Source organism: Neobacillus piezotolerans (genome assembly GCF_003362805.1).
In the GTDB taxonomy this organism is placed as follows: Bacteria; Bacillota; Bacilli; order Bacillales; family Cytobacillaceae; genus Bacillus_D; species Bacillus_D piezotolerans.
This window is the reverse complement of record NZ_QNQT01000008.1, coordinates 114474-219463: the sequence shown is the minus strand read 5'-3', so window position 1 is coordinate 219463 and position 104990 is coordinate 114474. Positions and strand designations below refer to the sequence as shown.

General features: G+C 46.3%; 110 protein-coding genes, 1 tRNA gene, 1 pseudogene and 1 riboswitch (1 of these 113 only partly in view). Of the genes and pseudogenes, 34 read left to right on the top strand and 78 right to left on the bottom strand.

Annotation, left to right across the window (positions count from 1 at the left end; all coding sequences use genetic code 11):
* Positions 1-436 (top strand): IS3 family transposase (locus DRW41_RS17140; RefSeq protein WP_115453232.1); only part of this gene is annotated, 436 nt, incomplete at its 5' end.
* 72 nt (positions 437-508) lie between these two features.
* On the opposite strand, the gene parC is transcribed toward DRW41_RS17140, so the two are convergent.
* The 4 genes from parC to chrA all read right to left on the bottom strand — a co-directional run bounded on the left by parC (position 509) and on the right by chrA (position 7000).
* A complete protein-coding gene (gene parC, locus DRW41_RS17135) occupies positions 509-2941 on the bottom strand; it encodes a DNA topoisomerase IV subunit A (protein ID WP_115453231.1) in 2433 nt (810 codons plus the stop codon).
* Positions 2938-4926: a DNA topoisomerase IV subunit B gene (gene parE, locus DRW41_RS17130; RefSeq protein ID WP_115453230.1), complete on the bottom strand. Its 1989-nt coding sequence runs from the start codon at positions 4924-4926 to the stop codon at positions 2938-2940. The genes parC and parE overlap by 4 nt, the downstream gene beginning before the upstream one ends.
* Positions 4927-5265: 339 nt before the next feature.
* Positions 5266-5679, bottom strand: a complete 414-nt coding sequence (locus tag DRW41_RS17125; protein WP_115453229.1) for a CoA-binding protein — start codon at positions 5677-5679, stop codon at positions 5266-5268.
* 142 nt (positions 5680-5821) lie between these two features.
* Complete coding sequence (gene chrA / locus DRW41_RS17120; protein WP_115453228.1) at positions 5822-7000, bottom strand: chromate efflux transporter; 1179 nt, start codon at positions 6998-7000, stop codon at positions 5822-5824.
* Positions 7001-7186: 186 nt separating this feature from the next.
* Between chrA and plsY the strand changes: the two genes are divergently transcribed.
* From plsY to DRW41_RS17105, 3 genes are all read left to right on the top strand, one after another.
* Positions 7187-7780, top strand: a complete 594-nt coding sequence (plsY, locus tag DRW41_RS17115; protein ID WP_115453227.1) for a glycerol-3-phosphate 1-O-acyltransferase PlsY — start codon at positions 7187-7189, stop codon at positions 7778-7780.
* 503 nt (positions 7781-8283) lie between these two features.
* The gene (locus DRW41_RS17110) at positions 8284-9153 is read left to right on the top strand and encodes an ATP-binding protein (RefSeq protein ID WP_181884614.1); all 870 of its coding nucleotides are present in this window, start codon (positions 8284-8286) and stop codon (positions 9151-9153) included.
* Positions 9154-9260: 107 nt separating this feature from the next.
* Entirely contained in the window at positions 9261-9461 is a 201-nt protein-coding gene (locus DRW41_RS17105) for a hypothetical protein (protein ID WP_115453225.1), read from the top strand.
* A 43-nt stretch (positions 9462-9504) separates the two neighbouring features.
* Here the strand turns inward: DRW41_RS17105 and DRW41_RS23105 are convergent, their stop codons facing one another.
* A complete protein-coding gene (locus DRW41_RS23105) occupies positions 9505-9672 on the bottom strand; it encodes a hypothetical protein (RefSeq protein ID WP_181884621.1) in 168 nt (55 codons plus the stop codon).
* 259 nt (positions 9673-9931) lie between these two features.
* Between DRW41_RS23105 and DRW41_RS17100 the strand changes: the two genes are divergently transcribed.
* A complete protein-coding gene (locus DRW41_RS17100; RefSeq protein ID WP_181884613.1) occupies positions 9932-11068 on the top strand; it encodes a CapA family protein in 1137 nt (378 codons plus the stop codon).
* 88 nt (positions 11069-11156) lie between these two features.
* Positions 11157-11444, top strand: coding sequence for a HesB/YadR/YfhF family protein (locus DRW41_RS17095; protein WP_115453223.1), 288 nt, complete (start codon positions 11157-11159; stop codon positions 11442-11444).
* 82 nt (positions 11445-11526) lie between these two features.
* Here DRW41_RS17095 and DRW41_RS17090 read toward each other — a convergent pair whose 3' ends face one another.
* From DRW41_RS17090 to acnA, 7 genes are all read right to left on the bottom strand, one after another.
* On the bottom strand, positions 11527-11823 hold the full coding sequence (locus tag DRW41_RS17090; protein WP_115453222.1) for a hypothetical protein: 297 nt from the start codon (positions 11821-11823) through the stop codon (positions 11527-11529).
* A 15-nt stretch (positions 11824-11838) separates the two neighbouring features.
* Positions 11839-12264 (bottom strand): acyl-CoA thioesterase, encoded by a 426-nt coding sequence (locus tag DRW41_RS17085; RefSeq protein ID WP_115453221.1) that lies wholly within the window; start codon positions 12262-12264, stop codon positions 11839-11841.
* A 151-nt stretch (positions 12265-12415) separates the two neighbouring features.
* Positions 12416-12655, bottom strand: a complete 240-nt coding sequence (tlp, locus tag DRW41_RS17080) for a small acid-soluble spore protein Tlp (protein WP_115453220.1) — start codon at positions 12653-12655, stop codon at positions 12416-12418.
* A 154-nt stretch (positions 12656-12809) separates the two neighbouring features.
* A complete protein-coding gene (locus tag DRW41_RS17075) occupies positions 12810-12953 on the bottom strand; it encodes an acid-soluble spore protein N (RefSeq protein ID WP_115453219.1) in 144 nt (47 codons plus the stop codon).
* 62 nt (positions 12954-13015) lie between these two features.
* The gene (locus tag DRW41_RS17070) at positions 13016-13147 is read right to left on the bottom strand and encodes an FbpB family small basic protein (RefSeq protein ID WP_115453218.1); all 132 of its coding nucleotides are present in this window, start codon (positions 13145-13147) and stop codon (positions 13016-13018) included.
* 144 nt (positions 13148-13291) lie between these two features.
* The gene (locus tag DRW41_RS17065) at positions 13292-13819 is read right to left on the bottom strand and encodes a redoxin domain-containing protein (RefSeq protein ID WP_115453217.1); all 528 of its coding nucleotides are present in this window, start codon (positions 13817-13819) and stop codon (positions 13292-13294) included.
* A gap of 194 nt (positions 13820-14013) precedes the next feature.
* Positions 14014-16722, bottom strand: a complete 2709-nt coding sequence (acnA, locus tag DRW41_RS17060; protein ID WP_115453216.1) for an aconitate hydratase AcnA — start codon at positions 16720-16722, stop codon at positions 14014-14016.
* A gap of 314 nt (positions 16723-17036) precedes the next feature.
* Here acnA and sspO point away from each other — a divergent pair, with 314 nt between their 5' ends.
* Positions 17037-17186 carry a small acid-soluble spore protein SspO gene (sspO, locus tag DRW41_RS17055; RefSeq protein ID WP_115453215.1) on the top strand — a complete coding sequence of 50 codons (150 nt, stop codon included), beginning with the start codon at positions 17037-17039 and terminating at the stop codon, positions 17184-17186.
* Between the two features lie 69 nt (positions 17187-17255).
* On the opposite strand, the gene DRW41_RS17050 is transcribed toward sspO, so the two are convergent.
* Positions 17256-17516: a hypothetical protein gene (locus tag DRW41_RS17050; RefSeq protein WP_115453214.1), complete on the bottom strand. Its 261-nt coding sequence runs from the start codon at positions 17514-17516 to the stop codon at positions 17256-17258.
* Between the two features lie 146 nt (positions 17517-17662).
* Between DRW41_RS17050 and DRW41_RS17045 the strand changes: the two genes are divergently transcribed.
* Positions 17663-17797 carry a small acid-soluble spore protein P gene (locus DRW41_RS17045; protein WP_115453213.1) on the top strand — a complete coding sequence of 45 codons (135 nt, stop codon included), beginning with the start codon at positions 17663-17665 and terminating at the stop codon, positions 17795-17797.
* A 101-nt stretch (positions 17798-17898) separates the two neighbouring features.
* Here the strand turns inward: DRW41_RS17045 and selA are convergent, their stop codons facing one another.
* A complete protein-coding gene (selA, locus tag DRW41_RS17040) occupies positions 17899-19308 on the bottom strand; it encodes an L-seryl-tRNA(Sec) selenium transferase (RefSeq protein ID WP_115453212.1) in 1410 nt (469 codons plus the stop codon).
* 129 nt (positions 19309-19437) lie between these two features.
* A pseudogene (locus DRW41_RS23715) lies at positions 19438-19623 on the bottom strand (Rdx family protein); the annotation flags it as partial.
* Positions 19624-19799: 176 nt separating this feature from the next.
* On the opposite strand from DRW41_RS23715, the gene selD reads away from it, so the two are divergent.
* The gene (gene selD / locus DRW41_RS17030) at positions 19800-20867 is read left to right on the top strand and encodes a selenide, water dikinase SelD (protein ID WP_439330880.1); all 1068 of its coding nucleotides are present in this window, start codon (positions 19800-19802) and stop codon (positions 20865-20867) included.
* A 46-nt stretch (positions 20868-20913) separates the two neighbouring features.
* Here selD and DRW41_RS17025 read toward each other — a convergent pair whose 3' ends face one another.
* Positions 20914-21864: an L-threonine 3-dehydrogenase gene (locus tag DRW41_RS17025; RefSeq protein ID WP_115453210.1), complete on the bottom strand. Its 951-nt coding sequence runs from the start codon at positions 21862-21864 to the stop codon at positions 20914-20916.
* 53 nt (positions 21865-21917) lie between these two features.
* Positions 21918-23111, bottom strand: coding sequence for a glycine C-acetyltransferase (locus DRW41_RS17020; protein ID WP_115453209.1), 1194 nt, complete (start codon positions 23109-23111; stop codon positions 21918-21920).
* 295 nt (positions 23112-23406) lie between these two features.
* Positions 23407-23508: riboswitch (purine riboswitch) on the top strand.
* 125 nt (positions 23509-23633) lie between these two features.
* Here DRW41_RS17020 and DRW41_RS17015 point away from each other — a divergent pair.
* Together DRW41_RS17015 and DRW41_RS17010 are read left to right on the top strand one after the other, a co-directional pair.
* Positions 23634-24230 carry a xanthine phosphoribosyltransferase gene (locus DRW41_RS17015; RefSeq protein WP_115453208.1) on the top strand — a complete coding sequence of 199 codons (597 nt, stop codon included), beginning with the start codon at positions 23634-23636 and terminating at the stop codon, positions 24228-24230.
* Entirely contained in the window at positions 24227-25519 is a 1293-nt protein-coding gene (locus DRW41_RS17010) for a nucleobase:cation symporter-2 family protein (RefSeq protein ID WP_115453207.1), read from the top strand. The genes DRW41_RS17015 and DRW41_RS17010 overlap by 4 nt, the downstream gene beginning before the upstream one ends.
* A gap of 186 nt (positions 25520-25705) precedes the next feature.
* On the opposite strand, the gene DRW41_RS17005 is transcribed toward DRW41_RS17010, so the two are convergent.
* Positions 25706-25912 (bottom strand): GNAT family N-acetyltransferase, encoded by a 207-nt coding sequence (locus DRW41_RS17005; RefSeq protein WP_115453206.1) that lies wholly within the window; start codon positions 25910-25912, stop codon positions 25706-25708.
* A gap of 111 nt (positions 25913-26023) precedes the next feature.
* Between DRW41_RS17005 and DRW41_RS17000 the strand changes: the two genes are divergently transcribed.
* From DRW41_RS17000 to DRW41_RS16985, 4 genes are all read left to right on the top strand, one after another.
* On the top strand, positions 26024-27577 hold the full coding sequence (locus DRW41_RS17000) for an ABC-F family ATP-binding cassette domain-containing protein (RefSeq protein ID WP_115453205.1): 1554 nt from the start codon (positions 26024-26026) through the stop codon (positions 27575-27577).
* A 214-nt stretch (positions 27578-27791) separates the two neighbouring features.
* On the top strand, positions 27792-28682 hold the full coding sequence (locus DRW41_RS16995) for a putative selenate ABC transporter substrate-binding protein (protein ID WP_115453204.1): 891 nt from the start codon (positions 27792-27794) through the stop codon (positions 28680-28682).
* Positions 28683-28696: 14 nt separating this feature from the next.
* On the top strand, positions 28697-29458 hold the full coding sequence (locus DRW41_RS16990; protein ID WP_115453203.1) for a phosphonate ABC transporter ATP-binding protein: 762 nt from the start codon (positions 28697-28699) through the stop codon (positions 29456-29458).
* Positions 29451-31085 carry a PhnE/PtxC family ABC transporter permease gene (locus DRW41_RS16985; RefSeq protein ID WP_115453202.1) on the top strand — a complete coding sequence of 545 codons (1635 nt, stop codon included), beginning with the start codon at positions 29451-29453 and terminating at the stop codon, positions 31083-31085. Before DRW41_RS16990 ends, DRW41_RS16985 begins: the two co-directional genes overlap by 8 nt.
* Positions 31086-31125: 40 nt before the next feature.
* Here the strand turns inward: DRW41_RS16985 and DRW41_RS16980 are convergent, their stop codons facing one another.
* Positions 31126-31671, bottom strand: coding sequence for a GNAT family N-acetyltransferase (locus tag DRW41_RS16980; RefSeq protein ID WP_115453201.1), 546 nt, complete (start codon positions 31669-31671; stop codon positions 31126-31128).
* Positions 31668-32546 (bottom strand): arginase family protein, encoded by an 879-nt coding sequence (locus tag DRW41_RS16975; RefSeq protein ID WP_181884612.1) that lies wholly within the window; start codon positions 32544-32546, stop codon positions 31668-31670. The genes DRW41_RS16980 and DRW41_RS16975 overlap by 4 nt, the downstream gene beginning before the upstream one ends.
* Positions 32547-32703: 157 nt before the next feature.
* Here DRW41_RS16975 and DRW41_RS16970 point away from each other — a divergent pair, with 157 nt between their 5' ends.
* The 3 genes from DRW41_RS16970 (at position 32704) to DRW41_RS16960 (ending at position 35417) form a co-directional block, all read left to right on the top strand.
* Entirely contained in the window at positions 32704-33501 is a 798-nt protein-coding gene (locus DRW41_RS16970) for an SGNH/GDSL hydrolase family protein (RefSeq protein WP_115453199.1), read from the top strand.
* Between the two features lie 272 nt (positions 33502-33773).
* On the top strand, positions 33774-34943 hold the full coding sequence (locus tag DRW41_RS16965; RefSeq protein ID WP_115453198.1) for an MFS transporter: 1170 nt from the start codon (positions 33774-33776) through the stop codon (positions 34941-34943).
* Between the two features lie 138 nt (positions 34944-35081).
* Positions 35082-35417 (top strand): hypothetical protein, encoded by a 336-nt coding sequence (locus DRW41_RS16960; RefSeq protein ID WP_115453197.1) that lies wholly within the window; start codon positions 35082-35084, stop codon positions 35415-35417.
* A 282-nt stretch (positions 35418-35699) separates the two neighbouring features.
* Here DRW41_RS16960 and DRW41_RS16955 read toward each other — a convergent pair whose 3' ends face one another.
* The 4 genes from DRW41_RS16955 to DRW41_RS16940 form a co-directional block, all read right to left on the bottom strand.
* Complete coding sequence (locus DRW41_RS16955; protein WP_115453196.1) at positions 35700-35978, bottom strand: DUF2188 domain-containing protein; 279 nt, start codon at positions 35976-35978, stop codon at positions 35700-35702.
* 93 nt (positions 35979-36071) lie between these two features.
* Positions 36072-37130 carry a mechanosensitive ion channel family protein gene (locus tag DRW41_RS16950; RefSeq protein WP_245959474.1) on the bottom strand — a complete coding sequence of 353 codons (1059 nt, stop codon included), beginning with the start codon at positions 37128-37130 and terminating at the stop codon, positions 36072-36074.
* A 463-nt stretch (positions 37131-37593) separates the two neighbouring features.
* On the bottom strand, positions 37594-37893 hold the full coding sequence (locus DRW41_RS16945) for a spore coat protein (RefSeq protein WP_053367860.1): 300 nt from the start codon (positions 37891-37893) through the stop codon (positions 37594-37596).
* Positions 37890-38096: a hypothetical protein gene (locus DRW41_RS16940; protein WP_053367861.1), complete on the bottom strand. Its 207-nt coding sequence runs from the start codon at positions 38094-38096 to the stop codon at positions 37890-37892. The genes DRW41_RS16945 and DRW41_RS16940 overlap by 4 nt, the downstream gene beginning before the upstream one ends.
* 158 nt (positions 38097-38254) lie before the next feature.
* Here DRW41_RS16940 and DRW41_RS16935 point away from each other — a divergent pair, with 158 nt between their 5' ends.
* Genes DRW41_RS16935 through DRW41_RS16925 form a run of 3 tightly spaced genes read left to right on the top strand, consistent with a single transcriptional unit; the run spans position 38255 to position 39994 of the window.
* Positions 38255-38464: a hypothetical protein gene (locus DRW41_RS16935; RefSeq protein WP_053367862.1), complete on the top strand. Its 210-nt coding sequence runs from the start codon at positions 38255-38257 to the stop codon at positions 38462-38464.
* Positions 38465-38479: 15 nt separating this feature from the next.
* A complete protein-coding gene (locus tag DRW41_RS16930) occupies positions 38480-38839 on the top strand; it encodes a spore coat protein (RefSeq protein ID WP_181884611.1) in 360 nt (119 codons plus the stop codon).
* 18 nt (positions 38840-38857) lie between these two features.
* Positions 38858-39994 (top strand): zinc-dependent alcohol dehydrogenase, encoded by a 1137-nt coding sequence (locus tag DRW41_RS16925; protein ID WP_115453194.1) that lies wholly within the window; start codon positions 38858-38860, stop codon positions 39992-39994.
* A 134-nt stretch (positions 39995-40128) separates the two neighbouring features.
* Here DRW41_RS16925 and DRW41_RS16920 read toward each other — a convergent pair whose 3' ends face one another.
* Complete coding sequence (locus DRW41_RS16920; RefSeq protein WP_115453193.1) at positions 40129-41223, bottom strand: L-dopachrome tautomerase-related protein; 1095 nt, start codon at positions 41221-41223, stop codon at positions 40129-40131.
* Between the two features lie 473 nt (positions 41224-41696).
* Between DRW41_RS16920 and DRW41_RS22695 the strand changes: the two genes are divergently transcribed.
* The gene (locus DRW41_RS22695) at positions 41697-41888 is read left to right on the top strand and encodes a hypothetical protein (RefSeq protein WP_142752249.1); all 192 of its coding nucleotides are present in this window, start codon (positions 41697-41699) and stop codon (positions 41886-41888) included.
* 71 nt (positions 41889-41959) lie between these two features.
* On the opposite strand, the gene DRW41_RS16910 is transcribed toward DRW41_RS22695, so the two are convergent.
* Entirely contained in the window at positions 41960-42607 is a 648-nt protein-coding gene (locus DRW41_RS16910) for a phosphatase PAP2 family protein (RefSeq protein ID WP_115453191.1), read from the bottom strand.
* Positions 42608-42782: 175 nt separating this feature from the next.
* Positions 42783-43178 carry a cytosolic protein gene (locus tag DRW41_RS16905; protein ID WP_115453190.1) on the bottom strand — a complete coding sequence of 132 codons (396 nt, stop codon included), beginning with the start codon at positions 43176-43178 and terminating at the stop codon, positions 42783-42785.
* 200 nt (positions 43179-43378) lie between these two features.
* Between DRW41_RS16905 and DRW41_RS16900 the strand changes: the two genes are divergently transcribed.
* The gene (locus DRW41_RS16900) at positions 43379-44236 is read left to right on the top strand and encodes a DegV family protein (protein ID WP_115453189.1); all 858 of its coding nucleotides are present in this window, start codon (positions 43379-43381) and stop codon (positions 44234-44236) included.
* A gap of 68 nt (positions 44237-44304) precedes the next feature.
* On the opposite strand, the gene DRW41_RS16895 is transcribed toward DRW41_RS16900, so the two are convergent.
* From DRW41_RS16895 to DRW41_RS16745, 30 genes are all read right to left on the bottom strand, one after another.
* Positions 44305-45456 carry a homogentisate 1,2-dioxygenase gene (locus tag DRW41_RS16895; RefSeq protein ID WP_115453188.1) on the bottom strand — a complete coding sequence of 384 codons (1152 nt, stop codon included), beginning with the start codon at positions 45454-45456 and terminating at the stop codon, positions 44305-44307.
* A 4-nt stretch (positions 45457-45460) separates the two neighbouring features.
* Positions 45461-46387 (bottom strand): fumarylacetoacetate hydrolase family protein, encoded by a 927-nt coding sequence (locus tag DRW41_RS16890; RefSeq protein WP_115453187.1) that lies wholly within the window; start codon positions 46385-46387, stop codon positions 45461-45463.
* Positions 46384-47013, bottom strand: a complete 630-nt coding sequence (locus DRW41_RS16885; protein ID WP_115453186.1) for a flavin reductase family protein — start codon at positions 47011-47013, stop codon at positions 46384-46386. The genes DRW41_RS16890 and DRW41_RS16885 overlap by 4 nt, the downstream gene beginning before the upstream one ends.
* 2 nt (positions 47014-47015) lie before the next feature.
* A complete protein-coding gene (gene hisC / locus DRW41_RS16880) occupies positions 47016-48119 on the bottom strand; it encodes a histidinol-phosphate transaminase (protein WP_181884610.1) in 1104 nt (367 codons plus the stop codon).
* 30 nt (positions 48120-48149) lie between these two features.
* Positions 48150-49265: a 4-hydroxyphenylpyruvate dioxygenase gene (gene hppD, locus DRW41_RS16875; protein WP_115453184.1), complete on the bottom strand. Its 1116-nt coding sequence runs from the start codon at positions 49263-49265 to the stop codon at positions 48150-48152.
* Between the two features lie 26 nt (positions 49266-49291).
* Positions 49292-50761, bottom strand: coding sequence for a dihydrolipoyl dehydrogenase family protein (locus tag DRW41_RS16870; protein WP_115453183.1), 1470 nt, complete (start codon positions 50759-50761; stop codon positions 49292-49294).
* Positions 50762-52009, bottom strand: coding sequence for a dihydrolipoamide acetyltransferase family protein (locus tag DRW41_RS16865; RefSeq protein WP_115453182.1), 1248 nt, complete (start codon positions 52007-52009; stop codon positions 50762-50764).
* A gap of 13 nt (positions 52010-52022) precedes the next feature.
* Positions 52023-52991 carry an alpha-ketoacid dehydrogenase subunit beta gene (locus DRW41_RS16860; protein ID WP_181884618.1) on the bottom strand — a complete coding sequence of 323 codons (969 nt, stop codon included), beginning with the start codon at positions 52989-52991 and terminating at the stop codon, positions 52023-52025.
* A gap of 26 nt (positions 52992-53017) precedes the next feature.
* Complete coding sequence (gene pdhA, locus DRW41_RS16855) at positions 53018-54085, bottom strand: pyruvate dehydrogenase (acetyl-transferring) E1 component subunit alpha (RefSeq protein ID WP_115453180.1); 1068 nt, start codon at positions 54083-54085, stop codon at positions 53018-53020.
* A gap of 25 nt (positions 54086-54110) precedes the next feature.
* Positions 54111-55256 (bottom strand): Leu/Phe/Val dehydrogenase, encoded by a 1146-nt coding sequence (locus tag DRW41_RS16850; protein WP_115453179.1) that lies wholly within the window; start codon positions 55254-55256, stop codon positions 54111-54113.
* Positions 55257-55459: 203 nt separating this feature from the next.
* Positions 55460-55846 carry a thioesterase family protein gene (locus tag DRW41_RS16845; protein ID WP_115453178.1) on the bottom strand — a complete coding sequence of 129 codons (387 nt, stop codon included), beginning with the start codon at positions 55844-55846 and terminating at the stop codon, positions 55460-55462.
* Positions 55847-55884: 38 nt separating this feature from the next.
* Positions 55885-56679 (bottom strand): ABC transporter ATP-binding protein, encoded by a 795-nt coding sequence (locus tag DRW41_RS16840; RefSeq protein WP_115453177.1) that lies wholly within the window; start codon positions 56677-56679, stop codon positions 55885-55887.
* On the bottom strand, positions 56657-57685 hold the full coding sequence (locus tag DRW41_RS16835) for an ABC transporter permease (protein WP_115453248.1): 1029 nt from the start codon (positions 57683-57685) through the stop codon (positions 56657-56659). Before DRW41_RS16835 ends, DRW41_RS16840 begins: the two co-directional genes overlap by 23 nt.
* A gap of 89 nt (positions 57686-57774) precedes the next feature.
* Positions 57775-58779 (bottom strand): ABC transporter substrate-binding protein, encoded by a 1005-nt coding sequence (locus DRW41_RS16830; RefSeq protein ID WP_115453176.1) that lies wholly within the window; start codon positions 58777-58779, stop codon positions 57775-57777.
* Between the two features lie 276 nt (positions 58780-59055).
* Positions 59056-60006: an NAD(P)H-dependent flavin oxidoreductase gene (locus DRW41_RS16825; RefSeq protein WP_115453175.1), complete on the bottom strand. Its 951-nt coding sequence runs from the start codon at positions 60004-60006 to the stop codon at positions 59056-59058.
* A gap of 43 nt (positions 60007-60049) precedes the next feature.
* Positions 60050-60925 (bottom strand): phenylacetic acid degradation operon negative regulatory protein PaaX, encoded by an 876-nt coding sequence (gene paaX, locus DRW41_RS16820; protein ID WP_115453174.1) that lies wholly within the window; start codon positions 60923-60925, stop codon positions 60050-60052.
* A 60-nt stretch (positions 60926-60985) separates the two neighbouring features.
* Entirely contained in the window at positions 60986-62203 is a 1218-nt protein-coding gene (locus DRW41_RS16815; protein ID WP_115453173.1) for a 3-oxoadipyl-CoA thiolase, read from the bottom strand.
* Between the two features lie 17 nt (positions 62204-62220).
* Positions 62221-63081, bottom strand: coding sequence for a 3-hydroxyacyl-CoA dehydrogenase (locus DRW41_RS16810; RefSeq protein ID WP_115453247.1), 861 nt, complete (start codon positions 63079-63081; stop codon positions 62221-62223).
* A 97-nt stretch (positions 63082-63178) separates the two neighbouring features.
* The gene (locus DRW41_RS16805) at positions 63179-64696 is read right to left on the bottom strand and encodes an aldehyde dehydrogenase family protein (RefSeq protein WP_115453172.1); all 1518 of its coding nucleotides are present in this window, start codon (positions 64694-64696) and stop codon (positions 63179-63181) included.
* 73 nt (positions 64697-64769) lie between these two features.
* On the bottom strand, positions 64770-65543 hold the full coding sequence (locus DRW41_RS16800; RefSeq protein ID WP_115453171.1) for an enoyl-CoA hydratase-related protein: 774 nt from the start codon (positions 65541-65543) through the stop codon (positions 64770-64772).
* 14 nt (positions 65544-65557) lie between these two features.
* Complete coding sequence (locus DRW41_RS16795; protein ID WP_115453170.1) at positions 65558-66337, bottom strand: enoyl-CoA hydratase/isomerase family protein; 780 nt, start codon at positions 66335-66337, stop codon at positions 65558-65560.
* Positions 66330-66638 carry an EthD family reductase gene (locus tag DRW41_RS16790; protein WP_115453169.1) on the bottom strand — a complete coding sequence of 103 codons (309 nt, stop codon included), beginning with the start codon at positions 66636-66638 and terminating at the stop codon, positions 66330-66332. Before DRW41_RS16790 ends, DRW41_RS16795 begins: the two co-directional genes overlap by 8 nt.
* Positions 66639-66705: 67 nt before the next feature.
* On the bottom strand, positions 66706-67221 hold the full coding sequence (gene paaD / locus DRW41_RS16785; protein ID WP_115453168.1) for a 1,2-phenylacetyl-CoA epoxidase subunit PaaD: 516 nt from the start codon (positions 67219-67221) through the stop codon (positions 66706-66708).
* 23 nt (positions 67222-67244) lie between these two features.
* Complete coding sequence (paaC, locus tag DRW41_RS16780) at positions 67245-68045, bottom strand: 1,2-phenylacetyl-CoA epoxidase subunit PaaC (protein ID WP_115453167.1); 801 nt, start codon at positions 68043-68045, stop codon at positions 67245-67247.
* Positions 68035-68409: a 1,2-phenylacetyl-CoA epoxidase subunit PaaB gene (gene paaB, locus DRW41_RS16775; protein WP_115453166.1), complete on the bottom strand. Its 375-nt coding sequence runs from the start codon at positions 68407-68409 to the stop codon at positions 68035-68037. Before paaB ends, paaC begins: the two co-directional genes overlap by 11 nt.
* Before the next feature lie 52 nt (positions 68410-68461).
* Entirely contained in the window at positions 68462-69370 is a 909-nt protein-coding gene (paaA, locus tag DRW41_RS16770) for a 1,2-phenylacetyl-CoA epoxidase subunit PaaA (protein ID WP_115453246.1), read from the bottom strand.
* A 558-nt stretch (positions 69371-69928) separates the two neighbouring features.
* Positions 69929-70600, bottom strand: coding sequence for a TerC family protein (locus tag DRW41_RS16760; RefSeq protein WP_115453164.1), 672 nt, complete (start codon positions 70598-70600; stop codon positions 69929-69931).
* A 45-nt stretch (positions 70601-70645) separates the two neighbouring features.
* Positions 70646-70927 carry a YkvA family protein gene (locus DRW41_RS16755; RefSeq protein WP_115453163.1) on the bottom strand — a complete coding sequence of 94 codons (282 nt, stop codon included), beginning with the start codon at positions 70925-70927 and terminating at the stop codon, positions 70646-70648.
* 314 nt (positions 70928-71241) lie between these two features.
* Positions 71242-74481 carry an efflux RND transporter permease subunit gene (locus DRW41_RS16750; RefSeq protein ID WP_115453162.1) on the bottom strand — a complete coding sequence of 1080 codons (3240 nt, stop codon included), beginning with the start codon at positions 74479-74481 and terminating at the stop codon, positions 71242-71244.
* 183 nt (positions 74482-74664) lie between these two features.
* A complete protein-coding gene (locus tag DRW41_RS16745) occupies positions 74665-78123 on the bottom strand; it encodes a hypothetical protein (protein WP_115453161.1) in 3459 nt (1152 codons plus the stop codon).
* 231 nt (positions 78124-78354) lie between these two features.
* Here DRW41_RS16745 and DRW41_RS16740 point away from each other — a divergent pair, with 231 nt between their 5' ends.
* The gene (locus tag DRW41_RS16740; RefSeq protein ID WP_115453160.1) at positions 78355-79728 is read left to right on the top strand and encodes a dipeptidase; all 1374 of its coding nucleotides are present in this window, start codon (positions 78355-78357) and stop codon (positions 79726-79728) included.
* A 124-nt stretch (positions 79729-79852) separates the two neighbouring features.
* Here the strand turns inward: DRW41_RS16740 and DRW41_RS16735 are convergent, their stop codons facing one another.
* Complete coding sequence (locus DRW41_RS16735) at positions 79853-80701, bottom strand: MBL fold metallo-hydrolase (protein WP_115453159.1); 849 nt, start codon at positions 80699-80701, stop codon at positions 79853-79855.
* A gap of 172 nt (positions 80702-80873) precedes the next feature.
* On the opposite strand from DRW41_RS16735, the gene DRW41_RS16730 reads away from it, so the two are divergent.
* Entirely contained in the window at positions 80874-81350 is a 477-nt protein-coding gene (locus tag DRW41_RS16730) for a hypothetical protein (RefSeq protein WP_115453158.1), read from the top strand.
* 108 nt (positions 81351-81458) lie between these two features.
* Here DRW41_RS16730 and DRW41_RS16725 read toward each other — a convergent pair whose 3' ends face one another.
* The 5 genes from DRW41_RS16725 to DRW41_RS16705 form a co-directional block, all read right to left on the bottom strand.
* Positions 81459-83738 carry a helicase C-terminal domain-containing protein gene (locus DRW41_RS16725; protein WP_115453157.1) on the bottom strand — a complete coding sequence of 760 codons (2280 nt, stop codon included), beginning with the start codon at positions 83736-83738 and terminating at the stop codon, positions 81459-81461.
* 103 nt (positions 83739-83841) lie between these two features.
* On the bottom strand, positions 83842-85788 hold the full coding sequence (gene ltaS, locus DRW41_RS16720) for a lipoteichoic acid synthase (protein ID WP_115453156.1): 1947 nt from the start codon (positions 85786-85788) through the stop codon (positions 83842-83844).
* Positions 85789-85907: 119 nt separating this feature from the next.
* The gene (locus DRW41_RS16715; RefSeq protein WP_115453155.1) at positions 85908-86156 is read right to left on the bottom strand and encodes a group-specific protein; all 249 of its coding nucleotides are present in this window, start codon (positions 86154-86156) and stop codon (positions 85908-85910) included.
* A 6-nt stretch (positions 86157-86162) separates the two neighbouring features.
* Positions 86163-87473 carry an MFS transporter gene (locus DRW41_RS16710; protein ID WP_245959473.1) on the bottom strand — a complete coding sequence of 437 codons (1311 nt, stop codon included), beginning with the start codon at positions 87471-87473 and terminating at the stop codon, positions 86163-86165.
* 249 nt (positions 87474-87722) lie between these two features.
* On the bottom strand, positions 87723-88010 hold the full coding sequence (locus DRW41_RS16705) for a hypothetical protein (RefSeq protein WP_115453154.1): 288 nt from the start codon (positions 88008-88010) through the stop codon (positions 87723-87725).
* Positions 88011-88189: 179 nt separating this feature from the next.
* Between DRW41_RS16705 and DRW41_RS16700 the strand changes: the two genes are divergently transcribed.
* Positions 88190-88369, top strand: coding sequence for an H-type small acid-soluble spore protein (locus DRW41_RS16700; RefSeq protein ID WP_115453244.1), 180 nt, complete (start codon positions 88190-88192; stop codon positions 88367-88369).
* Between the two features lie 29 nt (positions 88370-88398).
* Here DRW41_RS16700 and DRW41_RS23100 read toward each other — a convergent pair whose 3' ends face one another.
* Together DRW41_RS23100 and DRW41_RS16695 are read right to left on the bottom strand one after the other, a co-directional pair.
* Positions 88399-88560, bottom strand: a complete 162-nt coding sequence (locus DRW41_RS23100) for a hypothetical protein (RefSeq protein ID WP_181884620.1) — start codon at positions 88558-88560, stop codon at positions 88399-88401.
* 68 nt (positions 88561-88628) lie between these two features.
* Positions 88629-89282, bottom strand: a complete 654-nt coding sequence (locus DRW41_RS16695) for an exonuclease domain-containing protein (RefSeq protein ID WP_115453153.1) — start codon at positions 89280-89282, stop codon at positions 88629-88631.
* A 233-nt stretch (positions 89283-89515) separates the two neighbouring features.
* Here DRW41_RS16695 and DRW41_RS16690 point away from each other — a divergent pair, with 233 nt between their 5' ends.
* Positions 89516-90304: a TIGR00266 family protein gene (locus DRW41_RS16690; RefSeq protein ID WP_115453152.1), complete on the top strand. Its 789-nt coding sequence runs from the start codon at positions 89516-89518 to the stop codon at positions 90302-90304.
* 210 nt (positions 90305-90514) lie between these two features.
* On the opposite strand, the gene DRW41_RS16685 is transcribed toward DRW41_RS16690, so the two are convergent.
* The 3 genes from DRW41_RS16685 to DRW41_RS16675 all read right to left on the bottom strand — a co-directional run bounded on the left by DRW41_RS16685 (position 90515) and on the right by DRW41_RS16675 (position 92887).
* A complete protein-coding gene (locus tag DRW41_RS16685) occupies positions 90515-91705 on the bottom strand; it encodes an alanyl-tRNA editing protein (RefSeq protein ID WP_115453151.1) in 1191 nt (396 codons plus the stop codon).
* Between the two features lie 65 nt (positions 91706-91770).
* A complete protein-coding gene (locus tag DRW41_RS16680) occupies positions 91771-92514 on the bottom strand; it encodes a PAS domain-containing protein (RefSeq protein WP_115453150.1) in 744 nt (247 codons plus the stop codon).
* Positions 92515-92689: 175 nt separating this feature from the next.
* Positions 92690-92887 (bottom strand): hypothetical protein, encoded by a 198-nt coding sequence (locus DRW41_RS16675; RefSeq protein WP_245959472.1) that lies wholly within the window; start codon positions 92885-92887, stop codon positions 92690-92692.
* 168 nt (positions 92888-93055) lie between these two features.
* On the opposite strand from DRW41_RS16675, the gene DRW41_RS16670 reads away from it, so the two are divergent.
* Positions 93056-93715, top strand: coding sequence for an NAD(P)H-dependent oxidoreductase (locus DRW41_RS16670; protein WP_115453242.1), 660 nt, complete (start codon positions 93056-93058; stop codon positions 93713-93715).
* Positions 93716-93757: 42 nt separating this feature from the next.
* Here the strand turns inward: DRW41_RS16670 and DRW41_RS16665 are convergent, their stop codons facing one another.
* Both DRW41_RS16665 and DRW41_RS16660 read right to left on the bottom strand, forming a co-directional pair.
* Positions 93758-94906 carry a cation:proton antiporter gene (locus DRW41_RS16665; RefSeq protein ID WP_115453241.1) on the bottom strand — a complete coding sequence of 383 codons (1149 nt, stop codon included), beginning with the start codon at positions 94904-94906 and terminating at the stop codon, positions 93758-93760.
* A gap of 176 nt (positions 94907-95082) precedes the next feature.
* Complete coding sequence (locus DRW41_RS16660; protein WP_115453149.1) at positions 95083-95967, bottom strand: YitT family protein; 885 nt, start codon at positions 95965-95967, stop codon at positions 95083-95085.
* A gap of 182 nt (positions 95968-96149) precedes the next feature.
* Between DRW41_RS16660 and DRW41_RS23095 the strand changes: the two genes are divergently transcribed.
* The 5 genes from DRW41_RS23095 (at position 96150) to DRW41_RS23090 (ending at position 98323) form a co-directional block, all read left to right on the top strand.
* Positions 96150-96290 (top strand): hypothetical protein, encoded by a 141-nt coding sequence (locus DRW41_RS23095; RefSeq protein ID WP_181884609.1) that lies wholly within the window; start codon positions 96150-96152, stop codon positions 96288-96290.
* Between the two features lie 483 nt (positions 96291-96773).
* Positions 96774-96847 (top strand) — tRNA-Arg (locus DRW41_RS16655).
* Positions 96848-97422: 575 nt separating this feature from the next.
* Positions 97423-97719, top strand: coding sequence for a Parvovirus coat protein VP1-like protein (locus DRW41_RS23255; protein ID WP_342772002.1), 297 nt, complete (start codon positions 97423-97425; stop codon positions 97717-97719).
* Positions 97720-97865: 146 nt separating this feature from the next.
* A complete protein-coding gene (locus tag DRW41_RS16645; RefSeq protein WP_115453148.1) occupies positions 97866-98102 on the top strand; it encodes a transcriptional regulator SplA domain-containing protein in 237 nt (78 codons plus the stop codon).
* Positions 98103-98155: 53 nt separating this feature from the next.
* Positions 98156-98323, top strand: coding sequence for a hypothetical protein (locus DRW41_RS23090; protein ID WP_181884608.1), 168 nt, complete (start codon positions 98156-98158; stop codon positions 98321-98323).
* Between the two features lie 83 nt (positions 98324-98406).
* Here DRW41_RS23090 and DRW41_RS16635 read toward each other — a convergent pair whose 3' ends face one another.
* From DRW41_RS16635 to DRW41_RS16610, 6 genes are all read right to left on the bottom strand, one after another.
* Positions 98407-99180, bottom strand: coding sequence for a metallophosphoesterase (locus tag DRW41_RS16635; protein WP_115453146.1), 774 nt, complete (start codon positions 99178-99180; stop codon positions 98407-98409).
* A 15-nt stretch (positions 99181-99195) separates the two neighbouring features.
* Positions 99196-99495: a hypothetical protein gene (locus tag DRW41_RS16630; protein ID WP_115453145.1), complete on the bottom strand. Its 300-nt coding sequence runs from the start codon at positions 99493-99495 to the stop codon at positions 99196-99198.
* Between the two features lie 135 nt (positions 99496-99630).
* Positions 99631-100095 (bottom strand): CBS domain-containing protein, encoded by a 465-nt coding sequence (locus DRW41_RS16625; RefSeq protein ID WP_115453144.1) that lies wholly within the window; start codon positions 100093-100095, stop codon positions 99631-99633.
* A 64-nt stretch (positions 100096-100159) separates the two neighbouring features.
* Positions 100160-101386, bottom strand: a complete 1227-nt coding sequence (gene iscB, locus DRW41_RS16620; protein WP_115453143.1) for an RNA-guided endonuclease IscB — start codon at positions 101384-101386, stop codon at positions 100160-100162.
* A gap of 416 nt (positions 101387-101802) precedes the next feature.
* The gene (locus DRW41_RS16615; RefSeq protein WP_115453142.1) at positions 101803-102738 is read right to left on the bottom strand and encodes an oxidoreductase; all 936 of its coding nucleotides are present in this window, start codon (positions 102736-102738) and stop codon (positions 101803-101805) included.
* 102 nt (positions 102739-102840) lie between these two features.
* Entirely contained in the window at positions 102841-103188 is a 348-nt protein-coding gene (locus DRW41_RS16610) for a VOC family protein (RefSeq protein ID WP_115453141.1), read from the bottom strand.
* 103 nt (positions 103189-103291) lie between these two features.
* Between DRW41_RS16610 and DRW41_RS16605 the strand changes: the two genes are divergently transcribed.
* Positions 103292-103810, top strand: coding sequence for a TetR/AcrR family transcriptional regulator (locus DRW41_RS16605; protein WP_115453140.1), 519 nt, complete (start codon positions 103292-103294; stop codon positions 103808-103810).
* 57 nt (positions 103811-103867) lie between these two features.
* Here DRW41_RS16605 and DRW41_RS16600 read toward each other — a convergent pair whose 3' ends face one another.
* Both DRW41_RS16600 and DRW41_RS16595 read right to left on the bottom strand, forming a co-directional pair.
* Complete coding sequence (locus tag DRW41_RS16600) at positions 103868-104833, bottom strand: DMT family transporter (protein WP_115453139.1); 966 nt, start codon at positions 104831-104833, stop codon at positions 103868-103870.
* 12 nt (positions 104834-104845) lie between these two features.
* On the bottom strand, positions 104846-104990 hold the 3' portion of the coding sequence (locus DRW41_RS16595; RefSeq protein ID WP_115453138.1) for a DUF2164 domain-containing protein. It continues 98 nt past the right edge of the window; the window shows 145 of its 243 coding nt (coding positions 99-243); the start codon falls outside the window, past its right edge; it ends in the stop codon at positions 104846-104848.

Genomic DNA, 104990 nt, shown 5'->3' with positions numbered 1-104990 from the left:
GGCGTACCTTTCATGCGTTAAAGATGCAGCCACAAGGGAAATCGTCGCTTATCACCTGTCCATTAATCTGAAGATGGACATTGTTTATCAAACACTTAAGAAACTACGGCAATCCTTTAAGGGAATGGTCCATCCTGGTGCCATCCTCCATTCAGATCAAGGCTTTCATTACACGCACCCTGAATTTCAGAAAAGGGTTAAGAAAATGAGCCTTATTCAGTCTATGTCCCGAAAGGGAAATTGTTGGGATAATGCCCCTATGGTATCTTTCTTTGGCCATATGAAGGATGAGGCAGATTATTCGGCGTGCAAAACCTTTAAAGAACTTTCACAAGTGATCGGCAACTATATACAGGAATACAACAATGAACGATACCAATGGAGTCTAAATAAAATGACTCCGGCACAATACCGGAGTCATTTACTAGCTGCATAGCAAGTTAGGCCTTTTTATTTCACTGTCCACTTTATAGGGCATAGTTCATTTCCGGCTGCCCTTTTCAAAAACTTATTCGTTTTCCCCTCCGGCTTCCTTCCAAAGGGATACGGCTTTACCGCTTTCTCCTTCATCCAAAATAAAGGAGCCGTTTGAATAGCGGTCGCTATTTTTCAAATCGCTTGATTTAAAGGTGAGAAGCTGGCCTTTGTCAGTAAGGATGAAAACCATGTCGCGGTCATCAACCGCTTCAATACCGACAACGCGGTGAGGATTTGCTTTCAATTCCCGCAGGACGACTACTCCACGTTTCGCGCGTGTCGCCTTTTCAAATTCCTTTAACTTCATTTTTTTCAAAGCCCCGCGCTGGGTGACAAGCACGATTGCTTCCTTGCCTTCGGGGTCGATTACTTTCCCTCCAGCTACAAAATCTCCTTCTTTCAGGTTCATTCCTTTTACTCCAGCTGCCCTGATGCCAATCGGGCTCACCTCTTCTTCATCGAACCAAAGAGCATATCCGAAATGGGACACGAGGAACAGTTCTTTCGTTCCATCGGTTACGTGCACATCGACAACCTGGTCGTTATCCTTCAGGTTTATCGCGGTGAGTGGCTTGGAATAGCGCTGCGCTTTGTAAAGCTTCATCTCCGTTTTCTTAACCATCCCATTCCTTGTCACGAAAAGAAGGTACGAATCGTTTTCAAAATCCTTCACCGGCAGCGCTTTGATGATTTCTTCATCCCGGTCAATCGGAATGATGTTGGCGACATGCTGTCCCATGTCCTTCCATCGGATGTCAGGCAGTTCGTGGATAGGCATGTAAAGGTAATTTCCCTTTGTTGTAAAAAGAAGGAGAACATCCTTTGTATTCATTTCCAGCTGCGCGAACAGCCGGTCGGATTCCTTCATGGCCAAATCCTGTCCGTTCGACGCAGTGAAAGAACGCAGGCTTGTCCGCTTGATATACCCTTCTTTCGTCACGGTAACGATGACGTCCTCGCTTGGCACCATGACATCGAGGTTTATTTTCAATTCTTCGATTTCTTCTTCAATGCTTGACCTTCTGGCATCCGCGAATCGCTTCTTAACATCCTTAAGGTCCTTTTTAATTACGCTGAAGAGCTTCTTTTCACTCCCAAGTATTGCTTGCAGTTCTTCGATCTTGTTTGATAGTTCTTCCGCTTCTTTCATAAGGGCGGTGATATCCGTGTTGGTCAACCGATAAAGCTGCAAGGACACAATTGCTTCGGCCTGCGGTTCGGTGAAGCCGAATTTGGCAATGAGGTTGTCCTTCGCATTCCGTTTGTCCTTGGATGCGCGGATGGCCGCGATGACCTGGTCCAGAATCGACAGCGCCTTCATGAGCCCTTCTACGATATGCTGCCTTTCCCGCGCTTTCCTTAGCTCGTACTGGGACCTTCTCGTTATGACTTCTTTTTGATGGCCGATATAGGCGTCAAGGAGTTCCCTTAGGCCCATCAACACCGGCCGTTTGTTATGGATGGCGACCATATTGAAGTTATAGGCCACTTGCAGGTCGCTGTTTTTATACAAGTAATTAAGGACGCCCAATGCATCCGCATCCTTGCGTAATTCGATGACAATCCTTAGCCCTGTGCGGTCGGTTTCGTCACGGATTTCGGAAATTCCCTCAAGCTTTCGGTCGAGTCTGAACTCATCCATTTTTTTGACGAGGTTCGCCTTGTTGACTTCGTATGGTATTTCAGTTATGACGATTTGCTGCTTCCCTCCACGGACATCCTCAATCTCCGTTTTGCTCCTAATGATGATTTTCCCGCGCCCTGTTTCGTAGGCTTTCCTGATTCCATCGATGCCCTGGATGATGCCGCCTGTTGGAAAATCAGGCCCTTTAATAACCGTCATCAGCTGGTCAACAGTGGCATCCGGATCATCCATCCGCATGATGACGCCATCAATTACTTCGCCAAGATGATGCGGCGGGATGTCGGTCGCATAACCCGCCGAAATGCCAGTTGACCCATTGACGAGCAGGTTAGGGAACATGGCAGGCAAAACTGTCGGCTCGCTTGACGTGTCATCGAAGTTCGGAATAAAGTCGACCGTCTGCTTTTCGATATCGCGCAGAAGCTCCGTTGAAATGGCGGACAGGCGTGCTTCCGTGTAACGCATTGCCGCCGGCGGGTCGCCATCGACGCTTCCGTTGTTGCCGTGCATTTCGACTAGGACGTTTCGGACTTTCCAATCCTGGCTCATCCGTACCATTGCTTCATAAACAGACGAGTCGCCATGCGGATGATAATTGCCGATTACGTTACCGACGGTTTTCGCCGACTTGCGGAACCCTTTTTCATGTGTGTTCCCTTCAACGTGCATGGCGTACAAAATCCGCCTCTGCACGGGCTTCAGTCCGTCACGCGCATCTGGCAGGGCGCGTTCCTGGATAATGTATTTACTGTATCTTCCAAACCTGTCGCCCAGGACATCTTCAAGGGGAAGGTCGCGGAATTTTTCGTTCAAGCTCATTGCCCTAATTCCTCCTCGGCGACGGTAATATTTTCATTTTCAAGAATTGTGTCAAGTTCATCCTCTTCTTCCATACCAAAAGCAACATTCGATTCGATCCACTTCCGGCGTGGCTCGACTTTGTCGCCCATAAGGGTCGTGACCCTGCGTTCCGCGCGGGCGGCATCATCAATTTTCACCCTGATCAATGTCCTTGTTTCGGGATCCATCGTCGTTTCCCAAAGCTGGTCGGCATTCATTTCGCCGAGACCCTTGTAGCGCTGTATGATATAGCCCTTGCCAATCTTTTTGATCGCGCCCTGAAGTTCATTTTCGTTCCAGGCATATTCGATGACTTCCTTCTTGCCTGTGCCCTTGCTGACCTTGAATAGCGGCGGGAGTGCGATGAAGACCTTGCCGGCTTCGACAAGCGGCTTCATGTAACGGTAAAAGAATGTGAGCAGAAGGACCTGGATATGGGCGCCATCCGTGTCGGCATCGGTCATAATAATGACTTTGTCATAGTTGATGTCCTCGACGCTGAAGTCCGTGCCGACCCCTCCGCCAATCGCATGGATAATCGTATTGATTTCCTCGTTTTTAAAAATATCCTGCAATTTGGCTTTTTCAGTATTGATGACTTTTCCCCTTAATGGCAGGACCGCCTGGAACCGGCGATCACGGCCTTGCTTCGCCGATCCGCCCGCGGAGTCCCCCTCGACCAGGTAAAGTTCGTTTTTCTGCGGATTTCGGGATTGGGCAGGAGTCAGCTTGCCGGATAAGACGGCGTCGGCGCGCTTCCGCTTTTTGCCGCTGCGCGCTTCCTCCCTTGCCTTCCGCGCTGCTTCCCTCGCCTGGTAAGCCTTGATTGATTTTTTTATTAACAGAGAGCTTATATCGGGATTCTCCTCAAGGAAATAAGATAAATGGCCGGAAACAACTGAGTCTACGGCTGACCTTGCTTCACTCGTCCCAAGCTTTCCTTTTGTCTGTCCCTCAAATTGTAGGAGGTCTTCTGGGATACGGACCGAGATAATAGCGGAGAGCCCTTCGCGAATATCTGCGCCATCAAGGTTCTTGTCTTTTTCCTTTAGAAGGGATACCTTGCGGGCATAATCGTTGAAAACCCGTGTCATCGCCGTTTTAGCTCCGACTTCGTGCGTTCCGCCGTCCTTTGTCCTAACATTGTTTACAAATGAAAGGACATTTTCGGAATAACCATCGTTGAATTGAAAGGCAAATTCGACTTCAATGCCGTTTGTTATGCCTTCCAGGCTTACGACCGGATGAAGGATTTCCTTTCCTTCGTTCAAATACTCGACAAACGCTTCTATCCCGTTTTCGTAGTGGAAGGATTCCTGTACACCATTCCGTTCGTCAATGATATCAATCCGCATTCCTTTCAATAGGAACGCCGATTCCCTCAGCCTTTCGCAAAGGATTTCAAAGTTATAGGTAGTGACGGAAAAGATAGACGGATCTGGTTTGAAATGAATGGTCGTTCCTGTCTGGTTTGTTTTGCCGATTTTCTCAAGGGTTGTTGCGGGTTTTCCGCCATTCTCAAACCGCTGTTCGTAGATAAAACCATCTCTTTTAATTGTAACCACTAGCCATTCAGAGAGGGCGTTGACAACAGAAGCGCCGACCCCGTGGAGGCCTCCGCTTGTTTTATAGCCTCCCTGGCCGAACTTTCCTCCCGCATGGAGTATTGTCAGGATAACCTCCGGGGTGGGTTTGCCAAGCTTATGCATTCCTGTTGGCATCCCGCGCCCTTTATCAACGACGCTGATTGAATTATCCTTGTGGATTTTGACAATGATGTGGCTGCCAAATCCGGCAAGGGCTTCATCGACGGAATTGTCGACTATTTCATAAACAAGATGGTGCAGCCCTCTTCCGTCAGTGCTCCCGATGTACATCCCGGGCCGCTTCCTGACTGCCTCCAATCCTTCGAGGACCTGGATGGCGTCATCATTATAGGTAAAAGCCTGTTGATTCGCTGACACTAACTAAACCCCTTTCGTGTTACGCCAAAGGATTTGAATTAAATTTCTAACATCCTTTTAGGCGGCAAGTAAAGTGAAACATCCATCGGAAGGGTTCATTCCCGCTGATTGATATGTTTCATAAAGTGTTTGACTAACCGGTAAATGTTAACAAGGAACGGATGTTCGCAAGCTAATTTTACCATAACTTGTCCAACCGTCTATGCTTTATTGTATCGGTTAATTTCGTTTTCGCAAACCAGTTCTTTCAAATTTCCATTGGTTTTGCTTGTTTTTTGGGTATTTTGGTTATATTTCGCACGAAAAAAGCCGCCCAAGGGCAGCCGTTTTCCAAGCGCGTTATCTTCTTGTAAGGGCGTGTTCCACTTTAATGCACCGGTCCATAATGACGGTATAACCTTTATCTTTTAGAAAATTGTAGGCTTCTTCATTTTCAAGGCCAAGCTGCGCCCAGAATACATCCGCGTCAATTTCGGCGAATTCCCTGGCGACACCAGGCAAATATTCTGACCGGCGGAATACGTTGACGATGTCCACATGCCCTTTAATATCTTTAAGGGATGGGACAGCCTTTACGCCAAGCGCTTCTTCGATTGCCGGATTCACAGGGATGATTTCGTAACCTGCCTTTTGCATCGCTTCCGATACCATATAGGACGTTTTTTCCGGATTATCGCTTAGTCCGACAACAGCGATTCTTTTTGCTTTATTCAGGATTTCCTTAATTTCTTCACGGCTTGGATATGTCAGCATGGGCGTTTTCCTCCTCAATACTTTTAATTATAGTTTACCTTTTCTCCTCGTAAATGCCATTATTATGCACATCGGTGCGAAAAAAACGCATTCAAAATAAGAAAGTGTTTGTGATTTTCTGATAAGAATTCAAAAATTCTGGTTAAAGGAAAGAGTATCCCGCTCCCGCGCCTAAAACAACAAGGAGCCAAGGCGGTATTTTCCAAAAGGCCAGCAATCCAAAAAACAGGGCGAAGAGAGCGGCTTCCGTCCTGGAAGTTATCGAAGAGACAAAGATCGGATCATAAAAGGCGGCCGCAAGCAGCCCCACGACCCCGGCGTTCAACCCGGCCACGACCGACTGGATTGAAGGCTTCGTCCGGATTTTCTCCCAAAATGGCAAAACAGCCAGTAGAAGCAAAAATCCAGGCAGGAAAATCGCGGCAATTGCTATGATTGCACCTGTCCATCCATGAACCGCCGCCCCTAAATAGGCGGAAAAGGTAAATAAAGGGCCCGGCATCGCCTGGACAAGGCCGTATCCCGCCAGAAAGTTCTCCTTCGAGATGAAGCCTGTTGGGACAAGTTCCCGTTCAAGCAGAGGGAGGACGACATGCCCACCCCCAAACACAAGAGCGCCGCTCCGGTAAAAACTGTCCGCCAACTCAGCTTCCACTCCAATTGACCGGATTGCTGGCAGCAGGACAAAAAGCAGGCAAAATATCGCCAAACAGGCAACGGCGAACTTCTTTGAAACGTTGGTGAAAGAACCGGCACTTAGCCCTCCAGCCGTTTTATTGCAGAATAGATAGCCTGCCGCCCCTGATGCGGCCATAATCGCCAGCTGGGCAAGCGAATTTGGGAAGACGAACATACCCGCAGCGGCGAGGAAGGCGATTGTGGCAGTCTCCCTTTTTGTCGCAAAACTTTTACCCAAAGAGTATACGGCCTGAAGGACGACAGCGGCCGCGACAATTTTGAGTCCGTGCAGCCAGCCGTTCCCGGCAGAGGCCAATCCCGATAGGTAAAACGCAAATAAGGCCATTAGTGCGAATGACGGAAAGGTAAAACCAGCAAATGAGGCAATTCCGCCTGCAACTCCCCCTCGTTTCAAGCCGATTCCAAAACCCGCTTGGCTGCTTGCCGGGCCGGGCAGCAGCTGGCATAATGCAATCAGTTCGGAAAATTCCCGCTCATCCAACCATTTTTTCTTTTTTACGTACTCATTATGAAAATAACCAATATGGGCCGTGGGGCCTCCAAACGAGGTACAACCCAATTTTAATGAAACGAGAAAAATGTCTATCAATCTGGATCGACCATCGTTCTTATATGTACCCATCCTTTTCCTTCCCTTCCCCACCACTATGTTTTATCCTAGCAAACAGGGGCGGCTCATGCCAGCCTACGGGAAACATCAGGTTTGAAAAAATTCATTTCGGGCTATATGGCGTTTTAAAAAGAAAATGGTAAAATAGAGTGAAACTTTCATCCAACAACTGCATCTGAAGGTAAAGGAGATTTATGTATGATTGGAATTGCTCTTTTCTGTGTGCTGGCGTATTTGCTCGGCTCAATCCCTTCCGGACTCATAGTCGGCAAGGTTTTTTATAACAAGGATATACGCCAGTATGGAAGCGGGAACCTTGGCGGCACAAACACGTTCAGGACACTTGGGGTTAAAGCGGGAATCTCCGTCACATTGGCCGATATTCTTAAAGGAACACTTGCAGCCGCCCTGCCAACGTTATTTGGCTATGATGATTTGAACGCGCTAATTCCGGGCATGTTTGCGGTAATTGGCCATATGTATCCTATTTTCGCCGGTTTCCGGGGAGGAAAAGCCGTCGCAACATCGGGTGGCGTGCTCCTGTTTTACGCACCCATCATGTTCCTTGTCATTTTTGTGATTTTTGCCGTTTCTTTGTATCTAACAAAATATGTATCCCTCTCTTCCATAATGGCTGGTATAGGTGCCATTACATATTCGCTGCTGTCATCGCCGAGGGATATTCCTCTCATCATCATCGTAAGCATCCTGGCTTTTTTCGTTATTTACAGGCACAGGGCGAACATTAAAAGAATCGTGAATAAAACGGAACCGAAAATTAAATGGCTGTAAGGGGCGGACAAGCTTCCTTACGGCCATTTTTTTGCAAAAAAATATAGAAATGAGTGATATGTCAATAGTGAATGGCTTCAATTATATTGGGAAAATAATTCCCGTCTTTTCGAAAAAGGGGCTATCAATGACAAAATGCCGCAATCATTTTTTAAAATAGTAATTGTAAGGAGAGGTGTACTTTTGTATGATTATTATGAAAATTAAAATAATTTAACTTTTTCCATTTATTTGCTTTCATCCAAAGCGCTCCAAGAAAAAATATTTTAAGGACGGTCGGATGCTGTATGTTAATCGAGATTGCCAATTTTCCCTTTCCCTGCTTCATACTTGATCACAACCTTATTATTCAGAAGGCTTCTCCTTCTGCAATAAATCGTTTTCCGGCAATCCAGCAGCCTTTTTTCGACATAATGGATCCTGGTTTTTACAATGATGCCCGAGCGTTTTTTCGGTCTTCCATTTCGGACGGCCCCATAGTGCTGGCGCTTAATGATAAAAATATGGAGAAGCACTACTATCGGGTGTATAAGTCGCATGGGCGGGAAGGAAAGATCCTATCTTATTGCATCCCAATTACCGATACCGAAGCGGAGCTAAATAGCGGGATGGCTTGGCGGGATAGGCAAACCCTGGATGCAAACCTCACTTCCCTACACCAAAAAATTGATGAAATGAGGGCTTTGAACATTGCTCGGGAAGATACCGGAAAGCTTGCCGCCGGCATCGCGCACGAAATTAGGAATCCATTGACCATCGTAAAAGGGTTTCTCCAGCTGCTGAGGCCCGAACTTGATGAGTTGGGAAAAGGAAAATACGCCTCGGTTGCGATCGAGGAAATAAACAGGGCTAACAAGATTATCAGCGAATTTTTAAGTGTGTCGAAACACACCTCGAACGAAAAAACCAACACTTCGATCAATCAGCTAGTGAAAGAGGTCATTCTACTTTATGAAAGTGAATGCATCCTTAAAGATATCAGCCTGGGGACAAGCCTTGCAAAGGGAGATTTCCTGTATATGCTTAATGCCAGCCAAATTAAACAAGTACTTATCAATATACTGAAAAATGCCATGGAAGCCCTGGAGTCAGTTGAACATGCCTCGAGACGTGAAATAACCATTTTTACGAAAACAGAAAATGATGCCTACGTTATTGGCATTCAGGACAGCGGCTGCGGTATAGAACCTGAAACCATATCCCAGTTGTTCTCCCCTTTCTTTTCGACAAAGCCGAATGGAAACGGTCTTGGATTGAATATTTGTAAAAAAATCATTGAGGAACACGGAGCTTCGGTCCATGTTGAAAGCAAAGTCGGAAAAGGTTCGCTGTTTTCCATATTATTTCCCATCAGCGTCCCTGTTTGCTCTTGAACCGTTATACATAAAAATTCACGAATAATTCAAAACACTGCCGGGCACGTAAACTTCTTTCCTTTACAATAGACATATAAGGATTGTTAAATGAGAGGAGATTCCAGATGCCAGGTTTGAATGCCAGGAAGTTTGATTTTGTCTTTTCATCCTCTGTTACCCCTGCTCTTTCCAAAGAGGAATTCATTGTTGAATTTTATCCATATACGCCGGATTGGTCCTGTTCCGGAAATCCGGTGAAAGTGACCAAAACGTTTGAAGAATTGATTGGTTTTTTTGAGGAAATGGAAGAAACCGACTGCCGGTAAAAAGCAGCCAAAAAAACGGTGTCCCAATGAGGGAACACCGTTTTTATACTTTTAGGAGCTGGAATCTTCCGCTCCCAAAAACGTCCTTTACAAAATCAAGTTTAGTGTTGTTGAAATACACGAGGTCGTTCTCGTGGATCAAGATATTCAGATCCTTGTAGTCAAATTCATGGTCATGGGTTAATTTCTGCTCTTCCAGAGACAGATTCAATTTTGGGCCGCCTCAGCCAATCCCCATTGTCAGGCGAATATACAGTTTGTCATTGTTTGAAGGGGTTTCATTTTCAATCGACTTGGCAATGGTTTGATAGGCGGCCTCGGTAATTGTGAACATTTTGTCACCCCTTTTGGTCATGTTATACATATTTTGCCTTTTTATAAAAAAATATAGTGAAATGCAATACGCTACCACTTATAATAAATCACTGTGCTTTACATTGAAAATTTTTTGCTTAACAGGAGGATTTCCAGTGAAGGAATTCCGGATTGATACAAAATTGATGGCGGCGGTAACCGTTTTGGCTGTCTTTCTAACCGCATGCTCTACCCAAAAGCCAGAAACTATGCCCGCTCCAACGCTCCATAAGGACCGCCAATTCGCTGGTGCGGCGAAAGAAATTGTTGAAACCGCCACAGTGGGAGCGATTGGGGACATCTTGATCCATGACCACGTTTACAATGACGCAAAAACGGCGAATGGATACGATTTCAACCCGATGTTCGAACCGGTTAAAGGGATGCTCCAGGCACCAGACATTTTGACTGCTAACCAGGAGAGCCCTGTCGGGGGTACAGAACTTGGAGTTTCAAGCTACCCTAACTTCAACAGCCCGTTTGAGCTGTCCGAAGCGGTCATGAAAGCTGGCGTGGACATTGTTTCTACCGCGAACAACCATGCCCTCGATAAAGGTTTCAGAGGCATTAACGCCCAGATAGGCAATTTTAATAAAATCGGCCTGCCTTTTACCGGGACTGCGGCTAACAAGGAAAGCCGTGAAAAGATTACCGTCCTTACAAGGAATGGGATTCGCCTCGCCTTCTTATCGTACACGTATGGAACAAATGGTATTCCGATTCCGCGAGGCATGGAATTCGCTGTTAATTTGATTGACAGGGAGCTCATGAAAAAAGACATAGAGCGGGCAAAAAGAATTAGTGATGCTGTTATTGTCAGTGTTCATTGGGGAAATGAGTACCAGCGCATTCCGACCAATGAACAAAAAAGCCTGGCGGCATTCCTGGCGGACCAGGGTGTGGACATTATCTTCGGTTCACATCCCCATGTCCTCCAGCCAATGGAATGGATAAAACGCAAGGATGGAAAACGGACGTTTGTTGTATACTCGCTCGGAAATTTCCTTTCCGCGCAAATTGGCGATTACAAGGATATTGGCGGACTCGTAACCCTAAAACTTACCAAAACGGTAAATGATGAAGGAACTAAAGTGGAAGTTGGGCCCCCTTCCTTTCAGCCGACTTTTGTATATAGGAAAAACCGCCGCGATTTCCGTGTGATACCTATCGAAAAAGCCGGCCAATACGGCATCTCGAACGCGAAGAAAATGAACGAGGAAACGCTTATCCATATGAATCAATGGCTTCGTTAAGCAGCCATCCCTCCTCTTTTCAGGTTGTTATTTTTGCATTACCCTCCATTTTGGTCAATAATAAAAACGCGAAGGAGGGCGTGTTCACATGAAATTACAGGTAAGCAGTAAAGCGGCGCAGTGGTATAAAGATGAATTTGAAGCTAGTGAAGGAACATATATCCGGTTCTTTGTCCGTTATGGCGGCTTTAGCCAGCTGCAAAAAGGTTTTTCGCTTGGCGTCATTTCCGAAGAGCCCATGGATGCTGCTGCTACAACAGAGAGCAGCGGATTAATATTTTTCATTGAAGAAAAGGATTTATGGTATTTTGACGGGAAAGACGTTGAGGTAGACCTGGATGAACAGCGCCAGGAACCTGTTTTCCTTTACCATTAAAACAAAATGCGGAAGTCATGAATATTCAATCTTATAAATGTCTCAATCACACAAAAAGGCGGCCCTGTTGCAGGCCGCCCTTCTAATTTTCCCAAATATGATCATACAATCCTTCGGCGATGAGAATTTCTTTTTGTTTTTCGCCAAGCAAATCGAAATGAGGATACCCATCTTGCCGTTGATGGATCCATTCCTTTCGCAAACCATGCTTCCTTCCCCACTCCGCGAGCTTTTCAACGTCATTGCAGCCCGCTTTCGTTACGGTTTTACAGCCCGGAAAACGGTCATCCAGCCAATAGTGGGTTAAAAAGGCGATTTCGCCCTGGTCAATCTTCTGTTTCCATTCCTGTACATCCTTTTTCTTTATACCAAAAGCCACCACTCTTCCTCCTGGTCAATCTGCTTTTTTAGAAGCTTTTAGATAGGACTCGTGCCAATCGGGATACATTCGTTTTATTGAAATTGGCCGGAAATTTTCTTTTTTTACGCACACATGGACAGAAAATCCTGTGACGGAAAGCTCTCCCGCTTCATTTAGAATCTCATACCCATATTTGACCCTGAAGCCATCATATTCCTCCACCCATGTTTTCACTGTGGCTTTTTCTCCATAGCGCATGGATTTTTTATACGAGGCCTGGATATCGATTACGGGTGAAATAATGCCGTCTTCCTCCATTTTTGCATAACTATAGCCAAGATCTTTGATGAAGCTTGTCCTTCCCAATTCCATCCATACAAGATAGTTTGCATGGTAGACAACGCCCATCTGGTCGGTCTCCGCATAGCGGACCTCGACTGTTGTCTCGCTGATTAACATTCTTCCTTCCCCGCTTCCTAAAAATCAATTCATTCATTTTACTATGGTAACATAACAGATCGCCCAGAGCGACGTTCCCGCACTGTGCCTGGTTTTTTCGGTTTTTGAAAAGGAAAAGGAGGGCTTTTAAAATCCAAGCCCTCCTCCTTTATTATTCAGTCATTTGGCCGTTTGCCTGAGCTTCATCCTTTACTTCAGCCCTCATTGCTTCAAGGCTTTCCCGCCTGCGTTCGTTTTTCTCCTCAACCTGGTGCCTTGTTTCTTCACTGTCGCTCAGAGCCGCGGTTTCCTCCGCGCGTTCCATATTTTCAATCGTGTTATGGATCATTTCCTGAAGCTTTTCAACATTATCGCTTCTGTCATCCGGTTTTGGTTTGCTTCCAAATGCCATAATCGTTCCTCCTTAAGAATCCTGTGTTCCCTTTTAGGATGAACTCCCCGGGGAAAAATATGAGTAGAAATTGCCCAAAACAAAAAGCCTGGTTTCCCAGGCTTTTGAGTGGTGCCTTACTTTTAATATGCAAGGCAGCAAGGGCTTTAGCCGCCTACTCCCCTTTTGTCTGGATAACCTGGGCATGCTTTCCCGACTTATCCTGCATCTTCTTCCCATTGTTGCCGCTGAACCCTCTCGGTTGTGTCCCAAGATGGTCCGGCGAGAAATGCTGGCTGTGTTTCTTTGGATTTCCCATCATCATCCCTCCTGCCATTATTTTTGCCAGGAGGAGAAAAAACATAAATGGAAAACAATGTTCTATTCAGCTTTGCCGAGACGTTTAGCTTCCAGGCGCTGCTCGATTTTTTCCATTGCCGCTTCGTCTTTTAAAATTTGCGACTTGTTTTCCATAACAAGTTCAGCAAATGAGCGTTTACGAGGTTTTCGCATGGTATCACCTTCCCTTACTTCCTATTCTAACAGTAAGTATGCCCGGAAGCGGTTTCAATTATTACAACTTTTTGAAAATTTAATCGAAAAGTAAACTACTTTTAAGAAAGCAAAAGCCGCCGGTTTATTCCGGCGGCAATTTTTCTACTTTAAATCTTCAATATACTGAACCATTGCATCATGCGGCATGGCGCCGATAAATTTATCCTGGATGACGCCTTTGCTATCGATGAAATAAGTAGTCGGAATCGAAATGATTTGGTACATGGTGTTCACTTCATCCTTTTCATCGAGCAGGATTGGAAAAGTGATTCCATTCTCTTCGACAAACCCTTTTACATCCAGCTGGGGATCGATATTGACGGCCAGAATGGCAACATCGCTATCCACTTCTTTCGATAATTGCTCCATGGCTGGCATTTCCGCCTTGCAAGGGCCGCACCATGTCGCCCAGAAGTTTAACATAACTTTTTTCCCCTTAAGGGTGGAGAGTTTTACAGTTTCCCCCGTCAGCGTTTTAAGCTGGAAATCCGGGGCTTTTACCCCTTCCTTCAGCCCTTGTGCGGCCGCCTCTTTCGATCCCGTTGGTTCTTCTTTTTTATCAAGCGCCTGGACAATTCCAATGGCCATTAATGCTATAAGTAAAATGCCTGCTATCCACTTTTTCGCCATGTGCGCCCCTCCCTCTTTTCTATACTGATTTTACACTATCCCTGACGGGGAAATAAACTAGCGTGTAGGTGAAATAGTGCCGATTATGTGACATTTCCAACTTTTCGATACCAGGAAATTTTTCTGCCAAAAATGCCTGAACTAAAAACACCATGCGCCAAAACGGCTGCATGGTGTTTTATCAACGCATTCAATTACGCTTTCAGCTTTTCACGGAGAACCATCGGAAGGATTCCGCCATGGCGGTAGTAATCGATTTCAACTTCCGAATCAAAGCGTACAAGCACTTCAAATTCAGTTGTTTTACCGCTTTCATCAACAGCCGTCACTTTTACAAGGTCCCTTGGGCGGACGTTCTCATCAACTTGGACAGTAAACGTTTCTTTTCCGGACAGGCCAAGAGATTCGGCGTTTTCGCCTTCCTTGAACTGGAGCGGAAGGACACCCATCATGACAAGGTTGGAACGGTGGATGCGCTCGAAGCTTTCGGCGATGACCGTCTTGATGCCAAGAAGATTCGTTCCTTTCGCTGCCCAGTCGCGGGATGAACCCATTCCGTAATCCTTGCCCGCAAGAACGACAAGGCCGGTTCCTTCTTCCTTGTATTTCATGCATGCATCATAGATTGTGGTAACTTCCCCTGTCGGCCAGTAGGTAGTGAAACCGCCTTCTGTACCTGGGGCAATCTGGTTGCGGATACGGATATTCGCGAATGTTCCGCGCATCATGACTTCGTGGTTTCCGCGTCGTGAACCATAGGAGTTGAAATCACGAGGCTGGACGCCTTTTTCTAACAAGTATTGGCCGGCAGGCGTATTTTTGCCAATCGCCCCCGCAGGAGAAATATGGTCTGTCGTTACTGAATCGCCAAACTTCGCGACTACCTTCAAGCCATTAAGAGGCTCGACAAGGCCTGGTTCAGGTGAAAGCCCCTCGAAGTATGGAGGATTCTGGATATAAGTTGAATCCGCATCCCATGAGTATAGCGGTTCATTGCTTGTTTTGATTTCATTCCAGCGCTCGTTGTCGCTGAATACGTTTTCGTATTCTCTCCTAAACAGTTCCGGAGTTACGGTCTTGCGTACCACTTCATTCACTTCTTCTGTTGAAGGCCAAATATCGTTGAAGAACACGTCATTTCCGTTCCTGTCTTTTCCGATTGGCTCATTCTTTAAGTCGACGTTGACATTGCCGGCAAGCGCGTAAGCAACGACAAGCGGCGGGGAAGCAAGATAGTTGCCTTTTACAAGCGGATGGATACGGCCTTCGAAGTTACGGTTCCCCGAGAGGACCGATGTAACAAGAAGGTCGCTTTCAGAAACAGCTTTCTCGATTTCCTCGCGGAGCGGCCCGGAGTTTCCGATACAAGTTGTACAGCCATAGCCGACAAGGTTGAATCCAAGCTGTTCGAGATATGGCAGCAAACCGGAATCGCGTAGGTATCCAGTAACAACTTTCGATCCAGGAGCGAGGGAAGTTTTAACGAATTTTGGAACTTCCATTCCAAGCTCGACAGCTTTCTTTGCCACAAGACCAGCGCCCACAAGGACATATGGGTTGGATGTATTTGTACAGCTTGTAATAGCCGCGATGGCCACAGCGCCGGTTTTCATCACTGTTTGGTCGCCATTGTGGAAAGTTACAGGAACTTCTTTATCAAGCTCCTTTTGTTTTAAGCCGAAGCCCTGGTTTCCTTGCGGCGCACTGACAGCTTTGACGAATTCTTCCTTCATTTTTGAAAGAGGAATCAAGTCCTGCGGCCGCTTAGGGCCGGAAAGGTTTGCTTCGATATCGGAAAGGTCAAGTTCAACCACATCTGTATAAATTGGATCTGCATCCGGAGTGAAGAACAGGCCGTTTGCCTTGCAGTAAGCTTCTACCACATTGATTTGCTCTTCATCGCGGCCAGTCAAGCGCATGTAATCAAGCGATTCATCGTCAATTGGGAAGAATCCGCATGTCGCGCCATATTCAGGCGCCATGTTTGCGATGGTTGCGCGATCCGCTAGCGGAAGCTGGGATACGCCAGGCCCGAAGAACTCAACGAATTTTCCAACTACGCCTTTGCTGCGAAGCACCTGTGTGACTTTTAAGGCAAGGTCAGTAGCCGTTGCACCATTTGGAAGAGTTCCGACAAGCTTGACGCCGATAACTTCAGGCACTGGGAAGTAAGACGGCTGTCCGAGCATTCCCGCTTCGGCTTCGATGCCCCCCACGCCCCAGCCCAGAACGCCAAGGCCGTTGATCATCGTAGTATGGGAGTCTGTTCCGACAAGAGTATCTGGATAAGTTTCAAGTTCGCCATCAGTAGTTTCTGCAACATGGACAACATCTGCCAGGTACTCAAGGTTTACCTGGTGGACGATACCTGTTGCGGGCGGAACCGCGCGATAGTTGTTGAATGCTTTTTGCGCCCAGTTAAGGAACTGGTAGCGCTCTGCGTTCCGCTCGAATTCAAGTACCATGTTGGCATCAAGTGAACCTGGCCCTCCATATTGGTCAACCTGGACGGAGTGGTCGATAACAAGGTCAACCGTTTTTTCAGGATTAATTTTATCAGGGTCGCCTCCAAGGTCTGCAACTGCTTTCCTTAGGGATGCCAGGTCAACAACAACCGGAACGCCTGTAAAGTCCTGAAGGATAACGCGGGAAGGCTTAAATGGCACATCTACATCCCTTACTTCGCTTGTGCCCCATTTTGCCAGGTTTTCAACATGCTCCTTTGTAATAACACGGCCATCGTGCTGCCTAAGGACCGATTCCAATAAAACCTTGATGGAATATGGCAGCCTGGAAACATTGCCTGCACCTGCTTCTTCAAGAGCGGAAAGACGGTAATAATGGTATTGTTTACCGTTCGCTTCAAATGAAGAGCGGGCATTGAATACATCATTTTTCGCCATATGTACTACCCCCTTCAATTCATCAATCCAATAATATAGGAAAAATTTATAAAAGTCGAAAGGTTTGAATTAAGCGCTTTCCTTAAGACTTTTCTCACAATTTAATAGTAATACAGTAAGTAACAACAGTAAATGACATGAAAGTTATGAAATATAATAAGTTTTTCTTATGGTAAATTTTTAGGCGGGCAAATTTCCAGTGTTGACAGGCTTATAAAGTATTGCCTCTCTCTTTTCGATACGGAAAATATTATTCCGGAAAAGATTTTTATCATCTTCTCATTTAAGGGAAGAATAAAAATGGGGGTGATAACATGGCTAATCGGAGGGCGAATCATGTGCGTCCAGGAATGAATGCCGCCAAAGCGCAGGGTATGGGCGCGGGATACAATGAAGAAGCAGGGAATGAGCCTTTGACCGAAATGGAAAGGCAAAACAATAAAAAGCGCAAAAAAAATCAATAAAACAAAGGGCTTGGCCTGGCCAAGCCTTCTTTTTGGTGAAATAAAAAAACAGGCACTGAGCCTGCCTTTTTACATAAAATTGTTTACTTCTTCAACGATGTTCTGAAGATCCATGCGGAACTGTTCCAGTTGGGCCCGCTGGTGCTCCGATGCAACTTCAAGGGCGTTTTCAATCTGCTGATAGGCTTCGTTTACCTCATTTTGTAAATGTTTAAGCTGATGGCCGTAGCTGGCGCTGTCCCTGACGATTTCTGTGAATAAATCCCTCGCTTCCTCGACTCCCTGCTGGGCTGCCTGGAAGGCCTGCTGCTTGTTTTTATGGTACGGCATGTTGTCCACTCCTTCATGATGATTAGCGTGTACCGTTAAAGTATGCACTCCCTACGGATTTATACAGATACTGATTGGAGGCGTTTCCACCCTTATACAGCATAGAAATGTTCCCGTTACCCATCCTAAGGGTAGGAGGGATAGAAATGGCCAAAAAACCGAACAGGCAAAATGCGAAAAACGTCCAAAACATAAGCCAGCCGGAACCGATGAGCGGGTCGCATAAGGTGAAAAACCGCCAGCATTCCCGCCAGAAACATAACTCACATCACGATATGTAGTGAGTTGCACAGCTGGTTTCCAATGATGTATACACCGAATGAATGGTCAAAAAAGAAAGGCCCCTGCTTTTTTGCTGGGGCCTGTAAAAGAGGCACTTGTTTTACTGCCACCTGGCTAAAGAATCGATAATGATCTCTTCTTCTTTTAGCTCGACCGAACGCAAATCAATTAACACCTCATCGTTTTGGATACGGACGATGATAGGCACGATTGCATCCTTCCGCAGCTTATTGGCAAGCTGTTCAGCGGTTAGGGATTCATGGATAAGCGATACCGCAAAAGATGGCAGGCTGACATCTGGCATGGTGCCTCCTCCAACCTGGCCAAAAGCGGGCACAGCCTTGGCCTCGTAGCTGTCCGTTTTCGCCAAGAGACCGCGAATGAAGGCGGCGGACCGCTCCTTCAGTTCTTCCTGGCCTGTTAAAAGATCCCGGATTGTCGGTATGCCAAGCATCCCTTTCTCTCCCTTGGCGTAAGCAAACAGCGTCCCTTCCAGTGCGGCGAGTGTCATTTTGTCTACCCTTACCACTCTCGCAAGCTGATGCTTCTTCAATTTATCAATCAGGAGCTTCTTGCCTGCGATAATCCCCGCCTGAGGGCCGCCGAGAAGTTTATCGCCGCTGAACGAAACGATATCCGCCCCCATTTCAATGACTTCCCTTACGTGCGGTTCCTCACCAATTCCGTGCTTCCTGAAATCATATAAAGCCCCGCTCCCCAGGTCTTCATAAAAGATAATGCCATCATGAGTGGCGGCCAAATCCGAAAGTTCCGCGGTATCAACCGACTTTGTAAAACCGATCGTTTTGAAGTTGCTTGTGTGGACCTTCATGATCATGGCAGTATGATCTGATATGGCGTTCTCGTAGTCGTATAGATGGGTTTTATTCGTTGTCCCGATTTCCACCAGTTTGGCGCCGCTCTCTTCCATAATGGACGATATCCTGAAGGATCCGCCAATTTCGACAAGCTGGCCCCTTGAGACGATGACTTCCCTGCTTTCCGCGAGGGCTCGGAGGATAAGGTAAACAGCCGCGGCGTTGTTGTTCACAACCATGGCCGCTTCCGCCCCGGTAAGTTCCTTGAGGAGATTCTCGATGTGGGTGTGCCGCGAGCCCCTTTCTCCCTCTTCCAGCCTGTATTCAAGGTTGGAATAATTCCCGGCGATTTCAGCGGCGTGTCGGATTGCGTTTTCGCTTAGCCTCGCGCGCCCCAGATTTGTATGTAAAATGGTGCCTGTGGCGTTGATTACTTTTTTTAAAGTGTAGGAATACCCCTTTTCAATCCTGATTGTTAGCCGAGCGAAAAGCTCGTCGGTGAATTCCCCACATCCCGGAGGCGGGCCTTCCCATGAGCCGGCCAAAATCGCTTCCCGGATTTCATCAATGGCCCCACGCAAATTTTGGACAAGCTGGCTGGAATCAAGCCCTGTTTCTTCAAGAAGGGCCTGGAATCGGCTGTCCTGCTGAAGTTCATGAATTGGCGGAATGGAACGAAGCAAATGTTTCAAATCGAATAACTCCTTCACCTTCTGGAATAGTGATTCAATTATACCATTTTTACTTAGCTGCAAGGCGGCCAAATGGGCGAGTTCAAGGAAAGAAAAACTCTCCCGGATGAATGCCGGGAGAGTGCTGTTTTAAAGTGATTCAAGTTTGGTTATGATGTCAGCCGCCTTTGGAAAAACGCCTGTTTCATCCTTTGAATAAATCTTATCTCCGTTTGCATATACCTCGAAAATTCCTCCCGAGGCCGGAATAAGTTCAAATCTGGCTATATCCCTGCGAAAATGTGTAATTAGCTCCTCCGCGAGACCCGCGGCTTTTGGCGCATAGTTTCACATCATGCAAAATTCGACTTTAACTTCCAGGTTCTTCATGGCAATAACCTCCATCAAATGTGTAAAGATTGATAAAGCCATTTTAGTATATCCTGAAAAACTTCCGCAAATCATCTGCTTGCCCGCGTGCGGAAATGCGCGCATAGCGGTATACTATATGAATGGAGGTGGACAAATTGAGCGAACAGGAAAAAATCCGCCTGACCTCTTTATCGACTAAAGCAGGTTGAGGCTGCAAAATTGGTCCAGAGGACCTGGCGCAAGTTTTGCGCCTATTGCCAAAGCAAGACCCAGTACCGGAATTGTTGGTAGGCCACGAAACATCCGATGACGCGGGAGTCTACCAGCTTACAGACTCAATCGCGCTGATCCAGACGGTTGATTACTTTACGCCGGTCGTCGATGATCCCTACAAGTTCGGCCAAATCGCGGCCGCGAATGCCCTAAGCGATGTGTATGCGATGGGAGGCGAGCCAAAAACGGTGCTGAATATTGTCGGGTACCCGATCAAGAAGCTTGGTGCTGAAATGCTATCGGAAATTCTTCGCGGCGCGGCTGATAAAGTAAAAGAAGCCGGAGCAATAACGGTCGGCGGCCATTCGATTGATGACCAGGAACCAAAATTCGGCCTTTCCGTCACGGGGATTGTACATCCCCAAAAAGTTTGGAAAAACGTCGGCGCCATGCCGGGCGACTCCCTTGTTTTAACAAAGCCAGTCGGCGTCGGCATCCTGACAACCGGCATCAAACGCGGCACGGTAACCCCCGAACAGGAAGAAAAGGTTACTGACACAATGTCGCTTTTGAATAAAACCGCTGCCGAAGCCCTGAAAAAATATCACCCTCATGCTGTTACCGATGTGACCGGATTCGGCCTGCTTGGCCACGGCAGCGAAATGGCAAGGGGAAGCTCCGTAACCTTTGAGTTTGAGTTCACAAGCATACCTTATTTGGATGGCTCCCTAGACTTGGCGCGTGATGGAGTAGTGCCTGGAGGGACAAAGTCAAATCATGCCTGGCTCAAGGAGGATATTGAGTACAGCGGCCTTTCGCTAGAAGAGCAGCTTGTCGCCTGTGACGCGATCACATCAGGTGGGCTGCTTGTATCCCTGCCTTCAGAGGAAGCGGAACAATATGTGGCTGACCTTCATTCCGCCGGATTAAACGAAGCCGCTATTGTCGGAAAAGTAACGGAACGGAAAGCGAAACTCATTTATATCAGTAAATAAAAAACGGCAAGCCTTTTTGGCTGCCGTTTTTTTATGCTTTTCAAATTTACGATAATTTTTCCTTTAATTTATCAAGCATATCCGCTGTCATGCGGGCAATATCATATTCTGCCCGGAATCCCCATTCTTCCGCGGCGGCCGATGCATCAAGGGAATTCGGCCAACTGTCAGCTATCCTCTGGCGAACGGGATCGACATCATACGTCATCTCGAAATCAGGAATGTGCTTCCTGATTTCTGCAGCCAATTCCTCCGGGTCAAAGCTCATCGCGGTCACGTTGAACGAGTTCCTGTGAATGAGTTTCGCTGGGTCGGCTTCCATAAGGTTGATAATCGCGTTAAGGGCATCAGGCATATACATCATATCCATGTATGTGCCTTTGTCAATGAAGGAGGCGTATTTTTTGTTTTTAACGGCCTCGTAGTAAATTTCAACCGCATAGTCTGTCGTCCCGCCTCCTGGGGGAGCAACATAAGAGATTAGTCCAGGGAACCTGACGCCGCGCGTATCGACCCCGAACTTGTGATAATAGTAATCCGATAAAAGCTCGCCGGATACTTTGTTCACTCCATACATCGTTGTTGGGCGCATGATTGTATCCTGAGGCGTCTTGTCCTTCGGTGTCGATGGGCCAAACGCGCCAATCGAACTTGGGGTGAAAAACTGCGCGTTTACTTCCCTTGCAGTTTCAAGTGCGTTCATCAGGCCGCCCATGTTAAGATTCCAGGCAAACACCGGGTTTGCTTCCGCAGTCGCGGACAAAAGCGCGGCCAAATGCATGACAGCGTCGACATTGTATTTTTTCGCGATTTCCGCCATCCGCTTGCCGTCCGTCACATCAAGGATTTCGAATGGCCCGCCGGTTGCGGCTGCGTTATCCGGTTTCATCCTTATATCTGTAGCGATAACATTGTCGTTCCCGTAAATTTCCCTAAGCCTGATTGTCAGCTCGGACCCAATTTGGCCAAGCGCCCCTGTAATTAAAATACGTTTCATTCCCGTTTTCCTCCCCTGAGTGCTGCATCCTTTAGATGTAATTTTAAGTGGAATTAGTTGATTACTCCCATTTCTTTCCCTACTTTTTCATAGATGGAAATAGCTTTATCGAGCATTTCCTTCGTATGCGCCGCGGTTGGCATATTACGCACGCGTCCAGTTCCAGCCGGAACTGTCGGGAAAACGATCGACTTGGCATAAACGCCTTCTTCGTTCAGGCGTTTGCTGAATTGTTGGGTCAATTTCTCTTCTCCGATAATGCAAGGGGTAATAGGCGTTTCGCTATCGCCGATATTGAAGCCGAGTTCTTTCAGGCCTTTTTTCAGATAGTTGCCGTTTTCCCAAAGGCGTTCATTGAGTTCCGTGCTCTCTGTCAAAATTTCGATTGATTGAATGGATGCGGCCACGTCCGCCGGAGTCAGGGATGTTGAGAACAGGAATGGCCGGCTCCTTACTTTCAGCCAATCGATCAGGTTTTGTTTCCCCGCGACATAGCCGCCGACAACCCCGATCGCTTTGGACAGTGTTCCGATTTGGAAATCGATTTTATCCTGCAGGCCAAAATGCTTTACCGTACCCGCGCCCTTTCCAAGGACTCCGGATCCATGGGCGTCATCAACATACGTCATTAAATCGAATTCTTCGGCGATTTCGACGATTTCAGGAAGAAGGGCGATATCGCCGTCCATCGAGAATACTCCATCCGTAATGACCATCAGTTTCTTATAAAGCCCTGATTCACGGGCTTCCTTCGCTTTAGCCCTTAAGTCTTCCATATCGGAATGGTTATATCGGATGATTTTCGCGCGGGAAAGCCGGCAGCCGTCAATGATGGATGCGTGGTTCAATTCGTCCGACAAGATAGCATCGTTTTTATCCATGACCGCCGAAATTGCCGCCATGTTGCAGTTGAAGCCTGATTGGTAAGCGATTGCCGCTTCCGTTCCTTTAAATTCTGCGAGCTTCTCCTCCAATTTGACATGCAACTCAAGCGTTCCGTTAATGGTCCTTACCGCACCAGCGCCAACGCCGTATTTTTCAATCGCCTGTTCAGCTGCCTTTTTAAGGCGTTCGTCAGTAGCCAGGCCTAAATAGTTATTGGAAGAAAGATTGATTAGTTCCCTTCCGTTAATTTTGATAACGGGTCCATTCGGGCTTTCAAGCGGGTCAATCACATTGTAAAGCCCTTTTCCCCTTAAATCTTCGAGGTTTTCATTCAAAAATTGCTCCAGTGTTTGGCTAGACATCGAAATCTCTCCTTTTTCGAAAAAGTTCTTGTAATATGTATCGGGTATGCAGACAATTGTATTCCTGGTGTGGACAGTAATTAACGTTGAATCCCAGGGATTTAAAGCGATTCTTTCCCCCGCATACTATAACATATTTTTGACGTTGTTCATACTGGGAGGACACTCTTTAAATTGATTCTACCATTTTCAAAGCGCGTTTGTATACGCTTACAATTTTTCTTTCAAGTTCTTCTAGTGGAAATAAACCAATAAAAAGGCGTTGCAATTCCCCTTCACCGTGTTATAATAAGCCATAAATTTTATAACATTCACTCGTATAATCGCAGGGATGTGGCCTGCAAGTTTCTACCGGACCGCCGTAAACGGGCCGACTATGGGTGGCAATGGACGGATGGCTGATTTGGCCCATCCTTCTTAACCTTTTGGTTTTTACAGGCCCAAAGGCTATTGCTTCCTATGTCCGGAAGCATGGCCTTTGGGCTTTTTGCATTCAATTAAACATTACTTAGGGGGATTAAGATGGAAAGCTTGAAGAGAAAAATCATTGAGGAAGGCCGCGTGCTTTCGGAGAATGTATTAAAGGTAGATGCGTTCCTGAACCACCAGATCGATCCCTTTTTAATGCGGGAAATCGGCAAGGAATTTGCAGGGCGTTTTGCGGCGGAAGGAATCACAAAAATTTTGACACTGGAATCGTCGGGTATCGCTCCATCGGTCATGGCGGGTCTGGAATTGAATGTGCCGGTTATTTTTGCCAGGAAAAGAAAGTCACTTACGATGACAGACGGCCTCCTGACCGCGAGCGTCTATTCGTTTACAAAACAGGAAACATCCGAAGTCTCCATTGCTTCTAAATATGTATCCCCTGATGACACTATTCTGATCATCGATGACTTCCTGGCAAATGGACAGGCTGCCCAGGCGTTGCTGAAACTTGCGGACGACGCCGGAGCCAAGGTATCCGGAATTGGAATTGTCATTGAGAAGTCGTTCCAACACGGAAGAAAACTGCTTGAAGCTAAAGGCGTCCGTGTCGAATCTCTTGCAAGGATCCAATCATTAAAGGATGGCAAGGTAACTTTTGTACAAGAAGCCGTGGAGGGGATCGCACGATGAAAAATGGGCTAGTAAAGACTTCCTCTCTTGGAATCCAGCACGTTCTTGCTATGTATGCGGGAGCTGTCATCGTACCGCTGATTGTGGGAAACGCCCTGAAAATGGACAGCGCTCAGCTGACCTATCTCGTTTCGATCGATATTGTAATGTGCGGGATTGCGACCATCCTACAGGTTTGGCAGAACCGTTTTTTTGGAATAGGCCTTCCTATTGTCCTTGGCTGCACTTTTACAGCTGTTGGCCCAATGATATCAATCGGGAGCCAATACGGGATTGCTTCAATTTACGGAGCAATCATCATTTCGGGATTGTTTGTTATTCTTGGCGCAGGGCTTTTTAGCAAGCTCCTGAAATTTTTCCCGCCCGTCGTAACTGGTTCTGTGGTGACTGTCATAGGAATTACCCTTATTCCAGTCGCAATGAATGATATGGCAGGCGGAGTTGGTAGCAATGATTTCGGCTCAATCACAAATATCGCCCTTTCATTCGGCACTATAATATTTATCATAGCGATGTACCGCTTTGCCAAAGGGTTTATCCGTTCCATTTCCATACTGCTCGGTCTTGCGGCAGGCACGTTCGCTGCATCCTTCACCGGCAAGGTAAATCTTTCAGCGGTTGGCGAAGCATCGTGGTTCAAATTACCTGAGCCCTTTTACTTTGCCGCTCCAGAATTTCATGCTGTACCAATCCTGACGATGATACTCGTCGCGATGGTCGGAATTGTTGAAGCGACAGGTGTTTATTTGGCGCTAGCCGATATATGCGGAAGAAAACTTTCAGATGAGGATATAGCGAAAGGCTATCGTGCCGAGGGTGCTGCTATCATATTGGGTGGTATTTTCAATTCGTTCCCTTATACGACTTATTCCCAGAACGTCGGCCTTGTCCAGCTTTCCGGCGTAAAAGGAAAGAACGTCATTTATACAGCCGGGGCGATGCTTGTGGTGCTTGGCCTTGTGCCCAAAATTGCTGCTCTGACAACGGTCATTCCCACTTCTGTTCTAGGAGGTGCGATGGTTGCGATGTTCGGGATGGTCATAGCCTATGGAATCAAGATGCTGAGCAAGGTGGAATTCGCTTCCCAGGAAAACCTTCTCATTATTGCATGCTCGGTCGGCATAGGGCTTGGCGTTACCGCAGTTCCTGATTTATTCAGCCAGCTGCCGGAAGGTGTTAAAATCCTGACGAACAACGGTATTGTGGCCGGAAGTGCCACGGCTATCGTCCTTAATCTTGTGTTTAACGTGTTTAAGCCGGCACCTAAGTCAGAGACGGTCAAAGCATAGATTGCTAAAGGGTGGATTCCAATTATGGAGTCCACCCTTTTTAGTGGATGAAATTTTGTAAACCGAGAGAAGAACGAATTCTTGCATTGTGTGAAAAATATTTCAACTAATTGTGAAAAGTATTTCTGTTGGTTTGAAAAATATTTCTAAATCCTTTGGAAAAATGTTCTCGTTCCTCGTTCGCTCTTAAACGTGGAGGCAGGAAAGTGTTTCTCCCCACGGCGCAATCCCTTTGTCTGCGAATCCCACGGATTTATACAGATTTTCCGCAGCTGTATTTTCTGGATTGTAGCCCACCATAATCCACTCGCAACCGCCCTTGCTTTTGAGCCACTCAATCACCGCCTCCATGCCTTTCTTTCCATATCCCTTCCCCCCTCTTTTTCGGCGCATCGCACATTGGTAGTAAACGTTATCCGTTAATGCCTATAGCCGTTTTCCGCAAAATCCTGTATTATAGGAAAATAGGTGTATTTTTAAGATAAAGTGAGGAAAAGAACAAAGATGGCGCTATTAACAGTTGAAAATTTAACTCATACATTCGGGGATCGCATCCTCTTTAAAGAAGTTTCCTTCCGCCTTTTGGCTGAGGACCATGTCGGCCTAGTCGGAGCGAACGGCGTGGGAAAATCAACATTAATGAATATCATTACAAACCAATTGATCCATGACGGCGGAAAGGTTGAATGGACACCCGGAGTTCAGTACGGATATCTTGACCAGCATACCGTCCTCACTCCCGGGCGCACTATGCGGGATGTTTTGCGGGACGCCTTCCTCCCTCTTTTCGAAAAAGAACGGGAATTGAATGAAGTTATCGCGAAAATGGCCGAGGCTACACCGGAAGAGCTTGAGGAGCTGCTTGAGCGGATGGGGGAAATCCAGGATGCGCTGGATGCAGGCGGTTTCTATACGCTTGATATTAAAATAGAAGAAGCCGCACGGGGCCTTGGCCTTGATGCGATCGGCCTTGATAGGGACGTTGCGGCACTGAGCGGCGGACAGCGGACCAAAGTTTTGCTGGCAAAGCTTTTGCTCGAGCAGCCAAGGGTCCTGCTACTTGACGAGCCTACCAACTATCTTGATGTCGAGCATATTCGGTGGCTTTCCGGATATCTGAAGGAATACCCGTATGCGTTCCTGCTGATCTCACACGATACGGAGTTTATGAATTCAGTTTCGAATACAATTTTCCACCTGGAATTTTCAAAACTTACACGCTATACAGCAACGTATGAAAAATTCCTGGAACTTGCGGAAATCAATAAGAATCAGCATATCAATGCGTATGAAAAGCAGCAGGAGTTTATCAAAAAACAGGAAGAATTCATTGCGAAAAACAAGGCTCGCTACTCGACGACAGGCCGCGCGAAGAGCCGCCAGAAACAGCTTGACCGCATGGAACGGATCGACCGCCCTGAAACAGCGATGAAGCCGACCTTCGAATTTAAGGAAGCCCGAAGCAGCAGCCGGTTTGTTTTTGAAGCGAAGGATCTTGAAATTGGGTACTCCCACCCCCTTCTGCCAAAGATGGACATGGTGATTGAGAAAGGCGAAAAAATTGCGATCATCGGCTGCAACGGCGTCGGGAAATCAACGCTCTTAAAAACGATGCTCGGAAAAATCCAGCCGCTGGGGGGGAAAATCGAACATGGCGACTTCCTCTTCCCTTCCTATTTCGAACAGGAAGTGAGGGCGATGGACATCACCCCGATTGATGACGTTTGGAATGAGTTCCCTAACCTCGACCAGCATCAGGTTCGTGCCGCGCTCGCCCGCTGCGGACTGAAAAACGAGCATATTTCCCGGCCGCTTAGCCAACTGAGCGGGGGTGAACAGGCGAAAGTCCGCCTGTGCAAGCTAATGATGCATGAAAGCAACTGGATCCTTTTCGATGAGCCGACCAACCATCTAGATGTTACAGCCAAGGAAGAGCTGCAGCGCGCCCTGAAGAATTACAAAGGCACCATCGTCCTAGTTTGCCACGAGCCTGATTTTTATGAAGGTTGGGTAACGAGGGTCTGGAATGTTGAAGAATGGTCGATGCAGGTAAAGTAATTAAGTTTTAGCACCCCGGTTCCTTTCGAATCGGGGTTTTATCTATTAAATTGCATGTTTCGTTTCCGCTATCGACAGTTTCGATAGGTTTTAAACTATTGTATCGATAATTTGAATGGTGGCTAAATGGTTAAATCCATTGTTATTTCTCCTTTTTTCTATAAAATTAACTGATGTTGAATAACCCACAAGAATTGACTGGAGGAGAAAATAAGTGAGAAAAATTTTAGCATTATTCATAGTATGCTTACTTGCCGTTGGCATGGCGGCCTGCGGAAATAAAAATGATTCGGCTAAGTCAGGGGCCGGTAAAGATACAACAAAGAGCGGCGAAGTGTTTAAGATAGGCGCTATACCTGATCAAAGCGCGACGGAAATGAAAAAGAGCATGGACGCTGTCGCGGAACACTTGTCCAAGGAAACCGGCATGAAGGTCGAATTCGTCCCTTCTGTCGATTATGCGGCGTTAGTCACCGCTTTTCAGCGTGGCGAAATCAAGCTTGCCTTTTTTGGCGGCCTTACTGGCGTTCAGGCAAGGAACCTTGTCCCCGAGGCTGAAGCGATTGCCCAGCGGCCGCGCGATGCTGAATTCCACTCTGTGTTCATTACCCAGGCCGATTCAGGCATCCAATCGCTTGCCGACGTCAAAGGCAACTCCTTCACATTCGGAAGCGAGAGCTCAACTTCTGGACATTTGATGCCTCGCTATTATTTAATGAAGGAAGGCATTGACCCTTCAAAGGATTTTGATGGGCAGCCGAATTTCTCGGGTTCCCATGATACAACATACAAACTGATTGAATCCGGAGCTTTCCAAGCCGGGGCCCTGAATGAAGCTGTTTGGGAAACGGCTGTAAAGGAAAAAAAGGTGGATACAACTAAGGTGCGTGTTTTCTACACGACACCATCCTATTACGATTACCACTGGACAATCAACAAAGTGGACAGCGAAACAAAAGATAAAGTAAAAGAAGCCCTCCTTTCGATGACGCCCGAGCAGTTGTCCGGGTTAAATATGTTCGCAACCGATAAATTTGTTGAAACAAAGAATGATAACTACCAAGCGATTGAGGAAGTTGCGAAAGAATTGAAGATTATCAAGTAACAGGTGTGAGGTAAATGAATGAAACAACGGCATTAGAGGCCAAATATATCACGAAATATTTTGGGAAGAAAACCGCGCTTTCTTCCCTTTCCTTTTCTATTCAAAAGGGCGAAAGGGTCGCTCTCATTGGCCCTAGCGGTGCGGGTAAGACGACTCTTTTGAATACAATCGCGGGTATTGTGGAACCCGACGAGGGCGGATGGGTGATTGCCGGAAAGCCTCGGGGTTCCTATAAAAGCGGAAAGGAATTCGCAAGAAAAGTAGGCGTCATTCGCCAGCATTTCGACCTCGTGCCCCAGCTCGCCGTCATCCATAATGTCCTAGCGGGTCGTCTTTTGGAATGGGGAGTGGCGAAATCGCTGTTCTCCCTCCTTTTTCCACGCGATAAAGCACTCGCCGTCGACTCATTGCGGCGTGTCGGATTGGCGGATAAACTCTATGAGGAAACTGGAAGGCTTTCCGGTGGCGAGCAGCAGCGCGTCGCCCTAGCCCGGATCCTTGTCCAAAATCCGGAAATTGTGCTTGCGGATGAACCCGTCGCCTCCCTTGATCCAGCCCGGGCGGAAGATGTACTGAACGCCCTTTCGTCAATTGTCGAGGATGAAAATCAGACGCTTATCGCCAGCCTCCACTCCGTTGATTATGCCCGGAAGTATTTTACCAGGATAATTGCCTTGAAGGATGGGGATATCTTTTTTGATCTTCCGACAAGCCGGGTCACCGATTCCCTTCTGGGAGAATTGTACAAGTTGAAGGAGCAGCCGCTAAATGGATAGGCCATTGTCATTTACCGCGTTAAGGCATAAGCGCCTTGCCCTGACTGCTGTTTTATTCCTTGTATTTGGATGGAGCCTTTTGTCTGTGGACTGGGGCCCCGGGCTATTGCATGCGGGCGGAGGAGCCATGGTCGTTGAGATTTTCAAAGGACTTGTCTCTCCCACTATTACTTTGGAAGTCCTGAAGCTTGGCATCCATGCTTCCTGGCTGACCATGGCCTATGCCACGGCTGGCATGTCACTTGCGTTCATGTATGCGTTCGTTGCCGGCGTACTCGCATCAGGGGTCCTGTCGAATGGCAAAAGCGCCAAATTTTTCTCCAAACTTTTCTTTCGGGGAATCCTTGGGTTCACACGGTCGATTCACGAACTTGTCTGGTCGTGGCTGTTCGTTGCTTCGGTCGGCTTATCGCCGTATGCAGCTATTTTTGCGCTTGCCATCCCATACGGAGGCATCCTGGGCAGGATTTTTGCAGATATGCTCGCAGATGTCCCGCTTGAGCCCATCACTGCCCTTAAAACAGCGGGGGCTTCGCGTCTCCAATTGCTGTTCTACGGCTATCTCCCTTTGGTACGCGCCGATTTTGTCAGCTATACGATGTACAGGTATGAATGCGCCATCCGTTCATCAGCCATTATGAGCTTTGTCGGGCTTGGCGGCCTAGGATATCAAATTCAATTATCACTTGCGGATGTAAAATACAGTGAAGTATGGACATACGTATATTTTTTAATCGCCCTTGTCATTCTCGTCGATTGGTGGAGCAGCCTTGTCCGGCGCTCTCTGCTTAATAGAGCTGGCAAACGGAACTGGGGCAAGGCTTCAGCGATGTTCGCGGCCGTGCTTGTAATCGTTTCTTGGTACTACGTTTATTTTGCTGAAGGAGCCAGCCTCTCGTCCCTTTTTACAAAAGAAAATGCGGATTACGCAGCGAAGTTTTTTGGCGGCATGCTCGGGATTGGTGAAGAAATTCCTGCTTTCATGCAGCCTTCGAGCTGGGGAAACGCGGTTAAATTGACGATGGAGACGCTGGTCATGAGCATCATGGCGATAGGCTTCGCGACGATAGCGGCGTTCCTGACTGTAATACCCGCGGCAAGGAATATCGCCGATGGCAGCCTTACCTCTTGGAAGCGATGGTATGATTGGCCGCTTTTTGCACTAGTCCGCGTTTCCTACATTTTTTCACGGGCGGTGCCGGAACTTGTCTGGGCGATGATGATTGTCTTTATTTTAAAACCTGGCCTTCTCCCGGGAGCGATTGCACTAGCCCTCCATAATTTTGGGATCCTCGGAAAGCTTTGGGCTGAGGTCATTGAAGATATGGATCCGAGGCCCGTCCGGAACCTTGCCAGTGCGGGCGCCTCCAAATGGCAGTGCCTATTCTATGGGGTTCTCCCTGCCGTTTTGCCTAAATTCCTGACATACATCCTTTACCGCTGGGAAGTCATCATGAGGACGACCATCGTTGTCGGATTTGTCGGCGCCGGCGGGCTTGGCCAGCAGTTTAAGCTGAGCATGAGTTTCTTCCACTATTCGGAACTTACATTGCTGCTCTTGTGCTATATGGTTCTGGTCGTTCTAGCCGATTTTGTATCGGAAACAGCGAGGAAGGCTGTAAAATAGCAAAAACGCCGTTGAGTTAATCAATGGCGTTTTTTAATTCTTAAGAATGGAGCGCTTCCCATTCTTCTTTTAAAATCCCCATTTTTATCGAGTCGTAATAAATGCCTTTATAAAGCCTGCATTTTCTGATGCGGGCTTCCATTTTCATGCCAAGTTTTTCGCCGACCTTCATCATTCTTTTGTTTCCTGACCATGTTGTATAGCCGATTCGGTGGATTGGAAAATGTTCGAAAAGATGCCCGATCCAAAGTTTGAAGGCTTCCGTCCCATATCCTCCATTCCAAAAATCCGGGTTATAAAGGACAATGCCCGCTTCAAGCCAGTTTGAAGGCTTGTGTTCCCAATAACAGGAGACGCTTCCGACCAGCATCCCGCCTGCCCAGATTCCCCATCTTGTATCAAGCCCTTCTTCAAGGAGGATTTTCATGCTGCTGACATATTCATCTTTTTCTCTTCTTTTCAAAGGAAAATAGGGCGCATCCCACTTCTTCCATTCAGCATCCTCATCCCCGTATATCATTTCCCATAAAACAGGGAGATCTTGAGCGACCAGCGGCTTCAGCGTTACTTTATCTCCTATTATCATACGTATTCCCCACTAGCAGAAATGGTTTTCCGCGCATTTAGGCCTTTAATAAGCAAATCGGCTATCGTTTCCGCGCTTTTGGCCGCCCCTTCCATGCCGGCTGCGAATTCGGTTATTTCAATACCCTTAACCCGTGTGTCCCTTAGGAGGACTGAGAACAAAACTGAGGCGGTTTTGAAATCCAGCCCGGTACTGCTAGGCGAATAAGCCGCGGGCATGATGCTTTCATGAAGGACATCCACATCAAAATGGACAAGAATGCCAGCATCCTCAGGAATACTTACCAAAATCCGGGAAAGTTCTTCGATTCCCTCTTCTGTATGGAACTTTTCATAAGGAATGTGCTCGATTCCAAGCTGTTCACCGGGAGTATGCGTGCCTATCGCCTTTATCCTTCCTGCTGGGATACGATTTCCTGTCCACCAAACATGAGTGTCCTGGGTAAGGAACCAGAGGCCCATCCCCGCAGCTCCGATGCAGCGGTTCGCTTGGGGAGCCACCGTATCGAGATGCCCATCAACGACGATAAGATATGTATTTTCCCCAAACATCTGTTGGAATGCCGTAAAAGCCCCCACTACGATGCTGCAATCGCCTCCTAGGATGACCGAAAAAGCATCCTTTTCAAAAATCGTTTCTTTCGTTTCGACAATTTCATCCCACACTTCCCTGGGCGCGGGCCAGTTCCGCACAGGCGGTATATTATGCCTGGCCAGCATTTTCCCTTGCAAAAGATTTCCTCTGTCTACAACAGTACAATCCATTTTTAATAGAGATGGCAGCAGATTGGTTTTTCTCAAAGCATCAGGCGCGAGTTCAGTACCTGGATGCAATCCGCCAGCGCAGCTTGGTATCCCGGCAACGATAATTTTCACAGCAATTCCCCCTTCCTATCATCATAAAAGATACAAAACGGAAGCGCCACTGCCAAAACAGTGTGGTGCCCGCAAAAGATGGCGGAATATGTTTATATTATTATCGGAAAATTTGAAATATAATCAAGGTTGAACACAATAGTAAAGGAGGAAGACGATGAAGCAATCAAAAATGAATATGATGCTAGTATTCATTCTCCTGTTTGGCGCCATTTTCGCGCCAACTGTATCAGCAGCAAACGTAGGCGGGAAAAAGCTGAAAATTGTATCGCTTGGTGATTCGATCACCTACGGCTGGAACCTTGACGAGGATAAGTCCAAGCCATCCGAATCCGCGTTCCCGAACTTGATCGGTGAACGGGACCATAAGGTAACAAATCTCAGCCAGCCAGGCTGGACGTCCTCGGAGCTGCTATCAGCAATTGAACAAAATCCTGAGTTTACGGATGCGATCCGGAAAGCAGATATCATTACATTGAACATTGGCAGCAATGACCTTCTCCAGAAAACAGGGATTATGGACATGGTGAATGGCAAAATACCGTTCAATAGAGACATAGTTCTGTACAAATCCTTAGAGGCGGCCGCCGAATTATCGGCAAACCTGGACAAAATCATCGAACACATTAAGTCGAAAACGGACGCACCAGTGATTTTATACACGCTGTACAATCCGTTTGGCTATGACCCAAGTAAACCTGCTACATTGCCACTCAATATGCTTGGCCAGGAGGTTCTTCAGCTAGTAAATAAAGCCGTTATCCTTCCCCAAGCAAATGCCGGTTCAATATTAATCGCCGATGCATTCATTGCTTTCGATGGAAAGCAGGCAGCGTACATACTGCCTAAGGACATCCATCCTACTTTGGCGGGTCAAGAAGTTCTGGCAAAATTGGCCGAGGAGCAGATTGTCGCGCTCGGCGACAAGCGTCTGAAACTCAAGTTCTCGAAATAACGTGTGAATGGCTGTCCGCAATGGTTTGCGGACAGCTATTTATTTGATAGCGAACGCTATCAATTCACTAGCATATTGATAGCGATTTGAAATTGCTTTGGATTCCGCCTGTTCTTTTAAATTTAGCTTCCCTAAATTCCTTCGTTTGGATAAAGTGTCCCTAAAAACGTAATATTTGACTTTTTCCTTATAAAATATAAGATTATCTTAGCCCTTTTAATAGTATTTTTGTGTGTGCTGCAATGTTGTAATTGGTCTTGGGAGTGAACTCGATGGTTAATACAAAAAAGGCTTTGCCTATATTGTTTCTGGTTATGTTTTTAGTAATGGTTGGTTTTGGGATCATTATTCCGGTTTTGCCCTTCTATGCGGAAAACCTTGGAGCAACCCCTACCCAGCTTGGCCTCCTTATGGCCGTCTATTCTTTGATGCAGCTTTTGTTTGCCCCGATGTGGGGAAGGATTTCGGATAAAATCGGCAGGAAGCCTGTCATGCTTGCCGGCATTGCGGGACTTGCAATCTCCTTCTTTTTAATGGCATTTGCCGGCTCTTTATGGATGCTGTTCGCGGCAAGAATTATTGGCGGCTTGTTATCATCGGCGAACATGCCAACTGTGATGGCGTATGTCGCGGATATAACAACTCCTGAAAACCGCAGTAAAGGCATGGGAATCGTCGGAGCCGCGGTCGGCATGGGATTTGTTTTCGGACCGGCAATCGGCGGGATTTTTTCAAAAAGCAGCATGAGCCTTCCGTTCGTCCTGGCAGGCTGTTCTTCCATTTTGACCCTTGTGCTTGTGGCGTTATTGCTTCAGGAATCTTCATCAAAGGAAAGCAGGGGCAGAAATTCCCAACAAAAGGCCCCTTTCAGTGTGGCTCTCCGAGGCGCTTCCGGCATGCTGTTCTTTTTGCAATTTTTCATATCCCTGTCGCTTGCGGGGCTTGAAGCAACTTTCGCTTATTTTGCGGCCAAACGGGCGGGGCTTGATTCTACAAGCCTTGGGTATATTTTTATGATCATGGGCCTCGCCGGAGCATTTGTCCAGGGTGGTCTGATCGGAAGGCTTACGAAAAAATTCGGTGAAGGAAAAGTCATCCAGGGAGGAATCATTGTTTCAGCAATCGGTTTTGCCCTGATCCTTCTTGTGGACAGCTTTACGACCGCGGCGGTGTTCCTGACGATTTTTGGCATTGGAAATGGCGTTATCAGGCCGAGTGTTTCCTCAGTGCTGACGAAAACCATCAATACGGGGCATGGCAGTGTTACCGGCCTCCTCTCTTCCTTCGATTCTTTGGGGAGAATCGCCGGGCCGCCTCTTGGAGGGCTGCTTTATTCCATTTCGATTGGCCTGCCGTATATTTCTGGAGCGGTTTTATCGATTGCGGCCCTATTCCTTTACCGTGTTTATCATACGCGGTTGAAGCATGGTGCCCTTTCTTAAATGACATTCATAAGGAAGTTAAACACTTCACCCTCCCGCTTAGAAGCGGCCGGTTTTTCTTACCGGCCGCTTTTTTGATGGATAAATTGGCTTTTCCAGCATATATTGTACAACCATACATAGAACGAGGTGGACAAAATGGGAAAGCAAAATAACTTCCATCTAATGTGCCTTGGTTTGCTGATTATAGCCGCGGCCTATTTGGATTCTCCATTTTCTTTTCTAAACAATGACTATTATTATGAAACGGAAACACCCCAACCCGCCCCCGCGGTTACACGCCCTGTTTCCAGAAATTTTCCTGAATACGAAATGATTCTTGTAGATGAGCGAAAAAACAATGGTTATATTATTGAAACATACAAGGAATATGAGGTCATTAAGGATAAGGAAGGAAAAATCATTGAAAGGAAACCTGGAACAAGGACCGAGGAAATAAGGTATCGTGATTACACTTTCCGCCAAGCTGAATAGTGCCTGCCGTAAATAAACAACCCATTGTCTGTTTTTTGGTAGAGCGGTTTCCCTAAGCTATTCGTCATAGTTGCTGAAGAGTTGTGATTCCCAAATTGGATCCCTGACTGCAGACGCTTTCCGAGGCGCTCGGTTTTTACGCTATTCCCCCCTTCACATTCCTTTCCGCTATATTTGCTTTATTAATTAAATAACCGGCAGGGAAATTTCCCGCCGGCATTATTAGCTTCAAAAAATTTTTCACTAAATATTAATCTCCTATCAGTCGGTTATTTTTAGTTTTTAATCGTTATCCTGATAATTATGCTGTAATTCTATTCGTCCCTCTTCGTTGTGAATGTAGGCCATCGTTCCAGCCTCTTCCGCAAGGCGTTTTGCCACATCAACGGCTTCCGACTTGGATCCGCTTGTCATTTCAGGGTCATTTTCCCCTTCCCGCTTGACCGCCCAGCCTTCCTCGTCATGGGGAACGACATGGAACCGCGCTTCATCAGTACCCGCCCTGTCTTTAAAATACTCTGCCTGTTCTTCGGAATGGATATGATTGTTTTTACCAGCCATGAGAAATCCTCCTTTGTATGTCTTACTAGCATTTACCCGTTAAAACCTTCCATAAAAACAGGAATTTTCTTCATTGGCAAAAATACAGGGAATTCATTTTTCTGAATCTGTTAAAATTGGCGGCATTTTTATTTTATGCTCATTAAAAAGCATTGAAATTGAATGCCGCAATTCGCTTTCGACCTTTTCCTTAACTTCAAAATTTGCAACCGGCAATTCAACGAAGAAATCCATCGCGCTATTCCTGAAATTAACGAATCTGATTTCAAGCTGGGATGACTTCAGAATGCCTTCACAGTTTTCTTTTATTTGATCGACGGCATCTTCCAGCAGGCGATGCACCAGTTTCGAATCAACCCCCTGGCTGACGCTTACCTTAACCTCGGCTCTCATTTCGGCACCGGTCCGGTTCTTGATGATCGTTTCAATAAAATATTGGTTAGGTATAATCAGAGTGCCTTCCTTCGCAGTCCTGATAAGCGTCGACCGGAGCCGAATTTTTTCAACCCTGCCAATTTTGCCATCAACCTCGATGACTTCTCCCACCTCAATTGGCCTTTCAAAGAGGATGATAATCCCGGAAACAAAGTTACCGGCAATATTCCGCATACCAAATCCAATTCCGATTCCAAGGACGCCAAAGATTGCACCGAGGGCTGTCAGGTTAATCCCGACAATCGTAAAACTGAAGGCAAGCGCGGCAATCATGACGGTATAATAAATTATCTGGTTGATGGTGTAGCTAAGCCCTCTGTCAACGTTGTAATGTTCGTATACATTGGCCAGCACATACCTTGTAAACAGCCTGATAATCCTGCTTGCCAATGTGACAATCATGAACGCGACAATGATCAGAAGAGCGGAGACCTTTATGCCATCTTTCGAATACAAAGGTTTCAAAAGCCATTTTGTAGTTGAAAAGTGAAAAAGGAACAAAATGACGATACCATAAAAAGATAACCAGTTCAGAAGCGAACCCACAGCGGGAAGGAACTTGTTTTTGCTTTCCGGATTTTTTAATTGGACCAGCTTTGCAATCGTTTTAAGGAGCCAGTTTCCAATCAGGATCAGCCCCGCGTCAATGAAAAACGAAACAACATTGCCAGTGGTTATCCCTTTTAGAAAAGGGAGCAATTCTATCACGTATATCACCACATTTTTCTTCCTTTATACGGAAATATACCTGTCCGAATCCCGTTATAAACATCGCTGCGGCCCCCCAAGGTATATACATCGGCCAGGAGGTACTCGCCATTCCTTTGAAAAATAAAAACAGCCCGTTCCCCGTATACAATCAAAGCCTATGGCATTCAGGCAAAACTGCTTGTTCTCTATTTTGGCAGAAACAACTACTCTAAACACAGAAATTTTGAAGGAATACCTTAGGTTTCCATTAGCGAACCAGCCTTTTTTTACCAAAAAATAAACAATACCGGAGTAGCCATCCGGTATTTTCTAAGGTCCTTTTAGACTATCTTTAAACAATATTAACCAAAAGGTCACATCCTATAAAAGAATAAACCTGTGCAGATTAATTCTACACAGGCACATTCGTAAGTCCTCACTTTGTTAAGGTCCGCTATGAAGTCTTCTATTACCTTAATAAACAAAAAGCCTATTGCTGTGCCAGGTTTGTTGCTGTTTGTGATGCAGTTAAATCAACCTGCAACTGCTCACTTAGATTATGTGGATGATAGTATCCTTTTGACATCATATAGCTGGTTATATTTTCATGAGTTTGAATAGCAGCCTGTAATTGTTCCCTCAATACTGTTCTTAATTCCGGGGTAGCTGCTTCTGTTATTGCAATTGTGTAATTCCTTATTCCTGCTTTAGCAGACATTAAGAAATCAGTTGCGATAACCTGGTCCGTCATACCGCCCATCCCTACCATGTTTTGGATAAATTGATTCATTGGTTGGCCTCCCGATTTGTTAAGATTTGCTGCAATTGCTGAATATGCTGCTGTCCTGCCGAAACATCATTTGAAAGAATTGTTTTTAATTCTTCATCCTGTGCCAAAGGACCCATTGTTGTTGATTTGGTTAAACATAGGTTTTTAAAAGTTAACAATTCGTGCACTTCAAGAGTCTCATGCAATCCCAGATATTTGACCATCATATTCACTCCTTTTGTGTTTTTGTACCTTCTTATTTATTTGAATGACTTAAATGGAATATTCATGTTAAAAAATAAAATCGCCCATTGATTGAGTATAAAAAGAAATCCTCATTGGGAAAATACTTTAGATTAAAAAAGTGCGAGGTGAAGAGTTGATGGACCAGCAAAAGTTGGCACTACACGAAACTTTGGAGACACATGAAATCATCAATCTGAAAACTGTTTGTTTGCTGAGGTCTAAATTAATGCAAGGGATTTGCTTTAATAATGAGTTAAAACAGTTAATGCAGAAAGATGTTCAACAATCAACAGAGGCGATAAATGAGCTGCTGCCTTTTTATAAACAGAGTGAAATTCTTCATTAATCAGGAGGTGGAATCATGAAAGACTATCTAGACCCGAGAAATGCGGAAGGCATGCCGAATCTGGCTGATTCTGCATTTGCAATGGACTTCTTGCTATCTGTAAAAAATGGTATTCGTAATTATGGATTTGCCATTGCAGAAGTTGCGAATCCGGAACTTAAAAGAGTATTAACTAAACAATTGATGCAAGCAATTGATCTACACGGAGAAATTTCCGACTTAATGATGGAGAGAAAATGGCTTCACCCCTATAATTTTAAGGAGCAGTATCCAGTTGATTTAAAAGGAGCAGAGACAGCCGTTCAAATTGGCCAAATGACCCTCTTCCATAATGACACCGACCGGGGCGGAATGTTCGCTACTCCAAATGAATAAAAGGAGAGAAATACTTAGATGAAAGCTGTTACCTATCAAGGGATTAAAAATGTAGAAGTAAGAGAAGTAAAAGATCCCACAATTAAGAATTCCGATGATATTATAGTTAAAATAACAAGTTCCGCAATTTGTGGGTCGGACCTTCATTTAATTCATGGTATGATTCCCAGCATGCCTACTGACTTTGTCATTGGGCATGAGCCGATGGGGATTGTTGAGGAAGTAGGGCCAGATGTAAGGAATTTAAAAAAAGGTGACCGGGTCATTATCCCTTTCAACGTGAGTTGCGGCACGTGCTGGTATTGTCAGCATGATCTAACCAGCCAATGTGATAATTCCAACCCCCATGGTGACATGGGCGGATTCTTCGGCTACTCTGAACTTACTGGCGGTTATGCAGGCGGGCAAGCTGAGTATATGCGTGTCCCTTACGGAAACTTTACGCCTTTTAAAATTCCCGAGGCTTGCGAAATTGAAGATGAAAAGCTTTGTTTACTTGCGGATGCAGCTTCAACTGCCTACTGGTCGGTAGACCATGCCGGCGTCAAAGAGGGAGATACAGTCATAGTGCTTGGTTGCGGCCCGGTTGGACTGCTTGCCCAAAAATTTGCCTGGTACAAAGGAGCAAAAAGGGTTATTGCTGTAGATTACATTAACTACCGGCTGCAGCATGCCAAGAAACACAACAAGGTTGAGATTGTGAATTTTGAACAGCATGAAAACACCGGTCAGTACCTAAAGGAAATTACAAAGGGCGGAGCAGATATAGTCATAGATGCTGTCGGTATGGATGGAAAGTGGACCGAAATGGAATTTCTTGCAAGTGGATTAAAGCTTCAGGGCGGAGCGATGGGGGCGATTGTAATTGCCAGCCAGGCGGTCAGAAAAGGCGGTACCATCCAAATAACAGGCGTTTATGGAGGACGATACAATGCTTTTCCGCTTGGAGACTTGTTCCAGAGAAATATCGATCTAAAAATGGGACAGGCACCCGTTATTCCGTACATGCCTTTCCTATATGACCTGTTCAATTCCGGAAAAGTGGATCCTAGCGATGTTATTACACACGTTCTCCCTCTCGATCAAGCAAAGCATGGATATGAAGTTTTCGACACAAAAACAGAAGATTGCATTAAAGTTATATTAAAACCTTAAAAAACAGACTGCCCAGTGAGTTTAAGACTGGGTTTTTTTGTTTTATCACCGAAAAGTACTGATCTCTCCTCATTTTTGGAGTGTTATGAAAGAAAAGGCTAGCAGTGTGCTGTGAAGGAAGTAGCCCATTATTATTAAAAGGCCGGAGCAGGTAATTCGCCGATTTTCATACGAAGTAAACTATAGGGTTTTTCTCGTAAATCTCTTCCATAATGAAATCTGGCTTGCCGATGTAATTGGTTTACAATGACATATAAGTATCCATCAGGGCCAATTGAAAAAGTATCCGGCCAAAGTATTCTTGGATCATGTGCAATGGTTTCCATCGCTCCATTAGGTAATATCTTTCGAATACTGTTATTTTCATAATCCCCAGCATAAACTGTTCCTTTTGCATCGGTGATCATTCCATCAGATGCACCTTTCTCTCCCCGATACTTCACATGATAAATTAAATCTGCATCCAGTATGGACCGGTCTCTTAGGACTTCTGTTGAAATCGAAAACAGATGACGACTGGTGAGTGGGCAAAAAAATAATACCTTGCCATCGGGAGAAATTGCAATTCCGTCAGACGCCAGCCTAAATGGTGAGGTTGAGCCATCTTTGTTTCGATTCATCAAAATTTTGCCCTCTACTTTCGGCAAAAAAAAGGGATCGGGTGAAGTTGGATTTGCCCCATTTAACCGTCTAAATGCTGTTCCAGTTTCTAAATCAACCACGATAATAGCTCCTGGTCCTGTAGATGAGGAATCGGTAATATATGCATATCCGGCTCTACCAACACGAAAATCAAATCGGACATCATTCAGGTAAGTTGTTGGCAGGACAACATCTTCTGTAAAGGAATACACTCTTCTAATTGTATTGGTTTTTAAATCAACAGCGACTAATTTTGCTCCGCCTTTAATAGGTTCAGAGAAATTGGGTGCGGCTGTATCTAATACCCAAAGCGTTCCCCTGCCATCAGTAACTACACTTTGGACACTGATGAAAGTCATTTTGATATTCTCGGGGTTAAACAAATTGGTTTGTAAATTAGGATAAGGCTGCAATTTATCATCAACAATTTCCGCCACAGTAAATTTTACTTCGTCTCCCCATTTCGGAAAACAAATAAAAATACGCCCTGTTTCTGAAACACTAACACCAGTGGGCATTGCCCCAAAAAATGTATAAACAAGTTCTAGCTTACCGAAATATTTTTCAATAGGTAGCATGGGTTTCATGATATCCTCCTCAACCATTTAAACCGGATATCACCTATATATGATTTTTATTTTTTCGAGTGCATGTTTCTTAATAAGTTTTTCTATACAAAAAGATGATGGTATGATTGTTTACGAAATATATAAAGTCTGTCAGGTGAAATGAATGTCTATATGCTTTAAAGGAAATGACAAGTTGAAGAATATCAGGTATTAAACAGCCGCGACATCTGGATTCCAAGCTTCACATTAAAGTTATATAATATATAAATACCTCTTCCATTATTTTATTCTTTGGTGGACCCACACTCAGTTAATAGCCATTTTTGTATATATTCAATATCTCTATTCTCATCGTCCCAAATGAAGTCTATAATATCCGATTCCTTAACTGCATTGTCGGGAACATATATTACTAATGATGAATTAAGAAAGTTGATCAATTCAAATGATAATTCTCTAAGATGTTTTTGTATTTTATCATCTAGCAGAAAATGAATCCACCTAATTGGGTGGCTTATACAGCGGTTTTGAAAGAACAGCTGGCAGACGCCATTCAGACGCATACGGAAATAAGCGATTATATGGTTGAAATGAGTTACTGTCATCCAGCAGACCTCTCAAGCCAATTTGAAGTCGACCTCACCGCCGCACAAACAGCTGTCAACCTTGGGGAAAAGCAATAGGAAAAGCGAGAGCGCCCGTGATAGCGCCGTATGGGGACAGAAAAAGGCTGCGTGGCGGCAGCCTTTTTTTGTTATTTATTTTTCACAAAAACAGTCTCCTGTTTTTCTGTGACTGGGATATTGTAAAGTTCGAATAGAATGCCATACAGGAAAGATACAAGGAACATCGAAGCAATCATATCCGGCACAACATGCTGCTTTACAAACAATGTTGAAATGATGATGAGTGATCCAGCTATATGAATGAACAATGTATTCAGGATATGCTTATTTCCTATGTGGCGGGAACCAAGCATGATCGCAAATGTTGTCAGCACATGAATGCTCGGGAAGCAATTATAGGGCTGGTCATTGGCATATATGAAACGGACCATATCGATCAAAATGCCGTTCCCTGTCAATTGCGGCCTGGGGACGACTGTCTGGAAAAAGAAATAAATCAGGAAGCAGATGGCCTCCCCGACTACGATCAGAATGAGTGTTTTAAGGTAGACCCTGGTATCCTTGAAACAAAAATAGACAAGGTATATAAAAACATATCCATACCAGAGGATGTAGGGAATAATGAATATAGGCAGGAATGGAATCAAGCCATCAGCCGCTGTAGATATATGGACCGCCTTTTGCGGGTTCTCATTCAAAAATTGGTAAACCATGCCCAGGACAGGCATGACCAGCAAAAATAACAAATATGGAGATTTTTTGAGATACATATTCATAAAGATGGTAAGCCCCCCACTTTGATATTTATGCTTTTTTACCCCTTATTGACAAGAATCACGCCCTTTTAAGTATATCATGAATTTTCCTCTAATGTTGTAATTTCCCACTTTTAAAAAGAATTGTTACCCTAATTTAGAAAAAGAAGTTCATTTGAACCACTCTTCCCAGCCTTTATGCATCCAGGGATTGGCCTTCCTCGACAATATGATAAAGAAGATGGGCCAAATGGTGGATAGGGCCGTATTCTTCCTCTTCTTCATTCGTTTCTTCGTTAAATTCAAGGTCGTTAAGATAAAGAGCCATAAATTCATAAAAATCCTTCATTGCGAAAGAGTAGCAGGCGGTCGGATCCTCGTTCTCTTCCTCATATTGAAGTACCAGGTGTGAAACCGTTCCATCAACATCCTCGGCATCAAAAAAGACAAAAAATCCGATGTTCGTATCGAGCTCGAACAAATGGCGCGTCCCCCCTTCCGTCGCCTTGTTATAATCCTCTTCATTTAGCTTTTGGATTTGCATGGAGTCCACATTATCTTCCTGATGAAAACTGACTACAAACGATTGCATTCCCAATAACCTCCTTTTGAATCAACGTACTCCCGAATCAATATACCCTATTTCCCAGTTGATTATCCACTATTATTCCGGGCCAACGGGCGTCTGCTTGAATCATTATTGTTAGAATAATAACATTATTACCTATTTATCGTTTGAATGGTAATATGATAGGAAAGATAAGAAACTAAACCCGTAAAGGAAATCCCATTATGGAGAATAAGAAACTTGCATGGATAACCGACAGTACTGCCTATTTGACCGAAGGATTAAGACGGAATCCCGATGTCCATGTCGTTCCGCTTGAAATCATCTTTGGGGACCAGGCTTTTGAGGACGGAATCGAGCTTGGCATGGAGCAACTATACAAACGCATTAACGGGGAAAAAACAGTTCCTAAAACATCGCAGCCATCACCCGGTAAATTCGCCAATCTATTTGAAAAATTGAAAGAAGAGTACGAAGGAGCAATTGCCGTACATATTTCTTCAAAATTAAGCGGCACACTATCAAGCTGTATTGCGGGGGCGAAGCTTGCCAAATTCCCTGTTGAAGTCGTAGATTCGAAATCCATGTCCTACGCGATAACCGCGTTGATTGAAAAAGCCATCGAACTGTGTGACAACGGCCTCGGAGCAAGTGACATCGCCTCCATCTTGAGAGAAGAGGCAGAGAACTCACAAAATTATATCCTTCTTGGAAACCTGGAACAATTTTTCAAAGGCGGCAGGATGTCCGGTACCCAGTATTTGCTTGGCAGTATTTTAAAAATAAAGCCGATTATTCGGATTAATTCCAGTGGTGAGTTCGAATTATTCGAAAAGGTCCGCTCCGAGAAAAAAGCTTCGGCACGGCTGGTCGATTTATTTGGTGAAGCATATAGGGAAAACAGGGTTGAAGAAGTCTGGATCATGCATGGAAATGTACCTGGAAAAGCCAGGGAAATGGAATCGATGTTGAGCGCGGCATACCCTGGCCTGAAGACATCAATTGGCGAAATCAGTTCAACCATCGCCGTCCATGCGGGAGAAGGAACCGTCGCAATCATCTGGCAAAATGAACAAAAATAATAATGCAAAAAGAAGGCCGGATGTATTCCGTCCTTCTTTTTGCATAACCAAACCGACATGCCTTGAATTTATCCGCCTGTCCACGAATACATATAGCCCTTGTCTTCAATTTCCCCCGCAGGTTTGAAAATACGGAGCGGACGGAAAGTGTCGATCATGACCGCAAGTTCGAGCGTTTCTTTTTTTCCGATGCTTGCTTCCGTTTTGCCGGGATGCGGCCCGTGCGGTATGCCGCTTGGGTGCAGGCTGATCGATCCTTCCTTGATACCTTTCCGGCTCATGAAATTCCCTTCCACATAATAAAGCATCTCATCGCTGTTGACGTTGCTGTGGAAATATGGGGCCGGAATCGCCTCTGGGTGGTAATCGTAAAGGCGCGGCACAAACGAGCAAACAACGAAATTATGGCCTTCAAAAGTCTGATGGACTGGAGGCGGCTGGTGGATTCGGCCTGTAATCGGCTCAAAATCTTCTATATTGAATGCCCACGGGTACAAATAGCCGTCCCAGCCCACGACATCGAACGGATGGTGGCCAAGGATATGCTGATGCAAGAAACCCCTCGTTTTGGTCATCACTTCAAATTCGCCTTTTTCAGAATAAGTTTCGAGTGTTTCCGGGCCCCGTAAATCACGCTCGCAGAACGGACTGTGCTCCAGCAGTTGGCCGTATTCATTCCTGTAACGCCTTGGGGTTGTCAGTTGAGAATATGATTCAATAAACAGGATTTTAGTATCCGACTCCGGAATCAGCCGGTAAATCGTCCCGATTGGGATGGCAAGATAATCGCCGCGCCGGTAGGAAAGCGTGCCGAACATTGTTTGCAGTTTTCCTGAACCATGGTGGATGAACAACATTTCATCGCCATCGCCGTTCCGGTAATAACTTTCCATAGGCTTATCGACATTTGCCGTTCCAATCAGCAGGTCGCTGTTTCCCATCAAATATTCCCGCGCGCCAAGCGCATCGCCGGATTTCCTGATTTCCGGCGTATAAAAGTGCCTATGTCTAAGCGGGCTGTCTTCTTCATATTCAGGAAGGAAGGGAATGATTTTCTCCGCCCTGACAACCTCCGTCGGCATATGTTCGTGGTAAAGGATGGATTGGGTGCCTGAGAACCCTTTCGTCCCCATCACCTGCTCCCTGTATAATGAACCGTCTTCCTTTTTGAAAACAGTATGCCTTTTGCGGGGAATTTTCCCCATTTGCCGGTAATACATGTGTTCACCCCTTTTCCCCAACAATCGTATTCCGTAATAGTCCCAGCTTTTCTATTTCCAATTCAACAACATCTCCGGGCTCGAGCCAGCGATGGACCACCTCGCCAAGCTCAAGGATGCAGCCGGTCCCTACCGTCCCTGAACCAATCAATTCACCGGGATAAAGGGTCGTGCCGGCAGAAGCACGCTCAATCATTTCCGCGAAGGAATAATGAATATCCTTCATATTCCCTTTGGATAAAATTTCGCCGTTTACTTTGGCGGTCATGGCAAGGTCAAAGCCCTTGCCCGCTTTATGCCCGGACAGTTCATCCGCGGTCGTGATATACGGGCCGATTGTGGTTGCGAAATCCTTCCCTTTCGCAGGTCCAAGGCCGACCTTCATTTCCTTTTGCTGAAAATCGCGCGCGCTCCAGTCGTTAAGGATGCAGTAGCCGAAAATAAAATCCTCGGCATTCCCGGCTTTAATATTGCTTCCTTGCTTCCCTATGACACAGGCGATTTCCAATTCATAATCCAATTTCCCGCACTCTATGGGCCTCGTTATTTCTACCTCGGTCCCCTTGATTGCCAGATGGTTTGAGAAGTAAAAAACGGGAATTTCATACCACTCGGGAATCATTTCGAGACCCCTGTTCATCCTCGCCGTTTTCACATGCTGTTCAAAAGCATAGAAATCGCGGAAGCTTTTCGGCTGTGGAAGCGGCGCCAAAAGCCGGACCGAATCCAATGGATAAACCCCTCTGGTTTTAGCGCCAACTTCAAGGGACCTTGCTTTTTCAAGGTTCGTTTCAGCGTTTAATAGAAATACTTCCATTGAATCGGGTAAAATGCCGTTTGAAGCCTCTTTCATATCGACAGCGAAAGTGTCCCCCAAAATCCAGCCTGCCGCGGCCTCCCCGCTTGGCTTTATAAACGAAATAAACCTCATTTCGCTCCACCCGGCTTTATCAGTCGATTTAGCTCAAAGGTGGAACCGAGCGGCCTTGTATACAAATTGCCTGCCATCCGCCCAATCGGCTTCAGTTCTTCGGCAAGGATCCTGCCGTTGTCGATCAGGCTGTCTTCCGCGTGAATATGGACGACCTTCCCTACGACCAGGCTGCCGGAGCCCGGCTGGTCTCCGTAGTGATGGACTTCGTGCAGCTCGCATTCCAAATGGATTTTTGCCTCCTTAATCCTTGGAGCACGTACCGCAGCGGCGGGCTCGCGTGTAAGCCCCGATTCTTCCAACTCATCAACTTGCGGTGGATATTCCGTTGCGCAAATATTCATCTGTACCGCTATTTCCTCGCTAACAATGTTAATGACAAACTGGCCGGTTTCCTCGATGTTAATCAGCGTATCTTTCTTGGCGCCGTCACTCCCACGCCTCATTGGGGAAAAGCATATAAGCATCGGTTCGGCGCTGATGACCGTAAAAAAGCTGAACGGCGCGGCATTGGTGATACCATCTTTGCCAACTGTCGAAACAAAGGCAATCGGCCTAGGCAGGATCGAGCCAATTAAAAGCTTGTATCCATCGCGCCAGTCCATGCTGCCTGGAGTAAATTCCATTTCTACACCACCCCTTCCGCGGCGAACGATCGTAGAGCCTTAAGAAATGCGTCGTTTTCTTCCCTGCATCCAAGAGCAACGCGAAGCGCGTTCGGATATCCGGGGGCTGCAAGGCCTTTTACGAATATTCCTTTTTCTGCAAGGGATGCTTCCGCCGCGAGCGATGATTCTTTCAGCAAAACAAACAGGAAATTCGCTTCCGAAGGCAAAACCGTGAAACCCATTCCGGCAAGGCAATTGGCGACGTACTCCCGTTCCAGGCAATTCTTTTCAGCGGATTCCGCTATAAAAGCCTTATCGGCAAGGGATGCCGCAGCTGCCGCGGCACCCACCCTGTTTACGTTAAAGACATCCTTTACCTTCCGAAGTTCCCCGGCAATTTCCGGAGCCATCATCCCATATCCGATCCTAAGGCCCGCGAGCCCGTGGATTTTTGAAAAAGTCCTTAAAATAACGACATTCGGTTGCTTTTCCAGGATTGTTTTCGCGTCATTCATCTCGCCTAGCGTCACATATTCAACGTAAGCTTCATCAACGACAATCATGACATTCTTGGGCATATCCGAAATAAATTGCGCCAGCGCATTTTTTTCCACTATCGTTCCCGTCGGGTTGTTTGGATTACAAACAAATACCATTTTGGTTTTTCTGCCAATTTGGGCCATCATCCCTTCAAGATCGTGCGCGCCATTAGCCAGTGGCACTTCCACCGGAATTCCGCCTTCAATTAAAACATTCGTTTTGTACCGGGGAAACGTGCAGGACGCCATCACCGCTTCATCTCCATGGCCAATGAAGGCCCGGGTTAACAGCCGTATCACTTCATCCGAACCGTTTCCTACGATAAAAAAACCTTCAGGCAAGCCATGGAATTCGCCCAGTGCGTTATAGAGCCTTGAATATGTGCCATCAGGATAGCGGCTTACTGATTCAAGTTCCTTTTTCGCTGCTTCGAGGGCAAAGGGTGACGCGCCATATGGATTTTCGTTGTCTCCCATTCTGATAATCCTGGAAAACCCCAGCTTTGTTTGCATGGTTTCAGGCGGGGGGCCCAGTGGGTAAGGGAGGAGTGAGACCAATTCATCCCTCGCTTTAATTGTTGCCATACCCATTCCCACTTTCGTGAATCTGTTTTTTTATAGGTTTCCGCGCCTGGCCTGTTCACGTTCGATGGATTCAAAGAGTGCCTTGAAGTTCCCTTCGCCGAATCCCCTTGCGCCTTTGCGCTGGATAATCTCTATGAACAATGTAGGCCTGTCGACGATGGGCTTTGTGAAAATTTGCAGAAGGTAGCCTTCATCATCGCGATCGACCAAAATGCTTAACTCCCTAAGCTTTGAAATTTCCTCGTCGATTTGCCCTACCCTTTCGGAAAGCTCTTCATAATAAGCATCAGGGGTGGACAGGAATTCGACGCCATTGTCTTTCAGTGCAGTAACAGTCGAAACGATGTCTTCAGTAAGGATGGCCAAATGCTGGACTCCCGGGCCGTTATAGAATTCAAGGTATTCCTGTATTTGCGATTTCCGCTTTCCTTCTGCAGGTTCATTGATCGGGAACTTGATCCTGCCCCCGTTATGCATAACCTTGGACATAAGCGCGGAGTATTCAGTTGAAATGTCCTCATCTGAGAAATGCTTCATTTCCTTGAAGCCCATGACCTTTTCATAATATTCAACCCACTCGTCCATGCTTTCGACGTTGCCGACAACATGGTCAATGCCGATAAGGCCGGTATCCGGAATCTGGTCAAACTGCGTGTATGGCTCATATCCAGGCATGAATGGCCCGGTATAACCGTTTCTCTGGACAAGTGTATGGATTGTGTCGCCATACGTGCCGATGACCGCTTTCTTAATCGATCCGTGATTGTCGCTATAGTCTGTTGGAGCCATCAATGCGATTGCCCCACGGTCAACCGCGGCGGAAAAGGCTTTTTCGACATCATCAACGAGAAGGGCGACATCCTTCACTCCGTCGCCATGTTTTTTTACAAAAGCGGAAACTTCACTGTTTTCAACAAGCGAACCAGTGATGACAAGCCTGATGTTCCGCTGCTGAAGAACGTATGAAACAGTTTCGCGGTTTCCTGTCTCAAGCCCTGAATACGCAACGGTGTGGAATCCGTACGCATTGCAGAAAAAGTAGGCCGCCTGTTTTGCGTTCCCTGTATAGATTTCAAGATAATCTACATCCCTTACTGGAAAAAAGTCCTCCACCAACTCATTCGTTTTCAATGTATGTTCTTGCATGAAATAACCCTCCCATAATAATTAGTTTATTTAATACCTAAAGAGACTCCGGCTTGTAAACTTTCAGTATCGACTCCACTAGTTTTCTTTTGAGGTTTTAAATGGACAGCTTTTCCCCCAAGTCCTTCGGCAGCTTCAAGCAATGCTTCAGCAAGACCCGGATGCGGGTATGATGGAAACACAAAATCCTCTTCCCTGGCGCCCATTTCGAGCCCGGTTACCCCGCCGAAAATGAGTTCATGCGCTCCTTCACCAATGATATGAATTCCAAGGATCACATCGGTTCCGTGTTCAGAAATGATTTTAATAAGGCCATCCTTCTTCCCGGTGATGGCGCTGAACCCGTTTGCGGCCAACGGGAACTGGCTCGTTTTAATTTCGAGTTTTTTGGAAAGCGCTTCTTCCTCGGTCATTCCAACTGAAGCGATAGGCGGCCTAGTAAACGAGACCTTAGGAAGGAAGTGAAAATCTGCTTCTGGATTTAGGCCGCACGCTGCTTCTGCGGCGATTTTTCCTTGTTTAATCGCTTTTGAGGCAAGGAATGGCTCGCCTGTTATATCCCCAACCGCGTAAATGTTCTTCACCGAGGTGCGGCATTGGCTATCCACCTGGATGAAACCTTCGCTATCATGTTGTATCCCGATCCTTAATGTTCCGAGCCCGGCAGTATCAGGGCTTTGTTTTTCCTGATAAAAGAAATGCGTTGCTTCGAGAACTTTTTCGCCGGACGCCCCTTCGAACTGAATGGCGACGCCGCTTTCTATTTCGGCAACATCCTTAATCACGCACTCTTTTAACATTTGGATTTTTTCCTTTTTAAAAATCCTGGCCAGTTCTTTTGAAATCGAAGAATCGAAAGGCAAGTTCTCACCTTTTTTCAATAGGAACGTAACTTCCGATCCCAGTGCCCTGAAGGCCATGGCCATTTCGAGCGGCAGAGTGCCAGATCCGTAAATTGCCAGATGTGCCGGAATTTCGTCCAGGAAGGAAATCTCTAACTGATTAAGAATCCTCCGGCTAACAGGATACTTACTGTTGGCGGCTGGGTTTACACCCGCGGCGATGATGGCGTCGTTAAATTCATGGACATCGTATTTATCACCTTCCTCCACGCCAATTCTTGTATCCGACAGGAAAAATGCGGAACCCCTTATCCTTTGGACTTTATTGGCTTTGCAGAGTGCCTCCACCCCTGCCCGCAAACTAGCAATGGTTTTATTGCGGTGTTCAAGCAATCTATCAAATTGTATGTCTGCATGCCCCGTTGCTATCCCCAACACATCACTTTTTTTTACAAGATCAAGGCTTTTCGCCGCTTCGGTAATAACCCTTGAAGGGATGCAGCCTTTATTTAGGCAAACCCCTCCCATTTCACCTTTTTCGATCAGGAGTACTTGCCTGCCAAGCTGTGCCGCCCTAATCGCCGCATGGTAGCCTCCTGGTCCACCACCGATAACAATAAGATCTGCCTGATTGGCCATTTCACCCACAACCATCTATACCAGCTCCAATAACAGCATTTTCGGATTTTGAATGTAGGCGGCAAAACGGTTCGTAAACTTAACGGCCGTCGCTCCATCGGCGACCCTGTGGTCAAACGACATCGACAGGTTCATGATCGAGCGGATGACTATTTCATCGTTGTCATTAACTACAGGCATTTTTTTCGTCTTATGGAAGGAAACAAGCGCCACCTGCGGATGCTGGATAATTGGGGTTGCCCCAATGCTTCCGCCAAGCGGTCCGACATTGCTGATTGTAAATGAGCCGCCCTGGATATCGCTGATCGTAAGCGAGTTATTCAATGCCTTTTCTGTAAGTGTTTTCATATCCTTGTTTATTTCCGGAAGGGCCTTTGTTTGGATGGCTCGGATGACCGGGACAATCAGCCCCTCCTCTGTATCGACCGCGACACCAAAATTATGATTATCCAAAAGCCTGATTTCTTCATTTTGTTCATCGAGAACCGCGTTGAAAATCGGGAATTCCTTTAAGCAGATTGATAGTGTCTTTATAAAGAAAGCTGTCGCGGAAATCGGCTTTCCGGCATCTTTTAGCTCATTTCGGAAGTGGATCAGGTTTGTAACATCGATTTCTTCAAAATGGGTGCAATGGGGTATAGTCTGGATGGAGTGAAGAAGGTTTTTGGCAATTTGCTTGCGCCTGCCCCTGAATGGAATGGTTTTTCCAATGGTTGGAATGGAACTGTCAGCAGCCGGAATCCGGGTGGTCCCCACAGGACCTACTCGTTTGGGGCTTTCTTTGCCCTTTTCGATGAATTGAAGAACATCCTCATCAACGATCCTTCCCGCAGGCCCGCTACCCGTTATTTCTTCAATATTGACGGAATTGTCCCTGGCCAATTTTCGTGTATACGGCGAAGCCAATACTCGTGGGTAGATTTGTGTGATGGCCTCCTTCTTTGGAAGAATGGCCGTTTCCATTACTGTGCCGGTTTTAGTGGCCGTTTCACGGAAAGCGTCACTGACACTTTCAGCACCTGCACCTTTCCCAGCAGCCTCAAGGACGAGCAGCACCGTGCCAACTGGAACGGTGTCACCTGGGGCTACCTTGAATTCCTTTACAATCCCAGATGTTGGGGAGGGAATTTCGGCGACCATTTTATCTGTTTGCACCTCAATCAAAGGATCATCTGCCTTCACAAATTCACCTGGTTTGACGAGGAAACAATTAATCGAGGCTTCAGCCATCCCTTCCCCAATATCATGGAGCTTTACCTCCATTTGTTTCACCTCCCTAAAAACGGATTACTTTTTCGATTGCGGCCTCCACCCTCTTAGGCGTTGGCAAGTAGTGGTTTTCAAAACCGAAATACGGGACTGGCGTATCAAAACCTGTTACCCTTTCCGCTGGAGCTTTCTGGTAAAGGAATGATGTGTCATTAATGATGGCAAGGATATCGTTCCCAACTCCTCCTGTTTCATGGGCTTCATGGACAATGACTGTCCTGCCTGTTTTTTGGACGGAATCCGCGATAATATCCTTATCGAGCGGATAAAGCGTCCTCATATCAAGCACGTCGCAGCTGATTCCTTTTTCGGCCATCGCCCCTGCGGCTTTCATGGCGACCGGTACCATCGCCCCCCATGTAATGACTGTTACATCATCGCCTTCCATCAGCCGTTTCCCTTTACCAAGTTCAATATCGTAAATACCTTCCGGGACCTCATCCTTTACAGACCTGTAAAGGTGCATCGGTTCCAGGAAAAGAACCGGATCGGGGTCCAGGATTGAGGCGATGAGCAAGCCTTTCGCGTCGAAAGCCGACGATGGGCAAACAACCTTGATGCCAGGCATATGGGTAAACAGGGCTTCTGTGCTGTCACAATGGATTTCCGGGGCCCTGACGCCCGCTCCGTATGGGGCGCGGATGACCATCGGAACCGTAAAATGCCCGAACGTCCTCATCCGGAGCCTTGAGGCATGAGTCATGATTTGTTCGTAGGCGGGGTAGATGAAGCCAAGAAATTGAATTTCCGCGACAGGCCTGAACCCAGCCGCCGCCATGCCGATCGCGGCTCCAACGAATCCGGCTTCCGATAAGGGTGTATCCATGACCCGCGTTTCGCCAAACCTTTCCTGGAGGCCATCCGTTACGCGGAATACGCCTCCGTTCCTGCCAATATCCTCGCCAAGGAGAATGACCTCTTTATGTTTTTCGAGCATCGCTGCAAGGGCGTCGTTAATTGCCTGGACCATGGTCATTGTCCTTGTTTTTACAGCCACATCCACTACATTCCACCCCTAATCAACTGAAGATAGTCGCGTTTTTGCTTCTCAATCGTCCATACAGGTTTCTCGAAAACATAATCAAAAATATCAGCCGGATTTGCAGGTGGATACTTTTCCATTTCTTCGACCGCTTTGTCAATTTCCGCGGAAGCCTCTTCCTCCAAAGCTTTAAGAAGTCCCTCATCAAAGTAGCCTTCATTTTTAAGGAACCGCTCCAGCCTGAGTATCGGGTCAATCCTTTCGCGTTTGCCATGGCTTTCCGACTGGTCCCGGTATTTTGACGGGTCGTCCGCTGTCGTATGGGCACCATACCTCCAGGTCACTGCTTCAATTAAGGTTGGCCCCTCGCCATTCCTGGCACGCGCAAGCGCTTTCAAAGTTTCGTAATAAACCGCAAAGACATCGTTCCCGTCAATCCTTATGCCCGGAATCCCATAGGCAACAGCTTTTTGGGCTATCGTTTCGGAATTCATTTGTTTTTCGGTTGGAACTGAAATCGCGTAGCCGTTGTTTTGGTTAAAAAAAACGACTGGAGCCTTTGTCACACTGGCAAAGTTCAGGCCTTCGTGAAAATCGCCTTCCGAGGTCGCCCCGTCCCCGAAATAGGCAATCGCGGCACACGAAGTGCCCTTGATTTTTTCAGCAAGCGCCGCCCCGGCCGCATGTGGAATCTGGGTCGCGATCGGGATGCCCGGCGGAAAAATTTTCTTCCCTTCAGGCGGCACACACCCTTCGTTCCGTCCGTTCCAGAACAAAAGGATGTTCCGGAGCGAATGGCCGAACACGAATGCGGCTCCATGCTCCCGGTAGGTCGGAAACATCCAGTCATCACCTCCAAGTGCGAGCGCGCTTCCTACCTGCGCGGCCTCCTGCCCTTCATACGGCGCATAGGTGCCGATCCGCCCTTGCCTCTGAAGGCTGACGGCCTTCCTGTCAAACAGGCGAATCCTTACCATTTGCTTATAAAACTCCAAAGCAAGATCACGAGTAAGTCTTTCCTTCGCGGAAGGCTCAGCAACATTGCCTTGTTCGTCCATGATTTGAATGATTGGAAAATCAACTTTCACAGCTATCGCCTCCCTGGCAGGAATTTTAAGAACGGACAGCCCATTTCGGTCGCTTGTGATGGGAGAAGAAACTATTTCTCCTAACACGCGCTTCAATCCTCGACTCACAGAACTGGTTCGCCGCCTCGACTGTGGTCACCCCTTTTTCTGCAGCATGCCGGTATATATCGAGGAGGGAATCATAGATTGCCCGCGTTTTTTGCATTACGCGCTCCTTATTCGGCGTGTACAGTTCATCGGCTACCTGGATCAGGCCACCCGCGTTGACAATATAATCCGGCGCATACACGATGCCCTTTGCCTGGAGCATCTGGCCATGCCTTTCCTCGGCCAGCTGGTTGTTCGCGGAACCGGCCACAGCAAGGCACTTAAGTTCCGGTATTGTATCATCATTAATAATTCCACCAAGCGCGCACGGAACAAATACATCCGCTTCCTGGGAAAAGATTTCATTGCTTCCAACCACTTTAATCATGCTTCCCATAGACTTGGCATATTCAGATAGGCGGGTTACCGCTTCTTCATTGATGTCAGTCACGTAAAGATCGGCACCTTCTTCCAAAAGCCGTTCCGCGACTTTATATCCGACTTTTCCAAGCCCCTGGATTGCATAGCTCCTCCCTGAAAGGCGGGCCGTACCCCAGATAACCTTGTTCGTGGCCTGGATCCCGTAAATCACGCCCTGGGCGGTCGGAATTGAAGAATCACCGCTTCCGCCGTATGCTTCGTCAACGCCCACAATGCAATTCGTTTCCTTCATTGCATGGACAAAATCCGACGGGGTTGTCCCCATATCCGTTCCAGTGTAAAAACGTCCGTTGAGGGAATCGACAAACTGGCCAAACGCCCTGAATAGTTCGGGGCTTTTATCCTTCATCGGATCCCCGATGATGACCGCTTTTCCCCCTCCGAAGTCCACGTCAGCCGCGGCGCATTTATAAGTCATTCCTTTTGATAGGCGAAGGACGTCCTCAAGCGCTTCCTCTGTGCTCGAATACGGCCTCATCCGGCAGCCTCCCAATGCGGGCCCGAGCTTCGTGCTGTGGATGGCGATGATCGCCCTAAGGCCGATTGACTCATCGTTGCAAAAGACAACCTGTTCATGTCCGCCAATTTTTGTGAAAATATCCACTGTATTCGTATCTCCCTCTGCAAATGGTAACGCTTTCATTTTTAACTCCCCTTTCGGCATGTGTACAACATATTGGGAATATAGTAAAAACGCGGCTGGCAGTTCAGTATGGATCCTATGTATCTTTTTAAAAAACCGGACTGCTTCACCGCTTTAAAGCAAACGAAGCCCCTAGAAAGCAAGAAAGAAACAAACCTGATTACAGGCTGTTTCTTCGTCATGCTGCTGGTTCGTTTATTAATCTATGTTTTTAGCATACTGCTTATTTTCAATTTTGGCAAAATTACTTGTTTTACCTCGCCGATACCGATAAGGCCTTCCGGTCCGTAAGCTTTGACCTCGGTGACAACCGCGTTTCCCTCCATCGATGTAAGCGAGGCTGTAACAATAATCGCATCACCTTCAAGGGCGGGAGCCAAATGTTTGACTGTGACTGCTGCACCCATGCCTTCTTCCTTGTCCTCCAGATATGGAAGGATGATGTTCCTTGATGCCCATTCCATATGATAGACCATCCAGGCGGTCGAATAGGCGGGGTGGACTACATGTCCGCCAAACTCCGCGAACATTTCCTTTGTTACAGTAAACTGAATGGTTTCTTCCTGGCCAACCCGCATCCCAGGCTTCATATTATGTTCTCCCTATAATGAAAGTATTGGCGAGCATCTTACGAAAGAATTGCACGGTCATTGGCCATCTGCGTGCCGCGGATCCGCTGGAATTCATGAAGAAGACTTTCAATCGTAAGTTTTTTCTTCTCATTTTCATTTACCTCAAGTATGATCTGGCCTTTATCCATCATAATTAGCCTGTTGCCAAGGTCGATGGCCTGCTGCATATTGTGCGTGACCATAAGCGTCGTAAGCCCGTATTGATCGATGATTTGTTTTGTCAGATTTGTGATCAGTTCCGCCCTTGAAGGGTCGAGAGCTGCCGTATGTTCATCAAGAAGCAGAACGCACGGCTCTGTAAAGGTAGCCATTAAAAGTGACAGCGCCTGCCTTTCACCGCCCGATAGCAGCCCGACTTTCGCTGTCAGCCTGTTTTCAAGTCCAAGATGCAACGACTCAAGGACTTCCTTGAAAAGCTCCCTCCGCTTTTTCGTGACTCCCTGCCTGAACGTTCTCGTTTTATTCCTCGAATACGCCATCGCAAGGTTTTCTTCAATCGTCATGCTTGGCGCGGTTCCGGCCATTGGGTCCTGGAAGACACGGCCGATCAATTTTGAACGGTTGTATTCCGTCATGTTGGTCACATTTTTTCCATCGAGGTAAATTTCCCCTACATCAGGTGTCAGAGCGCCCGAAATGATATTCATGAGGGTCGATTTCCCCGCCCCGTTGCTTCCGATGACAGTGACAAAATCCCCTCTTTTAAGCTCTAGCTCAATATGGTCGATTGCGATTTTTTCATCAGGGGTCCCTTCATTGAATACCTTATTAATCTGATTTAAGCGAAGCATGGGGATCCCCCTTTCCTGCCTGTACGGTTTTCATGAGCGAGAGCCTTTCCGCCCTCTTTCTTGCTTTCCGCTTTTTTTCCTTCGCCCCGCCCAAAATCTTCGGGGTAATAAGCGAAATGATGACGATTACGGCGGTAATAAGTTTCATATCGCCCGGATCGAGAAAATCAATCCGAAGCGCCAATGTCACGACAACCCTATAAATAATCGCCCCGCCGATAACGGCCAATGTCGCCCTTGCGATCGTTTTCGCGCCAAACAGCGCCTCGCCGATAATAACCGAAGCGAGCCCGATGATGATCATCCCGATTCCCATCCCAACATCCGCGAAGCCTGACTGCTGGGCAATCATGGCGCCGGAAAAAGCGACCATCGAGTTCGAAATCCCGAGAGCAAGGATTATGAGTACATTTGTATTCGCTGAAAGGCTGCTGATCATCCTCTTATTGTCACCTGTAGCCCGGACGGCAAGCCCAATTTCCGTTTTCAGGAACCAATCGGTAAAAAACTTGATAAACAGTGTGACGACAATCATGAACAAAAGGATTCCCCACGTGTCGGGCAAGCTGTCACCCAGGCCGACTGAAACAAGCAGATTGTTCATGAAAGTATCAATGCCGGCCTTTTCGAATAAACCGCTAACCGTGGATAAGGAAGTATCCTGGTTTAGAAGGGTAACATTTGACCTGCCCATAATCCGCAGATTAATAGAATAGAGGGCAATCATCACCAAGATTCCGGACAGCAGCGCGTTTATTTTCCCGACGGTATGGAGGATGCCTGTCAAACAGCCCGCGGCAAATCCCGCAATCAGGGCCGCAAGTGTCGCTGCGAATGGATTGTAGCCATTCACGATCATTGTTGCCGCAATCGCGGCGCCTGTCACAAAGCTTCCATCAACCGTCAAGTCGGGAAAATCAAGGATCCTGAAGGATAAATAGACACCAAGCGCCATGATTGCGTAGATAATTCCTGATTCAAATGATCCGAATATTGCCGTAAACACATTCATCATCCTTCCTGTCCAGCCGGATGGCGGGGCGGTTTCCGCACCCGCCGTTGTTCGGCCCTAACTAAGCTTGTTGTTAACAGGGATTATTCCCCTTCATAAAACTCCCCGGCTTCTTTCCATTCATCCTTGACTTCAAGTCCCTGTGCTTCCGCTGCTTTCTTATTGATCATCAGCGTCAGGCTTTGAGGAAGCGCGACTGGGATTTCGGAGGCCTTTTTCTTGCCTGTTAAAATTTCAACAGCCATAAGACCAGTTTCGTATCCAAGGTCATAGTAGCTAAATCCGCTCGCGGCGACTGCGCCTTTTTTCATGGAATCAAGCTCCCCGACGAAAAGAGGGATTTTTTTGCTGTTAGCTACGGAAATGACGGAGTCCAATGCGGAAACGACTGTATTGTCGGTAGGGATATAAATCGCGTCTACCCGCCCTACAAGGGATTCAGTTGCTTGTTTTACTTCAGCAGTGGTCGAAACGGACACCTTTACTAATGAACCGCCATTGTCTTTTGCCAGCTTTTCAACAGCTTCTACTTGGACAACGGAGTTTTGTTCGCCGGAATTATAGACAATCCCGATTTTCTTAGCGCCAACTTCATTTGTAATGAAATCAATTGTCTTTTTCGTGGCATCCGGGTGGTTATCAGTCGTTCCGGTAATATTTTCACCGGGCTCGTCAAATGATTTTACAAGTCCCGCGCCAACCGGATCCGTCACGGATGTGAACAGGATTGGAATATCCTTTGTCACTCCTAAAGCAGCTTGGGCGCTTGCAGTCGCATTTGCGAAAATCATATCAACCTTGTCGCCGACAAAGTTTTGAGCGATTGTGCGTGTGTTGTTTTGGTCTCCCTGGGCGTTCTGATCATCAAAGCTTACTTTCAAACCTTTGTCTTGAAGCGCTTTTTTAAAGCCTTCCGTTGCTGCGTCGAGTGATGGATGGGGAGCAAACTGGGAGATGCCGACTTTGTATTCTTTTTCTTTCTCCCCTCCAGTGCCAGTCTTGCCGCCAGCCGAGTCCTTGCTGCCGCAAGCCGCGAGCATAAGCATTGCGGCAATTGCGATGGAAATGGTTTTTACTTGTTTCTTCATTACAATTCCCCCTTGTTTTTAATCGCCACCCATTGCTGGATGAAAATCTTTATGTAAACTTCCATGAGATGTCCGTATGATATTTACTATCACCACCGTATTTATATCGTTATACTAACATTCGCAATATTTGTAAGTCAAACAATATTCTAAAAATTGAATATTATTGAAAATTATATTGGTATAAAATAAAAAAAGCAAGAGAAATTTTACTCTCTTGCAAAATTAACGCTTAAACCCGTTGGTGCGCTAAAGCGTCTTGTTATTCACTTTTTATTAAAAGAGTTTCAATGTAGCCGATTCCAAGGCTATTTTGGCCTCTTCTACCATTCTCTCAAAAAGTTCGGCAGTTGAAGGAATATCGCTGATTAAGCCGGCTATTTGGCCTGCGTTCAAAAAACCGTTTTCCAAATTCCCTTCGATCGCGCCCAACTTATGATAGTTTTCGGCAGTCATGTCCATAAATTCTTTCAGGCTAATTCCGTTGCGTTCTTCAACTATAAGTTTTCGCGCATACGGGGTATCCAAAAGCCTCCGTATTCTCCCAACCCCCCTGCCAACGATAACAGTAGAAGTATCTTCCGCATTTGTAACCAAATGTTTATAGATGGCATGGAACGGCGCTTCCTTCACGGCTATAAAGCGCGTGCCCATCTGCGCGCCGCTTGCCCCTAAAGCGAGGGCGGCGGCAAGGCCGCGGCCGTCGGCTATCCCGCCCGCCCCGACAACAGGAATGTCCACCGCACCGGCTACTTGCGGAATCAGCGCCATCGTTGTCGTTTCAAACGGCGAATTGATGCCGGCGGCCTCGTAACCCTCGGCGACCACTGCGTCCGTTCCGGCTTCTTCTGCTTTTATCGCATGTTTTACGGATGCGATGACAGAAAGCACCTTGACCCCCTCGCCGCGGAGCTTTGGAATATAGGGGGCAGGGTTGCCCGCGGATAAAGAAACAACCGGGACGCCATGCTTAAGCACAAGCGCGAGAATTTCTTTGCTATAAGGTGAAACGCCAAGTGGTACGTTGACACAAAAAGGCTGGCCGGTCCTGGATTTTGTTTCCATGATGATCGCTTCCACTTCATCGGGATCCATGGTTCCCGACCCAATCGTACCCAAACCCCCCGCTTCAGATACGGCAGCGGCCAATTCGGCGTTGCTGATATTGCCCATGCCTCCCTGGATGATCGGGAAACGGATTCCAAGCAAATTTGCTAGCTTATTCACTAATTCCATCCTTCCGTTCAGAAAGCGTCATAGTCTTTCGGGGTTAATCCATTATAAATGGATGCTCCAGTACATCATAATCCTCGTCGCGCCTTTCGAGGAGATTTCCCTCCTTGAATACTTCCTCGAAAAAACGCGAAGCCGGTTCGGCTAGTTCCTTGTAATAATCGGAAAAAAGGGATGCCGCATGGGCACCCAGCCATTTATCCGGCAAAAGTTCCTCAGGGAGGCCCGGATCGATGAACAGGAATTTCCTGTATTCATGGACAAGCTTTGTCCTCTCAACAAAACAATCGGCATCGGACATCTGTCCTTTTAGGATTAAATTTTTGCCGATAATGTATTTTTGACTGAATTCCTGGATAAAGTCCTGGTACCGGTTATTGATTTCTTCAAGGTCCCAGCATTTCTTGACCAGCCGGATATTTTCCTTTGGCCCGTTATATTCCGCGACAAAAAAATCGACATAGTCTTCGATTTTATACTTGTCAATCAGGTCATACACTTCATTTTCAAGCGGATTGGCCGAGATCCATGAGCTGTTCGACAATGTCCCAAACCCGCTCCAAACGAGTTCTTTCCTAAGCTCATCCCGGACATTCCGGATTTCTTCCGGAATTGAGTACATCAGGATCCTCCATTTGCCGTCCCATGCTTCCGGCTTCAATTTAAAAATCCTTCTCGCAGCTTCTTCAATCCGCCTGACACCCCTTGGAGTCAAGGAATAATAACTTTTGTTTCCCGATTTTTCGGCCTGGACCCATCCTTGCTTATTCATTCTTGAAATGGCCGCGCGGACCGACTGGCTGTTATGGCCGAACTCCTCGAGCAGCCTGATGAGGCTCCCGATCCAGATTTTGTTCCCGTAGTGGGAAATGTAGTCGCCGTAGAGCGTAAAAATCATTGATCTTGTATTCACAGTTCTGCACACCTTTTCTGATTTTTCACACTACGATTGTTTCTGATTTTTCCAAACAAGTCAATAGAATCGATCAGGGCGCTCGACAATGGAAGCGATACCCTGGCCAACCCCGACACACATCGTGGCTAGTCCGTAGCGGGTGCCCCGCCTTTTCATTTCGTGTACCAGGGTGGTAAGGATGCGTGCTCCGCTAGCGCCAAGAGGATGGCCGAATGCGATGGCTCCGCCGTTCACGTTGATTTTTTCAGGGTCGATACCCATTTCCTTTATACAGGCGAGCGATTGGGAGGCGAATGCCTCGTTCAGCTCGCAAAGGCCGATATCTTCCGGATGCAGGCCAGCCCGCTGGAGCGCCTTCCTAACGGCCGCAATCGGGCCAAGCCCCATAACTCTCGGTTCAAGTCCGGCCGACGCAGATGCAATGTATTTGGCAAGCGGTTTTAGGCCAAGCGCTTCCGCTTTTTCAGAACTCATTAATAAAAGGGCCGAAGCACCGTCATTTACACCCGATGCATTGCCGGCCGTAACCGTTCCGCCCGGGAATAATGGCTTCAGCTTCCCGAGCTTTTCGAACGTTGGATCGGCGCGTGGATGCTCATCCTGCTCAACTATGAACTCGTTTCCTTTTTTGTCCCTAAACTTGACAGGAACGATTTCATCCCCGAAAACCCCAGCTTCCATCGCCGCCTTCGCTTTCAATTGGCTCTGCAAAGCGAATGTATCCTGATCCACCCTGCTGATTGCGTATTCCCGGGCGACGTTTTCGGCAGTTTCCGGCATACTGTCAGTTCCATACCGTTCCTCCAGCTTTTTGTTGATGAACCGCCAGCCAATCGTCGTATCGAACAATTCCATATTACCGCGCGGAAAACCGGACTCAGGCTTTGCCATCACAAATGGCGCACGGGTCATGCTTTCCGTCCCTCCGGCGATAAAGATATCCCCTTCCCCAGCCAATATGGCCCTTGCCGCGTAATTGACCGCGTCTAACCCCGAACCGCAAAGGCGATTGATTGTCGTACCCGCGACTTCGACGGGGAGCCCTGCGAGGAGGGCGGACATCCTCGCCACATTCCGGTTGTCCTCCCCCGCCTGGTTGGCGTTTCCGAATACCACCTCTTCTATTTCCTTCGGATTGATTGATGGATTCCGGTCAACTAAGGCTTTAATGACAATTGCTCCAAGGTCATCTGGACGGACCTGCTTCAACGCCCCATTGTATTTCCCGATCGGCGTCCTAACCGCGTCAATGATTACAGCTTCCCCATTTTTCAAAACTGATCACCCCAGTATTAAGACTCTGTCCTGCTGCTATAGTCGTACACTCCCCGGCCGCTCTTCCTACCAAGGCGCCCCGCCTTGACATATTGCTCCAGAAGCGGTGCAGGCCGATATTTTTCACCAAGCTTTTCATGAAGATATCTCAGGTTGTTTAGCCTTGTATCCAAGCCGACAAGGTCGCCTAGTTCAAAGGGTCCCATCGGGTAATTCAAGCCAAGGCGGATTGCTTTATCGATTTCCTCAGGTGTGCCGACTCCTTCCTGAAGCATATAAAACGCTTCATTTCCGACTAGTGCGCTGATCCTGCTCGTGACAAATCCGGGAAATTCATTGACGACGACTGTTTCCTTACCCATTTTTTCCGCGGCTCGCCTAATTTTATCTGCCGTTTCATCACTCGTCTCAAGCCCGCGGATGATTTCGACAAGCTTCATTTTGTGGACCGGATTGAAAAAATGCATCGCGATTACCTTATCCGGCCGGTTTGTGAACGAGCCAATTTCCGTCGGGCTCATCGTCGATGTATTAGACGCGAAATAACAGTGTTCCGGAGCATGCCGGTCGATTCTGTCGAAAATGTCTTTTTTAATTGAAAGGACTTCGGGCACAGCTTCAATAATAAGATCAGCAGTTTTAACGCTTTCCTCCAATTGAGTTGAATAGGTAAGCCTGCCGATTCCCTCGTTCATTTCAGAATCGCTTAGCTTGCCCCGTTTTTTCGCTCCTTCAAAAATCGACATGATGTCTGCTTTCGCGGCATCAAGCTGTTCCTGCTTGATGTCGACCAATGTTACATGAAAGCCCCCTGCCGCGCTTACATAGGCAATTCCGCGCCCCATGACTCCCGATCCAACGACAACCACATTTTCCATACGCACAGCGTGCCCCCCTCTTCATTTCTATTAAAAACAGCGACAAGCACCTTTTACAAGGTGCCCGGCCTATTGTATTTGGTTTATCTCAAAAGCTTTAAACGCCAAGAGGGTTTAATGGCTTGGGACCGTAGTAGGAAATAATGCTCTTTGTTTCCGTATACAAGTCAAGTGTCTCGATTGACAACTCCCTGCCAAATCCGGATTGCTTATAGCCCCCGAATGGAGTTCCCGGGAATGCGGAGAATGGACAGTTGACCATGACGATGCCCGCTTGGATTTGTTTCGAAACCCTGGTCGCCCTGCCGTAATCCTTTGTCCAGATGGCGGATCCCAGGCCATATTCACTATCATTCGCCAATTTAATAGCTTCCTTTTCATCTGAAAATTTCATGACGACAACAACCGGCCCGAAAATTTCTTCACGGACGGCTTTCATGCCGTGATTAACATTTGTCAGGATTGTGGGCTCATACCAGTAGCCCTGTTCATATCCCTCGACTGTTGCTTCCCGTCCGCCGGTTTCCGCGACAGCCCCGTCTGCAAGCGCCGATTTCACATAGCCGTCAATCACCTCCAGCTGGTAGCGGCTAATGATTGCCCCTACATGGGTTCCCGCTTCAAAAGGATTGCCAAGCGTGAGCTTTTTTGTTTTAGCGATGAATTTTTCCATGAATTCACCGTAAACGTTCTCGTGTACATACAGCCTTGAACGCGCTTCACACGACTGGCCGCTGTTGTAGAAAATGCCAAAGAGCGATCCGTCGACGGCAGCATCAATATCGGCGTCGTCAAAAACGATATTCGGCGATTTGCCGCCAAGCTCAAGCGTCACCCGTTTCAACGTTTGTGATGCCTTTGCCATGATATCCTTCCCGATCGGCGTGGAACCGGTAAAGGCAACCTTGTCGACCTTCGGGTGCTCGACAAGGTAATTGCCGATTTCTGAACCCGCGCCAGGAAGAATGTTGACGACTCCAGCAGGAACCCCTGCTTCGATGCAGATTTCCCCGAGAACAATCGCTGTCAGAGGTGTGAGGGAAGCAGGTTTTACGACTACCGAACAACCGACCGCAATCGCGGGGGCGATCTTCCAGGCAGCCATCATCAACGGATAATTCCATGGGATTATTTGCGCACAGACGCCGACAGGCTCCTTTTCGGTAATATTTTGGAACGCGCCTGGCATGCTGTTGACCGCGCCGCGGTGGCTGACAATCGCGCCTGCGTAAAATTCAAAATCCTCGATTGCCTGCATAACCTGGCCTTGGGCGGCGGCGAGAGATTTTCCGGTATCAAGAATTTCCAATTCCACAAGCTCATTGAACCTGGATCTCATAATTGAGGCAATTTTATTCAGAGTCCTGGAACGTTTATTAACCGGTGAGCGGCGCCATTTAGCGTTATTAAACGCATCCCGGGCGGCCTGAACCGCACGTTCGGCATCTTCAATGGAAGCTTTCGAGACACGGGCAATTTCCTCGCCAGTCGCGGGATTGATGGTGGCGTACGTTTCTCCGGAATGGCTATCGGCGCGCTCGCCATTGATGATCAGCTGGTATAGTTCCCGTTTCATCGCAAGAGGCTCAAATTTTTGCTCTTTTACTGTAGACATCGTTCCAGCTCCTTTTTCGAATTATCTTTTAGTAAATTCGAATTATCTTTTAGTAAAATAATAGAGTAATCCCTTATTTTCCTGTAAAGGCGGCTTTCCGTTTTTCAAGGAATGCCCGGACCCCTTCTTTATGGTCCGCTGTCTGGCTGGCGATTCGCTGGCTTTGTGCATCCCTGTCCAGGAATTGTTCAATCCCCGATTCCCAGCTGGCCTTCAGGTTCCGTTTTATCAGGCCAATGGACTTTGTCGGCATTGAGGCGAGCCGGTCGGCAAAAGCGGCGGATTCTTCCAAAAACTGCTCAGCAGGTACTACTTTGGTTGCCAGGCCGAGCCTGAAAGCTTCATCGGCGCTAATTTTTTCTCCGAGAACCGCGAGCTCAAGCGCTTTCGCATGACCGATAAGGCGCGGCAAATAATAGAGGTTGCCCGCATCCGGGACAAGCCCGACATGAATGAACGCCTGGAGGAAACTCGCCTTTTCGGATAAAATCCTGAAATCGCATGCAAGGGCAAGGCTCATCCCTGCCCCTGCCGCGACTCCGTTGACCGCCGCCACAATCGGTTTTTCGCATTTCTCAATTTCCATTACCATTGGGTTATAACGGTTCCTGAGGACGTCACCATAATCGGTGTTTTCATCCACGTCCCCCAAATCCTGTCCCGAACAAAACGCCCTCCCGGCACCTGTAAGCACAATCGCCCGTACTGAGCTGTCCTTTGAGGCTGTACGGACCGCCGATGCGACATCCTTATTCAGCTGGGCTGTAAAGGCATTCAGTTTATCTGGCCGGTTAAGGGTAATCCATGCGGTCTCCCCGCGCACTTCGTAAATGGCTGTTTCAAACAAGCTATGTACCCTCCTTAACGGCCTTTAAATTGAGCCTTTCTTTTTTCGATAAAAGCCTTCATGCCTTCTTTTTGGTCTTCGGAAGAAAACAAAAGCGAAAAATTCTTCCGTTCGAACTGCATTCCTTCATAAATGGAAGCGTCTATCGCCTTTAAAACTGATTCCTTTATGAACCTGACCGAGAGCGGAGGCATCTTTGCAAGCTCGCGTGCATACCGGGCTGTTTCCTCCATAAGTGTTTCCCGGGCGAACACCTGATTGACAATTCCGAATTCACGGGCTTCTTTCGCGGAAATTCGCTTCCCCGTAAAAAGCCACTCCATCGCTTTTGTTTTTCCTGCAAGCTTTGTCAGCCGGACCGTTCCGCCAGCGCCTGGCATCACACCAAGAAGGACTTCTGGAAATCCGAACTCCGCATCTTCCGCAGAAAAAAGCAGGTCGCAGCATAAAGCCAGTTCGAATGCTCCGCCAAGCGCAAAGCCATGGACAGCCCCAATGATCGGCTTTTTTATCCATGCCAATCGGTCCCAATCTGTAAATTGATTGAGCAGTTCCATATCTATTGATTCCGCGGCGGCCATTTCATCAATATCGGCCCCGGCGGCAAAACAGCGCCCCTTACCGCTCAGGACAATGGCCCGAACGTCTTCCGCCCTGTCGAAATCCTCCATGGCGCCAAGGATTTCGGCGACCATTCCCCTGTTGAGGGCGTTCAGGACTTCAGGGCGGTTCAGTTCAATAAACGCAACTGGCCCTTCCGTTCGAGTTTCAATAAAACAAAATTCCTTACTCATTTACTTCCTCGCCAATCATCATCGTGACAAGGTCCCCGGCGAAGCCCATTACATCCTTGCCCGAAGCCCTTGCTTCGTCTGTCTTCATGGCGGCTTTGAAGGAAGCCATGTCATCGTAATACATTTCGCACATTAAATAGTATGCGGGTTCCCCTCCCATCGGGCTGCCGATGATCCGGGTTACATCCATTTTCCTTAGGCCCGGAATTTTCGCGGTCAATGGCCCGTGTGTTTTAAAATAATGCTCGTCAAACGCTTCCTTGTTTTCCGGATGCTTGTAAAGTGCGATCATTTTAATCATATTCTTCTCTCCCCTGTTTTATTTTGGGGCAAATCCGTTATCGGCTTTGCCCTGAATTCCCTTTTCGTTACATTAAGGTAGATACTGGTTTCATCGCTTCGAACGGGTTTTTGCATGACCGGCAGTACAGGATGCTCCTGCAAGCCGTCGGGCCGAAAATATTGTCGAGTGTTGTGTAGGGGGAACCGCAAAATGGGCAGTCAACTTCCCATCCACCGGCCTCAAGCTGCCTTGGCGGAGGGGCAATCCCGAATTCTTTCAGGCTAATTCGCCCAGACTCGGTAATCCTGTCTGTCGTCCAGATCTCGCTGTAAACGAAGTGCACGTCAATTTCAGTAAGGCAGCTTATTTCTTCCAGCGATTTTTCCGTGTTTGCTCGGATAATGTCCAGCGCGGGGCACCCGAGGAATGTCGGAATTAACGATATTTGGACCTTTGAGCCGGAAATCTGCACATCATGCAGCATTCCAAGGTCAATAATCGATACGGTTGGGATTTCCGGGTCCATAACGGAATGAAGCGCTTTCAAAATTGTTTCCTTTAAAACAGAATCTTGCGGTTTGTTTGCATCCACAGCAGTCATTCCTTTTGACTGAATTTTAAAGCCTACCAGCCTGCCGCAGGGTCGAATCTGTATACTTCGCTTAGGATAGAGAGCGCGTCTTCAAGGTCCTGCGTGTGGTCGCCATTTCTGCCGGAATTTTCCGAGATTCCGAATTCGGATGGCAAGGATGCTCCTAGCTGTGAGAAAACAGGTGCCATCCCTTCAATCCATTGTTCCGTAATTTCCTTGCTTCCTTGGATCAAGCCATGGTGTGTGAATTCAGTTTCCCTGCTTCCTTGTGAAAGGACGTCGCCAAAGCCGGCAAAAACCTTTGCCATAGCGGCCTCCATACGTTGCCCCGCTTCACCCCCAGCGCCCATCAGCTGGGTGAACCATGTTTTCCAGTGGAGCTGGTGGTAATACAATTCCACGTTCACCCTTGCCGCCGCCTCGGCAAGAGGAATATAGCTCGAACGCATAAGCGAAGCCATTTTGATCCTTTTGGCCACAGTATAGAAATAATGGCGGACAACGGCAAATGCCCAATCGTAGCGTGGCTCATTCAAATAGGTCCCTGTTCCGTTCGCCAATTCTAGCAAAATGGCATTCTTCCGATCCCGGGCCGGCCGTCCATGGGCCAGATCGTCCAAATTCCCTTCGCCCAATTCCTCAAGCAGCTTATAAAAAATGGCAGCATGCCCCATCGTATCCTGGCTGATTGAAGAGAATGCGACGTCTTCCTCGATATGCGGGGCCAAGCCAAGCCACTCGGAGCCCCTGTAGGCGACAATGAAGTCATCGTCGGCCAGCTGGTAAAGCAACTCAGCGAGCGCTTCCCGGTAGCCCGGTAATTCAGCCGCCATTTCCGGAGTCTTGATCGACACGTGCACCACCGCCTCCCCATGACATAATTTCCTTCTCGTCGAGCATTTCCTGTTCGTATTGGCGCCATTTCTTTTTCAGGTATCCGTACCCCTTTGTATTACGGTAATCCTTGTTGTCCAGGCGCTTTAATGTTTCTTTTTCCTCAGCGGTCATTTTGCGGATAGCCGACCTTCTCACGACCCAAATATCCGCAACTGGTTCCCTGCGCATGAAATTTTCCTGCGCCATTATGAGGGCGAGCTCGTCATTCGGCGCCAGCAGTGAAAATTGGTATTGGATTGGGGAAGTATCGGTTCGTTTGCTGAATACTTCATATTCCTGGTAAAAGCTGTTTTCTTGCAAATGCGCCCCTCCTTCCTTCTATTTCAATCTTTAAGTCTTTTACATTTCGATTCTATGAGTGAACAGGCGAACCCAGGGCTTCGCGTACCCATGCGTTTGTTTCATAGGAAATTTTCCTTAATCGCAGGCGCTCTTCGGATTTTGGGCCTTTGTTTTTGATAATTTCCTTGAACCTGCCCCAATCAGGCTGCTGATAAATCCATTGTCCCGATATATCGTCAAAACGCATCGTAGGATCAGGGAGCTTCAAGCCAAGGGACAGCACGCGTGGAATATATTTTGTGAAAAAGTCCTGCCGCAGTTGTTCATTCGTTTTTGTGCGGATTTTGTATTTAATCGTGATATCCTGTTTCGAAGTTCCGGTTGTTGAAGCATCCCCAGGCCCGAAGAACATAAGGAGGGAATCCCACCAGCGGTTGATCGAATCCTGGATCATCGCCTTTTGGGCATCCGTCCCTTCCGCTAGCGCGATGATGATAGATTCACCGTGCTGGGCATGAAAGACTTCTTCCGCGCAAATCCTCTTCAGTGCCCTGGCATATGGGCCGTACGATGCATCAAGCATATTCGTCTGTGTGATGATCGCCGCACCGTCGACTAGCCAGCCGATTAAACCGGCATCTGCCCACGTTGGAGCTTCCATGTGAAAAACATTATGGAATTTCAGTTCCCCACTGAACAAATCTTCCATAATCGATTCGCGGTTTTTCCCATATGGCTTCATCAAGTCTTCCGCAACACGGAGCAGGAGTTGGCCATGGCCCATTTCGTCCTGTACTTTTGCCATGATTCCAAGCTTCCTTTTTAGTGATGGAGCTTTAGGAACCCATTCTTTTTCGGGCAGCGCACCCATAATTTCGCTGATGCCATGCATGGAAATCAGCTTGATGAGCGTCTTTCTGTATTCTTCGGGCATCCAGTCATCCGCCTCGATTTTCTCCCCGGCATTGATCCGGTCCATAAAGCAATCGAGTTTTTCCTGATCAGGCAAGTGGTTTTCGTTTGCCAATGTACACCCTCCCTATTCATTTTTATATAACGGGTTTTTGCCGTTGATGATATATCGTGTTATATATTTATTTCAAAAATAACTTCTTGATAGTGAAAAGTCAAATAATTATTCTGAAAATTGGTTATTTTCCTAAAAAGGGGCGGATTCACAAGTAAAAAAATAGCCCTCCGCTATCCGCGAAGGGCCCAAAATTTATAGAAAGAGGGTGAGAAACTAACAAGGTTTTTGCAATTCAGTTCTTCTCAAGGAAGGCATCCAGTTCAACATGGATAATTTCCAGATCAAAAGATCCCTGGCTTACATGTGAATCAAGCAATTGGTCAATATCTATTGAAACAAGTTCCATGTCGCACCTCCCTGATGCTTTTGCCATATTATACGGACAAGAACAACCCTTTTTGGGGGTGTCCGGAAAAAATAAATAAAAATTTTTAATATTAATAAAAAGCGGCCTTAAATATTCCAAATAAAAAAAGAACCCGGCAAATATACCGGATTCCCTCCTTCTTAATGTTGTTCTGCAAGTTTTCTTTGTTTGAATTTACCGGCCAATATAACCCCAATGATTACGATGGCCACAAAAGCCCATTTAATCATTGGGTTATGTTCAAAGAACCCGGCCAGGAATTTTTCTTCGGTGATCATCCTTGAAGCCGTGAATGCAAGCACACCGGCCCCGATTGTTATGATAATCGGGAAACGTTCCATCCATTTGAGGATGATCGTGCTGCCCCACACAACAATCGGGATGGAAATCAGCAGACCGAGAATAACGAGTAGCGGATGTCCATTCGCCGCTCCGGCGACTGCCAAAACGTTATCGAGGCCCATAAGCGCGTCGGCAACGATGATCGTTTTAATCGCTCCCCAGAAACTCGCGCCCGCCTTGATGTCATGCCCGCTTTCTTCCGTAAGGAGCTTGTACGCAATCCACACAAGCAAAATGCCCCCAATTAAGCGGAGGCCCGGAATCATCAACAGCCATACGACAAGAATCGTTGCTGTTGCGCGGATGATGATAGCCCCGACCGTCCCCCAGATAATCGCTTTTTTCTGTTGGTTCTTTGGAAGCTTTCTTGCCGCGAGCCCTATCACGATCGCATTATCACCAGCAAGGACAAGATCTATGATTACAAGGGAAAATAATGCTGACCAAAACTCGGCTGAAAATAACTCCATTTCCTAATCACTCCATACGATTAATATTTGCTTTGTTTTTTAAAACTATTCCATTCCAAGTTTATGCTTTTCCTTTAACGATTCTGGAGCAAGCTTAATGATTTGCTGGAGAATCACTACCAGGACGCCAACATCGTCAATTAGTCCGAAAAACGCAAAGAAATCGGGGATGGCATCGAATGGTATAAACAGATAAGCTGCGAAAAGGCCTACAGACAATACTTTCTTCTTCAATGGAACATTTTTTGATTTAAAAAAATCCAGCAGGAATGGGCCAAACTTTTTTAACGTAAAAACCATCTTGATCCGTTTCCAAAATTTCCTCATGATTCCCCTCCAAGCCCTTTCATAAAAAAATTGGGTGTATTGACCCTTTCCCTTTTAAAGAAGTGGATAAAAGCACATTTATTTCCAGACTTAAAGGAAAAACAAAAGACCTTTACCGGCTAGCGGTAAAGGTCTCGCTTACAACGAATGGTTGCCAGCAGCGCCGGGGATAAATCCCGTCATGACGACATTGCTGTCTTAGCTACTCCCCTTTAAGGACTATAGTGTAATTTTAGATAATCCACGGGACGCAGTCAAGGATTTTTACCCAAATCCGAACATGCTTTTGCCTTGGAGTCAATTGTTCAGATAATCTATGCTTTCTTTTTCCGTGGCCTTTTTAACGCTTCATAGACAATCGGAACGATGACAAGCGTTAGGAGCGTCGAACTTGTCAGGCCTCCGATAACCGTTACGCCCAGCCCCCTGGAGATGACTCCGCTTCCTTCTACTCCCAAAGCAAGCGGGATTAACGCGCCAATCGTCGCGATGGCTGTCATAAGAATCGGCCTTAGGCGGGTTACCCCCGCTTCAAGAAGGGCCTCCCTGACGGTATAGCCTTCTTTTTCTTTATGGATGACACGGTCGATAAGGACGATTGCATTCGTCACGACAATGCCAATCAGCATAAGGGCGCCAATCATCGCGGAAATCGAAATCGTTTCCTTTGCGATCAATAGGGCCACGAGCCCTCCGATAATGCTGAATGGCAGGGAGAATAAAATTGCGAATGGTGCGAGTGCTCCTCCAAATGTCAGGACTAGGATAAAGTAAACAATCGCGACAGCCGCGAGCATCGCCATTCCCAACTGAGTGAACGACTCTTTAATGTCTTCCGTAACCCCGCCCGTTTTGATATCGACTCCGGTTGGTTTTGTGAGTTTATCAACTTCCTTCTGGATGTCCGCGGAAACTTTTGCGACATCCTTTGTGCGAAGCTCACCTCCGACTGAAACGAATAATTTTCCATTCCTGCGATGGACCGTATCCGATGTCTTTCCTTTTTCAACAGAAACCAAACCGGATATCTTTACATCCATTCCAAGCGGAGAGGCGACGGTTTGGTTTGTCACGTCATTGATATCCTTAAATTCCTTTTTATCCGCCTGAACATAAACAGTTATATCCCTGCCGTCCTTTTGGATGACCGCGGCTACGGGCCTTTCCCTTTCCTGCATGAGAGCCATGCCCACTTGTCCTGCGGTTAGACCCAGCTTGCTAGCCTTTTCCTGGTCAACCTTCAGGGCATATTCCTCATAGGATGCGGAAATGCTCGTTTCAACATTCTTGAGCGATTGATTATCTTTCATGATTGATTCAATGTTGCCGACAACCGGCTCTAGCTGCTGCAGGGTTTCACCATATACATAATAGGTTATGCTGTTGCTCGCTCCCGCGCCGGAAAAGTCCTGTGTCGCCCATTCGCCTTTTTCGGTCCGGTCCTGAAGGGCTTTAACAACCCTCTCTTTCTCGTTTTCAAAGTCTTCCGTTTTATTATCATACTTTACAAAAAACATCGCCTGGTTGGAAGCTCCAGGATTCATTGGGTTCCTTCCCCCGGCGGAATACTGTACAGTTTGTACGTCTTTCCTTTCAAGAAGGAAGTCATTGGCATTGGCAGCTGTATCAGTAACCTGCTCGAGCGTTTGGCCGGGAGCTGGGTTGAATGTCAGGATGGCCATCTTTTCTTCCTCGGACGGTATGAAGCTCACACCAATTTTTGGCACGAGGAGAAAGCTTCCCGCCAACAGAAGGACAGCAAGGCCAAATGTCACTATTTTATGGTTCAGTGACCATTCCAAGATGTTTCTGTATGTTCCGGCCAACCTGCCCGGTTTCCCTTCGCTATGTTTGGCTCCCGCCCCTTTTTTGAAAAGGGTATGGGCAAGCATTGGCACCAATGTTACGGCGACAAGCAGGGATGCCATCAACGCAAATACGATTGTGAGCGCAAATGGCAGGAACAGCTCGCCAATTTGGCCTTCGACAAATCCGAGAGGCAGGAATACAGCGACGGTTACGATTGTCGAGGAAAAAATCGGGATGAACATTTCCAATGTTGACGATTTAATCAGTTCTTTTCCCTCGAGTTTTTCAGTTTTTAACGACATTCTTCTATATATATTCTCTATCACAACGATGGAGTCGTCGATAACCCTACCGATCGCGACCGTCATCGCACCAAGCGTCATAATATTTAGCGTTATATCCATTTGCTTTAGAGCCAGTATGGCGATCAAAAGGGAAAGCGGAATTGAGATAACGCTGATAATGGTCGATTTAATGCTTCTCAGGAACAAGAGGATGATGACCACCGCGAATAACGCGCCGAAAAGCGCCTTATTAAGCATGGTTTTGACCGATTCTTCTATCGGCGTACCCTGATCGAAAGTAATTGTAAATTCGGCTTTCTTCCATTCTTTTTCGAATTTCTTCAATTCTTCCTTCGCTTCATTGGCTACCTCAACAGTATTCGCTTCCGGTGCCTTGATAATCTGAAGTCCGATAGATTCCTTTCCGTTCGTCCTCGAAATGGATTCCGCCCTGCCGACAATGTTCACATCGGCAATTCCCTGAAGCTCGACCGTTGGGAGCCCTGCAAAGGATGGATTGGCTGATTCCGAGCCAGGCATTTGAACTTGTCCGCTGGTTGAAGGATTGGCTGCGGATGGATTTTGTCCATTTCCAAAGCCTTGCCCCGCCCCAGGCTGCTGTGCGGCGGAATTGCCCGCGGCACCGGCCGGGTTAAGAGGAATTTGGCCTTCGGATGGATTTCCTGGCGCCCCCTGTCCCGCCCCGCCCGCAGCGGAAGGGATAACTGGGATTTTCACCTTTTTTAAATCATCCAGCGTTGTAATTTGGCCGTCCACCAAAATGGATTTTTGTGCTTCCCCAAGCGTATACAAGCCGAGCGGCATGGAAATGGCTGATCCCTTAAGCATTGATCGAATCGTATCTTCCGTTAAGCCATACTTGGCCAGTTGTTCCTTTTTAAAAACGAGCTGGCCTTCCTCGATGTTCTGGCCGGAAATCTGGACGGATGCGACCCCTTCCAGCCCTTCAAGAGCAGGGACGAGTTCCCCTTCCACTGCCTTTGTCAGGCCTGCAAGCGACTCGGATTCATCGGAAACGCTCATAGCGATGATTGGAAAAGCGTTGAATGAGATCCGTGTAATTTCAGGTTCCCCTGCCCCATCTGGAAGCTGGATGCCGTTTAACGCTTCGTCCGCCTCCCGTTTCGCTTCCTCCATATCCTTTTTGTAGCTGTATTCAATTTGCAGCGAGCTTGCATTTTGATACGAACTTGAGCTTACATTTTTAACGCCGTCCAGGTTTTGAAGGCGCTTCTCCATTGGTTCGGAAATTTTTTCAGCTACTTCCTCTGGTGACGCCCCCGGCAGGATGGTTGTCACAGTAATGACAGGTATCGTGATATCCGGCAAGGTTTCTAGTTTCATCCTGATGCCGGAGTAAAGTCCCGCGACAGTGACCATGATTGTGAGCAGCCAAATGGCGAACTTGTTTTTTAACGAAAAATCAATGACATGTTTCAAACGTATGTACTTCCTTTCGAATGCTTTGAATTTTCTTCCAAACGACACTACTCCAAACTAAACTATATAGGACTACTGCTCGTCCGGTCAAAGGATATGTGGTGAACATAAGGAAGCTTTCTAGTTCACCATTCATCCCGTATTTCGCGAAAGAAAAAGGGATGGCAAACGCCATCCACTTACTCAATCCCATTCTTTCATGGACGAAACGATTTTTTCCTTTAGGCGTGTTCCAGCAAATCTCCCGCCTTTATCAGGATTTTGTTTTCGCCATTCATTGTAGCTTGCAATCCCGATCAGCAGGGAACCGGCTGCGAGAAGATAGCCCCACCATGGAAGATTGCCCCATAATGGCCTTGTTTGCAGGAACAAATTAAGGAGCAGGACTCCGACGCCTATAAAGAAATACGATTTTACCCGGAAGAACATCCCGACAAGCAGCGATATAAGCGAAAGCGTTCCAAGGATGATGGCATCATAGACCGTATTGCTCTCGAGCCCGTCCTGGACGAGGACAATCGCTGTGAAAATCAAAACGGCCCATTGCAGTTTGCCGGTCGATTGGGCATATCGGCCCTTCATTGATTTTCGCAAAAAAATGACGAGCGCGACCAATGGAAGGACATAAGCTTCCCTTTCAAAAAGAGCGGGAATCGATAGCGTGCTGATTACTCCGTAATATGGCTCGAGCAAATAAGCTCCCGATAGGAATGGAATGAAAAGCCCTACCGTTGTTCCAACCCTTTTTCTCTGCATCAGCAATGTAAAAGAAATAACCAGGCCAGGGACCGCAGCCATCCAGATGGATTCCCCTGAAAACGGATAAAGCGACAGATAGTACAAGAAAGCCCCAAACGTATACCAGTCGAATGTAGAATACTGTATTTGGCTGCCCCTATATAGCAAACTTTGATAGACAAAGTAGCCAACCCCCGCATGCAAAAGCCCAAAGGCAGCCGTAATGGCAAAAATCCATCCGCTGCCAAGCCCAGATCCCGACAAATAACCCATGCTGGCGAAATACAGAAACAAAATAGGTAAAATCCCTGTCAAATCCCATTTCACTTTATGCAAAAAGGCAAGTGTTCCCGCTCCATAAACAAGAGTAACTGAGTATGGAAGGAACGTGAATGGATAGCTAAAAGCGATTGAGGCGATTCCGAATATCGAAAAAGCCGCCAGAAAATACTGCGTCCACTGTTTCAAGCCTGTTTTTAAAAGCAGCCAGACAAAAAGGATACCGAGGCTCGTAACCGGAAATTCATAGCTTCCGGAATAATCCCTTATGGCTAAAGTGAATCCTTTGCTCACCGAAAGGAAAAGCGTGGTATACGTGCTATACAAAAACAAAATCTTTTTCCAGTCCGCACCCGTCAGAAAACACGAAATTCCGTAAATCGCAATCGAGGCGATGAGGCTGTAAATTGACCATTCAGGAAATACGAACCAGGCAACCATTAGTGATACTGGCAAAACGGCATGGCCCGACCACCCGTATCCCGAATACAAAAGAAGATCTTTTTTCCTAATCAGAAAGGCAAGCATTAAAAGTGTTATCGCCGCTAAGGGCAAAATAAGCGACTTCGCAAAACCGGAAAATTGTACTTGCGAATAGGCCGAAGCAACAATTGAAAAATAGAAACCAAGTGTCACGGTACTGATAAGGACGGCAGTCATTTGGAGGCGATGCATACGGTAAAGCAGGAAATACATCCCTATTCCGCCAATGAAAAGAGCTGGACGGACAATCAGCGGATCGATATCCCAAAATGCGGTTGAGATTAGTCCAGGTGTATACATGAGCTGCGCTGTATAAAAAAATGAAGCAGCCAGTTCCCTGTCCCCTTTTTTCTTAAAAACAACCGAAACAACGAGAAGCAGCGCAGCCCCTGCAGCAAAGGCAGCGGGATACCCGTAATTCCCCCTGAAAATTTCTGATTCAAGTACAGCCTTTTGCCCAAATGCCAGGGACGCTAAGCCAGCGCACAAAGGGATTGCCCAAATGGATAAGTTCCTTGCGAGTGGCCTCGGATCAACCCGCCTAAAAATGAATAACGGTGCGCAGAAAAGAAGAAGCATTACCCCTAGTCCAAGCCATTCCCCCAAATCGAAGGCAATAAGGCTGGAAAACATCATCGCCCCCAGGCCGATGTCCCTTGCCGGAATCATGATAGGTGCGGTTTCCTTTCTCACAGCCTTTAAACCGAATGACAGGAACAAGGCTGCGCCGGCAAAATAAATTTCTGTTTGCGTACTGAGGGGAAAAATATATTTTCCAAACAGGGAGGCACCTTCATAAAGTGCCGCGCCAAGGAAAGCAGCGCTTAAATATCGGAATGCCGGCTGTTTCTCCGTATTGGAAAGATACAGGAAATTCCCCGCGATGATTATATAGGCAAGCAAAAGAACAATGGATGGTTCCCCCGCTCTAAGTAACATCCCTTCGAGAGAGATATAAAAGAATGCAAGGATGGAAACAACCGCGCTTGTATACCGGAACACCTTGTCAAGCAACAGGTTTCCTTTCAAACCCTTCGGTACGAAGGCAAAGCCAAATGCGACCGCGGCATATACAATGGCGCCCGCATCATCAAGGAAAGAATGTTCAATCATTTGATAAGCGCCATAGACAACCATCGCGCTGAAAACAAAATGATACTCCTTCCTTCCGCTTACAAACATCATGGCGAGGTAAATGGCAGCGGTGATAAGAAGATTGAAACCGTAAACCAGATTGCTATCAAAGAAGAACAGCATCAGCAACGTGGAGATGACGAGGCTGGCCTGGATGAAAATGGGAAACTCTTTCAAAAACAAAGCAATGGAACTTTTTTTGCGCAATTTATTAAATAGGAAAATAAATGCACCATTAAAGCCCATGATGCCAAGATAAAAATAATCAATAGGCAGTTTAAATGAAGCCAGCAAAAATCCCGCTGCCACAGTTAAACCGATTAATGAAAACCATGCAAAGAGCCTGGAATTGAGCTTTTTCGCAAAATAAACATACGCGGCCGAGGGAACGATGCTTCCCAAAAAACCGAGCAAAAATTTCCCTTCACCAGTAACGGATAAATAGTCCCCAAGCAGGCCGAACCAGCCTAGCGAAAGGACAAAGATCGGCAAAAACAGGCTGCCGAGGACGATAAAGGCAAATGCGGTTTTTTCGATTTTCAGTATCCTTGAAGATAAATAGGCGAAACCGTAAAAGAGGACAGAAACTAGGGCGATCGCGGCGCTTTTCATGCCGGCAGTCATAGTTTCCCAATTGCTTGTTGCAACGAACAGCCCTCCTACAAGCAGGAAAATGACCCCGATATTGAGCAGCCAGGAAATATTCCGCTCCCTGATTTGGTCGTTTGTCAGGACTTTTTTAGGCTTTTGCTGGACTAGCGGCATTTTTTGCTGCAGAGCCGGCGTTGGAGCTGCGGCATCGCGGTGCTGCTCAGGCTGGGGCTCAATAGCCTGAGGATGCCGGGCTTCTTCCCTTTGCCTGTCTTCCTCCAATAAATCCTGATGATACCTGTGATGGGCTTTCGCTACCTCCGCCACTGCCTCAGGTGTCAAATAGCCCCTTTCTTTCATATTAAAAAGTTCCCGTCTGAAAATTCTCCACGCTTCACTTCTAAAATGAGGCTCCATTTCCATCCCCCTAATTCAATCGTACTATTTTATGTATGATAGGAAAAAGAAACCAGCAAATCCCCTATAGTGTAATTTTACACAATTAAGTAAAAGATTCAATCTTTTTTTCCTATGGTGGATTTCTTTGTTATTGTATAAAAGACCCGATACGGAAAATCCGTTAAATTGAAGGGATTTTACTTTCCGGGAAAGAAATACTACTTGAAGAACTTTTAGGAGGAATAAGAAATGGATCAAAAGCTTCGCGACTATTTTATACATAACAGGGAAAGGCAATTGGCCGAGTTGACGGAGTATCTCTCCATTCCAAGCATCTCCGCGATACCCGCCTATAAAGAGGACATGAAAAAGGCTGCGGATTGGACCGCAAATATGATGAGGCAAATCGGATGGGAAAAAGCCGAAGTTTACTCGGGCAAAGGCCATCCGATCGTTTATGGCGAATGGATGAAGGCTCCAGGCATGCCAACCGTCCTTGTATACGGGCATTACGACGTCCAGCCGGTTGATCCGCTCGAGCTGTGGGAAACGCCTCCGTTCGAAGCTTCCATCAGGGATGGGAAACTGTACGCGCGGGGTTCAAGCGACGATAAGGGCCAAGTATTCATGCATTTAAAAGCGGTTGAGGCGATTTTGCAAACACATGGTCACCTTCCTGTGAACATTAAGTTCCTGATTGAAGGAGAAGAAGAAATAGGGAGCCCGACCCTCCCTGCTTTTGTTGAAGAAAATAAACAACTCCTTGCGGCGGATGTTCTTGTCATTTCCGATACGACCCTGCTCGAACGAGGCAAGCCTGCCATCGTTTACGGACTCCGGGGAATGACCGGAATCCAGATTGATGTAAAGGGCGCGGCTGGGGATTTGCACTCCGGGTTGTACGGGGGCGCGGTCCAGAACCCAATCCATGCAATCGTTGAAATCCTTGCTTCCATGCGCGCTAAAAATGGTTCCATTACAGTTGATGGATTTTACGATAAAGTCAGGGAATTGAGCGCGGAGGAACGGGCTGAATTCGCAAGCCTTGGCCAAAGCGAGGATGCGATGGCCAGCCAACTGGGCGTGCCAGAACTGTTTGGCGAGGAAGGGTTTACCGCTCTTGAGCGAATCTGGGCAAGGCCGACCCTAGAGGTGAATGGAATTTATGGAGGATTCCAGGGCGAGGGCCTGAAAACGGTTATCCCATCCGAAGCACACGCAAAAATCACATGCAGGCTTGTTCCCGACCAGGATCCCCAGGAAATTGCGGATTTGCTTGAAAGCCATGTGAAAAAAGCAGCTCCCAAAGGGGTAACAGTAAAGGTAACCCAATTTGATAAAGGAGCACCATTTCTGACTCCTTTTGATCATCCAGCCATACAGCTGGCGGGAAAGGCATATGAAGAAGTGTATGGAGTCCCGACTGCCTATATCCGAGGCGGCGGTTCAATTCCGGTTGTCGCGTCATTCGCCGAAATCCTGAACACCCCGATCGTCATGATGGGCTTCGGACTGTCGGATGAAAATTTCCATGCGCCAAACGAACATTTCAATCTCGAGAATTTTGACAAAGGCCTGGAAGTAATCGCGCGGTACTTATTTAAGTTGGATGGAAATCTATAAGAAAAGCGGAAGCGCCTTTTTAGCGCCGTATGGACTGGAAGGCGACAAATTTCATACATTCTTATTTTTTAAAAAGAAAAGGGCAGCCCGAATTTAATCGAGGCTGCCCCTTTTCCATTCAATTTCAATCTTGTTTCCCATTTACGAACCTGCCGTGGTCCGGTATCGCGATATCGTCGAATTTTTCAACGAGGAGATCCAGGTTTTCACGTAGCGTTTTGCCCGCCATCGGGCGACCATGCCCGGTGATTGCGACCACTGGCCTCAAAGCTGCCAATTTTTCCACGGAAGCTCTCGCAGCTTCCCAGTCAGGAGTCAAATAACGCGGTGGCCCGCTGATTTCATGTTCCTGCGTAAATACTTTATAAAGTGATTCTTGTTTGACTGTTACAAATGCATCCCCGGCAATAAGTGATCCATCCGCTTCACGGAACAGTGAAACATGACCTTGTGTATGGCCTGGTGTATGAATCCATTTCCACCCATCCATAAACGGGACAGTCCCATCCTGAGGTAGCGCTTGTACATGGCCTTCAAGCTTAATCGCCTCATTCGGATAATATGGGGAAATTTTCGCGAGCAGGCCGCCTTCCACAGTCGGATCGGGGTCCGGATAATCCTCCTCGCCCCTTAAGAATGGCATTTCAAGTTCATGCGCGTAAACAGGCATTTTCCATTTTTCAATCAGTTGCGTTATTCCTCCTACATGGTCAAAATGGCCATGGGTCAGAATAATCGCTTTTGGGGGATTGTTTTTCCCGAAACGTTCTTCTGCCTCAACGATTATATTGTCCCCCGACCTCGGCATTCCGGCATCGATTAGCACCCATTCATTCCCCTCGCCCGGATAACCGTAAAATACGACATTGACAATCATAAATGGGAAATAGTAAAGGTCGCTTGTTATTTGTTCGCCAATGCCACTGTCGATGCTTGTCATCGGAATGATTCGTTTTTCAGCTTTGTTTTCCATTATGTTACCTCCATTCCTTCACTCTTTTCCCTAATACCCCACATTCCGGCCATTCATTCAAAAAAAGATCGAGAACGGGCCTGCCCGCTGCAACCTTATAAGGGAATGCAGTTTGCGCACTGTTTCCCTCGTTTGCTATACTTGATAGGGAATAAACCAATGTGGAGGCATTATGCTAACTTTTGAAGAAAAACTTGAAATCTTTGAATCGTTTCCTGAACTAGAACGCAAAGATGTATCTTTGGGGAGAGTAAACTTTCAATTTCCGGGAAGTGTGACTGACAAGAAAAATGTTGTGTACCATTTGCATCCGAATGGCAATGGATTTGTCTACGCGGGCGGCGTTGACGGCTATGAAACAGATGAAAAAGGTCTTGTAAATATCAGGGACTTTACTGCGGATGAACTAAAGGAATTGACGGCGAGGTCGATTGCGGATTTGTCGGGCACTGGCATGAAGGAAGCGCCCGCAAACGCTGTGCAGAATGGGCCGGAAAAATGGGTGAATAAGACGAATGATGTGCTAATTGTTATCCATGAAGATGATTTATGGAATGTATACTATGGCGTGAACCTTGAGGAAAGCTTTGGCGCATATGGGGAAGTGGAAGAATATATGGCGGAAGAAGGATTTTCAAGAAGGAAATGAATTCGGGAAAAAGTGTGTTCCGCAAATTAAATTATTTTTAAAGGATGCAAACGTTACAAAAGCCGGCCCTCTGATGTGGGTCGGCTTTATTGTTAGCTACAGTGTCGTTTAATTTATAACGGTGAAAGGCTTCCATTCTTTTGGAAGCAGGCGTAAATACTTTGGCTGGAGGAAACGGTCATCGATCAAAAGAATCGTACCGCTGTCCGCTTCGGAACGGATCAGCCGCCCGCCCGCTTGCAGCACTTTTACCATTCCGGGATAAGTATAGGCATAATCATAGCCATCCAGGCCGCCTGAAGAGAAATGCCGCTTTAATAAGTCGCGCTCAAAGGAGAGTTGCGGAAGGCCAACTCCTACTATTATTACGCCATTGAGTTTGTCGCCGGGCAAATCGATTCCTTCCGAGAAAATGCCGCCAAGAACAGCAAAACCCACCAGGCTTCGATTGCTCCCTTCCTTGAATAATGAGAGGAATTCATTCCGCTCCCCTTCGCCCATATTGGATTGTTGGATAATGAATGTAACTTCATCATCTGGCTTAAGGCACTCCGCGACCCGTTCCATGAAAAGGTAGGATGGGAAAAAGCAGAAATAATTGCCCGGCCTTTCAGCAAGGAGCATCCTGATGGTTTCAGCAATCCGTTCATACGAGCGGTCCCTGTCCCGATAGCGAGTGGACAAAGGCTCAATAAACACGTCGGTCTGGCTTGCATCAAACGGAGAGGAAACCGATAGGAATGAATCTCCTTCCTCCCCGCCAAGCATTTCCCTAAAAAAGTCCGGGGGAACCAAAGTTGCCGAAAAGAATATTTTTGCCCTGAATCCCTTCCCGGCTTTCCTAAGCAAAACGGAAGGATCCAGGCAATGAATATTTATTGAAAACTCCCCCTGCCTCAATTTGCTGTAAAATGCGAATCGTTCGTCGGCCATTCCTTCTGCCCTTAAAAAACTTTGGGCGTTAAAATACGCATCCAGCAACAAATCTGAGGGGGCGGGCTCTGATCCGAGCTGTTTTTCGGCTTCGCCGGCAAACGATCTTACCGTGTCGACAAGCCCTTCCGGTAACCCATCTAAAAGGAATTCACTTTCGCCAGCAGCCCTTTTTCTCGTATCAATAAAAAACTGATTAACTGCGGATGCCGCTTTTGCAAGTCCAGGGCTCAAAATCTTGAAGTCACGTTTAACGGCAAGGAAAAGCGATTTGGCAAGTGAAGCAGAGAACATTTCCCTGGCTCGGTCCGGAAGATTATGTGCCTCATCAATGAGTAAGGCTGCGCGCTTCTTCTTATCGTCAAAAAGGCGCTTCAGGGAAACCCGGGGATCGTAAATATAGTTGTAATCACATATCACGACATCCGCAAGGTAAGCAAGGTCGAGTGAAAATTCAAAAGGACAGACATGATGTTTAAGAGCAAACTTTTCAATATCTTCCCTGCCCATAAATGTTCCATTATTTAATATATCAAGTACTGCTCCATTTATCCGGTCGTAATATCCCGAGGCGAACGAACAGTTGCCCATTTGGCATCCTTGCCCATCATTGAAGCATATTTTCTCCTTCGCGGTCAGGGTCACCGCTGCTAACTGCAGCCCTTTGGAAGACATAAGGTTAAGCGCCTGCTCGGCAGCCTTTCTGGTCGTCGTCCTGGCGGTTATATAAAAAACATGGCTTATACGACCCTCACCGAGCGCTTTAACGGCAGGATACAGTGTCGAAATCGTCTTTCCAATGCCAGTGGGAGCATTTATGAACAAATCCGCTTCCCCGTTAATTGCTCGGTATACAGCCCCTGCGACCGCCTTTTGTCCAGGCCTGTAAACATCGAAAGGAAACGCTAGGCCCTGGGCGCTATTGTCCAGCCTTTCCTTTAGTGAAATCCTTAATTTAGCATAAGGAGCGAAATCAATAATCAGGTTTTGAAAAAAATTATGCAATTCTTCCGAGGAAAAAATTTGATCAAAACATTTCAACGCATATGTATCTCTATTTACATACGTGAGCCTTACCTTAATAGTGCTAAGCCCTTTTTCGGATGCCACAATATACGCATAACATTTCGCCTGGGCCCAGTGGACGGGATACGAAGCATGTTCAATCGTTTCGAGATTCAACGAATTCGACTTGATTTCATCGATGACCAATTGTCCGTCTTCTACAAGCAGGCCGTCACACCGCCCATCAATAATAAAATCAATTCCTTCATGATTGACCGAAATTCGCAGAGGAACTTCCTTGACGTCCCCTTCCTTATAGCCCTTTTGGACAAACTGGTGGGCCTTGGTGCCCTCGGCCATTGCCGCAGCGGCACCGACACCGGATTCAATGCTGCCGCTCCTGTATACGTACTCTGCAAGGGCCCTAGCCGGGACATGGAACTCAGCCATCTTCTCTCCCCTTTATCGAATGTATGTTCTTTAATATTATCATAATTAAAATGGAATGGGAAAAAAAGAAAAGGCGAAGGATTTGCTCCTTCGCCGCGTTTTTTTATTCCTGTGTATCTTCCACGGGAACATCTTCCTTAATATACTCATAGTCGTTCGGGTTTATTGGTTTATAGCCGTTTGGTGTGTAGAACCTCAACAAGTCCTTTAGGACGATTTCATCTGACATTTGAAGTTCGGTTTTTACCCGTTCAGCATTTTCAGCACACATCGTTCCATCTTCGACTAATTCTCCGGTGGTTGTATCATAGCACTTCTCGTTCACCTGTGTTAATTTCGGTGAAACAAAATCGCCATTCCTGAAGCTTACCACCTGATGATGCTGTGGTGAAAGCAAGTCGGAACCGAATTCAAGGAAGTCTTTTGTATCGATTCCCAAAAGGTGAAGCATGGTAGGGCGAACGTCAATTTGCCCGCCGAAGCTGTCATCCTGCACCGCTTTTACGCCGGGTACATGGATAAATAATGGAACCCTCTGAAGCTGGGCGTTTTTAAATGGCGTTATTTCTTCGCCAACTACCTGGCTCATTGCCGCATTATGGTTTTCAGAAATACCATAGTGGTCACCATACATCACGACCATGGTATTGTCATAAAGGCCCGCTGCTTTCAAATCATTAAAAAACTGCTCAATTGCTTGGTCCATATAATTCGCCGATTGGAAATAATGGTCAACTACGTCATTTCCTGTCGTGCCAGCCGGGAAATCCGTATCCTCTTCATCCATTTCAAACGGGAAATGGTTGGACAGGGTGATGAACTTCGTATAGAAAGGCTGCTTAAGTGTTTTTAGCAATGGAATCGATTCTTTGAAGAATGGCTTATCCTTCATTCCATAGTTTTTCGTATCTTCTTCTTTCATGGTGTAATATTCAGCGTCAAAGAAACGGTCGTAGCCAAGTGCTTTATACATGACATTCCGGTTCCAGAACGTTTTGTAATTTCCGTGGAAAACTGCGGAATTGTACCCATACCCCTTCAGAATCGCAGGTGTTGCATGGAAGGTGTTCTGTGCCTTGTTGATAAAAACGGCACCCTGTGACATCGGGTAAAGGGAGTTTTCCATCAAAAATTCCGCATCTGATGTTTTTCCCTGGCTTGTCTGGTGGAATACGTTTTTAAAGTAGAACGTATTCGGGTCCCTTGTCAGCGAGTTCAGGAACGGTGTTACTTCCTGCCCGTCGAGCTTGTAGTCGATAATGAAGCTTTGCAACGATTCGAGAGAAATGTATATTACATTCATCCCTTTTGCCTTCCCGAAATACTTCGGGTTCGGTTCGTTATAATTCGCATTCCTGTAGTTTTCGATTTCGGTAATATCGCTGCTGTCGGCCAACGCACGCTGGCTCGATGATTTAATGTTTTGGACCGCGTCATAGATGGTAAAGTTGTAAGCCCCAAGATATTTTACAAGATATACCCGGTCAAAAGAACGAGTAAGGAGCTGAGGTCGGTCTTTTTCCGCAAGCCCAAGGTTGAATAGGAAAGTTGTTACCGCAAACAGCATGGCCAGCCTGAATGAACGTTTTCCGGTTTCCTTGAATTTCCCGTATGCCTTAACCGCAAGTACGGCAAGCAAAATTGTATCGGTAAAGTAAAACACATCCATAAAAGACATGAGGGAAAGCGCGCTGTCCCCAAGCTGCCCCGCATTTGTCTTAGTCTGCATCAAAACCGGGACGGTGATGAAGTCATTAAAGAACCTATAATATACGATATTTGCGTATAACAGGAATGAAAGGACAAAGTTGGTAATCAGCATGACCGTAAACTGAACCTTTTTCCGGAACAAAAGCGCGAAGCCGAAGAAAAGGAGCGCGGAGCTGATCGGGTTAATCAATAACAGGAATTTTTGCAAGCCATTGTCAATTCCAAGATTAAATTCAATTTTGTAGGCAATATAGGTTTTTAACCAAAATAAGATGACCGCTATGGTAAAAAAAGAATATTTTCTATTTTTCCAGTCTCCGGTTTGTTTGAATTGAAACATGTTGATTCTCCTTTCACTTACCGAAAAACCTCAGGTAAACGAACCTAAACTACTATAACACATTATAGGGAAAAGATAAAACAATAATACTGCCATTAAATGGTGTCCAGCATTAATATTTATTGGCTTTTTCCCTTTTTTTCCGATAGGATTCGTTCAAATTCGCCATTCCTTGCTGCCCTCTCCTCTTCAGAGGCAAGGTCGTATTTTTTGAGCAGATGAAAAAGCTCATTCAGGGTATTTTGATCCGGGCCGTCCTGGAGCCTGGCTTCAAATGCTCCATATATAGTAGACGGCAAAAACCCCTTTTGTGTTTCATATTTTTTTTGGACATCTTCCAAAGTGTGGTCAAGATTGCATTTTCCCAAGTTGATTCATCTCCTTTCCAATTCGCTTCCGGCAGATGCTCCGGCATTATTTAGCAGGATCCGATTATTCCTTTTCTTCATAAATACGTAAAACAGTAAGAAGAAGATCGCGCTTGAGGCGCGAACTCCGGTAGATATGGACATGGACATCCCTATATTGGTTGCTTCCAGTAAAAATACCCCGAATTGTGGGGCGATAAAACCGATTATCGCCAATAAAACATTATAGTTGGCGATATAGGAGCTTCGGTTGTCCTCTTTTGTTACTTCCAAAAGCTGATTGAACAATATGAGGACCGTTCCAGATACAAAAAAACCTGACAGGCCATTTGCAAGCGTTATATAAATAAGGTTGGTGGAAATGGTCATTGTTACCGGGGCAAGCGCCATTCCCAATGCGATTGGAATCATCATCTTGGAGTTACCATGTTTGTCAGCCATTTTTCCCCACCACGTAAAACTGGCTATCTGTGCAAGCTGGTTTGCTACTGTGAGGATGCTAATCCAAAATCCATTTGCATGAGCATAACTGATTTGATAAATACTGAACAACGGCCAGGCCATTTGCCAGCCAAAATTGAAGTACAGCCCACAAATAAGAAAATACAGATAGGGTTTATCCCTGAAAATGCCCAGATTCAGGTTGAAACCGGGCAGTTTCCGTTTTGGCTGGGCTTTTGCTTCCCTGTGTTTCATTATGTAATAGACTTCGATAGCCCCAAAAATAAAAGCAAGTAGGAAAAGAACCTGGTAGGGCAAGGGATTGGTTTTGTCGAATTGCTGCAAGGAAAGCCCGATTAAGAACGTTGCTCCCATACCGACAATCGTCAAAATTTTATTCCTTTCGCTAAAGAAACCATTTCGGCGATGGTCAGGAATCAGATCCCCAATAAAAGACTGCCAGCTAAGGACTGCAAAAGAGCCCGGAAAGTTCATCAAGCCTACCAAAAGAACAAAAACCCAGCTTTGATAGGCTTCAGGTACATAGATAACAAAAACCATGCAAAGCAGGAATACTCGGGTAATGAATACTGAATAGGCGGTGAAATTCTTCTTTTCGCTAATTCTTCCCATCATAATGGAGCAGATCAGCATAGCGAACATTCCAACAAACTGCGGCAGCGAACTGATAAGCCCCACCTGATAGTTTGTAGCCCCAAGGACACCGATTGCGAAAAGGGAGAAATAGTTATTGGTTAAGTTTTGTACGATCGTTGCGGCAATACCATTTTTAATGCTGAATTTCTCATTTGTTTTCACGTTTCCGGGAGGTGATTCATATTCAACGGATTCATCGTCCTTTTGATTGTAAACCAAGATTGATTACTTCATCTGTTATCATAAACCCGTGCCAATGAACGTGCAAGATGAATTTTACCATTCGAAAAAATAAAAAAAATCTTTATTGCCAATCCTTTTCAGATTCAATTTTTGGCGTACTGGGATTCTTCATTTGCTGGAAAAAATGGCAACGGATTTACAAGGATATATATAATAGAAGGAAAACGGGAAAAGCAGGAAGTGTTAATGACACTTCCTGCTCCCTGATTCCTGCTTCATTCCGGGTTAGATCCAGCTCCTGCACTTACGGTGGTGCCTGTAAGCTCCTGCAACATTTCCGTCATATTCATTGCCATAGTCGCCGTAGTTCCCGTAGTCACCGTAATTGGATTCCTCTGCTCCGGCTACTCCATAATTGTGGCCCATCCCTTTCCGCGCGCCTTCAATCCGAACCCTATTCGTGTGGATGATGACCTCTTCGGCGTCAATTTCCACCCTTCTGACTCGGTTGCGGTTTTGCATTTGGCCCATAGTGTAATTTTGGCCCATAGTGTAGTTTTGATCGTAAGACATTCTTCTTTCCCTCCTTTCCTGATTCATACTGTAATTTATGAAAGGATAGAAGTAATTGAGTGGACAAGTATCCATAAATCAAAAAACTTTTTTCTTTTTTTCTGTATTCGACCGACGGATATTTTCTTGCCGAACTGCCCACCCTAACTAAAAAGGTAATGTGGAAGGAGGAGTTAATGTTGGATTCAAGGAGAGTAAAGCAAATCCTATCGTCATCAGCTGACATTGACGTTACATATAACGGCGTTTCAGTCTGGATTGATGAACTGCATCAAGATGAAAAAATGGCTACAGTTCATTTAAGGGGCCCACTTGAAGAAAGAACGATTGTTGAGATCGGGGAACTTAAAGAGGAATGAGGGAAGCCCCGCATACCGCGGGGCTCTTTTTACGCCTTATTTTCCCTGCCATCCTTTATCGATGAAGGGTGCGGCTGAGTGCCGTGGTTTAAGGATTCAAGAGAATCCCTTTTAAATTGGCCTTTGTCTTTACCTGCTCCCGGGGCGATATTTCCCATTGGAAGCTGCTCCAATTCCTTTCCTCTTGGCATAAGGATACCCCCTTTTGCCTTAATGTTGGCATGAAAGGTATGTTTTTATTCCTTCCTTTTCAGCCGGCCTAATTTCCCTGAAATGGAATTCTTGATGTGCTTGGCTGCCTCCAGTTCCGGTACCCAGCCTTCCTTGCACCAGGCTCATATTTCGCCATCGGCTTCTTCCGGAGAACCTCCCGCAAATAAGGATAGCCGTCCTGATTAGGATGTCTTAGAAGAGCCATTAATTGAAGAATATCATCCAATGCCCGGTGCTGCTGCTCTCCAGATAAACCATGGGCTTTCAATAGGGAAAGTAGGCTCCCGCTTGGGAAGCCATACTGTTTCCATGGGATATGCCTCATCGAACAATACCATTTCAGTTCGTTTACTTCCGGGTACATATGATAGAGGAAACTTCTATCAAAGGAGGCATTATGGGCAAGAACGGCATCCGGAAACGAAAAAAGCTTTTTTATTTTCTCATCATCAAATGCTTTTCCTTCCACCAGGCTGAACGGGATTCCGTGTACCCTGAATGCTCCCGGATAATTCCGGATGGCGGAAGAAGACAGAGGCTCGCGAAGGAACGAAGCCTCTTCAAGAGTGTCGATGATTTCACCTGTTTCTTCATCATAAGAAAAGAGAATAAGTCCGAGTTCAATAATTTCATCTGCACCAGGCTTCAGACCGGTCGTTTCAGTATCCGCCAGAAGCCCGGTTTTAATTTTACCGGCCATTTTAAGCGACCTCCTTGCATTAGTGGACATCCTTCACCCCAGTTAATGGTTATTCTACACTTTTTCTGGTCGTTTGTCCTTTCATTGGAATCCGACCGGTTGGATATGTTCTTTTTTGCGTCAGAAATTCCAGTTGTGCATTTCGTAGTTTTTAAATACAGGTAAAATGGGCGTCTGTCCAATTTTTCGATTATACTTGGAATTGAAGCTATATTCCATTAGGGGGAAGAAACATGAATAATCATGAAATTGATTACAAGCTGTATGGAGATGACATGCAGTTCGTGGAAGTTGAACTTGATCCGCATGAAACTGTCGTTGCGGAAGCCGGCAGCCTGATGATGATGGAGGACGGCATTTCCATGGAAACGATTTTTGGGGATGGATCAGGAGGAAATGGCGGCCTGATGGGCAAGCTTTTCTCCGCCGGAAAAAGGATGCTGACAGGCGAAAGCCTATTCATGACTACGTTCACAAATGTCGGTAGCGGGAAAAGACACGTATCTTTCGCCTCCCCTTATCCCGGAAAAATCATTCCGATGGATTTAAGTGAACTGAACGGCAAGATTATTTGCCAAAAGGATGCATTCCTGGCAGCCGCTAAGGGCGTATCGGTTGGAATTGAATTCCAAAGGAAAATTGGCACCGGTTTTTTTGGCGGCGAGGGTTTCATTATGCAAAAGCTTGAAGGAGACGGTTTGGCGTTTATCCATGCGGGAGGAACCATCCATAAAAAAGAACTCCAGCCTGGTGAGGTTTTGCGTGTGGATACTGGGTGCCTAGTCGCAATGACGGCAGGGGTCGACTATAATATTGAATTTGTAAAAGGAGTCAAAACAGCACTGTTTGGCGGCGAAGGCCTTTTCTTCGCAACACTGAGGGGTCCGGGTTCTGTTTGGATCCAATCGCTCCCTTTCAGTCGACTTGCAAGCCGGGTATTTGCCGCAATGCCTCAAACTGGGGGCGCCAAAGATGAAGGAAGCCTGGCTAGGGGCCTTTTCAATATCCTTGATGGCGATTGATTTTTTTCAAAAAGACTTGTTCACCATTGATTGCCATGGTACAATAACAAAGCGATGAGCTGAATTGTGTAAGCCGGGGAACATTCCCTTTGGGAGCATGCGATGTGGCGCATGGTTCTCCGCCTCAATACGCAGAAAGGCGCCTGTCCTAGTGGCAGGCGCCTTTCCTTGTTTGTTTTTTGAAGAATCTTTCCTAAAGTAAAAGGTTTCCTATATTTTCGCAAGCAGTTCCTTGAGCAATTCTTCTGGTCTGATTAAGGCCTCTCCGCCACCTTGCGCGAATGTTTCGTTTCCTCCGCCTTTTCCATTAATCAATGGAAGCGCAACGGCAACAGCTTCTTTCATGTTCCCGCTTGTATTCCTGCCTTTCGCGCAAACGAACTGAAGCTTGTCCCCATTCTTTGAGAGCAGGATCGCCTTTATCCCGTCCCCTTCCCCTACAATGGCCCGCGCAAGTTTCTGAAGTTCCTGAATCGGCCTGTTTTCAAACACGCCTGTAACGGGAATATCCGTCAATCCCCTATTCGTGCGCATCTGGCTGGCTTCAAAATCAATCAGCCTGTCGTTTGCTTCTTCAAGCTTCTTCTCCAGCGCGTTTTTCGTCTCCAAAAGTTTATGTAATGCTGTTTCCATTTCATCCTGGGGAGCATTTAAAAGAGGCGTTAACCTGGCGAGGATGTCGTTTTTCTTTGAAAATTGGCGGAAAGATCTGTTTCCTGCGACAAAACATACACGATATTTTTTCTTTTCCTTCTGGATCCCCAGGATTTTTATCATACCAGCCTCGCATGTCGAAGATGGATGGGTGCCCCCGCAGCCGTTATAATCGTAATCAGGAATGACGACGAGTCGAATATTTTCTTCAACGGACAAAGCCTTTCGCAAAGGCAGCTTTTCCGCTTCTTCCTTTGTCACCCACTTAGTTTCAATCCGGCGGTTTTCAAGTACGATTTGGTTCGCAAGCTTTTCTGCTTCTTCAATATGATTCGTATTAAGGGTATCTGTATCAAGATCAATTGTCGATTCTTCCCTCCCAAGATGGAATGCGACAGTCTTAAAACCAAAAAGGTTATCAAACGCTGCTGACAGGATGTGCTGGCCTGTGTGCTGCTGCATATGGTCGAATCTGCGTTCCCAGTCAATTTTCCCTTCTACATAACCGTCTTCCGTGAGCACACTTGATCTTAAGTAATGCCGAATCTCCCCGCCAACTTCCTCAACTTTCGTTACCGTGGAATCGTTAAGTTCGCCTGTATCGTACGGCTGGCCACCGCCTTCCGGATAAAAAGCCGTCTTTTCTAAAACAGCATACCAATCACCGTTTTCATCCTGCCCCTGCTTAATTAACCTTGTATCGAATGAAGTAAGATAGGGATTCTCGTAATATAGTTTTCTCGTCATCATGCGCCACCTCAGTATGGAGTAAAACAACTAATCCAAAAGTTCAGCCATCGGCTTTAGCCTCATTATAGTGCCTGGCTACGTAAATAGTCTATCGCCTGGCTCATGTTTGTAAACGTTCTAGTGCCCTTGATATCAATACCTGCATTTACAGCATGCACAGCGATTTCCGGCCTAATGCCGGCAATGACAATGGAAATCCCAATCAGCCTGAACCCCATGATTAGGTGATTGAAAACGGATATATTCGTTTCCATACGAATCATCGATAAGGATGACGCATCCAGAATAAGGTGCCGCATATCCATTTCAGTAGCCTTCTTCATAGCTTCAGCACCCAGTCCGGCAAACCTCGACTGTTCCATTTCATACGGAAGGGTTTGCATCGATATCATCCCGATCCCTTGTCCAATTGGAATAATATTGATTGAATTCGCTTCCATAAATGCCCGGAATTCCTGTTCGCGCTGGTGCCTTTCCGTAATATCTTCAAATTCGATCATTGCGCCTATAATCTTGCCGTCATCAGCCCTTAACAAAGTTGAACGCTGGGAAAGGGTTTTCCTGTATTTACCCCATGTGTATGGAAAAACATCGTACCTGAAATCTCGCCCTTGTTCGAGTGAGTGCTGGACAGTCCGGGTGAACTCAGGAGGATTGCCAAAAAATTCATCGATATGGCGTCCGATTGCCTCAGCGGGTTCGATATCGAGTATGGTCTTGCACATTTTATTGGCAACCGTTATCCTGAACTCTTTATCAATTGCCATTACAGCTACTGTTAAATGATCGAGTACGACTTTATCCATCCAAGTATCCCCTTTTTTACATAAATACTACCATACACAAAAGTGAAATAGTGGATTTTCGAAAGCCTATAAAAATAAAAGTTACTCCCGTCTGTTTGTTGATGTTCATAATAAATAAGGATATGTCATACAGGATGCCGAAAATGAAAACCCCGGGCAATTTCCGGGGTTTTCATCATATTCCATGGCTTCTGGATTCATCGCGGATATGGTTCATATGCGACTCCACGTAGGCCCTCTCCATCCCATTTACATTTGCCGCATTCCGTTCAGGTTCAAGATCTGTGATTCCTTTTTTCTTGTAAAAGTAATCTACAATAAAGCCGAATCCTAAGAGAACAGCCGAAAAAATCAAGATATACAAGATTAGCACAAGAATCACTCCTTTTCGTAATTATACCATATTCCGGAAATCAGGGCATGCTACAGAAGCCACAAGCCGAAGAAATAGGTCACGTAACGTTCATTATTTGTGCATTATTGAGCAAGGTTTTGTTTGTATAATGAAATTGAATTACTATGAGTAGAATGGATGATCAAAATGGCCAAATTGCTTTATATTTCAGCAAACCCCAAAGGTCCGGAGAAATCGAAAGGCATGCAGATTGGAGAGGCATTTTTGCAATCTTTTTCCGAGGAACAACCCGATATCGAAATAAAAAGGATCGATCTTTTCCAACTTGATATGGTCCGGATGGATGCGGAACTTATTTCAGCCCGCGGCAAACTCGCGGGTTATGGAATGTCGTTTGAAGACCTGACTGATCAGGAAAAGAGCAAAATCATTAAAATGCATGCGCTGGCTGAAGAGTTCATCAAATATGACTACTTTGTGTTTGTTACGCCTTTATGGAATCTAAGTTCCCCCGCTGTACTGAAAACCTTCCTGGACAATCTTTTTGTTACAGGCAAGACGTTTGTCCACACGGCGAATGGCCCTAAAGGTTTGCTTGAGGGGAAAACCGCAATCCATATCCAAACAAGGGGCGGCCTCTATACCGGGATGCCGATGGCGGAACTGGAATCGGGAGACCGCTATTTGAAAATCGCCCTTCGATTCATGGGGATTCGTGTACTTGATTCCGTAATCGCCGAGGGGCTGGATGCTTTTCCGAAAAAAGCCCCGGAAATTGTCGAAGAAACAAAAGCCCGGGCCATCATCGCCGCGAAAGAAATGGCGCGCAAGCCTGTTGTAATTTAAAAAAGTCTGAAGCCGGACCGTATCTAGGCCTTGCTTTTTCTTTTAATCCTCTTTCCTCTCGGCAACTTTTGAGAAGATGGCTCTGTTTAGTTTCGGCGCGGCCTGGAAAAGGATAGTTCCGAGCAGCGCGATGACCAGGATATAGATCCCTGCGAAAATTTTTAGATGCCCCGCTGCAAGACCTGCCATGATAACCGAGAATTCACCCCTTTGGGTGAGTGATAAGCCTGAGCTAAGCGATTCTCGTTTTGACAAGCCATACCAACGTCCACCAAAATAGCCGACCATTATTTTCTGTGCCACAGACCAGAAAAGAAGGACAATTAGCAGGGTCAAATATGGAATTTCTGCTGTCAGCTTAATTTGCATTCCGAATGAAAGGAAGAAAAACGGAAGGAAAATGTTTCGGACCGGAAGCGTGACTTTCGCTATTTTTTCTTTTACCATTACATCCGAAAGCATGATTCCAGCAAGAAATGCGCCTATGACTTCCGACAAACCGAGGAGGATGGCAATGCCTCCATATGTCAGGGCGATACCGGCAACGAGTACGATAAATGAGTCTTCGTGTTTAATCGACTCCAGGAAATGTTCAATCCTTTTAAATAAAACTTTGCTAAGTGCGACAGCCACAACTGCCAATAAAACAATCTTCGTTAGAATAAAGCCAAAATCCGAAAAGGTAAAATCCCCTCCACGAAATCCGATCAGGACAGTTAAAAGGATGGGCGCCACCAAATCCTCAAATACCAAAACAAGCAGAATGAATTCCGATTCGTTCGTTTCGGCACGGTTTTTATCCTCTAGCAGTTTTGCCGTAATGGATGAAGACGTCGCGAAAACAATTCCCCCAATGAGCAAAGCTTCTTTCCATTCAAGACCAAAAAGCCTGGATAACACGGTAGTCGCCACAATGCCAAGAACTGCATCAAGAAGCCCTGCTTTCCAAACCTTCTTGCTCCCAGCCCCGAGATTTTTTAAAGGAAATTTCATGCCGAGTAGGAAAAATAGGAGGACCAGACCTACTTCACCGGCCGCCTCAATGACTTTTATTTCATGAAAAAAAGGAGATATGAAAATCCCAAGAGCGATAAACAAGAGGATATCCGGAATTTTAAACATTTTTTGGCCGATGACCCCAACGCTAAATAAGATTAGCAGGAATAAACCAAACGCTAATGTTACATTCATCAAACTCCACCTTTTGGAAAAAAGATTTCCGTATTCCTCTACCCTGCTGTTTTCACCTGCATGCATGGGAAAGTCGATTCCTGAGAAAAATATTTTCCCATATTAAGATTTGTTTTTTATTTTGCAAAGGTATATTTAAAAGATGAAATAAAAAAAGGCCCATATGGCCTCTTTGGTTAGTGAATGTCTTTCTTTTTGAAACGGCCGCCCCTAACTTCCGAAATATCCGCAAGTGCAAGGAAAGCGGTGCTGTCAAAACCCTGGACAATATCCTTTAATTTTGCTTCTTCCAGCCGGGTAATGACACAAAAAATAACTTTTTTATTGTCTCCCGAAAAAGCTCCTTCCCCTTCCAAATATGTGACCCCGCGGCCAAGTCGGTGAAGGATGGCATCCCCGATTTCCTGGTAATGGTCGCTGATGATCCAGGCGGATTTTGACTCCTCCAGTCCCTGGACAACTACATCAATCGATTTAAATGCGATGACATAAGCGAGGATCGAATACATCGCCCTATCCCAGCTGAAAACAAATCCAGCCGTACCCAGGATGAAAATATTGAAGAACATGATGATTTCGCCAACCGAAAATGGTGTTTTCTTGGTAATCAAAATGGCCAGGATTTCCGTGCCATCAAGGGCTCCTCCGTAGCGAATAACCAACCCGCCGCCAACCCCGACGGCCATTCCCCCAAAACCGGTCGCTAACAGGATATCAGCCGTAAAAGCCGGAACCGGATGAAAAAGGGCAGTGAATATGGATAATGCTGTAATGCCGAATAACGTGGAAAAGGCAAAGGTTTTGCCAATTTGTTTGTACCCTAAATAAAAGAATGGAATATTGAGGATAAAAATAAATAAACCGAGGCTGATGCCTGTAACGTGGGAAAGCATAATGGAGACACCGACAATCCCTCCATCAATGACTTTATTCGGGACAAGAAAAATTTCCAGCCCGACCGCAGTCAATACGGCCCCTACAAAGATCCCGATCGCCCTTGCAAGAACCTGGACCCTGGTAAGCCGTTTATGTTCGGCTTTTAATTGTGTTAAATCTGTCATTCATGGACCTCCTTTTTACTACATATTTTAATTATACAGTAACAAAGCCCACCCTACCTGCAAAAATACACCATTTACAGGAAGTTTTTTTGGGTTTTTTTGAATGTTTTTAAAAAAAATTGTTTATCGGAACGGAAAAAGGTCAAAACAATAATGAGGACTTTATTAAAGGAGGCAGGATCATGGAACATCAAAAGGAAATCAGGTACTGCGAGAACTGCAAGCAGGAAACAGAGCATCTTGCCATCGAAGACTCACTCGAAATAGAATACCACTGCGCCGTGTGCGGTCAGAACACGGAAGTATACAAAAATTATTTTTAATTGTGTTACTGGGAGGTTCCGTTCTAGAAAATGCGCAGCCTCCCTTTTCTTTTTGATTACATCTGTTAAGCTGATTTACGAAATTGTAGTTTTTCAGGTTTTTAAAGATGGATATAATCAGGAAGCTCTTTGAATCGGTCTTTAGTGGTAGGGTATGAAGATTTTCTGAAATTCAGCATGGCAGTCGGTCTTTGGCGCTTCCTTTCAAAGATTTAGTTTGGATTAATAAAAAAATCAAAATTTCATTTGACCTTTTTTGCTTTTGAGGCTATAATAATTTTTGTGCCATAACATTAGGTTAACAAGAAAGCACATGAAACCTTTATATTTTTCATATCATGTCCCAGTAGCTCAGTACGTTGAATTCGCGTCGGTGAATTGTCATCAGCGCACCTGCCGAGCCGCTTCTTGTCTAGCCTTCTGAGGCAGGGGTGGGATCACGCATTCAAGGCGTGCAGCAATACCTTATAATTTTTATATCATGTCCCAGTAGCTCAGTAGGATAGAGCAACAGTTTCCTAAACTGTAGGTCGGAGGTTCGAATCCTTTCTGGGACGCTTCAAAAACTCTTGAGAATTCAAGGGTTTTTTTCTTTTTTTAGCATGATAAAACATCCATGCCCCCAGACAATTTCTCGTTTTAATCTACAATGTCACTAAAGCAAGGTTTGCATGACATTCTTTCCGGATTGTGGCCTAACAATGTCACTCAAATAGGGTTTGCATGACATTCTTTCCGGATTAAGGCCTGACAATGTCACTCAAATAGAGTTTGCCTGACATTCTTTCCGGATTATGGCCTAACAATGTCACTCAATCAGGTTTTGCGTGACATTCTTTCCAGATTATGGCCTAACAATGTCACTCAAATAGGGTTTGCATGACATTCTTTCCGGATTAAGGCCTGTCAATGTCACTCAGATAGAGTTTGCGTGACATTCATTGAGGATTATGGCCTAAGAATGTCACTCAATCAAGGTTTGTATGACATTCTTTCCAGATTATAGCCTAACAATGTCACTCAAGCAGGGTTTGGGTGACAATATGTACTCAGTTCCCTACCGACTCATTTAGATTACGGAAGGAATGCCCGTACGTTAAAAAAACAATTTTCATACGCTAGTAAAAAGAGTATGAAAGTTGGTGATAAGATGAAGCGGAGAAAACGGCCAAGCCTAAGGTTTTGCGTGCCCGGCTATCGATGGTGCGGTCCAGGGTGCTCGGGTCCAGGGAAGCCATTGAATGCAGTAGATGCATGCTGCAAAGAGCATGATGAATGCCTCAGCATATACGGCCAAACAAAATGCTGTGACGAGCAACTTAAACAATGCCTGAAGCAAAAAATCAATCCACATACAAAACTGGGCAGAGATGCCGCCCTATTTTACGCTGTTATCCACTTGCGGAATCTTTTTGAGGACGCTTTTTAAAATAGCCGGCCCCCTTTTTGTCTGGACATTAATACCTTTTCAGGCTAGGTCTGCATAGATAACAACCAAAGTGATATCCAATGAATAGTTGTTGCCTGCTTTGTGAAAACTAGCGTTAATTATGGAATCGCAAGGAGGAAATGTGAATGGATATGATTGACCCCAGCGATGTAAAAGTAGGCGATGAAGTCTTTGTGATTTACAACAATCCACATACGCCTACGGTGGCGAATATCAGGCCGGCTGAAATAGTTCAACACCCAAAGGATCCAAATGCCCTCGCTTTGTTCCTAAATGAAACATTCCATGTAATTGAGGACAATGATGCGTTATTCAGTTCCGAAGAAGCAGCTGAACGAGCTTTCAATCAACATTACCATTAAATAAGTATAATATTTCCTGACCTGCGCATTCTAGAAATGGAGGTGAAATTAACGTGGAAAATCAAAACAACAATCGCCAAGGCAATAACAATGGCGACAACAACGGCGGATTTATGAATAAGGTTGGCCAGGTAATTGAAAATGTAGTGGACGCTGTAACAGGTGACAACGACAACCGTAATCAAAAAGGCCGGCAAAACAATAATAACAAAAACCGATAAGGCCATAAACGCCATTCATTTGGCGTTTTCTTTTTTTCGCAAAAAAAGAGAAACTGCCTTCACCGAGGCAGTTTCTCAGTTAATTATCGAAAATGTACGTTAATGACAACCGCTTCCGACCTGGTGCCAATCCTGAGCGCCGGTCCCCAGGTGCCAAAACCTGATGTAACAATCGAATGAAGCGTGCGTTTTTTTAAATATCCCCAGTCATTTTCATAAATCCGTTTCGTTATGAATTGTGCCGGGGCGACCTGCCCGCGGTGGGTATGCCCTGAAACGAGTAAATCAACGCCAATTTCCTTCGCTTCTTCCAAGGCAATCGGCTGGTGGTCCATCATGAAAACCGGCTTGGATGTATCGGCTCCTGCCATAAAAGAATCGAGCCGGGCCCTGCTATGGTCGGTTGGATCCTTCCTCCCGGCCAGTATAAATTCATTGTTTACGAGAATTGCCTCATCCTGAAGGACCGTAATGCCCGCCTTTTCCATTGCCTTAACGATTTTGTCTTTATCCCCGCCGTAATAATCATGGTTACCCAGGACAGCGTAAACACCAAGCGGAGCATTGATTTTCTTGAGACTGTCCCCCATATTGCTTTCAAGGAACGGGGCAATATAATCATCGATCAAATCCCCAGGAATCATGATCATATCCGGCTTTTCTTTCCTTGTAATATCGACAAACCGTTCGAGATGGTCTTTTCCTACAATCGTGCCCAAATGGAAATCCGACGCCATCAGGATTTTCAAATCTTCCCGGGCTGCCGGCTTTTGGATTGTTACTTCGTATTCACGAACAGCAGGACTCCACGCATTAAATGAACCGTATGCAAAGATAAATACGAAAAATACGGCCATTCCAATGCCAATCCATTAAATCCCCCTCTTTTTTAAAAGAAAAACGAGCAGGTTGACAATCGGCATAATTAACAGGCCATAACCAACAATGACCATCCAGTACCCGCCAATCAGGCTTAGGAACGGGATTGGTATGAACCTTCCCGCGAACAAAGAGACTGACAGAAAAATGATCAACGCTATATAGGCATATTTGAATTTCCGCATCGGGCGATTCAGCCGCAGCCAAACCCAGCCATTAAATCCAATGTAAAAACATATAAGCCCATAAATAATCAAAACGGCCGTTATGGCCGCGACTGCGGTCCAAGTCATATCAGTTCATTATCCTTTATCTTTGTGTATTGTTTTCAATTGCCTTATCTATATTGCGGCATCTTAAAAGAGCGTGCCAATTTTTTAGAGAGGCGCGCTCTTGTGTATGATGGTATCTGGCCTTCAACGGGACTACTATAGATCCCTCAGGATGGTAGACTGAATTTTCCTGATCACATCTCCCCTGCTGATGACGCCGACTACCCGATTCTCTTTATCAATGACGGGCAATTTTTTAAAATGGTGGGTGGATAAATGCTTGACTGCGATGTCCATCTCATCGTCGGGTGTAACGGTAATCAGGTTTTTGGTTTTTGCGATAGAAAGGATTGGAGTTGCAGCCGTTTCTTTAAGCCTTGTTTTAACATCCATTTCTTCCATGTACTCCATGTAGACAAGGAAATTGAATATTTTCCTGTCAATCGGCTGAATTGCCCGCAGGATATCCCCATCCGTTACCATGCCGAGCAATTTTCCATCCTCTCCGCAAATCGGTACTCCCCCTATATTCTTTTCGACAAATAGGGCCATTACATCAGTAAGTATCATGTCTGGATGGGCGCTGATTACGTCCGTTATCATGAAATCTTTGACTTTCATCAGAGTTGGGCGAGGAGACCCCAACTTCTAAGCGGTAGCGTAAGTTGGGGAGGAACCGCTTGCCCTACCTCCTTTCGCATAATAAGGTTGATGCACATTCTTTAAGTGTCAGCTTCTTATAGCTTGCAGACGCATGAATTTTTGTCCCATCTAATAGGCGAAGGTCAAAATATCCACTGCTTCGTCTGCCAAACACAAAACAGTCTTGTCCTTTGTAGGTTACTTTGTCAAATAACTTGTAGCCCTTGACCAAGCGTACTGCCTTGTTGGATTTGCGTTTTCCACCTTTGGAAATCGTTGCTTTGTGCAATTGGCGATTGTTCTTGCGTACAAATTTCCAAAGATAAATGGAATCTGTTGGCGTTGCCAACGGGTTGCCACTTATACAACGAGCATCCACGCCATGAGACTTCACTAACCCATTGCCAATGCGGGTATTCTTTGTGATATAGCCATACGTTAAGTGAATGTGCGGATAAATTTTCTTTAATGCTTCGTAGATAAACCACCGCATCACGGTCATATGGGAAGCATCCCTTAATGATTTCCGTAGAGGCGTAATGGTATGCTCCAAGCCTTTTCCGTGGATTTCATCATGACAGGTTTCGCAAAGCGTAATTAAGTTGCTTGGACTGTCCCCGCCTGTCTTACGGCTTTCAATGTGATGGACATTTAAAATTGGGTCTTTCTTTTTGCCTTTGCACCGCTGGCAAGTGTGATTGTCCCTATAAAGGACGTATTCCCGCACATTCCAAAACCCCATTTGTACACCATGCTGATAGCCTTCGCCTTCTATGAGCGGGTTTTGGAGGAGTTGTGTGTCAAATTGTGCGACCTCTACCGTAATGGCGGTAATCGGCAAAATGGAATGAAGCTGATGAACCATTTTGATATGACTGTCCACTTTGTTCTGCACCGAAGGAGCCAGCCACCCCTTGTCACGCTTACGATTTAAAAACCGTGGCTTGCGGTAACGGGTGGTTCGGCTTCGCCTGCTTCGGCGGAATTGCAGTCGGGTTGCCAATAATTCCTGTATGTCCGTGCGAAGCTGGACTTCTCCTTCCAATAAAACGTTTGCTTCCGTAGTGGCAGAGATTCCAATATGCTTGGTTCCTGCATCCACACCTAATGAAATAGGCTGTTTGTAGCCACTGCTTCCATAAAGCAATTGAATGGTAAAAGGTGTTTGTTTGACCACTTTTGCTTTCTTTTCTTTCAGTAAGATTCTTGCCTTGCGGGGAGAACACGGCATAAGCGGTTCTCCGTGCTGGTTAATTGTGTATACGAACATGACGTATACCTCCTAATGGAGTAATAGCCTCATACCCAAGGTTGGAAAGGATTGTCCTGTCTACAGCACCGCTCCTACCCCTAAGAGCTTTTAACCATAGACGACAGGGCAACGGACTTGAGGAGCATCCGTAGGTGTCATGACCTATCCAACGTAGCCTGTAAAAGACTGAGGGTAGTCAACAAGGGCTTTTACCAAGCCCCCACTTCAAGCCTTAAAAAAGGCTAAGTGGTGGGTTATTGACATATGCCACCAGCCTTATCCATAGGTTGAACTTACTATTTAAGTATTTCAATTTAAAAGGGCAAAGTCAAACATTGCTAGTGTAAAAACAGCGATTTTTGGCGACTTTTGACCCGGCTGTCTTTAAAATTGCCTTAAGGCTATCACGGGCTGTGGCAGACAAGTGATGATACCTATTTACTAGAGCCCTTGCTGAAAAAATAGTTTACTCCCGTCATCTCCTCGGACAGCGCCCAAAGGCGGGACGCGGTTTTGGCATCGTACAGGCGGTCGATGACAGGATCCTTTACCGGGTAACCTTTTCGCTTCTTTTTCCCGTCCGGGCCGATGTATTCCCCGCCTTGCAATGAATCCTCCGTTGCCGCGTAAAGAATCGGCAAAGCGCCCATCTCGGTTGGCTGGGTGATGGCCCTCGAAATCAACTGGAACAATAGGTTCATATCCCTTCCGGAGTTCCTTGACGCTAGATTCGTGTGTGTAACCCCGGGGTGGCAGACAATGCTTTTTACGCCAAGGCCATTGCTTTCAATCCGAGCCTGAAGCTCTTTCCCAAACAGCATATTGGCCAGTTTGCTTTGCCCGTAAAATTGGTACCGTTTATAGCCTTTTGACCCGTCAAGGTTCTCAAAGTCGATTGAGGCATTGTGCGCGGAGAGGCTGCTCACTGTTACGACGCGGGAATCAGGGGTATTCTTCAACAAATTGAACAAAAGTCCAGTTAGCGCGAAATGGCCAAGATGGTTGCCCCCGAATTGCGCTTCAAAGCCATCACGGGTTTTGCTGAGTGGGGGCATCATTATACCCGCGTTATTTATTAGGATATCGAGTGAAGAATAATTGGCGCAAAAGTCCGCGGCAAACTTCCTAATTGACGAAAGGTCGCTTAAATCGACCTGCATAAGACCCACTAATGATTTTGGGCTTTCCAATTTTAGTTTATGGACGGCCGCCTCCCCCCTCGTGATATTCCTAACCCCCAGTATCACATCAGCGCCTTTTGACGCGAATGCACGGGCGGTTTCGAAACCGATGCCGCTATTCCCCCCAGTAATCAAAATCCTTTTACCGGAAACATCAACCATGTCTTTTGCTATCCAGTCGAATGCCATTGGCCTTTTCCTCCAAATTAGTATTTGACTTAAGTATAGTCGAAGAATTATGAGAAGAAGAAACAGAAGCCCTTCCGGTATTGTCGGAGGGCTTCTGAAAAATTACTTCTCCCTGGAGAAGTCCAGGATTCGTATCGGGTTTCCTGAATTGTCTAAATAAATGGCATACCGGCCTGGAGGGATATCAAACGGTGCCTTCGTAAATTCGTATCTATCCTTATATTCTTCATAAAAGGAATCAACGCTATCGACTAAGAAAATTCCTCCAGGAGTCATTTCTTCCTTATCGATTTCATCCTCAAGCATTAATCGAACCTCGGTTCCGGGTAGCTTGAGCGCTGCTGTATGTTCGCCTTCACGCCAAGATTCTTCAAAGCCAAGATTGTCCCTGTAAAATGCCAGGGATTCCTTTAGGTTTTTTACAGGTTGGTACAAAAACAGCAATTTCATATGATTTCCTCCTTGAAAATAAATACATTATGCATGGCGTAAATTAGTTACGTTTAACATAATCGATTTACGGACAGGCTGTCAATATGCTATAATAAAAAATATGAAAGAGTGGATACCGATTCCAGGGTCAAGTAAAAACACATTAGTACAGGTAGCTTTAGAGGAATTCAGCGCAAAAGGCTACAAAAAAACCAATATTGCAGAGTTGGCTGAAAAAGCTGATATGACCACCGGAGCGATTTATCATCATTTTGGTTCAAAAGCCGGGCTCTATGAGATAATCAGGAGTGAAATGGAACAAAGAATTTTAGACAGAATGGAGGGTGCCGCTTCTTTATTCGCGGATGCGAATGAAGCTTTGGAGGCTGCGCTTATTACAGGATTGGATTTCGCAGCCAAATCGAATTGTTGCCGCTTAATTGGCGAAGAGCCGATTTCAGGCAAAAAAAATAAGATTGCAGTGTTTTTTGAAGAAATGAATACAAACGATCGTTTACCATTAGAAATTATTATGCTCGCAAGCTGGAGGTCCCTTTTGCTTGGAATAGCTGATCGCCGTGTGACGGTCGAACAAGCTAAAGATATTATTAAATGGATATTTAAAAGGGAACTCGAGTGAGTTCCCTTTTTTGATTTAAAGTTGTTTAAAAATTGTAAGCAAAGATACTGCTTTTTGTCAGGCCTGTTCCTGGACCATGGACTTTTTCTTTTTTCCAGGAAGGATGGATGCCGAAAAGCTGTGGAGCGCCATGCCGGCCACGACAAGGGCAATTCCTGCCCAAGACAGGGCTGATGGAAGCGGCGTGGCCAGAAACAACACTTCCCCTCCCAAAGCGAACAGGATTTCAATGGATTGGGTCGCCTCCACGGCAGCCATTTTTGTCATGTCGCCCCTGACAATGTCGGTTGCCATGAAAAATAACACCGTTGCAATGACACCGGAGCTGATAGCGACTCCCGCTGACTGGAAGAGTTGGCTTTTTGAAGGCAAATCGGTCGTAACTGCGCCATAAAGAGACAAGCCGATCCAAAACGGAAGGCTTGCAATCGTCATGCCTAGCACACGCTGGAACGTATCGAGCCTTCCGCCCGCGACATCCATCATCTTCCGGTTGCCGAGCGGATAGGCGAAAGTGGCGATCAGGACAGGAATGACACCAAACAAAAATTCCTTCATTCCAAGCGTTTTTGCATGCTCCAACTGCATAACCGCGACCCCAGCGAGGATGATGATGGACATGAGCATCCCTTTTACCGGAATCCTGCCCCTAACCCGCTCACCATTCCTTGTTTCAAAAAAGAGAGGTGAGAGCAGTGAGCCCGAAACGATTGTAACCAGCCAGGTGCCGGCAATCAGCCATCCAGGAGAAAATGCCGCGGCAAAGCAAATCGGCGCGTAAAATAAACCGAACCCAATCGTGCTCCATAAAAGCCACGCACCCGGCTGCTGTTTCATTTCTTCAAAAAGCGGTTTTAAATTTTTCCTGCCAGCTACAAGCAACAGCAAAAGCGGGACCATGAAAAAATAACGGAGCGAAGCACTCCATATCCAGTGTCCGCCCGACAGCTCCATCGACCGGTTCAGGACAAACGTAAACGCGAAAAAAAACGCGGAGGCAATCCCAAGGACAATTGGTTTCATTATACCGCTCCCCTATTTCAAAGGCCGCTCAAGCGAATACAATTCCTCTTCCAGCTGGGCCATTTTTTCCTCGGCCACTTTCCTGGATTGCCTGATGCCCTCATTGAAAAAATAAGGACCGAGTCCGTTTTTGAAAAACTCGAGGAGGTTTTCCGCC

Coding starts and splice junctions, on each gene's coding strand:
- parC (WP_115453231.1), bottom strand. CDS start 2,941: ATGAGCTTGAACGAAAAATTCCGCGACCTTCCCCTTGAAGATGTCCTG.
- DRW41_RS17125 (WP_115453229.1), bottom strand. CDS start 5,679: ATGCTGACATATCCAAGCCGTGAAGAAATTAAGGAAATCCTGAATAAA.
- chrA (WP_115453228.1), bottom strand. CDS start 7,000: ATGGGTACATATAAGAACGATGGTCGATCCAGATTGATAGACATTTTT.
- plsY (WP_115453227.1), top strand. CDS start 7,187: ATGATTGGAATTGCTCTTTTCTGTGTGCTGGCGTATTTGCTCGGCTCA.
- DRW41_RS17110 (WP_181884614.1), top strand. CDS start 8,284: ATGGAGAAGCACTACTATCGGGTGTATAAGTCGCATGGGCGGGAAGGA.
- DRW41_RS17105 (WP_115453225.1), top strand. CDS start 9,261: ATGCCAGGTTTGAATGCCAGGAAGTTTGATTTTGTCTTTTCATCCTCT.
- DRW41_RS17095 (WP_115453223.1), top strand. CDS start 11,157: ATGAAATTACAGGTAAGCAGTAAAGCGGCGCAGTGGTATAAAGATGAA.
- DRW41_RS17085 (WP_115453221.1), bottom strand. CDS start 12,264: ATGTTAATCAGCGAGACAACAGTCGAGGTCCGCTATGCGGAGACCGAC.
- tlp (WP_115453220.1), bottom strand. CDS start 12,655: ATGGCATTTGGAAGCAAACCAAAACCGGATGACAGAAGCGATAATGTT.
- DRW41_RS17075 (WP_115453219.1), bottom strand. CDS start 12,953: ATGGGAAATCCAAAGAAACACAGCCAGCATTTCTCGCCGGACCATCTT.
- DRW41_RS17070 (WP_115453218.1), bottom strand. CDS start 13,147: ATGCGAAAACCTCGTAAACGCTCATTTGCTGAACTTGTTATGGAAAAC.
- DRW41_RS17065 (WP_115453217.1), bottom strand. CDS start 13,819: ATGGCGAAAAAGTGGATAGCAGGCATTTTACTTATAGCATTAATGGCC.
- acnA (WP_115453216.1), bottom strand. CDS start 16,722: ATGGCGAAAAATGATGTATTCAATGCCCGCTCTTCATTTGAAGCGAAC.
- sspO (WP_115453215.1), top strand. CDS start 17,037: ATGGCTAATCGGAGGGCGAATCATGTGCGTCCAGGAATGAATGCCGCC.
- DRW41_RS17050 (WP_115453214.1), bottom strand. CDS start 17,516: ATGCCGTACCATAAAAACAAGCAGCAGGCCTTCCAGGCAGCCCAGCAG.
- DRW41_RS17045 (WP_115453213.1), top strand. CDS start 17,663: ATGGCCAAAAAACCGAACAGGCAAAATGCGAAAAACGTCCAAAACATA.
- DRW41_RS17025 (WP_115453210.1), bottom strand. CDS start 21,864: ATGAAACGTATTTTAATTACAGGGGCGCTTGGCCAAATTGGGTCCGAG.
- DRW41_RS17020 (WP_115453209.1), bottom strand. CDS start 23,111: ATGTCTAGCCAAACACTGGAGCAATTTTTGAATGAAAACCTCGAAGAT.
- DRW41_RS17015 (WP_115453208.1), top strand. CDS start 23,634: ATGGAAAGCTTGAAGAGAAAAATCATTGAGGAAGGCCGCGTGCTTTCG.
- DRW41_RS17010 (WP_115453207.1), top strand. CDS start 24,227: ATGAAAAATGGGCTAGTAAAGACTTCCTCTCTTGGAATCCAGCACGTT.
- DRW41_RS17005 (WP_115453206.1), bottom strand. CDS start 25,912: ATGCGCCGAAAAAGAGGGGGGAAGGGATATGGAAAGAAAGGCATGGAG.
- DRW41_RS17000 (WP_115453205.1), top strand. CDS start 26,024: ATGGCGCTATTAACAGTTGAAAATTTAACTCATACATTCGGGGATCGC.
- DRW41_RS16990 (WP_115453203.1), top strand. CDS start 28,697: ATGAATGAAACAACGGCATTAGAGGCCAAATATATCACGAAATATTTT.
- DRW41_RS16985 (WP_115453202.1), top strand. CDS start 29,451: ATGGATAGGCCATTGTCATTTACCGCGTTAAGGCATAAGCGCCTTGCC.
- DRW41_RS16980 (WP_115453201.1), bottom strand. CDS start 31,671: ATGATAATAGGAGATAAAGTAACGCTGAAGCCGCTGGTCGCTCAAGAT.
- DRW41_RS16970 (WP_115453199.1), top strand. CDS start 32,704: ATGAAGCAATCAAAAATGAATATGATGCTAGTATTCATTCTCCTGTTT.
- DRW41_RS16965 (WP_115453198.1), top strand. CDS start 33,774: ATGGTTAATACAAAAAAGGCTTTGCCTATATTGTTTCTGGTTATGTTT.
- DRW41_RS16960 (WP_115453197.1), top strand. CDS start 35,082: ATGGGAAAGCAAAATAACTTCCATCTAATGTGCCTTGGTTTGCTGATT.
- DRW41_RS16955 (WP_115453196.1), bottom strand. CDS start 35,978: ATGGCTGGTAAAAACAATCATATCCATTCCGAAGAACAGGCAGAGTAT.
- DRW41_RS16945 (WP_053367860.1), bottom strand. CDS start 37,893: ATGAATCAATTTATCCAAAACATGGTAGGGATGGGCGGTATGACGGAC.
- DRW41_RS16940 (WP_053367861.1), bottom strand. CDS start 38,096: ATGGTCAAATATCTGGGATTGCATGAGACTCTTGAAGTGCACGAATTG.
- DRW41_RS16935 (WP_053367862.1), top strand. CDS start 38,255: ATGGACCAGCAAAAGTTGGCACTACACGAAACTTTGGAGACACATGAA.
- DRW41_RS16930 (WP_181884611.1), top strand. CDS start 38,480: ATGAAAGACTATCTAGACCCGAGAAATGCGGAAGGCATGCCGAATCTG.
- DRW41_RS16925 (WP_115453194.1), top strand. CDS start 38,858: ATGAAAGCTGTTACCTATCAAGGGATTAAAAATGTAGAAGTAAGAGAA.
- DRW41_RS16920 (WP_115453193.1), bottom strand. CDS start 41,223: ATGAAACCCATGCTACCTATTGAAAAATATTTCGGTAAGCTAGAACTT.
- DRW41_RS22695 (WP_142752249.1), top strand. CDS start 41,697: ATGAATCCACCTAATTGGGTGGCTTATACAGCGGTTTTGAAAGAACAG.
- DRW41_RS16910 (WP_115453191.1), bottom strand. CDS start 42,607: ATGAATATGTATCTCAAAAAATCTCCATATTTGTTATTTTTGCTGGTC.
- DRW41_RS16905 (WP_115453190.1), bottom strand. CDS start 43,178: ATGCAATCGTTTGTAGTCAGTTTTCATCAGGAAGATAATGTGGACTCC.
- DRW41_RS16900 (WP_115453189.1), top strand. CDS start 43,379: ATGGAGAATAAGAAACTTGCATGGATAACCGACAGTACTGCCTATTTG.
- DRW41_RS16895 (WP_115453188.1), bottom strand. CDS start 45,456: ATGTATTACCGGCAAATGGGGAAAATTCCCCGCAAAAGGCATACTGTT.
- DRW41_RS16890 (WP_115453187.1), bottom strand. CDS start 46,387: ATGAGGTTTATTTCGTTTATAAAGCCAAGCGGGGAGGCCGCGGCAGGC.
- DRW41_RS16885 (WP_115453186.1), bottom strand. CDS start 47,013: ATGGAATTTACTCCAGGCAGCATGGACTGGCGCGATGGATACAAGCTT.
- hisC (WP_181884610.1), bottom strand. CDS start 48,119: ATGGCAACAATTAAAGCGAGGGATGAATTGGTCTCACTCCTCCCTTAC.
- hppD (WP_115453184.1), bottom strand. CDS start 49,265: ATGCAAGAACATACATTGAAAACGAATGAGTTGGTGGAGGACTTTTTT.
- DRW41_RS16870 (WP_115453183.1), bottom strand. CDS start 50,761: ATGGTTGTGGGTGAAATGGCCAATCAGGCAGATCTTATTGTTATCGGT.
- DRW41_RS16865 (WP_115453182.1), bottom strand. CDS start 52,009: ATGGAGGTAAAGCTCCATGATATTGGGGAAGGGATGGCTGAAGCCTCG.
- DRW41_RS16860 (WP_181884618.1), bottom strand. CDS start 52,991: ATGACCATGGTCCAGGCAATTAACGACGCCCTTGCAGCGATGCTCGAA.
- DRW41_RS16850 (WP_115453179.1), bottom strand. CDS start 55,256: ATGAAAGCGTTACCATTTGCAGAGGGAGATACGAATACAGTGGATATT.
- DRW41_RS16845 (WP_115453178.1), bottom strand. CDS start 55,846: ATGAAGCCTGGGATGCGGGTTGGCCAGGAAGAAACCATTCAGTTTACT.
- DRW41_RS16840 (WP_115453177.1), bottom strand. CDS start 56,679: ATGCTTCGCTTAAATCAGATTAATAAGGTATTCAATGAAGGGACCCCT.
- DRW41_RS16830 (WP_115453176.1), bottom strand. CDS start 58,779: ATGAAGAAACAAGTAAAAACCATTTCCATCGCAATTGCCGCAATGCTT.
- DRW41_RS16810 (WP_115453247.1), bottom strand. CDS start 63,081: ATGGAAAATGTGGTTGTCGTTGGATCGGGAGTCATGGGGCGCGGAATT.
- DRW41_RS16805 (WP_115453172.1), bottom strand. CDS start 64,696: ATGTCTACAGTAAAAGAGCAAAAATTTGAGCCTCTTGCGATGAAACGG.
- DRW41_RS16795 (WP_115453170.1), bottom strand. CDS start 66,337: ATGAGTAAGGAATTTTGTTTTATTGAAACTCGAACGGAAGGGCCAGTT.
- DRW41_RS16790 (WP_115453169.1), bottom strand. CDS start 66,638: ATGATTAAAATGATCGCACTTTACAAGCATCCGGAAAACAAGGAAGCG.
- paaD (WP_115453168.1), bottom strand. CDS start 67,221: ATGACTGCTGTGGATGCAAACAAACCGCAAGATTCTGTTTTAAAGGAA.
- paaC (WP_115453167.1), bottom strand. CDS start 68,045: ATGGCGGCTGAATTACCGGGCTACCGGGAAGCGCTCGCTGAGTTGCTT.
- paaA (WP_115453246.1), bottom strand. CDS start 69,370: ATGGACCGGATCAATGCCGGGGAGAAAATCGAGGCGGATGACTGGATG.
- DRW41_RS16760 (WP_115453164.1), bottom strand. CDS start 70,600: ATGGAGTTATTTTCAGCCGAGTTTTGGTCAGCATTATTTTCCCTTGTA.
- DRW41_RS16755 (WP_115453163.1), bottom strand. CDS start 70,927: ATGAGGAAATTTTGGAAACGGATCAAGATGGTTTTTACGTTAAAAAAG.
- DRW41_RS16745 (WP_115453161.1), bottom strand. CDS start 78,123: ATGGAGCCTCATTTTAGAAGTGAAGCGTGGAGAATTTTCAGACGGGAA.
- DRW41_RS16740 (WP_115453160.1), top strand. CDS start 78,355: ATGGATCAAAAGCTTCGCGACTATTTTATACATAACAGGGAAAGGCAA.
- DRW41_RS16735 (WP_115453159.1), bottom strand. CDS start 80,701: ATGGAAAACAAAGCTGAAAAACGAATCATTCCGATGACAAGCATCGAC.
- DRW41_RS16730 (WP_115453158.1), top strand. CDS start 80,874: ATGCTAACTTTTGAAGAAAAACTTGAAATCTTTGAATCGTTTCCTGAA.
- DRW41_RS16725 (WP_115453157.1), bottom strand. CDS start 83,738: ATGGCTGAGTTCCATGTCCCGGCTAGGGCCCTTGCAGAGTACGTATAC.
- ltaS (WP_115453156.1), bottom strand. CDS start 85,788: ATGTTTCAATTCAAACAAACCGGAGACTGGAAAAATAGAAAATATTCT.
- DRW41_RS16705 (WP_115453154.1), bottom strand. CDS start 88,010: ATGTCTTACGATCAAAACTACACTATGGGCCAAAATTACACTATGGGC.
- DRW41_RS23100 (WP_181884620.1), bottom strand. CDS start 88,560: ATGCCAAGAGGAAAGGAATTGGAGCAGCTTCCAATGGGAAATATCGCC.
- DRW41_RS16695 (WP_115453153.1), bottom strand. CDS start 89,282: ATGGCCGGTAAAATTAAAACCGGGCTTCTGGCGGATACTGAAACGACC.
- DRW41_RS16690 (WP_115453152.1), top strand. CDS start 89,516: ATGAATAATCATGAAATTGATTACAAGCTGTATGGAGATGACATGCAG.
- DRW41_RS16685 (WP_115453151.1), bottom strand. CDS start 91,705: ATGACGAGAAAACTATATTACGAGAATCCCTATCTTACTTCATTCGAT.
- DRW41_RS16680 (WP_115453150.1), bottom strand. CDS start 92,514: ATGGATAAAGTCGTACTCGATCATTTAACAGTAGCTGTAATGGCAATT.
- DRW41_RS16670 (WP_115453242.1), top strand. CDS start 93,056: ATGGCCAAATTGCTTTATATTTCAGCAAACCCCAAAGGTCCGGAGAAA.
- DRW41_RS16665 (WP_115453241.1), bottom strand. CDS start 94,906: ATGAATGTAACATTAGCGTTTGGTTTATTCCTGCTAATCTTATTTAGC.
- DRW41_RS16660 (WP_115453149.1), bottom strand. CDS start 95,967: ATGACAGATTTAACACAATTAAAAGCCGAACATAAACGGCTTACCAGG.
- DRW41_RS23095 (WP_181884609.1), top strand. CDS start 96,150: ATGGAACATCAAAAGGAAATCAGGTACTGCGAGAACTGCAAGCAGGAA.
- DRW41_RS23255 (WP_342772002.1), top strand. CDS start 97,423: ATGAAAGTTGGTGATAAGATGAAGCGGAGAAAACGGCCAAGCCTAAGG.
- DRW41_RS16645 (WP_115453148.1), top strand. CDS start 97,866: ATGGATATGATTGACCCCAGCGATGTAAAAGTAGGCGATGAAGTCTTT.
- DRW41_RS16635 (WP_115453146.1), bottom strand. CDS start 99,180: ATGGCCGTATTTTTCGTATTTATCTTTGCATACGGTTCATTTAATGCG.
- DRW41_RS16630 (WP_115453145.1), bottom strand. CDS start 99,495: ATGACTTGGACCGCAGTCGCGGCCATAACGGCCGTTTTGATTATTTAT.
- DRW41_RS16625 (WP_115453144.1), bottom strand. CDS start 100,095: ATGAAAGTCAAAGATTTCATGATAACGGACGTAATCAGCGCCCATCCA.
- iscB (WP_115453143.1), bottom strand. CDS start 101,386: ATGTTCGTATACACAATTAACCAGCACGGAGAACCGCTTATGCCGTGT.
- DRW41_RS16615 (WP_115453142.1), bottom strand. CDS start 102,738: ATGGCATTCGACTGGATAGCAAAAGACATGGTTGATGTTTCCGGTAAA.
- DRW41_RS16610 (WP_115453141.1), bottom strand. CDS start 103,188: ATGAAATTGCTGTTTTTGTACCAACCTGTAAAAAACCTAAAGGAATCC.
- DRW41_RS16605 (WP_115453140.1), top strand. CDS start 103,292: ATGAAAGAGTGGATACCGATTCCAGGGTCAAGTAAAAACACATTAGTA.
- DRW41_RS16600 (WP_115453139.1), bottom strand. CDS start 104,833: ATGAAACCAATTGTCCTTGGGATTGCCTCCGCGTTTTTTTTCGCGTTT.